At 70.2% G+C, this 113715-nt stretch carries 108 protein-coding genes, 1 tRNA gene, 1 other RNA gene and 5 pseudogenes; 46 read left to right on the top strand and 69 right to left on the bottom strand.

All coding sequences use genetic code 11. From position 1 onward, the window contains the following. Positions 1-310: 310 nt before the first annotated feature. On the top strand, positions 311-2695 hold the full coding sequence (locus tag I8N67_RS16215; protein WP_200303815.1) for a transglycosylase domain-containing protein: 2385 nt from the start codon (positions 311-313) through the stop codon (positions 2693-2695). 108 nt (positions 2696-2803) lie between these two features. Here the strand turns inward: I8N67_RS16215 and I8N67_RS16210 are convergent, their stop codons facing one another. Next, a complete protein-coding gene (locus I8N67_RS16210; RefSeq protein WP_200303803.1) occupies positions 2804-3145 on the bottom strand; it encodes a GroES family chaperonin in 342 nt (113 codons plus the stop codon). A gap of 35 nt (positions 3146-3180) precedes the next feature. Next, positions 3181-3510, bottom strand: coding sequence for a DUF3618 domain-containing protein (locus I8N67_RS16205; protein ID WP_200303802.1), 330 nt, complete (start codon positions 3508-3510; stop codon positions 3181-3183). A 97-nt stretch (positions 3511-3607) separates the two neighbouring features. Here I8N67_RS16205 and bcp point away from each other — a divergent pair, with 97 nt between their 5' ends. Together bcp and I8N67_RS16195 are read left to right on the top strand one after the other, a co-directional pair. Beyond that, positions 3608-4075 carry a thioredoxin-dependent thiol peroxidase gene (bcp, locus tag I8N67_RS16200; RefSeq protein WP_200303801.1) on the top strand — a complete coding sequence of 156 codons (468 nt, stop codon included), beginning with the start codon at positions 3608-3610 and terminating at the stop codon, positions 4073-4075. Between the two features lie 120 nt (positions 4076-4195). Beyond that, positions 4196-4279, top strand: a tRNA-Leu gene (locus I8N67_RS16195). Positions 4280-4333: 54 nt separating this feature from the next. Here the strand turns inward: I8N67_RS16195 and rdgB are convergent. The 4 genes from rdgB to I8N67_RS16175 all read right to left on the bottom strand — a co-directional run bounded on the left by rdgB (position 4334) and on the right by I8N67_RS16175 (position 6596). After that, positions 4334-4936 carry an RdgB/HAM1 family non-canonical purine NTP pyrophosphatase gene (gene rdgB, locus I8N67_RS16190; protein ID WP_200303800.1) on the bottom strand — a complete coding sequence of 201 codons (603 nt, stop codon included), beginning with the start codon at positions 4934-4936 and terminating at the stop codon, positions 4334-4336. A 40-nt stretch (positions 4937-4976) separates the two neighbouring features. After that, on the bottom strand, positions 4977-5375 hold the full coding sequence (locus I8N67_RS16185; RefSeq protein WP_200303799.1) for a hypothetical protein: 399 nt from the start codon (positions 5373-5375) through the stop codon (positions 4977-4979). A gap of 150 nt (positions 5376-5525) precedes the next feature. Then, the gene (rph, locus tag I8N67_RS16180; protein WP_200303798.1) at positions 5526-6263 is read right to left on the bottom strand and encodes a ribonuclease PH; all 738 of its coding nucleotides are present in this window, start codon (positions 6261-6263) and stop codon (positions 5526-5528) included. Between the two features lie 93 nt (positions 6264-6356). Then, on the bottom strand, positions 6357-6596 hold the full coding sequence (locus I8N67_RS16175; RefSeq protein ID WP_307835254.1) for a PTS sugar transporter subunit IIB: 240 nt from the start codon (positions 6594-6596) through the stop codon (positions 6357-6359). A gap of 255 nt (positions 6597-6851) precedes the next feature. Here I8N67_RS16175 and I8N67_RS16170 point away from each other — a divergent pair, with 255 nt between their 5' ends. Together I8N67_RS16170 and I8N67_RS16165 are read left to right on the top strand one after the other, a co-directional pair. Beyond that, positions 6852-7418 carry a DUF2087 domain-containing protein gene (locus I8N67_RS16170; protein WP_234045775.1) on the top strand — a complete coding sequence of 189 codons (567 nt, stop codon included), beginning with the start codon at positions 6852-6854 and terminating at the stop codon, positions 7416-7418. 202 nt (positions 7419-7620) lie between these two features. After that, positions 7621-8874, top strand: a complete 1254-nt coding sequence (locus I8N67_RS16165; protein WP_200303796.1) for a PTS transporter subunit EIIC — start codon at positions 7621-7623, stop codon at positions 8872-8874. Between the two features lie 96 nt (positions 8875-8970). On the opposite strand, the gene I8N67_RS16160 is transcribed toward I8N67_RS16165, so the two are convergent. Beyond that, positions 8971-9723: an MBL fold metallo-hydrolase gene (locus tag I8N67_RS16160; RefSeq protein WP_200303795.1), complete on the bottom strand. Its 753-nt coding sequence runs from the start codon at positions 9721-9723 to the stop codon at positions 8971-8973. A 313-nt stretch (positions 9724-10036) separates the two neighbouring features. Between I8N67_RS16160 and I8N67_RS16155 the strand changes: the two genes are divergently transcribed. Continuing rightward, positions 10037-10474 carry a type II toxin-antitoxin system PemK/MazF family toxin gene (locus I8N67_RS16155; RefSeq protein ID WP_200303794.1) on the top strand — a complete coding sequence of 146 codons (438 nt, stop codon included), beginning with the start codon at positions 10037-10039 and terminating at the stop codon, positions 10472-10474. Between the two features lie 208 nt (positions 10475-10682). Here the strand turns inward: I8N67_RS16155 and I8N67_RS16150 are convergent, their stop codons facing one another. From I8N67_RS16150 to clpS, 8 genes are all read right to left on the bottom strand, one after another. Next, positions 10683-11633 (bottom strand): PLP-dependent cysteine synthase family protein, encoded by a 951-nt coding sequence (locus tag I8N67_RS16150; RefSeq protein WP_200303793.1) that lies wholly within the window; start codon positions 11631-11633, stop codon positions 10683-10685. 6 nt (positions 11634-11639) lie between these two features. Continuing rightward, a complete protein-coding gene (locus I8N67_RS16145; protein WP_200303792.1) occupies positions 11640-11918 on the bottom strand; it encodes a MoaD/ThiS family protein in 279 nt (92 codons plus the stop codon). A 110-nt stretch (positions 11919-12028) separates the two neighbouring features. After that, positions 12029-12124: a putative leader peptide gene (locus I8N67_RS44605; protein WP_372443716.1), complete on the bottom strand. Its 96-nt coding sequence runs from the start codon at positions 12122-12124 to the stop codon at positions 12029-12031. Between the two features lie 134 nt (positions 12125-12258). After that, positions 12259-13359, bottom strand: coding sequence for a LacI family DNA-binding transcriptional regulator (locus I8N67_RS16140; protein ID WP_234045774.1), 1101 nt, complete (start codon positions 13357-13359; stop codon positions 12259-12261). A gap of 122 nt (positions 13360-13481) precedes the next feature. After that, positions 13482-13904, bottom strand: coding sequence for a M67 family metallopeptidase (locus I8N67_RS16135; protein WP_200303790.1), 423 nt, complete (start codon positions 13902-13904; stop codon positions 13482-13484). A gap of 77 nt (positions 13905-13981) precedes the next feature. Next, positions 13982-15433 carry an amino acid permease gene (locus I8N67_RS16130; RefSeq protein ID WP_200303789.1) on the bottom strand — a complete coding sequence of 484 codons (1452 nt, stop codon included), beginning with the start codon at positions 15431-15433 and terminating at the stop codon, positions 13982-13984. 378 nt (positions 15434-15811) lie between these two features. Continuing rightward, positions 15812-16414 carry a DUF2017 domain-containing protein gene (locus I8N67_RS16125; RefSeq protein ID WP_200303788.1) on the bottom strand — a complete coding sequence of 201 codons (603 nt, stop codon included), beginning with the start codon at positions 16412-16414 and terminating at the stop codon, positions 15812-15814. 11 nt (positions 16415-16425) lie between these two features. Beyond that, a complete protein-coding gene (clpS, locus tag I8N67_RS16120; protein ID WP_200303787.1) occupies positions 16426-16743 on the bottom strand; it encodes an ATP-dependent Clp protease adapter ClpS in 318 nt (105 codons plus the stop codon). A 90-nt stretch (positions 16744-16833) separates the two neighbouring features. Here clpS and I8N67_RS16115 point away from each other — a divergent pair, with 90 nt between their 5' ends. Then, entirely contained in the window at positions 16834-18162 is a 1329-nt protein-coding gene (locus I8N67_RS16115) for a nicotinate phosphoribosyltransferase (protein WP_200303786.1), read from the top strand. 421 nt (positions 18163-18583) lie between these two features. Further along, positions 18584-19171: an isochorismatase family protein gene (locus tag I8N67_RS16110; protein WP_200303785.1), complete on the top strand. Its 588-nt coding sequence runs from the start codon at positions 18584-18586 to the stop codon at positions 19169-19171. A 292-nt stretch (positions 19172-19463) separates the two neighbouring features. Here I8N67_RS16110 and I8N67_RS16105 read toward each other — a convergent pair whose 3' ends face one another. Beyond that, positions 19464-19769 (bottom strand): hypothetical protein, encoded by a 306-nt coding sequence (locus I8N67_RS16105; protein WP_372443718.1) that lies wholly within the window; start codon positions 19767-19769, stop codon positions 19464-19466. 270 nt (positions 19770-20039) lie between these two features. Next, the gene (locus tag I8N67_RS16100) at positions 20040-22391 is read right to left on the bottom strand and encodes an immune inhibitor A domain-containing protein (protein WP_200303783.1); all 2352 of its coding nucleotides are present in this window, start codon (positions 22389-22391) and stop codon (positions 20040-20042) included. A gap of 487 nt (positions 22392-22878) precedes the next feature. Between I8N67_RS16100 and I8N67_RS16095 the strand changes: the two genes are divergently transcribed. Beyond that, on the top strand, positions 22879-23220 hold the full coding sequence (locus I8N67_RS16095) for a hypothetical protein (protein ID WP_200303782.1): 342 nt from the start codon (positions 22879-22881) through the stop codon (positions 23218-23220). Between the two features lie 155 nt (positions 23221-23375). Here I8N67_RS16095 and I8N67_RS16090 read toward each other — a convergent pair whose 3' ends face one another. Together I8N67_RS16090 and I8N67_RS16085 are read right to left on the bottom strand one after the other, a co-directional pair. Further along, entirely contained in the window at positions 23376-24074 is a 699-nt protein-coding gene (locus I8N67_RS16090; RefSeq protein ID WP_200303781.1) for an RDD family protein, read from the bottom strand. A 151-nt stretch (positions 24075-24225) separates the two neighbouring features. After that, a complete protein-coding gene (locus I8N67_RS16085; RefSeq protein ID WP_200303780.1) occupies positions 24226-25836 on the bottom strand; it encodes an RDD family protein in 1611 nt (536 codons plus the stop codon). Between the two features lie 287 nt (positions 25837-26123). Here I8N67_RS16085 and I8N67_RS16080 point away from each other — a divergent pair, with 287 nt between their 5' ends. Next, complete coding sequence (locus tag I8N67_RS16080; RefSeq protein WP_200303779.1) at positions 26124-26537, top strand: SsgA family sporulation/cell division regulator; 414 nt, start codon at positions 26124-26126, stop codon at positions 26535-26537. 82 nt (positions 26538-26619) lie between these two features. Here I8N67_RS16080 and I8N67_RS16075 read toward each other — a convergent pair whose 3' ends face one another. Beyond that, positions 26620-28020: an FAD-binding oxidoreductase gene (locus I8N67_RS16075; protein ID WP_200303778.1), complete on the bottom strand. Its 1401-nt coding sequence runs from the start codon at positions 28018-28020 to the stop codon at positions 26620-26622. A gap of 97 nt (positions 28021-28117) precedes the next feature. On the opposite strand from I8N67_RS16075, the gene I8N67_RS16070 reads away from it, so the two are divergent. Then, positions 28118-28312 carry a hypothetical protein gene (locus tag I8N67_RS16070; protein ID WP_200303816.1) on the top strand — a complete coding sequence of 65 codons (195 nt, stop codon included), beginning with the start codon at positions 28118-28120 and terminating at the stop codon, positions 28310-28312. A gap of 225 nt (positions 28313-28537) precedes the next feature. On the opposite strand, the gene hppD is transcribed toward I8N67_RS16070, so the two are convergent. After that, positions 28538-29710, bottom strand: coding sequence for a 4-hydroxyphenylpyruvate dioxygenase (hppD, locus tag I8N67_RS16065; RefSeq protein ID WP_200303777.1), 1173 nt, complete (start codon positions 29708-29710; stop codon positions 28538-28540). A 122-nt stretch (positions 29711-29832) separates the two neighbouring features. On the opposite strand from hppD, the gene I8N67_RS16060 reads away from it, so the two are divergent. From I8N67_RS16060 to I8N67_RS16040, 5 genes are all read left to right on the top strand, one after another. Continuing rightward, positions 29833-30315, top strand: coding sequence for an Lrp/AsnC family transcriptional regulator (locus I8N67_RS16060; RefSeq protein WP_200303776.1), 483 nt, complete (start codon positions 29833-29835; stop codon positions 30313-30315). 28 nt (positions 30316-30343) lie between these two features. Then, the gene (locus I8N67_RS16055; RefSeq protein WP_200303813.1) at positions 30344-30991 is read left to right on the top strand and encodes an ABC transporter permease; all 648 of its coding nucleotides are present in this window, start codon (positions 30344-30346) and stop codon (positions 30989-30991) included. Continuing rightward, positions 30984-32240 carry a betaine/proline/choline family ABC transporter ATP-binding protein gene (locus I8N67_RS16050; protein ID WP_200303775.1) on the top strand — a complete coding sequence of 419 codons (1257 nt, stop codon included), beginning with the start codon at positions 30984-30986 and terminating at the stop codon, positions 32238-32240. Before I8N67_RS16055 ends, I8N67_RS16050 begins: the two co-directional genes overlap by 8 nt. Beyond that, entirely contained in the window at positions 32237-33217 is a 981-nt protein-coding gene (locus tag I8N67_RS16045; RefSeq protein WP_307835253.1) for an ABC transporter permease, read from the top strand. The genes I8N67_RS16050 and I8N67_RS16045 overlap by 4 nt, the downstream gene beginning before the upstream one ends. 71 nt (positions 33218-33288) lie before the next feature. Next, entirely contained in the window at positions 33289-34257 is a 969-nt protein-coding gene (locus tag I8N67_RS16040) for a glycine betaine ABC transporter substrate-binding protein (protein WP_200303774.1), read from the top strand. A 72-nt stretch (positions 34258-34329) separates the two neighbouring features. Here I8N67_RS16040 and I8N67_RS16035 read toward each other — a convergent pair whose 3' ends face one another. Further along, on the bottom strand, positions 34330-35130 hold the full coding sequence (locus I8N67_RS16035; RefSeq protein WP_307835252.1) for a S16 family serine protease: 801 nt from the start codon (positions 35128-35130) through the stop codon (positions 34330-34332). A 99-nt stretch (positions 35131-35229) separates the two neighbouring features. Then, the gene (locus I8N67_RS16030; protein ID WP_234045787.1) at positions 35230-35685 is read right to left on the bottom strand and encodes a MarR family winged helix-turn-helix transcriptional regulator; all 456 of its coding nucleotides are present in this window, start codon (positions 35683-35685) and stop codon (positions 35230-35232) included. Between the two features lie 173 nt (positions 35686-35858). Here I8N67_RS16030 and I8N67_RS16025 point away from each other — a divergent pair, with 173 nt between their 5' ends. Then, entirely contained in the window at positions 35859-36689 is an 831-nt protein-coding gene (locus tag I8N67_RS16025) for an alpha/beta fold hydrolase (protein WP_200303772.1), read from the top strand. 6 nt (positions 36690-36695) lie between these two features. Here the strand turns inward: I8N67_RS16025 and I8N67_RS16020 are convergent, their stop codons facing one another. From I8N67_RS16020 to I8N67_RS15950, 15 genes and pseudogenes are all read right to left on the bottom strand, one after another. Further along, the gene (locus I8N67_RS16020) at positions 36696-37337 is read right to left on the bottom strand and encodes an IclR family transcriptional regulator (protein ID WP_200303771.1); all 642 of its coding nucleotides are present in this window, start codon (positions 37335-37337) and stop codon (positions 36696-36698) included. A 375-nt stretch (positions 37338-37712) separates the two neighbouring features. After that, a complete protein-coding gene (locus tag I8N67_RS16015) occupies positions 37713-39512 on the bottom strand; it encodes a DEAD/DEAH box helicase (RefSeq protein ID WP_200303770.1) in 1800 nt (599 codons plus the stop codon). 162 nt (positions 39513-39674) lie between these two features. After that, positions 39675-40055 (bottom strand): type II toxin-antitoxin system death-on-curing family toxin, encoded by a 381-nt coding sequence (locus tag I8N67_RS16010; RefSeq protein WP_200303769.1) that lies wholly within the window; start codon positions 40053-40055, stop codon positions 39675-39677. Further along, a complete protein-coding gene (locus tag I8N67_RS16005; RefSeq protein WP_048821776.1) occupies positions 40052-40252 on the bottom strand; it encodes a ribbon-helix-helix protein, CopG family in 201 nt (66 codons plus the stop codon). Before I8N67_RS16005 ends, I8N67_RS16010 begins: the two co-directional genes overlap by 4 nt. 46 nt (positions 40253-40298) lie before the next feature. Then, positions 40299-40586 (bottom strand): annotated as a pseudogene (locus I8N67_RS16000) (MFS transporter); the annotation flags it as partial. Between the two features lie 67 nt (positions 40587-40653). Next, a complete protein-coding gene (locus tag I8N67_RS15995) occupies positions 40654-41274 on the bottom strand; it encodes an SUKH-4 family immunity protein (RefSeq protein ID WP_234045771.1) in 621 nt (206 codons plus the stop codon). 214 nt (positions 41275-41488) lie between these two features. Further along, complete coding sequence (locus I8N67_RS15990) at positions 41489-43813, bottom strand: xanthine dehydrogenase family protein molybdopterin-binding subunit (protein ID WP_372443715.1); 2325 nt, start codon at positions 43811-43813, stop codon at positions 41489-41491. Beyond that, positions 43810-45486 carry a 2Fe-2S iron-sulfur cluster-binding protein gene (locus I8N67_RS15985; RefSeq protein ID WP_200303768.1) on the bottom strand — a complete coding sequence of 559 codons (1677 nt, stop codon included), beginning with the start codon at positions 45484-45486 and terminating at the stop codon, positions 43810-43812. Before I8N67_RS15985 ends, I8N67_RS15990 begins: the two co-directional genes overlap by 4 nt. Beyond that, positions 45483-46376 carry an FAD binding domain-containing protein gene (locus I8N67_RS15980; protein ID WP_200303767.1) on the bottom strand — a complete coding sequence of 298 codons (894 nt, stop codon included), beginning with the start codon at positions 46374-46376 and terminating at the stop codon, positions 45483-45485. Before I8N67_RS15980 ends, I8N67_RS15985 begins: the two co-directional genes overlap by 4 nt. Positions 46377-46673: 297 nt before the next feature. Beyond that, positions 46674-48311 (bottom strand): beta-N-acetylhexosaminidase, encoded by a 1638-nt coding sequence (locus I8N67_RS15975; RefSeq protein ID WP_200303766.1) that lies wholly within the window; start codon positions 48309-48311, stop codon positions 46674-46676. A 1-nt stretch (position 48312) separates the two neighbouring features. Then, positions 48313-49155, bottom strand: a complete 843-nt coding sequence (locus I8N67_RS15970) for a carbohydrate ABC transporter permease (protein WP_200303765.1) — start codon at positions 49153-49155, stop codon at positions 48313-48315. Then, a complete protein-coding gene (locus I8N67_RS15965; protein ID WP_234045769.1) occupies positions 49152-50081 on the bottom strand; it encodes a carbohydrate ABC transporter permease in 930 nt (309 codons plus the stop codon). The genes I8N67_RS15970 and I8N67_RS15965 overlap by 4 nt, the downstream gene beginning before the upstream one ends. Before the next feature lie 104 nt (positions 50082-50185). Continuing rightward, positions 50186-51487 (bottom strand): extracellular solute-binding protein, encoded by a 1302-nt coding sequence (locus I8N67_RS15960; RefSeq protein ID WP_200303763.1) that lies wholly within the window; start codon positions 51485-51487, stop codon positions 50186-50188. A gap of 351 nt (positions 51488-51838) precedes the next feature. After that, positions 51839-52126: a DUF3039 domain-containing protein gene (locus I8N67_RS15955; RefSeq protein WP_200303762.1), complete on the bottom strand. Its 288-nt coding sequence runs from the start codon at positions 52124-52126 to the stop codon at positions 51839-51841. Between the two features lie 29 nt (positions 52127-52155). Then, positions 52156-52728, bottom strand: a complete 573-nt coding sequence (locus I8N67_RS15950; RefSeq protein ID WP_200303761.1) for a YqgE/AlgH family protein — start codon at positions 52726-52728, stop codon at positions 52156-52158. Between the two features lie 366 nt (positions 52729-53094). Here I8N67_RS15950 and murA point away from each other — a divergent pair, with 366 nt between their 5' ends. After that, the gene (gene murA, locus I8N67_RS15945; protein ID WP_200303760.1) at positions 53095-54441 is read left to right on the top strand and encodes a UDP-N-acetylglucosamine 1-carboxyvinyltransferase; all 1347 of its coding nucleotides are present in this window, start codon (positions 53095-53097) and stop codon (positions 54439-54441) included. Positions 54442-54582: 141 nt separating this feature from the next. Here murA and I8N67_RS15940 read toward each other — a convergent pair whose 3' ends face one another. The 10 genes from I8N67_RS15940 to I8N67_RS15895 form a co-directional block, all read right to left on the bottom strand. Next, positions 54583-54864, bottom strand: a complete 282-nt coding sequence (locus I8N67_RS15940) for an HU family DNA-binding protein (RefSeq protein ID WP_004000874.1) — start codon at positions 54862-54864, stop codon at positions 54583-54585. Between the two features lie 310 nt (positions 54865-55174). After that, the gene (locus tag I8N67_RS15935) at positions 55175-56587 is read right to left on the bottom strand and encodes an NAD-dependent malic enzyme (RefSeq protein WP_200303759.1); all 1413 of its coding nucleotides are present in this window, start codon (positions 56585-56587) and stop codon (positions 55175-55177) included. Between the two features lie 331 nt (positions 56588-56918). Further along, a complete protein-coding gene (locus tag I8N67_RS15930; protein ID WP_200303758.1) occupies positions 56919-59216 on the bottom strand; it encodes a HelD family protein in 2298 nt (765 codons plus the stop codon). Positions 59217-59366: 150 nt separating this feature from the next. Next, entirely contained in the window at positions 59367-60161 is a 795-nt protein-coding gene (locus I8N67_RS15925) for an anti-sigma factor family protein (protein ID WP_200303757.1), read from the bottom strand. Positions 60162-60190: 29 nt separating this feature from the next. Further along, a complete protein-coding gene (locus I8N67_RS15920; protein WP_013003188.1) occupies positions 60191-60766 on the bottom strand; it encodes a sigma-70 family RNA polymerase sigma factor in 576 nt (191 codons plus the stop codon). A gap of 342 nt (positions 60767-61108) precedes the next feature. Beyond that, a complete protein-coding gene (locus I8N67_RS15915) occupies positions 61109-61687 on the bottom strand; it encodes a CGNR zinc finger domain-containing protein (protein WP_200303756.1) in 579 nt (192 codons plus the stop codon). A gap of 301 nt (positions 61688-61988) precedes the next feature. Next, positions 61989-63146 (bottom strand): uroporphyrinogen-III synthase, encoded by a 1158-nt coding sequence (locus I8N67_RS15910; RefSeq protein ID WP_200303808.1) that lies wholly within the window; start codon positions 63144-63146, stop codon positions 61989-61991. A 268-nt stretch (positions 63147-63414) separates the two neighbouring features. Next, complete coding sequence (locus I8N67_RS15905) at positions 63415-64797, bottom strand: nitrate/nitrite transporter (protein ID WP_200303755.1); 1383 nt, start codon at positions 64795-64797, stop codon at positions 63415-63417. A 180-nt stretch (positions 64798-64977) separates the two neighbouring features. Further along, positions 64978-66369 (bottom strand): serine hydrolase domain-containing protein, encoded by a 1392-nt coding sequence (locus I8N67_RS15900; protein ID WP_234045768.1) that lies wholly within the window; start codon positions 66367-66369, stop codon positions 64978-64980. Between the two features lie 508 nt (positions 66370-66877). After that, entirely contained in the window at positions 66878-67348 is a 471-nt protein-coding gene (locus I8N67_RS15895; protein WP_200303754.1) for a helix-turn-helix domain-containing protein, read from the bottom strand. A 402-nt stretch (positions 67349-67750) separates the two neighbouring features. Between I8N67_RS15895 and I8N67_RS15890 the strand changes: the two genes are divergently transcribed. The 8 genes from I8N67_RS15890 to I8N67_RS15855 all read left to right on the top strand — a co-directional run bounded on the left by I8N67_RS15890 (position 67751) and on the right by I8N67_RS15855 (position 72311). Continuing rightward, a complete protein-coding gene (locus tag I8N67_RS15890) occupies positions 67751-68500 on the top strand; it encodes a hypothetical protein (RefSeq protein ID WP_200303753.1) in 750 nt (249 codons plus the stop codon). Continuing rightward, the gene (locus tag I8N67_RS15885; protein WP_200303752.1) at positions 68500-68718 is read left to right on the top strand and encodes a hypothetical protein; all 219 of its coding nucleotides are present in this window, start codon (positions 68500-68502) and stop codon (positions 68716-68718) included. Before I8N67_RS15890 ends, I8N67_RS15885 begins: the two co-directional genes overlap by 1 nt. A 313-nt stretch (positions 68719-69031) precedes the next feature. Then, positions 69032-69439 (top strand): phage tail termination protein, encoded by a 408-nt coding sequence (locus tag I8N67_RS15880; protein WP_200303751.1) that lies wholly within the window; start codon positions 69032-69034, stop codon positions 69437-69439. Positions 69440-69551: 112 nt separating this feature from the next. Beyond that, the gene (locus tag I8N67_RS15875) at positions 69552-70130 is read left to right on the top strand and encodes a phage tail tube protein (RefSeq protein ID WP_200303750.1); all 579 of its coding nucleotides are present in this window, start codon (positions 69552-69554) and stop codon (positions 70128-70130) included. Positions 70131-70346: 216 nt separating this feature from the next. Beyond that, a complete protein-coding gene (locus I8N67_RS15870; protein ID WP_200303749.1) occupies positions 70347-70634 on the top strand; it encodes a hypothetical protein in 288 nt (95 codons plus the stop codon). Between the two features lie 65 nt (positions 70635-70699). Then, positions 70700-71074: a hypothetical protein gene (locus I8N67_RS15865; protein ID WP_200303748.1), complete on the top strand. Its 375-nt coding sequence runs from the start codon at positions 70700-70702 to the stop codon at positions 71072-71074. A gap of 21 nt (positions 71075-71095) precedes the next feature. Further along, positions 71096-71758 (top strand): hypothetical protein, encoded by a 663-nt coding sequence (locus I8N67_RS15860; RefSeq protein ID WP_200303747.1) that lies wholly within the window; start codon positions 71096-71098, stop codon positions 71756-71758. 157 nt (positions 71759-71915) lie between these two features. Beyond that, positions 71916-72311 carry a hypothetical protein gene (locus I8N67_RS15855; RefSeq protein ID WP_200303746.1) on the top strand — a complete coding sequence of 132 codons (396 nt, stop codon included), beginning with the start codon at positions 71916-71918 and terminating at the stop codon, positions 72309-72311. A gap of 47 nt (positions 72312-72358) precedes the next feature. Here the strand turns inward: I8N67_RS15855 and I8N67_RS15850 are convergent, their stop codons facing one another. Together I8N67_RS15850 and I8N67_RS15845 are read right to left on the bottom strand one after the other, a co-directional pair. Further along, a complete protein-coding gene (locus tag I8N67_RS15850) occupies positions 72359-72808 on the bottom strand; it encodes a hypothetical protein (RefSeq protein WP_200303745.1) in 450 nt (149 codons plus the stop codon). 642 nt (positions 72809-73450) lie between these two features. Further along, on the bottom strand, positions 73451-73831 hold the full coding sequence (locus tag I8N67_RS15845) for a DUF3592 domain-containing protein (protein ID WP_200303744.1): 381 nt from the start codon (positions 73829-73831) through the stop codon (positions 73451-73453). Between the two features lie 129 nt (positions 73832-73960). Here I8N67_RS15845 and I8N67_RS15840 point away from each other — a divergent pair, with 129 nt between their 5' ends. The 9 genes from I8N67_RS15840 to I8N67_RS15800 all read left to right on the top strand — a co-directional run bounded on the left by I8N67_RS15840 (position 73961) and on the right by I8N67_RS15800 (position 81766). After that, positions 73961-74665, top strand: coding sequence for a hypothetical protein (locus I8N67_RS15840; RefSeq protein ID WP_200303743.1), 705 nt, complete (start codon positions 73961-73963; stop codon positions 74663-74665). 140 nt (positions 74666-74805) lie between these two features. After that, entirely contained in the window at positions 74806-75783 is a 978-nt protein-coding gene (locus I8N67_RS15835) for a hypothetical protein (protein ID WP_307835251.1), read from the top strand. Positions 75784-75872: 89 nt separating this feature from the next. Next, positions 75873-76712: a hypothetical protein gene (locus tag I8N67_RS15830; RefSeq protein WP_200303741.1), complete on the top strand. Its 840-nt coding sequence runs from the start codon at positions 75873-75875 to the stop codon at positions 76710-76712. Continuing rightward, a complete protein-coding gene (locus I8N67_RS15825; protein WP_200303740.1) occupies positions 76699-79059 on the top strand; it encodes a hypothetical protein in 2361 nt (786 codons plus the stop codon). The genes I8N67_RS15830 and I8N67_RS15825 overlap by 14 nt, the downstream gene beginning before the upstream one ends. Beyond that, entirely contained in the window at positions 79052-79480 is a 429-nt protein-coding gene (locus I8N67_RS15820) for a hypothetical protein (RefSeq protein WP_200303739.1), read from the top strand. The genes I8N67_RS15825 and I8N67_RS15820 overlap by 8 nt, the downstream gene beginning before the upstream one ends. Before the next feature lie 363 nt (positions 79481-79843). Continuing rightward, entirely contained in the window at positions 79844-80236 is a 393-nt protein-coding gene (locus tag I8N67_RS15815) for a hypothetical protein (protein WP_200303738.1), read from the top strand. 156 nt (positions 80237-80392) lie between these two features. Beyond that, positions 80393-81256, top strand: a complete 864-nt coding sequence (locus I8N67_RS15810) for a peptidoglycan-binding protein (RefSeq protein WP_200303737.1) — start codon at positions 80393-80395, stop codon at positions 81254-81256. 17 nt (positions 81257-81273) lie between these two features. Then, on the top strand, positions 81274-81519 hold the full coding sequence (locus I8N67_RS15805; RefSeq protein ID WP_200303736.1) for a hypothetical protein: 246 nt from the start codon (positions 81274-81276) through the stop codon (positions 81517-81519). Further along, the gene (locus I8N67_RS15800; RefSeq protein WP_200303735.1) at positions 81506-81766 is read left to right on the top strand and encodes a hypothetical protein; all 261 of its coding nucleotides are present in this window, start codon (positions 81506-81508) and stop codon (positions 81764-81766) included. The genes I8N67_RS15805 and I8N67_RS15800 overlap by 14 nt, the downstream gene beginning before the upstream one ends. Positions 81767-81830: 64 nt before the next feature. Here I8N67_RS15800 and I8N67_RS15795 read toward each other — a convergent pair whose 3' ends face one another. The 3 genes from I8N67_RS15795 to I8N67_RS15785 all read right to left on the bottom strand — a co-directional run bounded on the left by I8N67_RS15795 (position 81831) and on the right by I8N67_RS15785 (position 84080). After that, positions 81831-82409 (bottom strand): hypothetical protein, encoded by a 579-nt coding sequence (locus I8N67_RS15795; protein WP_307835250.1) that lies wholly within the window; start codon positions 82407-82409, stop codon positions 81831-81833. A gap of 184 nt (positions 82410-82593) precedes the next feature. Next, entirely contained in the window at positions 82594-83478 is an 885-nt protein-coding gene (locus I8N67_RS15790; protein WP_200303733.1) for a DNA-processing protein DprA, read from the bottom strand. A 101-nt stretch (positions 83479-83579) separates the two neighbouring features. After that, a complete protein-coding gene (locus tag I8N67_RS15785; protein WP_200303732.1) occupies positions 83580-84080 on the bottom strand; it encodes an ATP-binding protein in 501 nt (166 codons plus the stop codon). A 223-nt stretch (positions 84081-84303) separates the two neighbouring features. Between I8N67_RS15785 and I8N67_RS15780 the strand changes: the two genes are divergently transcribed. From I8N67_RS15780 to I8N67_RS15770, 3 genes are read left to right on the top strand one after another with little or no spacing between them, the layout of a single operon-like run. Beyond that, complete coding sequence (locus tag I8N67_RS15780) at positions 84304-85158, top strand: helix-turn-helix domain-containing protein (protein ID WP_200303731.1); 855 nt, start codon at positions 84304-84306, stop codon at positions 85156-85158. A 12-nt stretch (positions 85159-85170) separates the two neighbouring features. Beyond that, on the top strand, positions 85171-85359 hold the full coding sequence (locus tag I8N67_RS15775) for a DUF397 domain-containing protein (RefSeq protein WP_200303730.1): 189 nt from the start codon (positions 85171-85173) through the stop codon (positions 85357-85359). Between the two features lie 15 nt (positions 85360-85374). Beyond that, the gene (locus I8N67_RS15770) at positions 85375-85578 is read left to right on the top strand and encodes a DUF397 domain-containing protein (protein WP_200303729.1); all 204 of its coding nucleotides are present in this window, start codon (positions 85375-85377) and stop codon (positions 85576-85578) included. Positions 85579-86025: 447 nt separating this feature from the next. Here the strand turns inward: I8N67_RS15770 and I8N67_RS15765 are convergent. After that, positions 86026-86535: pseudogene (locus tag I8N67_RS15765) on the bottom strand (transposase); the annotation flags it as partial. Between the two features lie 124 nt (positions 86536-86659). Here I8N67_RS15765 and I8N67_RS44600 point away from each other — a divergent pair. Beyond that, a pseudogene (locus tag I8N67_RS44600) lies at positions 86660-86731 on the top strand (nitroreductase); the annotation flags it as partial. Positions 86732-86862: 131 nt separating this feature from the next. Here the strand turns inward: I8N67_RS44600 and I8N67_RS15755 are convergent. From I8N67_RS15755 to I8N67_RS15725, 6 genes are all read right to left on the bottom strand, one after another. After that, the gene (locus tag I8N67_RS15755) at positions 86863-88212 is read right to left on the bottom strand and encodes an amidase domain-containing protein (RefSeq protein WP_200303728.1); all 1350 of its coding nucleotides are present in this window, start codon (positions 88210-88212) and stop codon (positions 86863-86865) included. Positions 88213-88747: 535 nt separating this feature from the next. Next, entirely contained in the window at positions 88748-89638 is an 891-nt protein-coding gene (locus I8N67_RS15745) for a hypothetical protein (protein WP_200303726.1), read from the bottom strand. Between the two features lie 155 nt (positions 89639-89793). Beyond that, on the bottom strand, positions 89794-90996 hold the full coding sequence (locus I8N67_RS15740) for an acyltransferase family protein (protein ID WP_200303725.1): 1203 nt from the start codon (positions 90994-90996) through the stop codon (positions 89794-89796). Next, positions 90993-93089 (bottom strand): bifunctional polysaccharide deacetylase/glycosyltransferase family 2 protein, encoded by a 2097-nt coding sequence (locus tag I8N67_RS15735; protein ID WP_372443717.1) that lies wholly within the window; start codon positions 93087-93089, stop codon positions 90993-90995. The genes I8N67_RS15740 and I8N67_RS15735 overlap by 4 nt, the downstream gene beginning before the upstream one ends. A gap of 290 nt (positions 93090-93379) precedes the next feature. After that, a complete protein-coding gene (locus I8N67_RS15730) occupies positions 93380-94405 on the bottom strand; it encodes a hypothetical protein (protein ID WP_307835249.1) in 1026 nt (341 codons plus the stop codon). Positions 94406-94770: 365 nt separating this feature from the next. Further along, a complete protein-coding gene (locus I8N67_RS15725; RefSeq protein ID WP_200303723.1) occupies positions 94771-95727 on the bottom strand; it encodes a LysR family transcriptional regulator in 957 nt (318 codons plus the stop codon). An 84-nt stretch (positions 95728-95811) separates the two neighbouring features. Here I8N67_RS15725 and I8N67_RS15720 point away from each other — a divergent pair, with 84 nt between their 5' ends. The 5 genes and pseudogenes from I8N67_RS15720 to I8N67_RS15700 all read left to right on the top strand — a co-directional run bounded on the left by I8N67_RS15720 (position 95812) and on the right by I8N67_RS15700 (position 101915). Continuing rightward, entirely contained in the window at positions 95812-97188 is a 1377-nt protein-coding gene (locus tag I8N67_RS15720; protein ID WP_200303722.1) for an MFS transporter, read from the top strand. A 465-nt stretch (positions 97189-97653) separates the two neighbouring features. Further along, positions 97654-98103: pseudogene (locus tag I8N67_RS15715) on the top strand (extracellular solute-binding protein); the annotation flags it as partial. Between the two features lie 77 nt (positions 98104-98180). Next, a pseudogene (locus I8N67_RS15710) lies at positions 98181-98498 on the top strand (ABC transporter permease subunit); the annotation flags it as partial. A 40-nt stretch (positions 98499-98538) separates the two neighbouring features. Then, a complete protein-coding gene (gene yicI / locus I8N67_RS15705) occupies positions 98539-100905 on the top strand; it encodes an alpha-xylosidase (protein ID WP_234045764.1) in 2367 nt (788 codons plus the stop codon). Then, positions 100902-101915, top strand: a complete 1014-nt coding sequence (locus I8N67_RS15700; RefSeq protein WP_200303721.1) for a LacI family DNA-binding transcriptional regulator — start codon at positions 100902-100904, stop codon at positions 101913-101915. Before yicI ends, I8N67_RS15700 begins: the two co-directional genes overlap by 4 nt. Before the next feature lie 94 nt (positions 101916-102009). Here I8N67_RS15700 and ssrA read toward each other — a convergent pair. From ssrA to ftsE, 5 genes are all read right to left on the bottom strand, one after another. Further along, positions 102010-102396, bottom strand: a transfer-messenger RNA (tmRNA) gene (gene ssrA / locus I8N67_RS15695). A 117-nt stretch (positions 102397-102513) separates the two neighbouring features. Then, a complete protein-coding gene (gene smpB / locus I8N67_RS15690; protein ID WP_234045778.1) occupies positions 102514-103053 on the bottom strand; it encodes an SsrA-binding protein SmpB in 540 nt (179 codons plus the stop codon). Positions 103054-103134: 81 nt separating this feature from the next. Then, positions 103135-104319, bottom strand: coding sequence for a S41 family peptidase (locus tag I8N67_RS15685; RefSeq protein ID WP_200303720.1), 1185 nt, complete (start codon positions 104317-104319; stop codon positions 103135-103137). A 67-nt stretch (positions 104320-104386) separates the two neighbouring features. After that, positions 104387-105304: a permease-like cell division protein FtsX gene (gene ftsX, locus I8N67_RS15680; RefSeq protein WP_200303719.1), complete on the bottom strand. Its 918-nt coding sequence runs from the start codon at positions 105302-105304 to the stop codon at positions 104387-104389. Between the two features lie 34 nt (positions 105305-105338). Beyond that, on the bottom strand, positions 105339-106028 hold the full coding sequence (gene ftsE / locus I8N67_RS15675) for a cell division ATP-binding protein FtsE (protein ID WP_200303718.1): 690 nt from the start codon (positions 106026-106028) through the stop codon (positions 105339-105341). A gap of 242 nt (positions 106029-106270) precedes the next feature. On the opposite strand from ftsE, the gene I8N67_RS15670 reads away from it, so the two are divergent. Further along, entirely contained in the window at positions 106271-106462 is a 192-nt protein-coding gene (locus tag I8N67_RS15670) for a hypothetical protein (protein WP_200303717.1), read from the top strand. A 99-nt stretch (positions 106463-106561) separates the two neighbouring features. Here I8N67_RS15670 and I8N67_RS15665 read toward each other — a convergent pair whose 3' ends face one another. The 4 genes from I8N67_RS15665 to I8N67_RS15650 form a co-directional block, all read right to left on the bottom strand. Beyond that, positions 106562-107386, bottom strand: a complete 825-nt coding sequence (locus tag I8N67_RS15665; protein ID WP_200303716.1) for a hypothetical protein — start codon at positions 107384-107386, stop codon at positions 106562-106564. Between the two features lie 318 nt (positions 107387-107704). After that, positions 107705-108811, bottom strand: a complete 1107-nt coding sequence (gene prfB / locus I8N67_RS15660) for a peptide chain release factor 2 (protein ID WP_200303715.1) — start codon at positions 108809-108811, stop codon at positions 107705-107707. Positions 108812-109034: 223 nt separating this feature from the next. Continuing rightward, on the bottom strand, positions 109035-110273 hold the full coding sequence (locus tag I8N67_RS15655; RefSeq protein ID WP_200303714.1) for a serine/threonine-protein kinase: 1239 nt from the start codon (positions 110271-110273) through the stop codon (positions 109035-109037). Between the two features lie 147 nt (positions 110274-110420). After that, the gene (locus I8N67_RS15650) at positions 110421-112154 is read right to left on the bottom strand and encodes a serine/threonine-protein kinase (RefSeq protein ID WP_200303713.1); all 1734 of its coding nucleotides are present in this window, start codon (positions 112152-112154) and stop codon (positions 110421-110423) included. A 551-nt stretch (positions 112155-112705) separates the two neighbouring features. Here I8N67_RS15650 and I8N67_RS15645 point away from each other — a divergent pair. After that, positions 112706-113715, top strand: a 1010-nt coding sequence (locus I8N67_RS15645; RefSeq protein ID WP_200303712.1) for an FHA domain-containing protein, incomplete at its 3' end; no start/stop codon positions are given.

Raw genomic sequence — 113715 nt, 5'->3', positions numbered from 1 at the left:
CGGAGGGGCGCCTGGCTCGGCATCCGGGCGGACCCCCGGCTCAACTCCCGGCCGGACGCCTGGCGGCGCGTCCGGAAGGGCGGCCGGCTCGGCACCCGGGCGGGCCCCCGGCTCGTCGTCCGGTCGGTCGGACGACGTGGAGCACACGATGACGCTCGGCGTCACCCCCGCCGGTAAGCCCGGCTCGCCGCAAGGCGGAAGGCCCGGCTCGGCGCCCGGTGGGAAGCCCGGCGCGGCGGCCCCCATGGCGCCCGGCGCGGCGGCCGCTCGGGCGCGGGGCGCGGGGCCCACGCCCGACGCGGAGCACACCATGGCGCTCGGCGTCACCCGTGCCGCCGCCGTGCCCGACGTCACGCCCGACCCGGCGCCCGGCGGCAAGGCGAGGAAGCCCAAGAAGCGCAAGCGCACCGGCTTCAGGCGGCTGATCCCCACCTGGCGCTTCGTGCTCGGCACCTTCATGATCGGCGTCATGCTGGTCATCGGCGCCTTCGTGCTGGGCTACAACATGGTCCACATCCCGAAGCCGCAGGACGCCGCGACGAAGCAGTCCAACGTGTACCTGTACGCGGACGGCAGCCAGATCGCCCGCGACGGCGAGGTCAACCGCGAGAACGTCCCCCTGTCGAAGGTCTCCAAGGAGGCCCAGCACGCCGTACTCGCCGCCGAGGACCGGGACTTCTACACCGAGTCCGCCGTCGACCCCAAGGCGATGCTCCGCGCCGCCTGGAACACCGCGACCGGCAAGGGCAAGCAGTCCGGCTCGACCATCACCCAGCAGTACGTGAAGAACTACTACCTGGCCCAGGACCAGACCGTCACCCGCAAGGCGAAGGAGTTCTTCATCGCGATCAAGCTGGACCGCGAGGTGACCAAGGGCGAGATCCTTGAGGGCTACCTCAACACCAGTTTCTTCGGCCGCAACGCGTACGGCATCCAGGCCGCCGCCCAGGCGTACTACGGCGTCGACGCCGACGAACTCACCGCCGAACAGGGCGCCTACCTCGCCGCCCTGGTCAACGCACCGAGCATGTACGACATCGTCGCCCACCCCGAGAACAAGGCCGCGGCCGTCGCCCGCTGGAACTACGTCCTCGACGGCATGGTCAAGGAGGACTGGCTCAAGCAGTCCGAGCGGACCGGCATGAAGTTCCCGACGCCGAAGCAGACCACCACGTCCAGCGCCTTCTCCGGCCAGCGCGGCTATCTCGTCGAGGCCATCAAGTCGTACCTCATCACCAACAAGATCATCGATGAGGAGGCGCTGGAGAACGGCGGTGGCTACCGCATCACCACCACCATCCAGCCCAAGATGCAGAACGCCTTCATCAAGGCCGTCGACGACCAGCTGATGGACAAGCTCGACAAGAAGAACAACAAGGCCGACAACTACGTACGCGCCGGCGGAGCCTCCATCGACCCGAAGACCGGCAAGGTCATCGCGATGTACGGCGGTATCGACTACACCAAGCAGTACGTGAACAACGCGACCCGCCGCGACTACCAGGTCGGCTCCACCTTCAAGCCCTTCGTGTTCACCTCGGCCGTCGAGAACGCCTCCAACAACCAGAGCGGCCAGGCCATCACCCCGAACACGGTCTACGACGGCACCAACGAGCGCCCCGTGGTCGGCTGGAGCGGCGAGACGTACGCCCCCGAGAACGAGGACTACGTCAACTACGGCAACATCAGCGTCCGCCAGGCCACCGACAAGTCCGTGAACTCGGTGTACGCGCAGATGGCCGTCGACGTCGGCCCCGAGAAGGTCGAGAAGACCGCGATCGACCTCGGCCTGCCGAAGAACACCCCCGACATGAACCCGTACCCGTCCGTCGCACTGGGCACCGCCACCGCGAGCGTCCTCGACATGGCCGAGGCGTACGCCACGCTCGCCAACCACGGCAGGCACGGCACGTACACGATGATCGAGAAGATCAGCAAGGACGGCGCGGTGATCAAGCTCCCCTCCACGGAGTCCACGCAGGCCGTCAGCCGCAAGGCCGCCGACACCACCACCTCCGTCCTGCAGAGCGTCGTCGAGGGCGGCACCGCAACCGCCGCCCAGGCCTCCGGCCACCCGGCCGCCGGCAAGACCGGTACGGCCGAGGAGGACCAGGCCGCCTGGTTCGCCGGCTACACCCCCGACCTCGCCACCGTCGTCTCCGTCATGGGCCAGGACCCCAAGACGGGCGCCCACAAGTCGCTGTACGGCGCCCTGGGCCTGCCCCGCATCAACGGCGGCGGGGCGCCCACGGAGATCTGGGCGCAGTTCACCAAGACCGCTCTCAAGGGCAAGCAGGTCAAGGACTTCGACCTCGACCTCCAGGTCGGCGCCGACGTCGTCATCACCCCGCCCAGCACCCCCGCCGACGAGCCCGGCGCCACCGGCGAGGAGGAGACCGGCGGCGCCACGGGCGAGGAGGAGACCGGCGGCCGGACGGACGGCGGCACCGACGGCGGCACGACCGGCGGCACCCCCACGACCGACGGCGGCACGACCACCACCGGAGGCACCGCTACCGACGGCGGCACGACCACCACGGGCGGCACGACCACGGACGGAGGCACGGCCTCCACAGGCGGTACGACCACCGACGGAGGCACCACCTCCACAGGTGGCGGCACAACCACCGACGGAGGCACGACGGACGGCGGAACCACAGCCGGAAACGGAACGTCGGAGGGAACCATCCCATAGCTGCATGGCCGACGGACGCCGAAGGAACACCGAAAGGGGCTCGTGACCACGGTCACCAGCCCCTTTCGGCTACGAACCAGAGGCTCGGAAGCTCAAGTAGCCAGAGGCTCAGAGATACAGTCCCGTCGAGTCCTCGGACCCCTCGAACCGGTCCGCGGCCACCGCGTGCAGATCGCGCTCCCGCATCAGGACGTACGCGACACCGCGGACCTCGACCTCGGCACGGTCCTCCGGGTCGTAGAGGATGCGGTCGCCGGGCTCGACGGTGCGGACGTTCTGGCCCACCGCGACGACCTCGGCCCAGGCGAGACGCCGGCCGACGGCCGCCGTCGCGGGGATCAGGATGCCGCCGCCGGAACGCCGCTCGCCCTCGGCGGTGTCCTGCCGCACGAGCACACGGTCGTGCAGCATCCGGATGGGCAGTTTGTCGTGCTGGGTCTTCTCGCTCACGCCCCGAACCTACCTGTCTTCCCTACCTGTCCACGTCAGGCCCTACGACGCCGAGTGCCGAGGGCGAGGAGCCCCACGACACCGACCACCACGAGGGCGACGGGCACGATGCGCTCGACCCTGGGCGCCCCGTCCTCCGTGACGAACTGCCCCTTGACGTCGCTGACCACGCGATTGACCGAGACGTACGCCTTGCCGAGGGTGTGGTCGATGTTGGAGACCACCTTCGCCCTGGCGTCGCCCACGATGGTCTTCGGGTGCACACGGACGCCGATCTCGTCGAGCGTCTCGGCGAGGTTGTCGCGGCGGCTCTTGATGTCCGCCTCGATCTCGGCCGGGGTTCTGGTGTCCGAGGTCTCCGCCACCGCGCTGCCTCCGTTGTCGGTGAAATCTCTTCTTTGCGGACAGTCTGTCAGCTCCACCCGGCACCGCGGTGTCAGGGCCCGCCATTACGCTGGAACGATGAGCGAGCGACTGCAGCCCGGGGACGTGGCCCCCGCCTTCACCCTCCCGGACGCCGACGGCAACGAGGTGTCCCTGTCCGACCACAAGGGCCGCAAGGTCATCGTCTACTTCTACCCGGCCGCACTCACCCCCGGCTGCACCAAGCAGGCCTGCGACTTCACCGACAACCTGGAACTCCTCACGGGCGCCGGGTACGACGTCATCGGCATCTCCCCCGACAAGCCCGAGAAACTCGCCAAGTTCCGCGACAAGGAATCCCTGAAGGTCACCCTCCTCGGCGACCCCGGCAAAGCCGCCCTCGACGCCTACGGCGCCTTCGGCGAGAAGAAGAACTACGGCAAGACCTACATGGGCGTCATCCGCTCCACGATCGTCGTGGACGAGGAGGGCAAGGTCGAGCGGGCGCTGTACAACGTCCGCGCGACGGGCCACGTAGCGAAGATCATCAAGGACCTGGGCATCTGACCGTCCCGCGCCTTCAGCGGTCCGTACCGGAGCCATCCGGTACGGACCGTTCGCCGACAACACCCGACGCAGGGAAGGCAGAAGGCGGCGCACAACTCCCGGTACGATGGCAGGCGGCTAGCGGCGGTGGCGCAATGGCGACGCAGCAGACTTAGGATCTGTGGCCTATGATAGGGCTTGAGGGTTCGAATCCCTTCCGCCGCACATAAACGGCCTGCGAATCGAAGGACTCATTCGCAGGCCGTTCTTATGCTTACCTCAGCCGAGCAGTTCCCGCACCACCGGCACCAACGCCCGAAAAGCCTTCCCCCGGTGGCTGATCGCGTTCTTCTCCGCAGGGCTCAGCTCGGCGCAGGTCCGCGTGTCACCCTCCGGCTGGAGGATCGGGTCGTAGCCGAAGCCGCCGGTGCCGGTCGGGGTGTGGCGGAGTACGCCCCTCAGCTGACCTTCGACCACCCGCTCCGTCCCATCCGGCAACGCGAGAGCGGCCGCGCAGGCGAAGTGGGCGCCCCGGTGTTCGTCGGCGATGTCGGAGAGCTGGGCCAGCAGCAGGGCCAGGTTGGCCTTGTCGTCGCCGTGGTGGCCGGACCAGCGGGCGGAGAAGATGCCGGGGGCGCCGTTCAGGACGTCCACGCAGAGGCCCGAGTCGTCCGCGATGGCGGGGAGGCCCGTGGCCCGGGCCAGGGCGTGGGCCTTCAGCAGGGAGTTCTCGGCGAAGGTGACGCCGGTCTCCTTGACGTCGGGGATGTCGGGGTAGGCGTCCGCGCCGACGAGGTCGTGGGGCAGGCCCGCGTCGGCGAGGATGGCCTTGAGTTCGATGAGTTTGCCGGTGTTGCGGGTGGCGAGGATCAGGCGGGTCATGCCCCCAGTATCGCCAGCCGCACCGGGGGCCGACGGCCCGTTACGAGGTGCAGACCTTCGTCAGCTCGCCCGCCGCGTCCGTGATCCCGCTGATGTCGGGGGTCGCGTCGCCGTTCTCCACGGCGGTGCGGGTGTCGGTGACGGCCTTCTGGAGGCTGTCCACGGCCTTGTTGACGTCGGCGTTGTCGGTCTTGTCGCCGATCTCGTCGAGGTTCTTGTCGATGGAGTCGAGGGACTCCTCCAGCTGCGTCGGGTCGTCCGCCGCGTTCTCGACGGCCTGCTGGAGGTCGCCGACGCTGGTGGCGATGGCGTCGGCGGTCTGGACGCAGTCCAGGGCCTTGTTCACGGCGTCGCAGCCGGTGGTGAGCCCGGCCGTGAGAGCGACGGCTGCTACGGCTCCGGCTATGGCGGTCATACGGCGTCGGCGGCTCGCGGCCATGGAACGGTCCTCCTACTGGTTGCGGGCCTCGCGGCCCCCGCGTGCGCGGTATGGCCGGGCGCACGGTGGTGTGCCGTGCGCCCGTATGTGCAAGGACGCGGGCGGGGCCGCCGTGGTTGCCACCGGCGGGCACCGCTCTTGGTGCGTCCTTTACCTTTCGAGGACCGTATCAAGTGCCTTGCCCTGGAGGAGCGCCAGCTCCGTGCAGCCGGAAACGGCCAGGTCGAGCAGCGAGTTCAGCTCGTCGCGGGCGAACGGTTCGGCCTCGGCGGTGCCCTGGACCTCGACGAAGCGGCCGTCGCCGGTGCAGACGACGTTCATGTCGGTGTCGGCCTTGACGTCCTCCTCGTAGCGGAGGTCGAGGAGCGGGACTCCGTCGACGATGCCCACGGAGACCGCCGACACCGTGCCGGTCAGGGGCTGGCGGCCGGCCTTGATGAGCTTCCTGCCCTGGGCCCAGGCGACGGCGTCGGCGAGGGCGACGTACGCGCCCGTGATGGCCGCCGTACGCGTGCCGCCGTCGGCCTGGAGGACGTCGCAGTCCAGCACGATGGTGTTCTCGCCGAGCGCCTTGTAGTCGATGACCGCGCGCAGGGAGCGGCCGATGAGGCGGGAGATCTCGTGGGTACGGCCGCCGATCTTGCCGCGTACGGATTCGCGGTCGCCGCGGGTGTTGGTGGCGCGGGGGAGCATGGAGTACTCGGCGGTGACCCAGCCCTGGCCGCTGCCCTTGCGCCAGCGCGGGACGCCTTCGGTGACGGAGGCGGTGCAGAAGACCTTCGTGTCGCCGAAGGAGACGAGGACGGAGCCCTCGGCGTGCTTGCTCCAGCCGCGTTCGATGGTGACCGGGCGGAGCTGTTCGGGCGTACGGCCGTCGATTCGAGACATGGCGCTGAGCCTAGCGGCACATACGGAAGGGGCTCCTCCCCCGGCGGGGAGGAGCCCCGTCAGGAAGGAGCCCCTGCCGTGAGCGGGCTCGGCTCACATCATGTCTTCGATCTCCGCGGCGATGGGGTCGGCGTCCGTGCCGACGACGACCTGGATCGCGGTGCCCATCTTGACGACGCCGTGGGCGCCGGCGGCCTTGAGGGCGGCCTCGTCCACGAGGGAGGGGTCGTGGACCTCGGTGCGCAGGCGGGTGATGCAGCCCTCGACCTCTTCGATGTTGTCGAGGCCGCCGAGCCCGGCGACGATCTTCTCAGCCTTACTGGCCATGGCCACTCTCCCTGTCTTCCCCAGCGGAACCGTACGCGGGACAGCTTGCGGGACTGCCCGCGACTGGTCTACACCACCGGGCGGGCGGTCGCCAAATGAACCCGCACGGCGGGGCTCGGTGGCCGGAATCCGCCACGGGCGCCGAATTCCGGTTGCCTCGGTCTCCGGAGGGCGCGGTAGTCATAGGGGTTCCGCCGCACGCACCGTACGGCGGCGTCGTAGATGACGTGCGCCAACCCCCCTTCGATCACTCGGAAGTCGATGACCATGAACACGGACTCCACCGGTACCGGCCGGCGCACCGGCGGTGCGGAGTTGCCGCCGTCCTGCCGCGATCTGATCGGCGTCCTCGCCCAGTCCGACCGGCGCGACGCCTTCGCGGCCCTCGCGCTCGGCGCGAACTCCGTGGCGCAGGTGGCGGAGCGGGCGGGGCTGCGACCGGCCGCCGCCGCCGTCGCCCTGCGGAAGCTCGTCGACGGCCGGATCGCCGCGTACGACGCCGACACTCGCACCTACCGGCTGATCGACGACACGTTCCGACTGGCCGTCCAGGCGGAGGTCAGGATCTCCGGGCGGGGCGGCGGCGACGGGGCCGGGGCGTACTTCCGTAAGGGGCGGCTCACCTCGATGCCCGGCAAGGCGGAGGTCCGCAGCCGGGTGCTGACGGTCGTGGCCGACTCCTTCGAGCCCGGGGTCACGTACTCCGAGGCCAAGGTCAACGCGATCTGCGGCCAGTGGTTCGACGACTGGGTGACCCTGCGCCGGGCCCTCGTGGACGAGGAACTGCTGCGCCGCGACGAGTCAGGCACGCGGTACGCACGCACGTGACCGCCTGAGACGCCCGGCAGGCGGGTGGTGCTCCCCGGAAGCTCTTCGAACGCTCACCGGACGCTCACGGGTCCCCTCCGCGATCCGGCCGTAAGCCGTCCGGAGGCCGGGCAGAAATCGAGGGTTCCTGATCCCTTCCCCATCTGCTACAACAGGTCTACACCACTGAGTGGTGTAGACCACCACCCGATGGAGGAAGTCTATGAGCACCGCCACCGCGCCAACGGCGGCACCCGCGAAGAAGTGGGGATCCGGCCTCATGCAGGGCCTGCAGAAGGTCGGCCGCAGCCTGCAGCTCCCGATCGCCGTGCTGCCGGCGGCCGGCCTGATGGTCAGGCTCGGCCAGCCGGACGTCTTCGGGGCCGACGGCCTCGGCTGGGACAAGGTCGCCGCGGTCTTCGACAAGGCCGGCGGAGCGATCACCGGCAGCCTCCCGATGCTCTTCTGCATCGGTGTCGCCATCGGCTTCGCCAAGAAGTCCGACGGCTCGACCGCCCTCGCCGCGCTGGTGGGCTTCCTCGTCTACAGCAAGGTCCTCGAAGCCTTCCCGGTGACCGACGCCAAGATCACCGAGGGGGCGGACATAGCCGCCACCTACAACAATCCCGGCGTCCTCGGCGGCATCGTCATGGGTCTGCTCTCGGCGGTCCTGTGGCAGCGGTACCACCGCAAGCAGCTGGTGGACTGGCTCGGCTTCTTCAACGGCCGCCGGCTCGTGCCGATCATCATGGCCTTCGTCGGCGTGGCCGTCGGTGTCTTCTTCGGACTGGTCTGGGAGCCGATCGGTGAGGCCATCGGCAGCTTCGGCGAGTGGATGACCGGCCTCGGGTCCTTCGGCGCCGCGCTCTTCGGCGCGATCAACCGCGCGCTCATCCCGATCGGCATGCACCAGTTCGTGAACACGGTGGCGTGGTTCCAGATCGGCGACTTCAAGGACGCCGCCGGCGTGGTCGTCCACGGTGACTACAGCCGCTTCCTGGCGGGCGACCCGAGCGCCGGAATGTTCATGTCCGGCTTCTTCCCGATCATGATGTTCGGCCTGCCGGCCGCGGCCCTGGCCATCGCCCACACGGCCCGCCCCGAACGCCGCAAGGCCGTCACGGGCATGATGATCTCGCTCGCCCTGACGTCCTTCGTGACGGGCGTCACCGAGCCGATCGAGTTCTCCTTCATGTTCATCGCCCCGCTCCTCTACGTGATCCACGCCCTGCTGACCGCCCTGTCCATGGCCATCACCTGGGGCCTGGGAGTCCACGCCGGCTTCAACTTCTCCGCCGGCTTCATCGACTACGCCCTGAACTGGAACCTGGACACCAAGCCATGGCTGATCATCCCCATCGGCCTGGTCTTCGCCGCCGTCTACTACTTCCTCTTCCGCTTCGCCATCACCCGCTTCAACCTCCCCACCCCGGGCCGTGAGCCCGAGGAGGAGGTGGAGGACCTCACGAAGGCGTGAGTGAGCCGGTACGTACGAGTGGGCCCCGGGAGCTGTTCGGCTCCCGGGGCCCACTCACGTCTGAAAGTCGTCCGTACGGCTTGGATCTCGTACGTCTCAGATCTCGTACGTCTTCCTCGGCACCGCCAGCTCCACCGGCCCGTCGTACACCGCGCGGGCGTCGACAACGTTGACCTGGGGGTCCGTCCACGGCGGGATATGCGTGAGGACGAGACGGCGGGCACCGGCGCGGGCGGCCGTCTCACCGGCCTCGCGGCCGTTGAGGTGGAGGTCCGGGATGTTCTCCTTGCCATGGGTGAAGGCGGCCTCGCACAGGAACAGGTCGCTGTCGCGGGCCAGTTCGTCCAGGCTCTCGGTGACCCCCGTGTCCCCGGAGTACGTCAGCACCCGGCCGCCGTGCTCGATCCGGATGCCGTACGCCTCGACGGGGTGGGCGACCCGTTCGGTGTGGATGGTGAAGGGGCCGATGTCGAAGGTGCTCGGCTTGACCGTGTGGAAGTCGAAGACCTCGCTCATGGAGGAGGCGGACGGGGTGTCGGCGTAGGCGGTGGTCAGGCGCTGCTCGGTGCCCTCGGGTCCGTAGACCGGGATGGGGGCGCAGCGGCCGCCGTCGTGCCGGTAGTAGCGCGCGACGAAGTACGCGCACATGTCGATGCAGTGGTCGGCGTGCAGATGGCTGAGGAAGATCGCGTCGAGGTCGTAGAGACCGCAGTGGCGCTGCAGCTCGCCAAGGGCACCATTGCCCATGTCGAGAAGCAGCCGGAAGCCGTCGGCCTCTACGAGGTAGCTCGAACAGGCCGATTCCGCGGATGGGAACGACCCCGAGCAGCCGACGACGGTGAGCTTCATAAGAGCTGGAACCTCCGCGCTGGCGTGAAGTCGTGACTGTCGTGTCGGGGGGATTGCGCTTTGCAGTTAGCGGGGTTGCGAAAGACTGACAGCGGTGCAACCAGGTTTGTGCGGTCCGTTGAGCGTAAGGCGCGAAAGGGTGGGTCGCTCCTCCGCCAGGGGCCGTTGTGGGCGAACTCACCTGTGGTGTCACCGGTTCGGCTGGTGGTGGGGCCGATGGGGCGCACACGGGCCGAGGTGAGGTGGTGTTCTTGGGCGCGGGAGCTTGCGACAGGGCGGGCGCGGGGGTTTGTGCGCCGGTACCGTCGGGACTATGGACACGTCCTGGTGGTTGGCGCTCGCTGCGGTGGTGTTGCTGGCGTTGCTCGCGGCGCTCGTCGACGGGTGGGGGCGGTCGGGGCGGCCGGCCCGGCGTCCGGCCCGGCGCGCCCCTCTCGGGGATCTGCCCCGGCCCGCCGAGATCTGGTGGGCGAGTGTGCCGTTCGAGGACGGGCCCGGGGGGAAGGACCGGCCCTGTCTCGTGCTGGCGGTACGGGGGGATCGGGCCAAGGTCGCGAAGATCACGAGTCGGTACCGGGATGAGCGGGCGGGGGTGATCCCGCTGCCGCCGGGGGCCGTCGGGGATGCGCGGGGGCGGCCCAGTTTTCTGGAGACGGACGAGGTCCGCGACGTTCCGGTGTGGGACTTCCGTCGCAAGGCGGGGGTGGTCGACCCGATCCTGTGGGATCAGGTCCGCCACCTGTCGGGTTGACGGAACCTTTCTCGCCCCCGCCGCCCCTGCCCGTCCCATCCCCGGGGCTCCGCCCCGGACCCCGCTCCTCAAACGCCGGAGGGGCTGGATTTTCGCAGCCCGGGCCGGCATCTTCAACCCGTCCGGCGTTTGAGGACGAGGCCGTTCAGGCCGACAGCGGGGGTCTGGGGGCGCAGCCCCCCAGGTACGGGATGGGACAAGGAAAGTCCTACGCCCAGAGCTGCCCCTGCAACGTCTCGATGGCCTCCTCCGTGGTCGCGGCCGTGTAGACGCCCGTGGAGAGGTACTTCCAGCCGCCGTCGGCGACGACGAAGACGATGTCGGCGGACTCGCCGGCGGCGACCGCCTTCTTGCCGACCCCGATGGCCGCGTGGAGAGCGGCACCGGTGGAGACCCCGGCGAAGATCCCCTCCTGCTGGAGCAGCTCACGCGTACGGGTGACGGCGTCGGCTGAGCCGACGGAGAAGCGGGTGGTCAGGACGGACGCGTCGTAGAGCTCGGGCACGAACCCCTCGTCGAGGTTGCGCAGCCCGTACACCAGATCGTCGTAACGCGGCTCGGCGGCCACGATCTTGACGTCCGGCCTGTTCTCCCGGAGGAAGCGGCCGACACCCATGAGCGTGCCCGTCGTCCCCAGCCCCGCCACGAAGTGGGTGACGGAGGGAAGGTCCGCGAGGATCTCCGGCCCGGTCGTCGCGTAGTGGGCCCCCGCGTTGTCCGGGTTCCCGTACTGGTAGAGCATCACCCAGTCGGGGTGCTCGGCGGACAGCTCCTTCGCCACCCGCACCGCCGTGTTGGACCCACCGGCCGCGGGCGACGGAATGATCTCGGCGCCCCACATGCCGAGCAGGTCGCGCCGCTCCTGGGAGGTGTTCTCGGGCATGACGCAGACCATGCGGTAGCCCTTGAGCTTCGCCGCCATGGCCAGCGAGATGCCCGTGTTGCCGGAGGTGGGCTCCAGGATCGTGCAGCCCGGGGTCAGACGGCCGTCCTTCTCCGCCTGTTCGATCATGTGCAGGGCGGGCCGGTCCTTGACCGAACCCGTCGGATTGCGGTCCTCCAGCTTCGCCCAGATGCGGACGTCGGAGGACGGCGAGAGCCGCGGCAGGCGCACCAGAGGGGTGTTGCCCACCGCGGCAAGCGGGGAGTCGTAGCGCATGGACGATCAGGCCATGCCGCCGGCCACCGCCGGCAGGATGGTCACGTTGTCGCCGTCGGACAGCTTGGTGTTGATGCCGTCCAGGAAGCGGACGTCCTCGTCGTTGAGGTAGACGTTGACGAAGCGGCGCAGTTCACCGGCGTCCACGATGCGGGCGTGGATGCCCGTGTGGCGGCTTTCGAGGTCGGTGAACAGGTCGGCGAGGGTGGCACCTGCTCCCTGCACCGCCTTCTGACCGTCGGTGTACTGGCGGAGGATGGTCGGGATGCGGACCTCGATGGCCATGGTGTGCGGCTCCTGTCGGGAGTGGGGTCGGTGGCGCGCGGCAGCGCGAAGTGCGTGGTCACACGGGTGGTGGCGCCGCGGCTCACAGCCGTACGGCGGCAGGATCGGCGTCAACAGATGGCGCTGGAAAGCCTGCACAGGTCGACGTGCAGCCGCGCCACGAGCAGTACGCCCGGCGTCTTCTCGCTCACGTCCTCAAAAACCATGCGCACATCGTATCGATTCCCGGTCCGGGTCCCGGAATGTGATCCCACATGCCGGACGTATTCGGGCCGGGGAGTGAGACCGCCCGGTTGCAACAGCCCGGACGCACCGGCTTCGGCGACCCGCCCGCCCCCGCTCACGCCGACTCCCGCACCACCAACCGCGTGGGCGTGACCACCGAGGACAACGGCCCCGACACCCCCGTACCCATCGCTCCCGTACCCATCGCTCCGGAACCCATCGCCCCCGTCTCCGCCTCCTCCGTCCGGCTGAAGAGCAGCCGCGCCATCAGCCGGCCCATCCCCTCGATGTCCTGGTGGACGGTGGTCAGCCGCGGGTCCGTGTGCTCGGCGATCGGCGCGAGGTCGTCGAAGCCGACGACGGCCACGTCGTCCGGCACCCGGCGTCCGCGCTCGCGCAGCACCTGCAACGCCCCGGAGGCCATGAGGTCGGAGGCGACGAAGACGGCGTCCAGGCCGGGGCAGCGGTCGAGGAGCGCGCCCATCGCGTCGACGCCGCCCTGCCGGGTGTAGTCGGCCCGCTCGACGAGGTGGGGCGGGGCGTCGCCGAGGACGTCCCGGTAGCCGTCGAGCCGGTCCACGGCGGACGCCTCCTGGTCGTACGGCCCGGCGATGGTCGCGATGTGCTCCCGGCCGAGCCCGACCAGATGGCGGACGGCGGCGCGGGCACCGCCCCGGTTGTCGGCGTCGACGTACACGTGGTCGCGGGCGGTCTCGCCCCGGCGGACCAGTGGCCGGCCGCCGAAGACGGCGGGCAGGCCGAGCCGTTCGATCATGCCGGGCAGCGGGTCGTCGGCGCGCAGCGAGAAGAGGAGGGCGCCGTCGACGTGGCCGCCGCCCAGGAAGTCGCCGACGCGGGGGTACTCGTCCGGCTCCTCCAGGAAGAGGAGGACCGGCTGGGCTCCGTGGGCCACGAGTTCCTTGCGGATGCCCCGGAGGTGGATGTCGAAGAAGGGGTCGATGAAGAGACGGTTCTGCGGCTGGCTCGCCACGACGGCGATGGCGTTGTTGCGGCGGGTGACCAACTGCCGGGCGGCGGAGTTCGGCACGTAGCCCAGCTCGGCGACCACTTCCCGGACGCGCTCGACGACCTCCGCGCGCACCTTGCCCTCGCCGTTGATCACCCGCGACACGGTGGACTTCGACACCCCGGAGTCTCGGGCCACGTCCTCCAGGGTGGGGCGTCGGCCGTGCGGTCGTCGCGTCTGATGTGTCAACACCGTCTCCGTCGCGGGCAGTTGTGTGCGTGCGCGTGCGTACGGACACCACCGTAACCGCGAACTGGCGCCCATCGACGGGCCGGTGCGAGACCGTACGCCTGAGTACGTGTCAGTACGTGTCAGTACGCCTCCACGATCCGCACCTCCTCCTCCGTCACCTCGCCCTCGACGATCCGGAACGAGCGGAACTGGAACTCGCCGAGTCCGTCCGTGTCCGCGGTCGAGACGAGGACGTAGTGGGCGCCCGGCTCGTTGGCGTAGGAGATGTCGGTGCGGGAGGGGCGGGCCTCGGTGGCCGTGTGGGAGTGGTAGATGACCACCGGCTCCTCGTCGCGGTCGTCCATCTCGCGGTAGAGCTTGAGCAGGTCGCCCGAGTCGAACTCGTAGAACGTGGGCGACATGGCCGCGTTCAGCATCGGGATGAAGCGCTCGGGGCGGTCCGAACCCGCCGGGCCCGTGACGACGCCGCACGCCTCGTCGGGGTGGTCCTTGCGCGCGTGGGCGACGATTCTGTCGACGAGGGCCTGGGTGATGGTCAGCATGGTCGCCAGGATAAGCAGAAGGGCCGTTCCGTACCGGGGGGTGGTACGGAACGGCCCACATGCTGGGACTTTCGAGGTCAGCCGACCTTCTCGAAGTCCGTGTCGCGGCGCTCGGTGACCGCCGGGTTGCGGGACTTCAGCACGGCCCAGCCGACTCCGAGGGCCGCCGCCCAGCCGGCCATGACGTACAGACAGACGCGGGAGTCGGCGTCGTACGCGATGAGGCAGGTGACGAAGAGCAGGAAGACGATGGCGACCCAGCTGCACTTCGCGCCGCCGGGGGCGGGGAAGGACGAGGCGGGCAGGCGGCCGGCGTCGACGCCGCGGCGGTAGAGGACGTGGCTGATCAGGATCATCAGCCAGGTCCAGATGCCGGCCGCGGTGGCGACGGAGACGACGTAGCCGAAGGCCTTCTCCGGGACGACGTAATTCAGGATCACGCCGATGCCCATGAAGAGCATGGAGATCGTGATGCCGAACGCCGGGGTCTTCGTCGACGACAGCCTGCTGAAGACCTTCGGGGCCTCGCCGTTGTCGGCGAGGGTGCGGAGCATACGGCCGGTGGAGTACATGCCCGAGTTGCAGGAGGACAGGGCCGCCGTCAGCACCACGAAGTTGACGATGCCGGCGCCCGCCGGGATGCCGATCTTGGCGAACGCCTCGACGAAGGGGCTCACGCCGGGCGCGAACTCCGTCCACTTCACCACGCACAGGATGACGGTGAGGGCACCGACGTAGAAGAGCGCGATCCGCCAGGGCAGGGTGTTGATCGCCTTGGGGAGGGTCTTCTCCGGGTTCTCCGACTCGCCGGCCGTGACACCGACCAGCTCGACGGCGAGGTAGGCGAACATCACGCCCTGCAGGGTCATCAGGGACGAGCCGACGCCCTTGGGGAAGAAGCCGTCGAAGGCCCAGAGGTTGGAGACCGCGGCCGTGTCACCGGCGGAGCTGAAGCCGAAGGTGAGGACGCCGAGACCGATCACGATCATGCCGAGCAGGGCCGTGACCTTGACCATCGAGAACCAGAACTCGATCTCGCCGAACAGCTTCACCGAGATCAGGTTGGCGCCGAAGAGGACCAGCAGGAAGACCAGGGCGGTGACCCACCGCGGGATCTGGGGCCACCAGTAGTTGACGTAGATCGCGGCGGCCGTGAGTTCGGCCATGCCGGTGACGACCCACATCAGCCAGTACGTCCAGCCGGTGAAGTAGCCGAAGAACGGGCCGAGGAACTCGCGGGAGTACTCCGCGAAGGAGCCGGAGACCGGGCGGTAGAGCAGCAGCTCACCGAGGGCCCGCATGATGAAGAAGATGATGACGCCGGCGAGGGCGTACATGAAGATCAGGCTGGGGCCGGCCTTGGCGATGTTCGCCCCGGCTCCCAGGAAGAGGCCGACGCCGATGGCGCCGCCGATCGCGATCATCTGGACCTGTCGGCTGCCGAGCCCGCGTTCGTACCCCTCTTCGGGTGCGGGTGCGTCGCCGTTCGCGGCCTCGTCGCCGTTCTTGCTGACCTGAGCGGAGGTCATGTGTGGTGCGCCTTTCTCCACGCCGTGCCGATCCGGGCCGTGTCTCGACCCGGGACCGGATTCCGATCCCCCCGGATGTGATGGAGCTGAGCGGACTTCGCGAGCCGCTCGTGCCTGGCCGGCGGTCGCCGGCTCGGTGGCGCACCCGAGGGACAAGGGTGGTGTCCGTCGGGCGATCGTGAAGATCTATCACGGCCGTCACGCCGATCGGCCGACCACCCTGTGGCGCACAACACAGGAAGAAGCGGACAAAGAACATCGCCGTGGGCATCCCTCACCGCCGCGGTGACACGATCGTTATCCGGATCTGAGTGTCCTCTGAGCGAACACGGAGGGAACGGGGAGGGAACGTCGGCAGAACCTCGGAGCCGCGGAACCTCAGACCATCAGCGTCGCGACGAGCGACTCCTGAAGGCCGCCCAGCCAGAGGTAGGCCATGACCATCGGCTTGCGGGGGTCCTCGTCCGGGAGGCGGTAGAGGAGGTCGGTGTCCTCCTCGTCGATGACGTCGAGCCGGGAGCCGATGGCGAGGCGCAGGTCGTTGAGACAGCCGAGCCACCGCCGGGAGTCGTCCGCCGACAGCTTCAGCACGGCCCCGCCCTCACCGGCCGCCGCCAGGCCGTCCAGGGAGTGGATCACCGCGAGGGCGGTGTCACGCTTGCCGGCCCGCAGGTCGTTCTCGGTGAACCGGCGGAACTCCGAGGAGTGCGCCCGCTGCTCCTCGGCCGCCTTGGACGACGGCGGGCCCTCGGGATCGCTGTAGGCGTCCGGGAACAACCGGAGCAGTACGGGGTCCTTGGGCGGCTCGCTCGGCCCCTCGGCGAAGAGCTCGGCGAGCGGATCGTCGGGGGCGTCCTCGGCGGGGCCCGGGCCGATCAGCTCCAGGAGCTGCACCGCGAGGGAGCGGATGATGGAGATCTCGACCTCGTCGAGCGCGACGGCCGCGCCGCCGCCGGGGAGCGATTCGAATTGTCCTGGCATCAGGTAGGTCGCTACTTCCGGTCCTGCTGGAGGGTGGCCCACAGGCCGTAGCCGTGCATGGCCTGTACGTCGCGTTCCATCTCCTCGCGTGATCCGCTGGAGACGACCGCGCGGCCCTTGTGGTGGACGTCGAGCATCAGTTTGGTGGCCTTGTCCTTGGAGTACCCGAAGTACGCCTGGAAGACATAGGTCACATAGCTCATGAGGTTCACCGGGTCGTTGTGCACGATCGTCACCCACGGCACGTCGGGCTCGGGTACGGCGAAGACCTCCTCCGCCGATTCGGTCTTCTCGATCTCCATGGGTGCGGCTGCCGTCACACGGCCCATGCTGCCACCACAGGGGGGTGCCCGCACAAACGAGGTCCCGCCGGACCCGGAAATCGTCAGATTGACGAGATGGGAGTACGATCCCTTGCCATGAACACAGCGGACCTTGGTTTGCCGGTCGACGTCCCCTCGACCGCGCTCTTCACGGACCACTACGAACTCACGATGCTGCAGGCCGCGTTGAAGGCGGGTACGGCCGAGCGGCGTTCGGTGTTCGAGGTCTTCACACGGCGGCTGCCGGAGGGACGCCGGTACGGCGTGGTCGCCGGCACCGGACGGGTACTGGACGCGGTGGAGAACTTCCGCTTCGACCCGGCCGTCCTCGGCTTCCTGCGCGAGCGCTCCGTCGTCAACGCGGAGACCCTCGACTGGCTCGCCGGCTACCGCTTCAGCGGGGACGTGTGGGGTTACCAGGAGGGCGAGGTGTACTTCCCGGGCTCGCCGATCATGCGGGTCGAGGGCACCTTCGCGGAATGCGTGCTCCTGGAGACCGTGATCCTCTCCATCCTCAACCACGACTCGGCGATCGCGGCCGCCGCCTCCCGGATGTCGAGCGCCGCCGGGGAGCGCCCGCTGATCGAGATGGGCGCCCGGCGCACGCACGAGCTGGCCGCCGTGGCCGCCTCGCGCGCCGCGTACCTCGGCGGCTTCACCTCCACCTCGGACCTGGCGGCGGGCTTCCGGTACGGCATCCCGACGGTCGGCACCAGCGCCCACGCCTTCACCCTCCTGCACGACCGGGAGCGGGACGCCTTCCAGGCCCAGGTGGACTCGCTGGGCCGCAACACCACGCTGCTCGTCGACACGTACGACGTCACCGAGGCCGTGCGGACGGCCGTGGAGATCGCCGGGCCCGAGCTGGGTGCGGTCCGTATCGACTCCGGGGACCTGCTCCTCGTCGCCCACCGGGTGCGGCAGCAGCTGGACGAGCTGGGCGCGACCGACACCCGGATCATCGTGACCTCGGACCTCGACGAGTACGCCATCGCCTCGCTGGCGGCGGCCCCGGTGGACGCGTACGGCGTCGGAACGCAGCTGGTGACCGGGTCCGGCCACCCCACCTGCTCGATGGTCTACAAACTCGTCGCCCGGGCGGAGTCCGCGGACCCCACGGACCCGCTCCTGCCGGTGGCCAAGAAGTCCAGCGGCGGCAAGACGTCCATCGGGGGCCGCAAGTGGGCGGCCCGGCGGCTGGACGAGCAGGGCGTCGCGGAGGCCGAGGTGGTCGGCACCGGGCCCGTCCCCGACGACCTCCAGGACCGCCAGCTCCTCGTCCACCTGATCGAGAACGGCCGCGTCCTCGCCCGCGAGTCCCTGGACGTCGTACGCGCCCGGCACGTGAGCGCACGGGCGAACCTGCCGCTGTCGGCGACGCAGCTGTCGCGGGGCGAGGCGGTCATTCCGACGGAGTACGTCTAGTCCAGGCGGTTCGCCGGGGCCCGAAGCTCACGCCCGGCCGCCTACGCCCGGTCGCTCACGCCCGGCCGCCTACGCCCGGTCGGCCTCGTGCGGGATGCCGGGCGGGGGCGGCGGGGGCACTCTGGTAGGGGCCGGGCCGCGCCCTGTGCGGGCCTGGTGTGTGCGCCCTGCGTGTGCCCTGCCGTGAGCCGCGCAGCGCCCGCGCATCCGGCCCGTGCTCCGGTCCGCGCACCGGGCGAGCGCCGGATGCCCCCTCCCGAACAGCTCTCGAAGTCTCTAGGCTCGGAAGTTCGTAGTTTCGAAGTTCAGCGTTTCGCAATTCACCTGATCGGCCGACCCGGCCTCATCCCTACCTCATCCCTACCTCATCCCTACCTCATTCCGATCTCATCCCGACCAAGAGTCGAAGGACACCGACACCATGCGCCGCGCCTTGATCGTCGTTGACGTGCAGAACGACTTCTGCGAGGGGGGCAGCCTCGCGGTGGCCGGCGGTGCCGATGTGGCCGCCGCCATCACCGATCTGATCGGCCAGGCGGCCGGCCCCGGCTACCAGCACGTGGTGGCCACCCGCGACCACCACATCGCACCCGGCGGCCACTTCTCCGACAATCCCGACTACGTCCACTCCTGGCCCGCCCACTGTGTCGCGGGCACGGAAGGGGTCGGCTTCCACCCCAACTTCGCCCCCGCGGTCGCCTCCGGCGCGGTCGACGCCGTCTTCGACAAGGGGGCGTACGCCGCCGCGTACAGCGGCTTCGAGGGCGCCGACGAGAACGGCGTCACCCTCGCCGACTGGCTCCGCGCCCGCGAGATCACCGAACTCGACGTCGTGGGCCTCGCCACCGACCACTGCGTACGCGCCACCGCCCTCGACGCCGCACGAGAGGGCTTCCGCACCCAGGTCCTCCTCGACCTGACCGCGGGCGTCGCCGAGGAAACAACGGAACGAGCCCTGGAGGAACTCCGCGAGGCGGGCGTGGAGCTGTCGGGCAAGCCGGTGGTGTAGCCCCCGCACCCCCCGCCCCAGCCGCGGGCAGTCGTGCCGCTGAGGCGGCACGACTGGGCGCGGCGGCACCCGGCGAGCGCCGGGGAGCGAGCCCCCGCTCGGGGCGGCCGGCCGTCAGGGGAGACCCCGCCCAAGATGGGCCTGGGCCGCCGATGAACCGGGCGGCCACAGCCGCCCCAGCCGCAGGCAGTCGTCCCGCTGAGGCGGCACCGCTGGGCGCGGCGGCGCCGCGCGAACGCCGGTGAGTGAGAGCTCGGTCGGGGTCAGGCCCGGGCGGCCGACCCGGTGTGGGTCACACCCGTACCGTCGGTCGTCGGAGCAGCGCTCGGATCGGGTGCCACAGTTCGGGGGTCGTCGAGGCGGGGCAGACTGGTGAGGTGCGCCATATGAGGCCGTCCGGGTGGTGGAGGACGGCGGTGATCTCGTCCGGCGTCGGGGGCGCCGCGTTGCCGCGGAGGTAGATCGCGCGCATGCCCAGGTTGCGGAGCCGGGTGAGGGCACGGGCGCGGTTCGCGGCGAGGACGAGGACCCGTACGGAACCGTCACCGGTCACGGCCGGCCCTCCGGCCACAGCGGCACTGGACGCCGCCCCGGACAGCGCCCAGGCTCCGACGCCGGCCCCGGCCGCGACCGCGCTCCACGCCCCGGGCAGCGCACTCCTCGCCCCCTGAGCCGTGCCACCGGGCAGGTTCAGCGCGACGACGACATTGCCGTCCGGCAGTTTGCAGAAGCCTCCTGCGGCCATGCAGGTCACACCCCCGTGCGCATCAGTGTCAATAAGGAAGTCACACCACGCACCTAAACACGTCCGGCCGCGACCCGCCAAGGGGGTCGCGGCCGGACATGCTCTGACCTGCGGAAATGCTGCTTACTTCACTGCGGGGCCCACCTGGACCGAGATCGTGGAGCCGTCCTTGGCCTCCTTGACGATCTTGATCTTGGTGTTGGTGTCAGTGATCTTGACACCGGCGAGCGGGGCCGCCGCGTCGTAGTACGTGTTGGTGCGGTCGTTGAACGTCGACACACCCTTCGACGACGGGATCTTCGTCAGGACGTCCGCCTTGTGCAGCTTGAGACCGTCCGTGCGGTACAGGCTGAACGGCGAGTCGTAGGACTGCATCCGGCTGCGCATCACCGTGCCGTCGGCCCACTTCAGCGCCGCCGGGTGCGAGTCGACCGGAAGGACAAGACCCGTGCCCGGGTGGACACTGGTGTTGTTGTCCGCCTGCGAGGTGTCCCACTTCCAGATCAACAGACCGTTCTGGTAGGCGAAGTGCTCCACCCAGGCCGGACGCGTGGTCGAGAAGCCGAAGTTGTACGGGCCGACCTGCAGGGTCTTGTCGTACGACACGTACTGACGGTTCTCGGCGATGTAGTACTGGGCGTAGTCGTCCGTGATCCCCGCGCCGATGCGGGAGAAGCCCTTCGCGGTCCAGGCCGCGTCCGCGCTCTCCGCGTCGTCCGAGAAGAGGACCGCGCCGTCGGCGGTCACCGCGATCGAGTCGGCCGCGAAGCCCTTGGGGGCCACACCGCCGTCCGTCGAGTAGCGGAACCGGAGGCCGAACTTCTGGCCCGCGTAGGCGTCCAGGGCGTACGACAGCTTCTTGTGGTCGACGGAGGAACCGGTCAGCGCGGGCTTGCCGCTGGCGTCGCGCGGGATCGCCGCGCCGTCCACCGTGCCGTCGACCGGCGTCCAGTTGGCGCCGCCGTCGGTCGACACCTCGGTGTAGAGGTAGTCGTACTCGGCCTCGATGTCGTACCAGCCGTCGAGGGTGAGCGCGGCCGAGGACTTGCCCGTGAGGTCCACGGAACGGGTCAGCGTGTTGGAGAGGTTGTCACCGCTGCCGCTCCACCACTGGTTGGCACCCTGCGCCGGCGCGACGATCTCGGTGGTGACCGTCTTCTTCGGCAGCTCGACCACGAGGGCCTGCTTGTCCTTGGTGTTGTACTCCGCGACACCCAGCTTGTGCTTCGACTTCGTCGCGGCCTTCGCCGTGTCGTAGTCCAGCCAGCCGAGCTGCAGCTTGTCCCAGGCGGTCATGTCGCCGGGCAGGTCGCCGATGGCGTCCTTGCCGGTGCCGAGCCAGGAACCGGAGGACATCAGGGTCCAGAAGCCGGTGGAGTTGTCGCCACCCCGGGTGTCGTAGTGGTCCGGCAGACCGAGGTCGTGGCCGTACTCGTGGGCGAAGACACCGAGGCCGCCGTTCTCCGGCTGGATGGTGTAGTCGCCGACCCAGATACCGGTGTCGCCGATCTTCGCGCCGCCGAGCTTGTTGCTGTCGGGGCCCGTCGAGCCCGCGTCGGAGCCGAACGCGTACCAGCGGTGGGCCCAGATGGCGTCCTCGCCCTGTACACCGCCGCCCGCGGACTCGTCCTCACCGGCGTGCACGATCTGGAAGTGGTCGATGTAGCCGTCGGACTCGTTGAAGTCGCCGTCGCCGTCGAAGTCGTAACGGTCCCACTGGTCGAACTCGGCCACGTCCGCCTTGATCTCGGCGTCGGTGCGCCCCGCTGCCTTCTGCTGGGCGACCCAGGACGTCACACCGTCGCTGACCACGTTCCACACGCTGGAGCAGGTGGACTGGCCGCAGGCGTTGTTGCCGTAGCGGGCCTCGTTGTAGGGGACCTTGACCCAGTCGGCGATTTCGCCCTCGATCGAGTAGCGGCCCGAGGACTGCTTCTCGTAGTACTTCTTCATCGACTCGGTGTTCTTGCCGGTGCCGAAGTACAGGTCCTGGAAGTGCTGCTGGTCGTAGTCCGCCTGCCAGGCCGTCGAGTTGTCCTGGCTGCGGTCCGGCTCGGCTATCTCGTTGTGCGCCGGGCCGACGGTGCCGCCGTAGCGGCTGTCGATCTGGTCGCCGAACTCGACCAGGATCGTGAAGATCCTGTCGGTCTTCTCGCGGCCGAGCTCGACGTACTTGCTCTTGCCCTTCTTGCTCTTCAGCCGCACGACCTGCGAGCCGTCACGGTCCTTGACCGTGGCGTCGCCGGATAAGACCTGCTGCAGGGCCTCCTCGCGCTGGGCCTCCTGAGTTTTGCTCAGGGGGCCGTCGAGGTCATGGTCGGCGTGCTCGTGGTCCGCCGGGTCATGCCGGTCCACGGACGCCGTCGACGTGCCTTCGGCGGCCTGCGCCACCGTGAGGGTCGAGATCGTCGCGGCGGCCGTGGCGAGTGCGACGCCGATCGCGGCAGCTCTGAACGTCCAGGGTCTACTGGTCACTTGAGGTCCTCCCCCCGCGCCCGTTCGCGCGGACGGGGGTGGCCCTGTGTGGAGGATGTCCGCGCGCGGTATACGCGTGTAGTCAAGTGACGCCATTCGACCGGAGGTTCGAGATAAAAGACAGATCTTGACTTGTACAGGTCAAGTGCGCTATCGGCGTCCACAGGAAGCGCTTGTTCGTTTTACGGGCGTTACATGTATCGCCCACCCGTCACTCGACCACCGCCGGTCGGCACTCGACCGGCGCGCATATGCGTCCGCCTGATGGACCCCATGACCCCGTGCGCCCCCCATGCTCCCGGCACCGTGTGTCAGGTCACGCTTACCCGTCGTTCCACTCGGGCACCCTGGCGAATAGAGTCGATTGGCGGAGCGCCGGAAGTCGGCGGAAGCCAAGCCGACAGCACGGCTTCACCTTTCATTCGTATCCGTAACCCTCCCCTCATCGTGAGAGGCACGGGGAGACCCACCCGAGGACACGATTGCCATGCCTCGTCCGACGACCGCACAGCTCGCCTACGGCTCCTGCACCGTGATCTTGTCCACCCTCGCCATGCTGCTGCTGTCACAGACGAGTTCCGGCGTGGGCATCGCGGTGATCGCCCTTTCCGCCCTCGCCCTCGGCCTGCTCGTCGCACTGACCGTGCCGCTGCCGAAGCCCGCCCGGAAGCCCGCACCGGGCGCCACCGCCGCGCGTCGCGCCAGGACCTCCGCGTCCTTCGCGGCCCCGGCCTCTGCCTCTGCCTCTGCATCGGCATCGGCATCGGCATCGGTCGCCGTGGAATCCGAAGCGGTACGGAAGCCGGTGCGCGAACACACGGGCTCGTGAACGGCACGGGCTCGTGAACGGCACGGGCTCGTGAACGGCACGGGCTCGTGAACGGCACCGGGTGACAGACCGCTGAAAGGTTACGGCGGGCCCGCGACCACGGACCCGCCGTCTTTCGCTCGACCCCCGCGACGCCTCGCTCGAGCCCCGACGCCTCAACCGGTGCTGACCACCACCGTCTTGGCCGCCTTGTCGTGCAGCCCCTGCTTGTAGGGCTTGTCGAAGAAGCTCCAGCCGCCCGCGATCGCGGTCCAGATGCAGGCGCAGCAGAAGGCGAAGGGGATCCACAGCACGGCCGCGCGGGTCAGCGCGGTCTGTGTGGAGGGCGTGGAGCCGTCGTCGAGGTTCGCCACCCGCAGTCTCATCAGCCGCTTGCCGAGGGTCTGGCCGCTCTTGACCGTGAAGTACGTGTCGTACGCGATGTAGAGGATCGCGGCGAGCGCCTCCTGTGCCAGGGACTTGCCGAACTCGAAGTCCCCCGAGTCCACCGTGTACTGGCTGACCCTGAACGCCCATGCCAGCAGCCCCACCACGATCCCCACCAGGATCATGTCGATGATGCGCGCCAGCACCCGCTTCCCGCTGTCCGCGAGCGGCGGCATCCCGACGAGCGGGTCGTTGGGGTGCTGCCCGCCGCCGTAGGGATCACCGCCGTAGGGACCGCCACCACCGTAGGGACCCCCACCGTAGGGCGGCGGCTGGCTCCCGTCCGGCGGCCGGTTCCCGTGCGGCGGTTCCTGGGGCGGCGGATCGTACGGGGAGCCGCCGCCCTGCTGCGGCGGGGGTTGCTGCTTCTTGAACGGGTCGTCGTCCGGGGACGGACCGGAGCCGAAGGGCGGCGGTTCGGTACTCATGGCCCGAGTCGACCGCGAACCGTCCGGCTCCGCATCCGGCACGGGGCCGTCCGGGGTACGAGGTTTCCGTACACGCCCCCGTCCGGCCCGTGCGACGCCAATGCGACGCCCGTGCGACCTGCCTGCCCGCCGCTTGCCCGCTACTTGCCCGCTACTTGCCCGCCACGAAGGTGTGGGCCGCCTTGTCGTGCCAGCACTGGCGCCACGGCTTGTCGATGAGGCACCAAAGGATGCCGATCACGCCGATGCCGAGGAGGCCGGGGACGGCGTGGACGAGCCAGCGGCGCAGGGACCGGCCCAGTGACGGGGGCTCGTGGCCCTCGATGTCCCGGACGTCCAGGCCGAGCAGCTTCTTGCCGAGGGTGCGGCCCCACTTCGCGGTGGGCAGCACCTCGTAGAGGGCGCTGACGACGAACAGCACGCCGAGGATGATGCCCAGCTGGACCGAGGTCGTGCCGTCGACCAGCCAGACGGTGACCTTCTCGCCGGAGAGCCTGGCCGCCTCGATCTTGTCGTTGACGTGGTCGACCGCCTGGGTGCCGAACGGCACCGCCGCCACGGCCGTGACGGCGCCGACGATCAGGCTGTCCAGGAGCCGGGCGACCAGCCGTCGGCCGAACCCCGCGGGCCGGGCCTCCGCCTGCCGCCGCACGACCGCCTGGAACGGGTCCTCCACCACCGGCTTCCACGGCGCGACCAGCTGCTCCCCCTCGCCCTCCGCGAGCCGGTGCACCTGCTGCGCCCAGGAGGGCTGTCCGCCACCGGAGCCGACGGCCATGGGGGCTTCGCCGGACTGCCGGGAGGCGGCCTGCGGGGGCACGCCCGCCGCGGGCTGCGGGACGGGTGAGGGCGGGGCTTGCGGGGTCGGCGCCGGCGTCGGCGCGGGCTGCTGCGTGAAGGCGCCGCCGAACTGGGGCGACTGCGGCTGACGCTGAGCCGGAGGGGTCGGAGTGACCGGTGCGGCCGGAGTGACCGGAGTGACCGGCGTGGCAGGGACAGCCGGGGTCGCCGGGGCGATCGCGGCGGCCGCCGGGGCCGTGGCACCGGACTGCGGCCCCTGCTGCACGCCCGGCTGCACGCCTTGTTGCCCGCCCTGCGGCGAACCACCCTGCTGCGACCCCTGCGGAGCGAGGCCCAGCGCCTGCTGGGCGGCGACCTGGGCGCTGGTCAGCGGGGCGCCGAAGACACCGGGGGGCACGGGCGTGCCCTCGGCCGGCTGGGGGCGCCCGGACGTGTTCGGACGCCGGAAGACCACCGTGCCCTCGGGGACACCGGCGTCGTCCTCGACGTCCGCCGGCGGGATGGTCGCCGTACCGTCCGTGCTCGCCGTACGCCCGGAGTCGGCGTCGTCGCCCGGGGCCGCGGCGAGGGACATCCGGGGGTCGGCCGGGCCGGCGGCGGGGCCGGGCGGGGAGCCCCAGGAGACCCGGCGGTCCTTGTCGCCACCGAAGCCGGTCTGGCGGGAGCGGTCGGCGCCCCACGCGGAGGCGGGCTCGGGGCGGGAGCCGTGCAGGGTGCTGTCGGAGGCCGGGCGGGCCGGATCGGGGTCCTCGTCGAAGAAGTGCGGGCCCGTCTCCTCCACGCCGCCCGCGCCGGGGCCGGACGGCGGGGCGAGCGGTTCGCCGTCGGAGGGCGCCGGACGGCTCGTGCCCGGCACCCAGGAGGCACCGTTCCAGTACCGGACATATCCAGGAATGGAGGGGTCCGGGTAATACCCTTCGCGGGGCCTGTCGTCGCCGGGGGCCGGGGTTGGGGCGCTCATGTCCGTCGTCCCGTATCTGCTCGGGGGTTGATAGAGGGCATCCAGATCTACCAGACGCCGGCTGGTCCCCATACCGCTGCCGCCGGACCCGCCCCTTTCGCGCACGGATCTGATACGGAACGGTGGTGCCGCCGGGCGCCGCAAACCGGTCGGTGAACTCGTCGGTGAACTCGTCGGTGAACTCGTCGGAAAAACTTTCGCGAAACCGCGTAATGCTTGGGGCCCCGCTCCGCTCTCACTCGTACGGGCCCGCCCACAGGGCCCCGTACGAGAGAGGAATGATCACCATGCGGCACACCGTCGTTGAACGCGAACTGGAGCTCAAGCTGGTCCTGTCGCCGGAGCGCAGCATCGCCGTGGCGGCCAAGCTCGGCTACCGCAGCGACGACCCGTACGCCGTCCACATCACCTTCCACGTCAACTCCGACCGTCCGGTCCACTGGACCTTCGCGCGGGAGCTGCTCGTCGAAGGGGTGTTCCGGCCGTGCGGGCACGGGGACGTACGGGTGTGGCCGACGAAGGTGTCGGGCCGGAGCGTCGTACTGATGGCGCTGAGCTCGCCGGACGGGGACGCGCTGCTCGAAGCGCCGGCCCCCGCCGTGTCGGCCTGGCTGGAGCGGACCCTGCGGATCGTCCCGCCGGGCGCCGAGTTCGACATGCTGCGCATCGACGACGGCCTGGCCGAGCTGCTCGCCCAGTGAGGCACGCGGGTCGTCGCGCGGGTCGTCGCGCGGGTCGTCGCGCGGGTCGTCGCGCGGGTCGTCGCGCGGGTCGTCGCGCGGGTCAGAAGAGTTTGCCCGGGTTGAGGAGGCCCAGCGGGTCGAAGGCGGCCTTCACCGCCCGCTGCATCTCCATCCCGACCGGGCCGATCTCGCGCGCCAGCCACTCCTTCTTGAGGATGCCGACGCCGTGCTCGCCGGTGATCGTGCCGCCGAGTTCCAGGCCGAGGGCCATGATCTCGTCGAAGGACTCGCGGGCGCGCCGGGACTCGTCGGGGTCTGCCGCGTCGAAGCAGACGGTGGGGTGCGTGTTGCCGTCGCCGGCGTGTGCGCAGACCCCGATGGTCAGGTCGTACTTCTCGGCGACGCGCTCCACGCCCTCGATCATCTCGCCGAGCTTCGAGCGCGGCACACACACGTCGTCGATCATCGTCGTGCCCTTCACCGCCTCCAGCGCGGTGAGCGACATCCGCCGTGCCTGGAGCAGCAGTTCGGACTCCGCCGCGTCGTCCGCCGGTACCACCTGGGTGGCGCCCGCGGCCTCGCACAGCGCGCCGACCGCGGCGAGGTCGGCGGCGGGGTCGGGGGTGTCGAAGGCGGCGAGGAGCAGCGCCTCGGTCGTCTCCGGCAGGCCCATGTGCGCCAGGTCGTTGACGGCCTTCACCGTCGTACGGTCCATGAGTTCGAGCAGTGAGGGCACGTGCCCGCCGGCCATGATCCGGCACACCGCGTCGCAGGCCGCCGCCGCCGACGCGAACTCCGCGGCGAGGACGAGCTGCTGGGGCGGCTGCGGCTTGAGGGCGAGGATCGCGCGTACGACGATGCCCAGCGAGCCTTCCGAACCGACGAAGAGCCGGGTGAGGTCGTATCCGGCGACGCCCTTCGCGGTCCGCCTGCCGGTGGACATCAGCCGGCCGTCGGCGAGGACGACGTCCAGTCCGAGGACGTACTCGGCGGTCACCCCGTACTTCACACAGCACAGCCCGCCGGAGGCCGTGCCGATGTTCCCGCCGATCGTGCACATCTCCCAGCTGGAGGGGTCGGGCGGGTAGTAGAGGCCGTGCTCGTTGACCGCCCGGGAGAGGGTGGCGTTGATGACGCCGGGTTCGACGACGGCGATGCGGTCGACCGGATTGATCTCGAGGATCCGGTCCATTTTCGTCAGGGACAGCACGATGCAGCCCTCGGAGGCGTTGGCGCCGCCGGAGAGGCCGGTACGGGCGCCCTGGGGGACGACCGGGACGCGCAGCCCGGTGGCGACGCGCATGACGTGCTGTACCTCTTCGACGCTCCGGGGCAGTACGACGACCGCGGGGGCGCCCGCCTCGCAGAAGCTCGCCATGTCGTTGGCGTACGAGGCCGTGATGTCGGGATCGGTGAGGACGGACTCCGCCGGCAGGCCGCTCAGCAGACGGTCGACGAGGTTGCCGGTCGTCTCGTCGCGGGGGGCTTGAATACGGCTCATGATCCAAGGCTCGCACTCACGGCCATCGGTGTGAACCCGTCGGCGCGAGCCTTGGGGCGCGGGATGCGGGTCGTCGTATTGACGCACAGTGAACGGCATGTCTGGGGAAGCGGAGAACGCGGGGCGGACGGGGCGGGCGGCGCGGCGCCGGGGGCGGTCATCGGGCCGAGTCGAGCGGGCGTTGGGGCTGTCGGCGGCGGCCCGCCGCCACGCGGGTGAGGCGCGGCGCCTCAACCCGTATGTCACCTGCGGGCCCGGTGGGGGCTGGTCGCGCAGTTCCCCGCGCCCCTGAGAAGCAGGGGCTGCGCCCCGTGCGTTTCGGCCCGCAGGGGCCGTGTCTTTGAGGGGCGCGGGGAACTGCGCGAGCAACCACGACGAACCCGCAGGCGACGAACCTCGCGCGGTCAGGAATGACCGGCCCGAAGGGCCGTCTTCCAGGGGCGCGGGGAACTGCGCGACCAGCCACAAGCGACCCGCGGCCGCCCGACCACAGAAAACCCCCACCCCCTCCCGCCCCTCAAAGATTGCCGCGCAACCCCTGCTCCCTCTCGATCGCCTCGAACAGCGCCTTGAAGTTCCCCTTGCCGAACCCCATCGACCCATGCCGCTCGATGATCTCGAAGAAGACGGTCGGCCGGTCCTGGACCGGCTTGGTGAAGATCTGCAGGAGATACCCGTCCTCGTCACGGTCCGCGAGGATCTTCAGCTCACGCAGGGTGTCCAGGGGCACGCGAGTATCACCGACCCACTCCCCGAGCGTGTCGTAGTACGAGTCCGGCGTGTCGAGGAACTGAACCCCCGCCGCCCGCATCGCCCGCACCGTCCGCACGATGTCGTTCGTGTTGAGCGCGATGTGCTGGACGCCCGCGCCACCGTAGAACTCCAGATACTCGTCGATCTGGGACTTCTTCTTGGCGATGGCGGGCTCGTTGATGGGGAACTTGACCTTCAGGGTCCCGTCCGCCACGACCTTAGACATCAGCGCGCTGTACTCCGTGGCGATGTCGTCGCCCACGAACTCCTTCATGTTCGTGAAGCCCATGACCCGGTTGTAGAACTCGACCCACTCGTTCATACGCCCGAGCTCGACGTTGCCGACGCAGTGGTCGATGGCCTGGAACGTGCTCCCCCAGCCTTCGGCCGGGAGGGGCCCCCAGGCGGGCGGCTCGACGACGGGGTCGGCGGCGACGTAGCCGGGGAGGTACGGGCCGTCGTAGCCGGTGCGCTCGACGAGGGTGTGCCGGGTCGTGCCGTACGTGGCGATCGCGGCGAGGACGACCGTGCCGTGCTCGTCCTTCGTCTCGTACGGCTCGGTGACGGAACGCGCGCCGTGCTCGATGGCGTAGGCGTACGCGCGGCGGGCGTCCGGGACCTCGATGGCGAGGTCGATCACGCCGTCGCCGTGCTCGGCGACATGCTCGGCGAGGAAGTGGCCCCAGGTGGTGGCGGGTTTGACGACGGAGGTCAGCACGAACCGGGCGGAGCCGTTCTCCAGGACGTAGCTCGCCGTCTCACGGCTGCCGGTCTCGGGGCCGGAGTAGGCGACGAGGCGCATGCCGAAGGCGGTGGAGTAGTAGTGGGCGGCCTGCTTGGCGTTGCCCACGGCGAAGACGACAGCGTCCATTCCCTTGACCGGGAAGGGATCTGCCTGCCGTGCGGTGTGGGGGACGTGGTGGGTGGTCTGCGTCATGGCCGCAGGCTGCTCCCTGTCCACAGGATGTGCAACAGTTCGTGCTCGAACTGGACAATCCGCCCAGCGCAGTACCCATAATCACCAGGGTTCTGTACAGGATGACCATCCCGGGAGGTCCCATGGCGATCGATCATCTGGACGGCCGGCTGATCGTCCTGCTCGCGCGCGAGCCGCGGATCGGGGTGCTGGAGATGTCACGGCGACTCGGCGTCGCGCGTGGCACGGTCCAGGCGCGGCTCGACCGGCTTCAGTCGAATGGAGTCATCCGCGGCTTCGGGCCCCAGGTGGACCCGGCCGCGCTCGGCTACCCGGTCACGGCCTTCGCGACGCTGCAGATCCGGCAGGGGCAAGGAGCGGACGTACGGGCGCACTTGGCGACCGTGCCGGAGGTGCTGGAGCTGCACACGACGACCGGCAGCGGGGACATGCTGTGCCGGCTGGTCGCCCGTTCGAACGCCGATCTCCAGCGGGTGATCGACCGGGTCGTCGGTTTTGATGGCATCGTCCGGGCCGCCACGGCGATCGTCATGGAGAACCCCGTTCCGCTGCGGATCATCCCGCTGGTGGAGCAGGCCGCGGAAGACCCGGAGACGACGACGTAGACGTAGCCGACCCTGGGGGTACATGCCGGTGAGTTTCTGGGAGTACGTGGGCACCTACCACGAGAAGCTGTTGTTCGACGCGTGGCAGCACGCCGGCGCGGTCTTCCAGTGCATGGTCGTGGCCACGGTCACCGGTGTGCTGATCGGTGTCGCCACGTATCGGCGGGAGTGGGCCGCCGGGCTCGCCACGACCACCACCTCCGCGCTCCTCACCGTCCCCTCCCTCGCCATGATCGGCCTGCTCATCCCGGTGGTGGGGCTGGGTGTGGCGCCGACGGTGATCGCGCTGACGCTGTACGGGCTGCTGCCGGTCGTACGGAACGCGGTCGTGGGACTGCGCGGGGTCGATCCGCTGCTGGTGGACGCGGCGAAGGGCATCGGGATGTCCCGGCCCCTACGGCTGCTGCGTGTCGAACTGCCGCTCGCCTGGCCGCCGATCCTCACCGGCATCCGGGTCTCCACCCAGATGCTGATGGGCATCGCCGCGATCGCCGCGTACGCCTCGGGGCCGGGCCTCGGCAACGAGATCTTCCGCGGCATCGCCTCGCTGGGCAGCGCGAACGCGCTCAACCAGGTGCTCGCGGGCGCGCTCGGGATCGTCGCCCTCGCGCTGCTGTTCGACGCGGCGTATGTGCTGCTCGGGCGGCTGACGATTCCGAGGGGGATCCGTGGCTGACCACCCCGCCAACCACTCCACCACCGGGGCGACCATCGAGTTGGTCAACCTCAGCAAGCGGTATCCAGGCAGTCGTCAATCATCCGTCGACAGCGTCACCATGCGGATCAACGCCGGCGAGACAGTCGTGCTCGTCGGGCCTTCGGGATGCGGCAAGTCGACAACACTCAAGATGATCAACAGGTTGATCGAGCCGTCCAGTGGTGCCATCCGGATCAATGGTGAGGACGTCACCGGCATTGATCCGGTCAAGCTGCGGCGCGAGGTGGGCTATGCGATCCAGTCGTCCGGTCTCTTCCCGCACATGACCGTCGCCCAGAACATCGCGCTCGTACCGAAGATGGTCGGCTGGTCCGCGTCCCGGGTCAGAGCGCGGGTGGCGGAGATGCTGGACCTGGTGGGGCTCGACCCCGGCGAGTTCCGCGACCGGTATCCGCGCGCGCTCTCCGGCGGCCAGCAGCAACGGGTGGGTGTCGCCCGGGCGCTGGCCGCCGATCCGCCCGTCCTGCTGATGGACGAGCCGTTCGGGGCGGTGGACCCGATCACCCGCGAGCATCTCCAGGACGAGTTGCTCCGGCTCCAGCGCGAGCTGCGCAAGACGATCGTGTTCGTCACCCATGACTTCGACGAGGCGATCAAGCTCGGCGACCGGATCGCGATCCTGCGGGAGCGGTCGCACATCGCCCAGTTCGACACCCCGGAGGCGATCCTCACCAGCCCGGCCGACGACTTCGTCTCCGGTTTCGTGGGCGCGGGCGCCGCCCTGAAACGGCTCGACCTCACCCGCGTACGGGATGTCGAGGTCACCGACTATCCGACCGTCAACATGGGCGACCCGCTCCAGCACGTCTTCAACCGGCTGCGGGCCAGCTCCACCAACGAGGTCCTGCTCCTCGACCGGCGCGGCCGGCCCTTCAAGTGGCTGCGGCGCGGCGACCTGATGCGCGCCAAGGGCTCGCTCGCGCGCGCGGGCACCCCGGTGCACGACACCGTCACCGGGGACGCCTCCCTGCGGGACGCCCTGGAGGCCGTACTGACCGAGAACGCGGGGCGGGTCGCCGTCACCGGGCGGCACGGCCAGTACACCGGCGTCGTCGACATGGAGACCCTGCTCAACTCCGTCCACGGGCTCCTGGAGGCCGACCGGATGGACGCGCTGGAACACCAGCACGCACTGGAGGAGGCCCGCACGGGGCAGACGCGCGCGGAGCAGGAGGGTGCGGCGGCCGGAGGGGAGGGGGCGACGTGACCGCCACGGGTGTGCCCTCCAAGGACGGGAACGCCACGGACGCGAGCACCACGGGTCCGCCCGCGCCGGACGCGACCGCGCCGGACGTGGACTTCGGCCTCCCGGCCACCCTCCCGCCGGACGGCACCACCTCCGCCACCACCTCCGCCACCGCCACCGCCACCGCCACCGCGCCCGCGCCCGCGCCCGCGCCCGCGCCCGCGCCCGACGAGACCCCACCACCCCGCAAGCCCTCCCCCACCCCGCTGACCTGGCAGAAGCTGACCGTCCTGCCCTCCGTCCTCGTCGTCGTCCTGCTCATCACCTGGATCTGGTTCCGGCAGGCCGAGCTGGACTCGATCTCCGAGAACGCGCTGTCGAACGGGCAGGTGTGGCAGGCCCTGGTGCAGCACATCCGACTGACCGCGATCTCCACCTTCTTCGTGCTGGTCATCGCGATCCCGCTGGGTATCCTGCTGACCCGGCGGACGTTCCGCAGGGCCACCCCGGTGGCGATGACCGTCGCCAACACGGGCCAGGCCACCCCGGCCATCGGCCTGCTCGCGCTGCTGGTGATCTGGCTGGGCATCGGCCGCCGGGCGGCGCTGATCGGCATCATCGTCTACGCCGTACTGCCCGTCCTCTCCAACACGATCGCCGGCCTGAAGGCGAACGACCCGACGCTCCTCGAAGCCGCCCGGGGCATCGGCATGTCCCCGGCGGAGGTGCTCGCCCGCGTCGAACTCCCCCTGGCCGTACCGCTGATCCTCGCGGGCGTACGCACGGCCCTCGTCCTGAACGTGGGCACGGCGACCCTCGCCACGTTCGGCGGGGGCGGCGGCCTCGGCGTACTGATCACGACCGGGATCACCAACCAGCGCATGCCCGTCCTCGTGCTCGGCTCGATCCTGACGGTCGCCCTGGCCCTGCTCGTCGACTGGCTCGCCTCCCTGGCGGAAGTCGTGCTGCGGCCCCGGGGGCTGGAGGCGGGGTCGTGAGACCACGTGCCGTGAGACACCGTGCCATGAGATCGCGTTTCCTGAGACCGCGTTTCCTGAGACCGCGTTCCATGAGGCCGCGTGCGCCCCTGCCGCTCTTCGGACTCGGACTGCTGCTGGCCGGCTGCGGACTGACCAGCGGCTCCCCCATGACCGACGACGTGGTGCCGGGCTCGGTCGGGCAGGGCCGCCCCCTGGAGGGCGCCGAGCTCACCGTCACCGCCAAGGACTTCCCCGAGAACCTGATCCTCGGCGCCGTCATGGGCATCGCCTTCCAGGCGGCAGGCGCGGAGGTGCTCGACCGCACCGGCATCCAGGGTTCGTTCGGCGCCCGGGAGGCGGTGAGAAGCGGCGACGCGGACGCGATGTACGAGTACACGGGCACCGCCTGGATCACCTACCAGGGCAACAGCACCCCCATCGCCGACCCGCGCCGCCAGTGGGAGGCGGTGCGCGACGCCGACCTGGAGAACGGCCTGACCTGGCTCCCGCCCTCGGCCCTCAACAACACGTACGCCCTCGCCCTGAACCGGCCCAACTCCGCCAAGTACGCCACGAAGACCCTCTCCGACGTGGCCGTACTCGCGGCGAAGGAGCCCAAGGCCGTCACCGTGTGCGTGGAGAGCGAGTTCGCCAACCGCGCGGACGGACTGCCGGGCATGCAGAAGGCGTACGGGATGAGCCTGCCCACCGGGAACATCACCCAGATGGACAGCGGCATCATCTACACCCAGGCGGCGAAGGGGCGTTGCCTGTACGGGGAGGTCTACACGACCGACGGGCGCATCGACTCGATGAAGCTCGCGGTGATGGACGACGACCGGAGGTTCTTCCCCAACTACAACGCGGCCCCCGAGATCAACTCCAGGACGCTCGAGGAGTGGCCGGAGATCGCCGACGTCCTCGCCCCCGTCACGAAGAAGCTCGACAACGCCGTGGCGCGGGAGCTGAACGCGAAGGTGGATGTGGAGGGGGAGGATCCGCACCAGGTGGCACTTGAGTGGATGGTGGCGGAGGGGTTCGTGAAGAGGGGCGCGTGAAGAGGGTTTCGTGAAGTCGCGGGACTGAGCGAACCGCCGTTCAGCAGCTGGTCACGTGCGTCAGGACCCCGTTCAGCAGCTCGGGACCTCGCCCTTGCCGGACTCCAGCGCCACCAGGGAGCCGACCGCGCCCTTCAGGGTGGTCACCGGGATGAGCCGCAGCCCCTCGGGCAGTTCGGCCTCCGCGTCGGAGCACTCGGCGGCCGGGACGAGGAAGACGGTGGCGCCGTCGCGGTGGGCGGCCTGCGTCTTGAGGGTGACTCCGCCGACGGCGCCGACCTTGCCGGCGGTGTCGATGGTCCCCGTACCGGCGATGACACGACCGCCCGTGAGGTCGCCGCCGCTGCCGTCGCCGTCGAGCTTGTCGACGATGCCGAGGGAGAAGAGCAGGCCCGCGCTGGGACCGCCGACATCGGCGAGCCGCAGGGTGACCTCGATGTCGCCGGAGTCCTCACCGAGGTAGGCGAGGGCCGCCTCGGTGGCCGTGTCCTGGGACTCCTTCATCTCGGCCTCGTTGTACTCCTGGATCTCCTCGGTGGTGTCGCCGCTGGGGTAGACCGAGTCGCGCGGCATGACCGCCAGGTCCGTACGGAACCAGCCGTCGAGCACATCGCCCAGACCGACGCGGGCGTCCGGCCCCGTCGCCTCGATCGTCGTCATCCGCAGCTGACCGCCGGTCTTCCGGGTCTCCGCTCCACTGATCGTGATCACCGGCTCCCCCTTGTTCTCACCCAGGACGTTCGCCGTCATCCCCGGCTGCGCCACGGAGAACGGCAACGGCGCGAACACCGCCGTGGCGAGCAGCCCCACGACGGGCAGGGCGCAGACGGCTACGGCCACGGGACGCGAAAGGCTGGCGAGACGAGAGAGCACGGGGTCAATCTACGTGAGGGGCGATTCCGGCCAGGAAGGGGTGGTACGGCCGGGGGCGGGGGACCGCAGGGGCGAGGGGCGGCGGTGTACGGGCCCGCCTCAGTTGACGTCCACGTCCTTGAAGACGTCGAGGAGGTTCGTCAGCACCCGTACGCACGCGTCGACGTCGGCGCCCGTCAGATCACCGTCCACCCGCTCCAGCAGTCCGCTCTCTTCGGCGATCAACGTGTCGATGGCCGTACGGCCGGCGTCGGTCAACCGGATCAGGGAGGACCGCTGGTGCGCGGGGTTCGCGATGGCCTCGACGAGCTCACGCTCCGCCGCCTCGTTGACCATCCGCTGCACGAACTGCCGGCTGAAGGCCAGAGTCCGCCCCATCTCCGGCACGGTCATCGGCCGCCCACTCATCCGCAGCAGCTCCAGGACCACACGTATCCCCATGGGCAGCCCCACGACCTGCGCCTTCAGCTCCACCGCACGGGTCACCCGCCGGTAGAGGGGGCCCAGGACGGCGAACACCTCGTAGAGCCGCCCGGCGAGCTCCTCGGGCGGCAGCGGCTCGCTCTCCTCGCCGCCGCCCTCCCCCTCGCCTTTGCCGGCCCTGTCGTTCTCGTTCTCGTTCTCGTTCTCTGTCACGGGCTCATTCTCGCTCCCTCTCCCGCTCCCCCCATGAACCAGAATGACAACCTAGTTGCCAAATCCTCATGCAGAATGACACCTTAGTTGTCATGAATGATGCCTCGCAGGTTCTCACGTTCCAGTCCGACGACGGCCCGCTCGCCTATCGGGACGTCGGTACGGGCCCCCCGCTCGTACTGCTGCACGGCAGCTTCACGGACCACCGCATGTGGAGCGACCTGGTCCCCGCACTCGCCGCCGACCACCGTGTCATCACGCCGGACGCCCGCGGCCACGGCTCCTCCGCCAACGCGAGCAAGCCGTTCCGCCTCACCGACGATCTCGCCGCGCTCCTACGACACCTGGACACGGGCCCGGCCGTCCTGGTCGGCATGTCGATGGGCGGGGGCACCGCCGTCGACACCGCACTGGAGCATCCCGAACTCGTCCGCGCACTCGTGGTCAGCGGCGTCGGCACCAGCGAGCCCGAGCACACGGACCCCTGGACCAAGGACAGCGTCACCCGGTACTACGGCACCCTGATGTCCGGTGACATCGAGGGCTGGCTCGACGTCGTCGCCGAAGCCGTGGCCGGCCCCCACCGCGCGGTCGCCGACGTGGACCCCGCCATCGTGCGGCGCGTACGGGAGATGAGCCGCCACACCGCGTCGAAGCACACCATCGGCGAGCGGGACTGGCACGTCCCGGTGACGGACACCTGGGCACGCGCCGCACACATCACCGTGCCCGCCCTCGCCATCAACGGCGCCCTCGACGCCCCCGACCTCGTCGCCATGGCCGAACGCCTGGTCGCCACGGTCGCCGGCGACAGCCGCACCACCTCGATCGAGGCCACGGCCCACTACGTCAACATGGAAGAGCCGGCCCTGTTCACCAAGCTCCTGCTGGAGTGGCTGAACACACTGGACGACGACGCGTAGCCGCGGTCACCGCAACGCGTCAGCCACCTCTCGGGCCGCGTCCATGACACGCGGCCCGACCCGCTCCGGAATCGCGTCGGCCAGCATCACCACCCCGACGCTGCCCTCGACCCCGGTCACCCCGAGCAGTGGCGCCGCGGCCCCGCTGGCCCCCGCCTCCAGCTCGCCATGGGTGAGGGTGTACCCGGGCCCGTCCTTCGGCTGCTGGCGCGCCGAGAGGATGGCCCGTCCCGCGGCCCCCCGGTCCAGGGCGTGCCGGAATCCGGGCCGGTACGCCACGTGGTAGTCCGTCCACGTGGGTTCGACGACGGCGACGGCCAAGGCCTCGGTGCCGTCGACGAGGGTGAGATGGGCCGTGGCCCCGATGTCCTCGGCCAGCGACCGCAGCGCGGGCAACGCGGCTTCCCGTACCAGCGGATGGACCTGGCGTCCGAGCCGCAGCACCCCCAGCCCGACCCGGGCACGTCCGCCCAGGTCACGGCGTACGAGGGAGTGCTGTTCCAGGGTGGCGAGCAAGCGGTACACCACGGTCCGGTTGACTCCGAGCTTGTTGGACAACTCGGTGACGGTCAGCCCGTGATCGGTGTCGGCGAGCAGCTTGAGGACCCGCAGTCCTCGATCGAGTGTTTGAGAGGTCTCCGCGGTCACGACGCCCACTCCTTCTTGGTGAGGGCGGCGACCCCTGTCGCGGCTGATGCGACACCGGTCCCGTTCGGCGACGCGCTACAGAGGCCGCCGATCGGCTGAACCCGGTCGGATCCGGGCGGAGTCGCTTCACGGCTGCGCTCCGCGGCGGCGCTGCCACGGGGCGTTGTGCGTAGCGGGACAGTAGACGAGCGGGTTCGCTCAGCGGAAGACTCCGTCCAGAATCCGGTCAGTGACCGGTATGGACTACTTCCTTTTGTCGCGATATGCGGGGCGTATCTGACGGGCGCGCACCACCCCGCACCCAGCGCACACGGGAAGCCGTACGCCCGGACGCACTCCCGGCCGCACTCCCCCGGAGGGCAGAGCGTCCGGACGTCACTTCATCCGGGTGGCCCACTCCTGCACCTTGGCGATCCGCTGCCGCAGCTGCCCGGCCGTGGCCTCGGCGCTCGGCGGTCCGCCGCACACCCGGCGCACCTCGGTGTGGATGACACCGTGCGGCTTGCCGCTCTGGTGGGAGTACGCGCCGACCATCCCGTTGAGCTGTTTACGCAGCTCAAGGAGTTCTTTGTGGGTGACTACGGGCCGCCGGTCGGCGGGGAGTTCGACGAGGTCGGCCTCCGCGTCCGGCTTGCGGCGGCTGTGCGCGATCTGCCGGGCCTGCCTCTTCTGGAGCAGCAGCTGCACCTGGTCGGGCTCCAGCAGCCCCGGAATCCCGAGGTAGTCCTGCTCCTCCGCGCTGCCGGGGTGGGCCTGCATGCCGAACTCGGCGCCGTTGTACATGACCCGGTCGAACACGGCGTCGGACTCGAGCGCCTCGAACGGCAGCATGTCCTGATCGCCGGTGTCCTCGTCCTGCTCCCTCTCCGCCTCCTGGAGGAGCTTGTCCTCCTCGGCGTACGGGTCCTCCTCGCCCTGCTTCTTCGGCTTGTCGAGGGCGTGGTCCCGCTCCACCTCCATCTCGTTGGCCCAGGTGAGCAGGTCGGGCACGGTCGGCAGGAACACGGACGCGGTCTCGCCGCGCCGCCGGGACCGTACGAATCGTCCGACGGCCTGGGCGAAGAAGAGCGGGGTGGAGATGGTGGTGGCGTAGACCCCCACCGCCAGCCGGGGCACGTCCACCCCCTCGGACACCATCCGCACGGCGACCATCCACCGGGCGGTGTTCGCACTGAACTCGTCGATACGGTCCGACGCGCCCGAATCGTCGGACAGTACGACCGTCGCGCTGGTCCCCGTGATCTCCCGGATCAGCTTGGCGTAGGCACGCGCGGAGTCCTGGTCGGTGGCGATGACGAGGGCGCCGGCGTCCGGGATGCCCTTCCTGACCTCGGTCAGCCGCTGGTCGGCGGCGCGCAGCACACTCGGCATCCACTCGCCGCGCGGATCGAGGGCCGTACGCCAGGCCTGGCTGATCGCGTCCTTGGTCATCGGTTCGCCGAGCCGCGCCGCGATCTCGTCGCCCGCCTTGGTCCGCCACCGCATGTTGCCGCTGTAGGAGAGGAAGATGACGGGCCGCACGACGTTGTCGGCGAGCGCGTTGCCGTATCCGTACGTGTAGTCGGCGGACGACCGCCGGATCCCGTCCGTCCCCTCCTCGTAGGCCACGAAGGGGATGGGGTTGGTGTCGGACCGGAAGGGCGTACCGGTGAGCGCGAGCCGCCGGGTGGCGGGCTCGAACGCCTCGAGGCACGCCTCGCCCCAGGACTTGCTGTCACCGGCGTGGTGGATCTCGTCGAGAATGACCAGCGTCTTGCGCTGTTCGACGCGATTGCGATGCAGCATGGGCCGTACGCCGACGCCCGCGTACGTGATCGCGATCCCGTCGTACTCCTTGCTGAGCGGCCCCGCGCTGTACTCGGGATCCAGCTTGATCCCTATCCGCGCGGCGGCCTCGGCCCACTGCTTCTTCAGATGCTCGGTGGGCGCCACGACCGTCACCTGCTGCACGACGTGATGGTGCAGCAACCAGGAGGCGAGCGTCAGCGCGAAGGTGGTCTTCCCGGCGCCCGGGGTGGCGACCGCGAGGAAGTCCCGCGGCTGCTCCTGGAGATACCTCTCCATGGCCGCCTGCTGCCAAGCGCGCAGCTTGCCGGCGGTACCCCAGGGGGCACGGCCGGGGAAGGCGGGTGAGAGGTGGTGGTTCGACGTCGAGGAGGCGGCGGTGGTAGTCACGGTCTCCGGTTGGTGGTGGGTGACGGACGGGCAGCTCGGCGAAGCGGCGAGATGCAGGACACCTCGGCTACGTATGACAACCGGGCCACCCTACCGGCGGCCCCGTTGCGTCAATGTGCGAACCGCGTCTGGTCGCCCAAGGATGGGACCGAGGTCACATCGCTACTCAGCCAGGTCGCGCAATGCCTCGGAGATGGCCTTGACCTCATCGAGGCTGCCGGTCGAGACAGCGATGACCAGGCGCTCCGCCGCATTGATGTCCGGTCGCAACTGCACCTCGTTCATCCCCAGGAAGACGACACAGGCCACCCAGGCCGTGCGCTTGTTCCCGTCGATGAAGGGGTGATTGATCGCCAGTGACTGGAGGAGTGCGGCCGCCTTGTCGAACAGATCGCTGTACGCCTCCTGCCCGAACATCGAAGCCGAGGGGCGGTGCACGGCCGATTCCAGCAGGCCGGCATCCCGCACGATGACGTGCTGGTCATCGACCGCCAGGTCGGCGATGGCCAGAACGTCCTCGGCCGACAGGTAGACGTAGGTCACTTCAGCCGCTCCAGCAGCTCGGCCCATTTGGCTGTCTGCTCCTTGGCAGCCTTACGGACCAGCGCCTCGTGCGCCGTCCTGGCCAGGTAGTCGTCCACGGCCCTCAGCAGTATTGCGTGCATGCTCGTGCCCTCTTCCTCGGCGCGCAACTTCAGAGCTTCGGTCTGGTCATCACGAAGACGCAGGTTCATAGCCATACCAAAACGGTACCATCGCGTGGGGTCAAATTGGTACCATCCCCGGCTACGGGGCCCGCACCCGCGTGGTCACCCAAGCCCCCACCAACGCCACCCCCGCCATCGGCAGGAACACCGCGACGAAGGCGGCCGCATGCGACGCGGCACCGGCGGCCGCGGTCGCCGAGTGGCCGACCGCGCCGCCGCCCAGCCCGGCGAAGGCCGCGCCGCACGCGGCCAGCAGCAGCGCGTTGGAGAGGCCGTCGGACATCTGGAGGGCGGCGGAGCTGGTGCCGGCCTCCTCGGGGGCGGAGAGCTTGAGCAGCAGCACGCTGGTGGAGGCGATGACGAGGCCAGTCACCTACCGCGTGCTGTCCTGAGCGAGACGGCCGCGACCAGGTCCTCTGGGGCAGGCAGGCGCCTCAGAGCCCCGCGCAGGCCTCGTTCCGCAGCCGCTCCACCCAGCAGCACGCAGCCGTCTCCTCGCGGTTCTCGCGGTTCTCGCGGTTCTCGCGGTGCAGCAGCCACAGCGTGAAGGCGAGGGTGGAGATGTCGGCGTCGAGGGAGGTGAGGGTGGACTCGGGGTCGCTCCAGTTGAGGACCGCGCCGGTGGTGCCGTCGACGACGAGGCTGTTGCCTTCGACGAAGTGGCCGAGGCGGATCAAGTGGGCGGCTCTGGCGGGGAGTCGGCCGGGCGGGAGCTCGCCGGGGCGCTCGCCCGCGTTGTACTCGGCGAGGGTCGGCAGCGGGATGTCCGTGTCGAGCTGGAAGAAGCCGTGGTCCTCGGGCAGGCCCATGTCGCGCAGGAAGCGGCGGGTCGGCTCGTGGATGAGCGTGGCCGGGAAGTCGAAGTCCTCGAAGCGCCACACCTTGCTCTGCCCGAACTCCTCGTCCAGCAGGCGGGCCGGCAGGTCCAGCGCCAGCCCCGACCGGGTGACCGGCCCGCCCACCGCTGTCACGGCCGTCAAGTCGTCCAGGGTGTTCAAGTGGTTCAAATCGTTCAGGTCGTTCAGGTCCGTCAGGCCCATTGTTCCCATCGTCATCGTGCTCATGGCTCCCCCCGGCACATGGTTCGCAACGTACTTCCCCCGAGCGGGAATCACTCACCGCTCAGCGGTCGTCCCCACTGCCAAGAACCATACGCCGCCCCACTGACAACGCCCGGAATTACGCGCGAAGACGCACTTCAGGAGCTGTGAGCCACCGGCTGTGAGCCACCGGCTGTGGGCATGCGCCGCGGGGCGGGCGAGGCCGCGCTCACGTGCCCGTCACCACCGCCGCCTGCGGGCGGATCGGCAGGCGGTTCACGGGGCGGCCCGTGGCGGCCCGTACCGCCGCCGCGACGGCCGCCGGAGACGTGACGACCGGCACCGCGCTGGCCGCCTTCGCGCCGAAGGGCGCCACCACGTCCCGTTCCTCGACCAGTTTGACGATCTGGATGTCGGGGGTGTCGAGGGCGGTGGGCAGGGCGTAGCCGGTCAGGTCGGGGTGACGGATCAGGCCTCGGGGGGTGCGGAGGTTCTCCGTGAGCGCGATGCCCACGCCCTGGGTGACGCCCGCCTCGATGCGCGCGGCGAGCTGCGTCGGGTTGAGGATCCGGCCGACGTCCTGGGCGACCGCCAGCTCCACGACCCGTACCGAGCCGAGCTCGATGTCGACGTCCACGACCGCGCGGATCGCGCAGAAGGCGAGACCGACGAAGGCGTCGCCCTGGCCGGCGCCGTCCAGCGGCTCGGTCGGGTGCGGGCGGCACTGGGCCGTGGCCCAGAGTTCCTTGCCGTCCATGGCCTCCATGACCGTGGTCGACAGGACACCGTCGTACGACGTGATCTTGCCGTCGGCGATCTGCAGCAGCTCCGTGGACATGCCGAACTTGTGGGCGAGCGGTTGCAGCAGCTGCGTACGGACCATCCTGGCCGCTCGCTCCACCGCGCCGCCGGAGACCCAGGTGTGGCGGCCGCGGCAGCTCGGGCCCGACGGGGGCTGGTCGGTGTCGACCTGGGCGATGTGGACCTCGTCGATGCCGAGGGTCTCCTGGACGATCTGCCGGGCGAGGGTGGAGAAGCCCTGTCCGGTGTCGACGGCCGCGCAGAGGACGGTCGCGATGCCGTCGTGGACCTTCACGGTGGCCGTGGAGACCTCGTCAGCGCCCTCGGCGCCGAGCATGTGGACCATGCCGAGGCCGTAGCCGACGCCACGGCGGACCGCGCCCGGCTCACCCGCGCCCTCGGGGCCGCCGGGGAGCAGCCACTCCTCCTCGGGCGTGTCCTTGGGGAGGGCGGGCAGCGGGAACTCCTGGACGGCCTGGAGGAGTTCGGCGACCGGGGCCGGGCAGGTCACCGACTGGCCCGTCGGCAGCACATCACCCGTGGACATCACATTGCGCATACGCAGTTCCGCCGGGTCGAGGCCCAGCTTCTTCGCCAGCTTGTCCATCTGCGCCTCGTAGGCGGCGCAGACCTGCATGGCGCCCTCGCCGCGCACATGGCCGGAGGGCGGGTTGTTGGTGCGGACCGCCCAGCCCTCGATGAAGGCGTTCGGGACGATGTACGGGCCGCAGGCGAACGACACCGCCGCCGCCAGCGCCTCCGAGGAGGTGTCGGCATACGCGCCCCCGTCGAGCAGGATCTGCGCCTCGACCTTGATCAGCTTGCCGTCGGCGTCCGCGTGATGGCGGTACCTCAACAACGTGGGATGCCGGTGGGCGTGGCCCAGGAAGGATTCCTCACGGGTCGCCGTCAGCTTCACCGGGCAGCCGGTCTTCAGCGCCAGCAGGCCGAGCGGCAGCTGGAAGCCCTGGTCCTCGCGGTCGCCGGTGGCGCCGGGGACCCCGGTGACGACGATCTTGACCCGGTCGGGCGGCAGGCCGTAGCAGGCGGCGGCCGCGTCGCGGTCGGTGTGCGGGTCGGTGGAGGCGACGTACAGCTCGACGCCGCCGTCGGGGCGGGGCACGGCGAGGCCGGCCTCGGCGCCGATGGGGGCCGGGTCCGCGCGGCCGATGCGGTACTGGCCCTCGACGACGATCTCACCGGCCGCGTTCGGGTCACCGTGGCGCAGCGGGATGTGCCGGATCAGGTTGCCGTCGGGGTGCAGGGGCTCGGCCTCGAAGGCCTGCTCCGGGTCGATCACCGGGTCGAGTACCTCGTACTCGACGATGACAGCGGCGGCGGCCATCCGCGCGGTGTCCGGGTGGTCGGCGGCGACGGCCGCGATGGGCTCGCCGTGGTGGCGTACGACCTCGGAGGCGAACAGCGGCCGGTCGGCCTTGCCTCGGCCGTGCAGGGCGACGCCCGGCACGTCCTCGTGGGTGATGACGGCCCGCACACCGGGCATCTCGCGCGCGTGGGACGTGTCGATGGAGACGATGCGCGCGTGCGGGTGCGGCGAGCGGAGCACGGCGGCCCACAGCAGGCCCTCGGCCCACAGGTCGGCCGCGTACGGGAAGGTGCCCTCCGACTTGGCGCGCGTGTCGGCCGACGGCAGGGACACACCCAGGCCGTGCGGCAGTTGCTCCGGGGCGGACGCGTTCTCGCCGGGGGTCCCGGGGACCGCGGGCATCGCGGTGGCGGCTTCGTTGCTCACGCCTGGCCTCCGTCCTGGCCGAACGACCGGCCCTGACCGCCGTACGAGTCGTCCTGGTCACCGAAATCGGCGAACGACCGGTCCTGGCCGCCGTACGAGTCGTGCTGACCGCCGAACGACAGCCCCTGGCCGCCGTACGACTGGTCGGGGTCGTGGGGTCCTTGCGGCGGTGCTCCCTGGGAGTCGTACGCCGCCGTGTTGACGCCGCCCGCGCCGGGGCCCGCCTGGTGCGGGATACGTGCCTCGTCGGCGGCCGCGGCGGTGTCGTTCTCGGCGGCCGTGTGTGCCTCGCGTTCGGAGACGACCTCGTGTACGGCCGCCAGGACGCCCCGGTAGCCCGAGCAGCGGCAGAGGTTGCCGCAGAGCGCCTGGCGGGTCTCCAGGTCGGTGGGCGCGGGGTTGCCCTCAAGGAGGTCGTGCACGGTCATCGCCATGCCTGGGACGCAGAAACCGCACTGCACGGCGCCGCACTTGGCGAGGGCGCGCTGTACGTCCGAGGGCTGGCCGTCGGCGGCGAGGCCCTCGACGGTGCGTACCTCGCTGCCCGCGGCGGTGACGGCGGGCACCAGGCAGGACGCCACGAGCCGGCCGTCGACCTGCACGTTGCAGGCGCCGCACTCGCCCTGTGAGCAGCCGTCCTTGGCGCCCGCGAGGCCGAGCCGCTCGCGCAGCACGTAGAGCAGCGACTCACCGATCCAGGCGTCGCTGACGGGCCGGTCGGTGCCGTTGACGCGCAGGACGTACGAGGCGAGGGGGTGGTCGTCGTGCGGGGGCGGCGCGGACTCGTCGGCCTCCTCAGCCAGGGCCGGCTCACCGTCGGTCTCGATCTCGGTCGCCACGGCGGCCTCGGGCGCGCCGAGGGCCGTCTCCGGGGCCTCCGCGTCCGCCTCACCGACCGGCCCAGCGGGCTCCTGGGCGGCCTCGGGGTCGTCCCTGGCGGTCCGGGGGGTCGAATCGGTGTACGCCTCCCCAGCGGCCCCGGAGGGCCCCCCAGGGGCCTCCCGAGCCCCGCCGAGCACGCTCTCCCCGCCGAAATACCCCTCGGCCGTGCGCTCGGCGGCGCGTTCGTCGGCGCCGCGCTCCTCGCCACGTGCGGGCGGCGGCGCGGTCCACGCCGTGCCGATCTGCTCGGTCGCCCAGGGCGCGGCGGCGCCGCCGGGGAGCGTGGCGGGCGGGGTTCCGCCCCACTGCTCGACAAGGGCGGACGTACTGAACTCGCCGGATTCGTCCGGAAGATCACCTCCGGCGACCGGAATCGACCACTCGCCGGTCACATCGCGACCGGGAGCGGCGCCTTCCTGCCCGCCGGGCTCCTCGAACGTCCACTGGCCGGTCGACGCGGGGTTGTACGTGAACCCGTCCTGCGCGGGCGGCTGCGGCTGCCCGGCGTTCGGGTCGTGCCACTGGTCGCCCCCGGCCGGCATCGTCCAGCCACCCGGGGCGGACGGATCGGCTCCGGCGGCGGGGCCCGGGTTGCCCGCTATGGGCGGCGGCACATAGCCGTGGCCCGGCGCGGCGAGCGGGGTATTGGCGGCGAGGAGCGCGTCGATGCCCCCCTCGGGGAGCTGTACGAACGTGGTGGCGCCGTCGTCGTAGTCACCCTGCGGCAGCCGCTCCCAGCCGCCCTGGCCCCCCTGCTGCGGGGTGCCCTCTCCGTGCTGGTCGTCGGTCACGACAGTGCCCTCCCCAGTGCTCGTCGGGCCAGCGCGGCGACGGTGCGCCGCAGATGCAGTACGGCGGGCGGAAGCGGTGGTACCGAGCCGTCGACCTCGGGGGCCGGGTCGGGGATGCAGGCGGCGGCGACGTACTCGCCGAAGGCCTGCAGCGCCTCGGGGACGAGGGTGCGATCGCCGTCCCAGTCGATCAGCTGACCGACCCACACCTCGGCGTCCAGGGGCCTGAGCGGCATCGGCGCTATGGCCCCCACCGCGCACCGCACCCCGCGCCGGGCGGGGTCGAGGACGAGGGCGACGGAGGCGACCGCGCGGCCGGGGCCGGTACGCCCGGTGGCCTTGAGGAAGACCTGGGGCGCGTGCAGCAGCGGCACGCGCACGAAGCCGATGAGTTCGCCGGGGCGCAGCATCTCCATGCCGGCCAACAGGTGCGAGACGGGCATCTCGCGGCGGGCCCCGCCCGGGCCCGCGATGATCAGCGTGGCCTCCAGGGCGGCCAGCACGGGCAGCGCGTCCCCCGTGGGGGCGGCCGTCGCGATGTTGCCGCCGAGGGTGCCGGCGTTGCGGATCTGCGGTGGTCCGGCGGCGCGCGCTGCGGCGGCGAGCGCCGGAATGAGCGCCGCGAAATCCGGGCGCCCCATCCGCGCGTGCGTCAGTCCGGCGCCGAGCAGGGCGTGTCCGTCCTGGTACTGCCAGCCGCGGATCTCGCTGATCTTGCCGAGGCCGACCAGCGCGGCGGGCCTGAGCTGCCCCGAGTTGACCGAGGCCATGAGGTCCGTGCCGCCCGCCACCGGAACCGCCCAGGGCATGGCGGCGAGGGCCGCCACTGCCTCGTCCAGCGAGCCGGGCAGGGTCACGGCCTGCGCCGCCTGCGGTGCGTGCGTGGTCAAACCGGCTGCCCCTTCCCGCTGCCCCACCTGGTCCGCCTGTGTTGCCGTACGGTACGTGCTGACAGGGCGGACGTGGCAACTCTGGCACATTCTCACGAGGCCCGAACGCGGGGGTCCGCCAGGAGGCATTCGCCCACCTCACCCGAGAGATGGTCCGTTTTGGCACAGCATCTCCCGTAGGAACGAATTGACACGCTCGGGTGCCACTTGCGCCTCTTGTTCCCCCAGGACACCGTCGCGGCGCACCCGCCGCGCGGGCGTACGGGTTCCCCGCGGCCGTACGGGACCGGGGCCGCCTCACACGTTCGGGGGCGCCCCCTCGATCGGACGTCCGAGCACCCCGGGGCGGCGCTGCCACGGACGTGGTCCAGAAGGCGGCCGATAACCGACCCCAAGGGCGTCAAGTCGCCGGTAATGGACCGTCATCCGGCGCTCGAAGTCCGCGAAGTCCCGCTCGGCGGGGGCGGGCAACCAGCTCCAGGCCACCTCGGCGAAGGCGGCCAGGCGCGGGTACGTCTGGTAGTCGACGCGCGCGGGATCCTCCATCACCTCGGTCCACACATTGGCCTGGGTGCCCAGCACGTGCCGTGCCTCGTCGGGCGTCAACTCCGATGGAACCGGCTCGAACCGGAAAACGTCCTCCAGGGTGCGTACGAAGCCGATCGGCACCGGCTCGTCGGGGCCGCCGTCCTGACGGTGGTCCAGATACACCTGCTGCTCCGGGCACATGACCACGTCGTGGCCCGCGCGGGCCGCCGTGATGCCGCCCGCATAGCCCCGCCAGGACGACACGGCCGCCCCCGCCGCGAGGCCGACTTCTGTCGTCCCGCCCTCCAGGATCTCGTCCCATCCGATCAGGCGACGCCCGCGCGCGGTCAGCCAGTTGCCGAAGTGCCGGATGAACCACGACTGCAACTCGTCCTCGTCCGAGAGCCCCAGCTCCCGGATGCGCGCCTGCGCGCCGGCCGACTCCTTCCACTGGTCCTTGGCGCACTCGTCGCCGCCGATGTGCACGAAGGTCGAGGGAAAGAGCTCAAGGACTTCCTCGAAGACCCCCTCGAAGAAACGCAGGGTGTTGTCAGTGGGGGCGAGTACGTTCTTGTTGATGCCCCAGGTGTCCCAGACGGTGAGGGAGGTCGTGTCGATGACGTCGGTGTTGCCCAGTTCCGGATACGCGGCGATGGCTGCCTGGCTGTGTCCCGGGATGTCGATCTCGGGGACCACGCTGATATGCCGCTCGGCCGCGTAGGCGACGATCTCGCGGATGTCGTCCTTCGTGTAGTAACCCCCGTGCGGCTTCTCCTCCCAGAGGGGTGACGCGCGATGGCCGAATTTCGTGCGCGCCCGCCAGGAGCCGACCTCCGTCAGCCTCGGGTACCGCTCGATCTCGATCCGCCAGCCCTGGTCGTCCGTCAAGTGGAAGTGGAGGACGTTGAGTTTGTGCGCGGCCATCAGGTCCAGGTGACGCAGGATCTGGTCCTTGGGGAGGAAGTGCCGCGCCACGTCGAGCATGAGGCCGCGCCAGGCGAAGCGGGGGCTGTCCTCGATCGTGATGTGCGGCAGGTCCCAGTCCTGCCCCGGCCGCACCGGAGCCCGCCGGAAGGCATCCGGATCGAGCAGCTGCCGCAGGGTCTGCGCGCCGTAGAAGACGCCGGCCGCGCTGCCGCCCTGGATGAGCACGGGAAACTCGTCGACGACGAGGCGGTACCCCTCCGGAGGCAGGATCGGGTCGATGGCCAGCACGATCCTGCCGCGGGCGCCGGGTGCTTCGGGAAAGGGCAGGCCGGTCGCGGCCCCGAGCGTCGCGCGGAGCCAGCGCGCCACGCCCTCCGTACCGGGCCCGGCCTCCAGCCCGGTCTCCGCATGCAGGCTGATGTACCCGGCGTCGTTCCTGAGGAGGTCCCGCGGCGCCGGAATCAGTTCCGTTCCTGTCACGTCAGTCCTTAACCGCGCCGCCCAGTCCGGAGACCAGCCGTCGCTGTACGAGTACGAAGAAGATCAGCACCGGAACGGTCATCACCGTGGACGCCGCCATCACGCCGCCCCAGTCCGGCTCTTCGGGCTTGTAGAACACCAGGAGGGCCATCGGCAGGGTCGACTGGGAGGTGTCGCTGATGATGAACGACTTGGCGAACAGGAAGTCGTTCCAGGCCGAGATGAAGGAGAAGACGCTGGTGGCCACCAAACCCGGGAAGACGAGGGGGAAAAGGATCTGCCACAGGAATCGTGAACGGCTCGCCCCGTCGAGACAGGCCGCCTCCTCCAGTGCCTCCGGTACGGCCTTCACAAAGCCGCGCAGCATCCAGATCGCGAACGGCAGCGAGAAGGCGATGTGCGGCAGGATCAGCGCACCCAGCGTGTTGAGTTGGCCGAAGTCCCGCATCAGGAAGAAGAGGGGGATGGTCAGCGCCTCCACGGGCACCATCTGCGCGACCAGGAACATGATCAGCAGGGTGGTCCGGAAACGGAAGCGGAATCGGGTCACGGCCGTCGCCGCGAGAAACGCGATCAGCGCGGAGGCGAGCACCACCGCGCACGCGACGACCAGGCTGTTGAGAAAGTAGCGGCCGAATTCCTGCTGCCCGAAGACCCGGCGGAAGGAATCCAGGGTCGGCGCGAGCGTCCAGGGCCGGGGCTCGCTGGACTCGATCTCCCCCGCCGGTTTGAAGGCGCTCAGCACCATCCAGTAAAGGGGGAACGCCACCACGACCGCGATGACCAGGGCGGACGCCTCCGCGGCGAGCCGCCAGGGCCGACGTAGGAAACCCAACGAATTCACAGCTCCTCCCCTTGCCTGCGCAGCAGTCGCAAATACACGAGGGTGACGGCCAGCAGAATGAGCAGCATCACCACGCCGATCGCCGAGCCGAGGCTGTACTGCGCGGAGGCGAAGGCCTTCTGGTAGGCGTACACGTTCAGTACGAGGTTCTGTCTGGCGATACCGCCGCCGTTGGTCATCACATAGATCTGGGTGAAGACCTTGAAGTCCCAGATGACCGACTGAATGGTGACGACGACGAGGATCGGACGGATCATCGGCGCGAGGACCGACCGCCAGATCCGCCACTGCGAGGCACCGTCGAGCGCCGCGGCTTCGAGCACCTCGGACGGCACGGAGCGGATGCCCGCGTAGACGGTCACCATCACGAACGGGAAGGAGCACCACACCACTTCGAGCAGTACGAGGAAGAAGGCGCTGTACCGGCCGTACGTCCAGGAGTGGTCGCCCAGGCCGAGGATCCGGTTGACCGGCCCGAAGTCGGGGTCGAAGAGGAGCAGCCACACCGTGGAGCCGGTGATCGCGGGGGTCGCCCACGCGCCGAGCGCGGCCAGCATCAGGGCGAGCCGGGGCAGGGCACGCACACGTGTCAGCAGCACGGCCAGCGCGCAGCCGACGGCGAGCGTGGAGACCACACAGGCCGCCGCGAACACCACGGTGGCCAGCAGGACCCGCCAGAACTCCGGATCCGCGAACAGCTCCGCGTAGTTCGCGAACCCCTGAAAGGTCGTCGGCTCCCCACCACTGACCTGCGCCTGCGTGTACTCCAGCAGCGAGATCAGACCGAGCTGATAGATCGGATAGACAAGCAGCCCCCCGAGCACGACAAGCGCGGGCGCGAGACAGACCCAGGGCGTCCAGCCGGCGGCACCTCGGGCACGCCGTGCACCCCCACCCCGATAGGGGCGCGGGGAACTGCGCGACAAGCCACGACGGCCCCGCACCCGCCCACGCTCCGCACCCCCCGACCCCTCGGGCGCCGCTCCCCCACCCCCCACCTTCACGGAAACGGCACCCTCAGACACCCGCTTCACCCCGCGGAGCTGAACGCGTCGTTCATCTGCGCAGCCGCGTCCTTCGACGCCTCAGCCACGTCCTTCTTGCCGCTGACGACCTCCTGGAACATCGTCGGCAGCACCAGCGACGCGTCGATCTGCGCCCAGGCCGGCGAGGCGGGCACGAACTTCGTCCCGGAGGTCAGCGTCGTCACGAAGGGCTTGATGAACGGCTCCTCCTTGGCCGCCTCGCCCCGTACGTCGGTGTACGTCGGCAGGAAGCCCATCGCGTCGAAGAGTTCGCCCTGGGTCTGCTTCGAGGCCAGCCGCTTCATCAGGTCGACGGCGAGGGTGCGGTGCGTGGTGCTCTTCAGTACGCCGATGTTGTTGCCGCCCGCGAACGCCGGGGCGACCGAACCGGACTTCACGCCGGGCAGCGGTACGACCGCGTACTTGCCCTTGACCTTGCCGGCCTCCACGGCCGAGTGGCTGAAGTCGCCACCGATGGCCATGCCCGCCTTGCCGGCCGCGAACGCGGTGACCGTGTCGTTGCCGCCCATGCTCGCGCACTTGGCGGCGGGGCAGTTGTCGTCGCCGAAGAGCGAGGTGTACGCCGTGATGCCCTTCTGGGCGGCCGCGCTGTCGATGGTCGAGGCGTACGAGCCGCCCTTGCCCTCGGCTATCTCGCCGCCGTTGGCCCAGACGAAGGGCATCGCGCCGTAGGTGTAGGCGCCGCCGACGACGAGCCCGTACAGGTCGGGCTTGGCGGCGCGGATCTGCTTGGCGGTGGCGGCCAGTTCGTCCAGGGACTCGGGGACTTCGAGGCCGAGTTCCTCGAAGACGTCGGTGCGGTAGTACAGCGCGCGCACGCCGACGAAGAAGGGCGCCCCGTAGATCTTGCCGTCTACCGTCACGGACGTCTTGGCGGTGGGGTCGGAGTCCTTGGCCTCGGACCAGGCGTTGAAGTCCGCGGTGACGTCGGCGAGTCCGCCGTCCTTCACATAGCCGGCCGTGTCCGTGTTGCCGTACTCGATGACGTCCGGGGCGCTCTTCGGGTCGTTGAAGGCGGCCTTGATGCGCTGGGCGCGGGTCTCGACGGGGATGTACTCGACCTTCACCTTCGCGCCGTCGTGCGCCTTCTCGAAGGCGGCGACGACCTTGTCGACGACCTTCTCCTTCGGTTCGCTGCTCACCTCCTGGAAGAGCCAGACCCGGAGCGTGCCGGTCTTCTCGTCCTCCGCGGAGGAGGAGTTGTCGGAGGTCTGCGGGGCACAGGCGGTCAGCCCCGCGAGGGCTAGGGCCGCTACGGGCGCGGCGAGTCTGGCGGCGAACTTCATGGAGCATCCTCCGAGGGGGGGGAGCGGATCGTTGCATTCTCTGCAACGAGCGTTTTGCTCTCTACAACACCCGGAGGTTAGGGAGTACATGAACATGCCCACAAGAGGTCTCAACCACCTTGTGACCTCTTGCGGGCACGCAGAAGAGCTCGGGAGTACCCCGTGCGCCGACGGGTGCGGGTGGTATGTGGTTGCTCGCGCAGTTCTCCGCGCCCCTGAAAGACCTGGGGGCACACCCCTGCTTTCAGGGGCGCGAGGAACTGCGCGACAAGCCCCCACTCACCCGCACCCGCCGACGCCCGGGGTACTCCCGAGCTCTCAGGCGCACTGCTAAGCGGCGCGGCCAGGCCGCTACTTCTTGCCGTCTCCCTTGCCGCCCTCATCGCCGCCGCCGGCGAGGGACTCGAAGATCTCCTTGCACATGGGGCACACGGGGTACTTCTTCGGGTCGCGGCCCGGGACCCACACCTTGCCGCACAACGCCACGACGGGCGTGCCGTCGAGGGCGCTCGCCATGATCTTGTCCTTCTGGACGTAGTGGGCGAAGCGCTCGTGGTCGCCGTCGCCGTGCGACGTCTGCGGCGTCGGCTCGACGAGGGTCCCCGTACCAGTACCGCGCTCGGGCTCAAGAGTGCTCATGAGTGCAAGGGTACTGAAGCTCACAGGCATCAGTTGAGCGAAGGGTCGTCCGGGTACGTCGCCACCATCGCGAGGTCGTTGCGCTGGCGGCGCAGGACCTCACGCCAGAGCCGTTCGGGGGACGGGGAGGAGACGTCGCCGGGTTCCGACTCGACGACGTACCAGGCGCCCTCGACCAATTCGTCCTCCAACTGGCCGGGCCCCCACCCCGCGTACCCGGCGAAGATCCTGAGGGACCCCAGCGCGGAGGCCAGCAGCTCCGGCGGGGCCTCCAGGTCGACGAGGCCGATCGCGCCGTGGACGCGCCGCCAACCGAGTGGCGCCCGGTCCACGGAGCCGCCGCCGGGTATCACCGCGACACCGAGCGCCGAGTCCAGCGACACCGGGCCACCTTGGAAGACGACGCCCGGTTCGCCGGCGAGTCCCGCCCAGCCCTCCAGGATGTCGCCGACCTCCACCGGGGTCGGGCGGTTGAGGACCAGCCCGAGTGAGCCCTTCTCGTCGTGGTCGAGGAGCAGCACCACCGCGCGGTCGAAGTTCGGGTCCGCCAGGGCGGGTGTGGCCACGAGCAGCCGCCCTGTGAGCGAGGACACCTCGGTCATGCCAGACATGATCCCGCATCCTGCCCGGCTCGGGGAGCCAATGCCCGCAGCGATGCGCGTCGCAGCCATGAATCCAGGCCGGCGGCCCGCAGGGCGTCTTTCAGGGTGGTGGTGGGAGACGGGTGGCGCACAGGTGCGGACCCCGCGCACACCCCACGACGGTGACCCCATGTGCCCGACGGTGAACGGTTCGTGTTGTGGCAGACCTATGACGTGACTGAGAAGCACTTGGGCTTACGGAAGGGGGGTAGGCGGCGATTACGCTAGCTCTCCGGCCCACGCCGCACCGGCCTCCGCACAACGGGTCGGCCGGTCGGCCCCCCACGCCGAAAAGCCCTCTGCCCAACTCCACGGAACGCGAGATTCATGACCGTCAACGGCTCTGACGACGTACTGCTTGTACACGGCGGCACCCCGCTCAGTGGCGAGATCCGTGTCCGCGGTGCGAAGAACCTCGTACCCAAGGCCATGGTCGCCGCGCTGCTCGGCAGCGGTCCGAGCCGGCTGCGCAACGTCCCCGACATCCGCGATGTGCGGGTCGTGCGCGGGCTGCTGCAGCTGCATGGCGTAACGGTCCGCCCGGGTGACGAGCCGGGCGAGCTGGTGATGGACCCGACGAACGTGGAGAGCGCGAACGTCGCCGACATCGACGCCCACGCGGGTTCGAGCCGCATCCCGATCCTGTTCTGCGGCCCACTTCTGCACCGCCTCGGCCACGCCTTCATCCCCGGCCTCGGCGGCTGCGACATCGGCGGCCGGCCGATCGACTTCCACTTCGAGGTGCTGCGGCAGTTCGGCGCGAAGATCGAGAAGCGGGACGACGGCCAGTACCTGGAGGCGCCGCGCAGGCTGCGCGGCACCAAGATCGCGCTGCCGTACCCGTCGGTGGGCGCGACGGAGCAGGTGCTGCTCACAGCCGTCCTCGCGGAGGGCGTCACCGAGCTCTCGAACGCGGCGATCGAGCCGGAGATCGAGGACCTCATCTGCGTCCTGCAGAAGATGGGCGCCATCATCGCGATGGACACCGACCGCACGATCCGCATCACCGGTGTGGACTCGCTCGGCGGCTACAACCACAAGGCGCTCCCGGACCGCCTGGAGGCCGCCTCCTGGGCGTCCGCCGCGCTGGCGACCGAGGGCGACATCTACATCCGCGGCGCCCAGCAGCGTTCGATGATGACGTTCCTGAACACCTACCGGAAGGTGGGGGGCGCCTTCGAGATCGACGACGAGGGCATCCGCTTCTGGCACCCCGGCGGTCAGCTGAAGTCGATCGCCCTGGAGACGGACGTCCACCCCGGCTTCCAGACCGACTGGCAGCAGCCCCTGGTCGTCGCCCTGACGCAGGCCACCGGCCTCTCGATCGTCCACGAGACGGTCTACGAGTCCCGGCTGGGCTTCACCTCGGCGCTGAACCAGATGGGCGCGCACATCCAGCTCTACCGCGAGTGCCTCGGCGGTTCCGTCTGCCGCTTCGGCCAGCGCAACTTCCTGCACTCCGCCGTCGTCTCGGGGCCCACCCGCCTCCAGGGCGCCGACCTGGTCATCCCCGACCTCCGCGGCGGCTTCTCGTACCTGATCGCCGCTCTCGCCGCCCAGGGCACCTCCCGGGTCCACGGCATCGAGCTCATCAACCGCGGCTACGAGAACTTCATGGAGAAGCTCATGGAGCTGGGAGCCAAGGTCGAGCTGCCGGGCAAGGCGCTCGGCTAGACGGACCCGGCGGCCGGGGAGACACACGGCCGCCGGACAGCCGCCGGATACGCCTATGGGGCGGTCTCCCTGTCCGGGAGACCGCCCCACTGGCGTTCACCGGGTCTCGTACGCCGTCCGGCGTACGAGGGCCCAGCTCACTTACTTGCCCTTGGCCGCTTCCTTGAGCTTGCTGCCCGCGGAGACCTTCACGCTGTAGCCGGCCGGGATCTGGATCGGGTCGCCGGTCTGCGGGTTGCGCGCGGTGCGAGCGGCACGGTGGGTGCGCTCGAAGGTCAGGAAGCCGGGGATGGTGACCTTCTCATCGCCCTTGGAAACGATGTCACCGACGACCTCCGCGAACGCGGCCAGCACGGCGTCGGCGTCCTTACGGGTCACCTCGGCACGGTCGGCCAGAGCGGCCACCAGCTCACTGCGGTTCATGTTGTTACTCCCGTGTTCTTCTTGCCGTTGAGGCGGACCCGGGTCCGTCGTCAGACCCTCGCGCCCAGAAACGCATCCTGCACTCACCTGCGGCGGGAAAGCCAATCCGGAACCCCTGGGAGTCACATGAACACCCTTGGGAGTCACACGGAAAGCGCCACCATCGCCACGGCGGCGCTTCGTCCGCTCGCGGAGCGGACCGCAGGGCCAGGCAGGCCTGAGCTTGGCCGCCACACTAAAGGGCGGCGTGAGCCCGCCGGCCCCGCGACGCGCCGACGACGCGGGGCCGTGGCAACCGTCACAGCACGGCTCAGGCCGACACCGCCGCCTTCGCGGCCTCGCGCACCGCCCCGGCGACCGCGCCCGCGACCTTGTCGTTGAAGACGCTCGGGATGATGTAGTTCGCGTTCAGCTCGTCCTCGGTGACGACGGCCGCGAGGGCCTTCGCGGCAGCGAGCATCATGTCCGTGTTGACGGTCCGGGACTGGGCGTCGAGGAGACCGCGGAAGACACCCGGGAAGACCAGCACGTTGTTGATCTGGTTCGGGAAGTCGGAGCGGCCGGTGGCCACGACGGCCGCCGTCTGCCGGGCGACAGCGGGGTCGACCTCGGGGTCGGGGTTCGCGAGCGCGAACACAATGGCGTCATCCGCCATGGCGGCCACGTCGTCGCCGTCGAGGACGTTCGGGGCCGAGACGCCGATGAACACGTCGGCGCCGCGCACGGCCTCCTTGAGCGTGCCCGTGAGGCCCTCGGGGTTGGTGTTGTCGGCGATCCAGCGCAGCGGCGAGTCGGCGGCGGCGTCGACCAGGTCCGTGCGGTCGGCGTGCACGACACCGTGGATGTCGGCCACGACGGCGTTCTTCACACCGGCGGCGATGAGCAGCTTGAGGATGGCCGTACCGGCCGCGCCCGCGCCCGACATGACGACGCGGATGTCCCCGATCGCCTTGCTCGCCACGCGAAGTGCGTTCGTCAGGGCGGCGAGCACGACGATCGCCGTGCCGTGCTGGTCGTCGTGGAAGACGGGGATGTCGAGGGCCTCACGCAGCCGGGCCTCGATCTCGAAGCAGCGGGGCGCGGAGATGTCCTCCAGGTTGATGCCGGCGAAGCCGGGGGCGATCGCCTTGACGATCTCGACGATCGCGTCGGTGTCCTGGGTGTCCAGGCAGATCGGCCAGGCGTCGATGCCGGCGAACCGCTTGAAGAGGGCGGCCTTGCCCTCCATGACCGGCAGGGCGGCCATGGGGCCGATGTTGCCGAGGCCCAGCACGGCCGAGCCGTCCGTCACGACCGCAACGGAATTGCGCTTGATGGTGAGGCGGCGGGCGTCCTCGGGGTTCTCGGCGATCGCCATGCAGACCCGGGCCACGCCCGGCGTGTAGATCATCGAGAGGTCGTCACGGTTGCGGATGGGGTGCTTGGACGCCATCTCGATCTTGCCGCCGAGGTGCATCAGGAACGTACGGTCGGAGACCTTGCCGAGCGTCACGCCCTCGATGCCGCGCAACTGCTCGACGATCTCGTCGGCGTGCGCCGTGGAGGTCGCGGCGATGGTGACGTCGATGCGGAGCTTCTCGTGGCCGGAAGCGGTCACGTCGAGGCCGGTGACCGAGCCTCCGTGAGACTCGACGGCCCCGGTGAGCTGGGAGACCGCGGTTCCGCTCGCGGGCACCTCCAGCCGGACCGTCATCGAGTACGAGACGCTGGGCGCCGTTGCCATGGCCGACTTCCTCTGCTTTCGCTGCTACTGCGTTTGCCGCGTTTTGCGGTCCGATCGTCGCACCTACCGCCGGGTAGGCGTTAGCCGCACGGGATTGCGAACGTTTTGTTCTCCACGCGAAGAGGTCCACGTCACATTGACGTGGACCTCTTCTCCGTTCAGTGGCACCGACCCGCCATGCTCGCCTCGCGGCAAGTGGTCGCTCTGAGCGACGAAGGTTGGGCCCGGGGGCTTGGATCGAGCCGGTGCCACTGCCCAGGCTAACAAACAGATCCCGTAAGGCCATTCCCGTACCGCGAGTTCGTTGCGGGGATCTGGTCGGGGTGGGGTGTCAGTCGCGCAACAGGTCCGGGACCCCCGCCGCGTCCGGGTCGTCCCGCTCCGCCGAGACGATGGTCAGCTGCTGGGTGGCCCTGGTGAGGGCCACGTACAGCACGCGCAGCCCCGCAGGGGACTCGTCGGCGATCTCCGCCGGCGAGACCACCACCGTCGCGTCGTACTCCAGCCCCTTCGCCTCCAGGCTGCCGAGGGCGACGACGCGGTCGCCCAGGCCCGCCAGCCAGCGGGACGCCTCCTCGCGGCGGTTCATGGCGACGACGACGCCGACCGTGCCGTCGACCTGGTCCAGGAGGCGCGCGGCCTCCGCCCTGACCGTGCGGGCCTGGGTCTCCCGTACGGCAGCGACGAAGCGGGGCTGGACGCCGGTCGAACGGACCGCCGACGGGGACTGCGAGCCCGGCATGGCCAGCGCGAGCACCTTCGCCGCCAGTTCGGCGATCTCGGCCGGGTTGCGGTAGTTGACCGTCAGGGTGAAGCGGCGGCGGGGGCGGGAGCCGAGGGCCTCGTCGCGGGCCTCGGCCGCCTCGTCGGGGTCGGACCAGGAGGACTGGGCCGGGTCGCCGACGACCGTCCAGGTGGCGTGCCGGCCACGCCGGCCCACCATCCGCCACTGCATCGGGGTCAGGTCCTGCGCCTCGTCGACGATGACGTGCGCGTACTCGGTCCGCTCCTGCGCCAGCCGCTCGGCCCGCTCGCGCTGGGTCTCCTCGCGTACGGGCATGAGCTCCTCCAGGCCCGTGAGCTGGTCCAGCGGGTCGAGGTCGCGTTTCTTCCGGGGGCGGGCCGGGTGGCCGAGTACCGCCTGGAGTTCGTCGAGCACGGCGACGTCGTGGACCGAGAGGCCGTCCCGCTTCAGGGAGCGGGCGACGCGGCGGACCTCACCCGGGTTGAGGATGCGCCGGGCCCAGCGGCCGAGACGGCGCTCGTCGGCCATGGCGGTGAGGACCCCGCGCGGGGTCAGCTCGGGCCACCAGGCGTCGAGGAAGGCGATGAAGTCGTCCTCGCTCGTGATGTCCTCGTCGAAGGAGGAGCGCAGCTCGGCGGCGAGTTCCGGGTCGCTGTGGCGACCGTTGGCCCCTGAGCGGTCCCAGAGGGCGTCCAGGAGCAGTTTGCGGGCGCGGGGGCGCAGGAGGTTGACGGGGGCCGTGCCGCCGAGCGTGTTGTGGCGGATGCGGTCCAGGTCGGCGGCCTCCAGTTCGAGGCGGCGCCCGAAGGCGACGACGCGGAGCCGGTTGGGCGCGTCGCTCCGCTCCAGCGCGCCCCGTGCCGCCTTCCGCAGCACCTTGAGCATGCGGTACGAGCCCTTGGCGCGGGCCACGGACGGGGAGTCGTACAGCGTGGCCTCGGCGCCGTCGACCAGCGAGCCGATCGCGCGGATGGCGACCTGGCCCTCCTCGCCGAGGGACGGCAGGACGCCTTCGGTGTACGCCACCAGCAGCGGGGTCGGGGAGACGATCAGGATGCCGCCCGCGTACCGGCGCCGGTCCTGGTAGAGGAGGTACGCGGCCCGGTGCAGGGCCACGGCCGTCTTGCCGGTGCCGGGGCCGCCCTCGACATACGTCACCGAGGCGGCGGGGGCGCGGATGACCAGGTCCTGCTCGGCCTGGATGGAGGCGACGATGTCGCGCATGGTGTGGCTGCGGGCCTGGCCGAGGGCGGCCATGAGGGCGCCGTCGCCGATGACGGCCAGTTCGCCGCCGTCGAGGGAGGCCTTCAGCTCGGGGCGCATGAGGTCGTCCTCGACGCCGAGCACCTTGCGGCCCTTGGAGCGGATGACCCGGCGGCGTACGACCCGGCCCGGGTCGACCGGGGTCGAGCGGTAGAACGGGGCCGCCGCCGGGGCGCGCCAGTCGATGACCAGCGGCGCGTACTCGGAGTCGAGGACACCGATACGCCCGATGTGCAGGGTCTCGGCGATGTCGGCGGTGCTGTCGGGGCGGACGGCGCCCTCGGCCGCCTCGATGGCGGTGTACGCGCCGTCGGGGCCCTTCTTGCCGTCCTTCCCCAGCAGCAGATCGATGCGGCCGAACAGGAAGTCCTCGAACTCGTTGTTGAGACGGTTCAGATGGATGCCCGCGCGGAAAACCTGGGCGTCCCGCTCGGCGAGCGCACCGGGAGTGCCGACCTGACCGCGCTTGGCGGCGTCGTTCATGAGGAACTCCGCCTCGTGGATCTTCTCCTCAAGACGCCGGTACACCCGGTCCAGATGTTCCTGTTCGACGCCGATCTCCTTCTCACGTACCGAGTCGTGAGCGGAGTCGAGCGTTTCCTGCTGAACCTGAGCGGCCACCCGGGCCCCCTTCTGACGTGCTGGGCAGCCGTCCACCGTACGCGACGGTGGCCCTCCGGGGGAACAGCCGGGCCTGCGAGGCGCGCCCCGAATGTGGCCGGGCGCGCGGTTTCCCGCGCCCCGTGCCGGGGCGCGGGAAGGGATCCGCGCTTACGCGTCGACCTGTACGAGCTTCTTGCCGGAGAAGGTCAGTACCTCGAAGTGGTCGATCTCGTCCGGGGTGAAGGCGGCGCCGCCGTGGACGTAGAGCGGGTTCTTGGCCTGCTCGGTCTTGGCGTTCTTGATGCCGTAGCCCCAGCTCGGGACGGACCAGGAGGTGACGGTCTCGCGCTCGCCGTTCTTGCCGACGGCGATCAGCGAGCACTTCTCCGGGCCCTTGACGTTCTTCAGCTCCAGGACCGCGTGCGTGCCCCAGTCCTTGGATTCCATGCCTACGGTGGCGGTGACCTCGGTGGACGCGTCGGTGGAGGAGACCTTGTCCTTGGCCTTCATGTGCATGAAGGAGTCCTTGGCCGGGCTGACGGAGAGCGTGTTGCCCGTCTGCCCGGTGTCGTCACCGCCGCCCGCCGTCGCGAAGACCGCGGTCGGGCCGCCGACGATCATGGCGATGCCGGCCGCCAGCATGAAGAAGTTCCGTCGGCTCTTCTTCGCACGGTGCTGGACGACCTCGCCGACCAGCCGGTCGGAGAGTCCTGTGGTCGGTTTCGTGGCCAGGGACTCGCCGATCGCGGGTGTGCCCTGGGCGGCGGGCAGGTCCGCGAGCGCGGCCAGCATCGGTTCCATCCCGGCCAACTCGTCGAGCTGCTGGCCGCACCACTCGCAGGTGGCGAGATGCATCTCGAACTGAGTGGCTTCGGCGTCGTCCAGTATCCCGAGGGCGTACGCGCCGACGGTCTCATGGATGTTGTCTCCGGAACCTTCGACTCCTTGCACAGATCCGGGCATTCCCGGTCCATACCCCCCGTAGATGTTGCTCATGCCGTCACCCCGCGCTCCTCTAGAGCCAGCTTCATCGACCGCAGGGCGTAGAACACCCGGGAGCGGACGGTGCCACTGGGGATGCCAAGCGTCTCGGCCGCCTCATTGACCGTACGCCCTTTGAAATAGGTCTCGACCAGGACCTCCCTGTGAGCAGGGGTCAGGTCGTCCAGCGCGTCCGACAGTGTCATCAGCCACAACGCCTTGTCGATCTCGTCCTCCGCGGGGATGACCTCCAGCGGCGACGGGTCGACCTCCTGCGGCCGGGCCTGCCGGCTGCGGTGGCCGTCGATGACGATGCGGCGCGCGACCGTCACCAGCCAGGGGCGTACCGATCCGGTCGCTCGATTGAGCTGACCGGCGTTCTTCCAGGCCCGGATGAGAGTTTCCTGCACAACGTCCTCAGCGCGTTGGCGGTCGCCCGCGACCAGACGCAGCACGTACGCGAGCAAGGGTCCAGCGTGCTCGCGATACAGCGCGCGCATCAGCTCCTCGTCTGGCTCTGAGGGCTGTGATGCGCGATGTCGTGCCCTGTGCGGGCGTTCATCGGCCACAGCGGAATCCTTGCGCACGGCTACCTCCGGTGTCCGGGGGTTCCCCCAGTCGGTCGCTCACATCGGGATACGTAGGTAATCAGTTGTGTGTTCAGAGTTGAGACACAACTTTCTCGATTCAACTGGGTGCGGGTGGGGCTGCTGGGGGACAAGTGCAGCCATATCCGCCGTTAAACCGGCACGCATGGACGGGAATTGTGAAGACGCCTGAGTTGTGATGTGAAAAACAGCACTGCTGCTTCTTTACAGGTGGCGGGCGCTTGGCCAACTGGGCGGCCGAGTAAGGCAGATGGGCAATTCCGCGCCAAGTAGCGGAAGTGGGGCGCGTGGTGGCGGCTTCGGCGGCGGATCAGGCGGGGATCAGGCGCGGGCCAGGCCCGCGCGGCGGCGGTGCCTGGCCACGCGTTCGCGGTTGCCGCAGATCTCGCTGGAGCACCAGCGGCGGCGCCTGCCGCGGGACGTGTCGACGTACACGATGGGGCAGTTGTCGCCGGCGCACTGGCGCAGGCTCGCGCAGGCCGCCGGGTCGGTGAGCAGCTCCACGGTGTCCCGGGCGATCACGGCGAGCAGCGCGGCGCGGTCGGGGGCGTGGTCCAGGGCGCGGGTGAGGGCGCCGTCGTCCGCACGGACGGCCCGGGGGGCCGGAGTGGCCGCGCCGGCCAGCTCGTTGACCCTGGCCAGGGAGAGGTCGAAGGGGCGCGAGTCGGGCTTCCGGTCCGGTTCGGTGCGGACCAACTGGCCGATGTGACCGCGCAGTTCACGGAAGCCGACGAGCCACTCCGGGGCGATGTGGTCGAGCGGGGTGCCCTCGGGGACCAGTCCGGCGGCGGTGATCCAGTCGCGCAGCCGGGCCGCCGAGTCGAGTTGTTCCTCGGGGTGGGTCGTGGCGAGGAAGTCCAGACAGAGGTGGCCGCAGGCGAAGCGGGGGTCGTGTGCCATGTGCCTGTCACCGCCAGGGGTCGCCGCGTCCGGGGGCGTGCCTGTGGAGGTTGTACCCCGTCGAGTGGCGGGTCGCACCCGCTGTGGGGTTTGGGCGCCTTGGAGCTCGGGGGGGGCGGTTCGTTGGCGGGTGCGGGTTCGGTGGGGGCTTGTCGCGCAGTTCCCCGCGCCCCTGAAAGCGGGGGCTGCGCCCCCTGCTTTTCGGCCCGCAGGCCCGCAAGCCCACAAGCCCACAAGCCCGCAGGCCCACAAGCCCGCGGGCCCGCCGCCCCCACCGTCCTCAGTCGTCGGTCGTCAGTCGTCAGTCGTTTCCGTACTTCGAGTCCGCTGCCGGGTCCAGGGCCAGGCGGTAGCCGCGTTTGACGACCGTCTGGATGAGTTTCGGAGTGCCGAGGGCCGTGCGGAGGCGGGCCATGGCTGTTTCGACGGCGTGTTCGTCGCGGCCTGCGCCGGGGAGGGCGCGCAGGAGTTCCGAGCGGGCGACGACCCAGCCCGGCCGGCGGCAGAGCGCGCGGAGCAGGGACATGCCGGCCGGCGGGACGGGGCGCAGCGCGCCGTCGACGAGGACCGCGTGGCCGCGGATCTCGATGCGGTGGCCGGCGATGGGAAGGACGCGGGCGCGGCCCGGAAGCTCCTTGCAGAGGACCTGGACGAGGGGGCCGAGGCGGAAGCGCTCGGGCTGGACCGTGTCCACGCCGTGGGCCTGGAGGGGGAGGGCTGTCACGGGACCCACGCAGGCGGCGAGGACATCGTGGTTGAGGGCGTTGAGCAGCTCCGGGAGCAGGCCGCGGTCCTCGGCCCGGGAGAGCAGGGACGCCGCCGCCGGGGCGCTGGTGAAGGTCAGGGCGTCGACGCCTCGGCCGATCGTCGAGTCGAGGAGGCGGTCGACGGGGGTGATGTCCTCGGGCGGCATCCAGCGGTAGACGGGCACGCCCACCACCTCCGCTCCCGCGGCGCGCAGCGACTCCACGAAACCGGGGAGGGGTTCGCCGTGCAGCTGGACGGCGATACGGAGGCCCTCCACGCCGTGCTCCAGCAGGCGGTCGAGCACCTCCGCCATGGATTCGGAGGAGGGGGACCACTCCTCCGTCAGACCGGCGGCCCTTATCGCGCCCTTCACCTTCGGCCCGCGCGCCAGCACCTCGACGCCCCGCAGCCGGTCCAGGAGGGCCTCGCCCAGGCCCCAGCCGTCCGCCGCCTCGATCCAGCCGCGGAAGCCGATGGCGGTCGTGGCCACCACGATGTGGGGCGCCTGGTCGAGCAGGTCCTTGGTCGCGGCGAGCAGTTCGCTGTCGTCGGCGAGCTGCACGATGCGCAGGGCGGGCGCGTGCAGGACGGCGGCTCCGCGGCGCTGGAGCAGCGTCCCGAGTTCGTCGGCGCGGCGGGCTGCCGTGACACCCACGGTGAACCCCGCGAGGGGCCCGTGTTCCGGTTGCGCTGCCCGGTCCATGCGGTCCATCCGATCCATCAGATCCGTCCTGTCCGGTCGCTCGGCTCGATCTGATCCCTCGGGTCGCTCGGCTCGCTCGGGTTGCTCGGGTCGGTCGGCTCGCTCGGGTTGCTCGGGTCGCTGCTGTTCGTCGTACATGGCTCTCGTCCCGCACTCGAGTCGTTGTACCTGGTTTGGGGCACCTACATGCCGAACGAGCCTGTCAACGGTGCGTGACAGGCTCGGTTCGGGCTGATGTCGCTGGTGTTACGTCACACGTGTCACGGCATGGGCGATGTCACACCTCGGCGTAGCTGAGCTGCGGCTTCGCCTCTGTCGCGGCCGACGTCTCGGCGGCGGAAGCGGCCGGTCGGCGAAGGTATACGGCCCAGGTGACCAGGAAGCAGAGCCCGTAGAAGACGAGGAAGCCGACGAAGGCGCCGGTGCCGGAGCCGACCGAGAGGAAGGACTGGCGGAAGGCCAGGTTGATACCGAGGCCACCGAGCGCGCCCACCGCTCCGATGATGCCCATGGAGGCACCGGACAGCCGGCGCCCGTACGCGGCGGCCTCCTCGCCCTGAAGTCCCTTGGCGAGGGCCTTGGCCTGGAAGATGCCCGGGATCATCTTGAAGGTGGAGCCGTTGCCGAGGCCGGTGAGGACGAAGAGCGCGATGAACGCGGTGGTGAACAGCGGCAGCGACTTCTGCATGGAGGCGAGGACGATGACCCCGGTGGCGCCGGCCATGGCGACGTAGTTCCACAGGGTGATCTTGGCGCCGCCGTACTTGTCGGCGAGCGCGCCGCCCACGGGCCGGATCAGCGAGCCGAGCAGGGGGCCGATGAAGGTGACGTACGCGGCCTGCAGGGGCGTACGGCCGAACTGGGTCTGCAGGACGAGGCCGAAGGCGAAGCTGTAGCCGATGAAGGAGCCGAAGGTGCCGATGTAGAGGAAGGACATGATCCAGGTGTGGGCCTCCTTCACGGCGTCCTTGGCGGCACCGGTGTCGTTCTTCACGGACGAGAGGTTGTCCATGTAGAGCGCGCCGAGCACGGCGGCGATGACGATGAAGGGGATGTAGATCCCGAGGAGCACGCGCGGACCGCCGCTGGCTCCGATGACGGCGAGACCGATGAGCTGCACGACCGGGACACCGATGTTGCCGCCGCCCGCGTTGAGGCCGAGCGCCCAGCCCTTCTTACGGAGCGGGAAGAAGGCGTTGATGTTGGTCATGGAGGAGGCGAAGTTGCCACCGCCGATGCCGGCGAGCATCGCGCAGATCAGGAACGTGTTGAACGAGGTCCCCGGCTCCATCACGGCGAAGGCCGCGACGGTCGGGATGAGCAGCAGGCTCGCGGAGATGATCGTCCAGTTGCGTCCGCCGAAGATCGCCACCGCGAAGGTGTAGGGGATGCGCACGATCGCGCCGACCAGCGTCGCCATCGAGACGATGAAGAACTTGTCGGCCGGGGTGAGCCCGTACTCGGGGCCCATGAACAGCACCATCACCGACCACACGGTCCAGATGGAGAAGCCGATGTGCTCCGAGAGGACGGAGAAGAGGAGGTTGCGGCGGGCGACCTTCTCACCGGTCTCGTTCCAGAAGGCCTCGTTCTCCGGATCCCAGTGCTCGATCCAGCGGCCTCCCCTACTGGCGGCGGGGGCTGTGCTCGGGGCTGTCATGACGCCTCCACGGTTCTGCGGGCTCAAGTGGTGCACAGGGTGATGAGGGGTGATGAGTCCCGAAGGTAGGGAGGGCGCGTTTCCTGCCTGTGGCACCGAGTGACCGGAAAGGAACTTTGCTCTCACGAGCGGGTGACCCGGTCGGTGAGGAATCGGTGAGCGGAGCGTCATACCCTGCGGTCACGCCACCTTCGGCGCGGCCCGCATGCCAATGTAGGCGCACCGGGTGCCATCGCTGAGCGTGGCGAAGACCACAGGCATCCAGTCCTCGGCGAACGAGGCGCCGCCGCCCGCGCCGGCGAAGACCGTGTCCGACAGGGGCACGAGCTCCATCTCCAGGTCCGGCGAGTAGCCGACCATGCCGTCGACGAAGGCGTAGGTGAGGTGCGGTGTGCCGTTCCTCTCGCCGACCGTGATGACGACTCCCTCCCTCTTGTAGGTACCGGCCCAGGGCGTGATGTCCACGGCGGGCGGCCGCGCCGCCGGGGCGAACGGTGCGGGCATCGTGATTCCGGCCAGCTCCGCCATCAGCTCGCGCAGCAGGTCGGCGTAGAGGAGCCGGGAGGAGCCGCCGTTGGTGAGCAGCGCGACGGCGACGCCCTCGGTCGGCACGACGCGGAGGAAGGCGTACTGGCCGGTCGCGGCGCCGTCGTGCCCGTAACCCGGGACGCCGTCCCAGTCGTACAGCGTCCAGCCGAGGCCCCAGCCGTCGGCACTGACCGTCCACTTGTCGGGTACGTCGGTCTGGCGGGCCCGCATGGCCGTCACGGTCTCGGGGCGCAGGATCCGGGAGCCGTCGGGTGCCAGGCCGCCGTCGAGGTGCGCCTTCGCGTACCTGACCACGTCACCGGCGGTGGCGAGCACCCGGGCGCCCGGGCCGGCCGCGCGCGGCATCATGTCCCAGACCGGCGCCGGTAGCTGCGTACCGTCCTCCCCCGCCAGGTGCCCCATCGCCGCCCGGAACGGCAGCGCCTCCTCCGGCAGCGTCATCGTGTGCGCGAGACCGAGCGGCGCCAGCACCCGCTCCCTGAGCGCCCGGTCCCAGGTCAGCCCGGTCAGCACCTCGACGATGCGGCCGAGCACGACGTAACCGATCCCGCTGTACGACACCGCCGTACCGGGCGGGCAGTCCATCGCCACGCCCTTCGCGGCCTCGACGTATTTGGCGATCGCGTCGTCGCCGCGTCCCGTGTCTATGTGGAAGTCGCAGGTCAGGCCGCTGGTGTGGGACAGGAGCAGGCGGGGCGTGATGACCTCGGTGGCGGCCGGGTCGACCGTCGCGAACTCCGGCAGCACCTTCACCACCGGGACGTCCAGGTCGAGTGCGCCGGACTCCACCAGCTGCATCACGAGGGCCGCCGTGTAGACCTTCGCGATCGAGCCGAGCTGGAAGACCGAGTCCGTCGTCGCCTCCACGCCGGTCGCCCGGCTCAGCACCCCGCTCGCCCGTTCATGGACCTCGCCGTCGACGAGGAAGGCGAGGGTCGCGCCGGGGACGTCGTGGGTGGCGCGGAGGGTGTCGAGGCGGTGCTGCCAGTGGGCGAGGTCCAGGGTGCGGGTGGTCTGCGACATGGCTGTCCCCTTGGAGGAGTGGGTGGTTCATGCTCTGCCGCGCATCGTGCGGCCGGACAAGGAACACCGTACGCATTGCGCACGCTGTGCGCAATGGCGGTACGGCGTTCCACTCCGGACGCGAAAAGGGGCCTCCTGCGGCAGACGCCGTGGGCGGCCCCTCGACGTGCGGTTCTTCGGACGCGGGTCGCCAGGCCGTCGAGGAGCCATTGAATGGGCGCGGGCCGCTCGCACTCGGGCGACGGGGGGCACGGCCGGAGGGGGCGGAGGGGGCGGAGGGGCCGGAGGGGGCAGAGGGGCCGGAGGGGGCGGGGAGGGCAGAGGGGGCAGGGAGGGCGGGGAGGGCAGAGGGGCCGGGGAGGGCAGAGGGGCCGGAGGGGCCGGAGGGGGCGTAAGGAGGGTGGGGTTCCTGCGGCTCTCGGGCAGGCCGCGTCCCGGCTTCGGCGGACATGACGATGCGTACAGCGCACGACTGCCCGCACGCTGTACGACTGTCAGGCGCCGGCGGTCAGTTGCCCGCCTGGCCGTCCGCGCCCACCTCCGGGATCGCCGGGCCGGCGGTGGCGGTGGCGCCGAGCCTGAGCTGTTCGGTGATCTGCACGAAAGCCGCGCGGAGGTGTTCCGGGATGCCGAGGGCCGTCGCCGCCTGCTCGACGGAGATCGCGTCGCCGCCGGAGGCTGCGGCGGTGTCCGGAGGCGCGGGGGCCTGCGGCAGATCCTCCTCGGTCAGCTTGCGTGATCGGATCAGGACATCCCGGACCGGGATACCGAGAGCCCGGGAAAGGCCCCGCATCGTCTCCAGGTCAGGCATGCTCTGGCGCTGAAGCAGCCGGGTGATGGCCGCCCGGTGCACTCCCGCGTCCTCGGCCAGCTTGGTCTTGCCGCCGCCGCGCGGGCTGTCGATGTCGTAACCGCGTGTTCGCATCACGCCTTCTATCCAGGCCGCGAACTCGTCGATGTGTTCGGCATCGCTCTTCATGTGTGAACGCTCCCCTCAGCTCACCCCCACCTTAACGGTCGTGCGCACGCGAACTATGCAGTTGCGCGCACGCACGAGTAAAGGTTCAGTGAGGCCTTTTCGTCAATCCGGCCGCGATTCGGCCTAGATCCGGACCGGGGCCGGACCCGCCGCCGGACTGGCCGCCAGACCCGCCGGACCTGCCACGCCGGACCCCGCCGCCCCTTTGGCCGGTTTTCAGCGCAACCCCATTCCGCTTGTCGTGTGATCGCCGATCTCCGTTGCGCGCGGAGTCGCAACATGTGAAGCTGTGTGCGGGCTCGCAACAACAGGAGACTCTCCTTTCTCATCAGTTGCCGCCGTTCCCGCTCTTGGTTGCCGTCGATCGGCTCCTGATTGCCACAGATTCGGAGTGTGTCCACCATGACCTCAGGCCTCGCCGCCCAGCACACCGCCCGCGCCGCCCGCTGGATCGACATCCTCCGGCGCCAGTTCCCCGAGCTGCTGGAGGAGTTGGCGCCGGGCCGCCCGGGCGCCGGGACCCGTTCCCGCCCGCCGCTGGGCCCCGCCGCACTCCGGGCGCTCGGCGACCGGGACGCCGCGGAGCGCGCCGACGCACTGCTCGGCGAGCAGCACGGCCGCGCCCCGCTGGGCGCGAGCGCCTCCCCCATCCGCCTCCATGTCTCCGACGCCATCCGGGACATCGCCGACGGGGTGGTCGAACTGGAGGAGGCGGTGTGGGAGAAGCTCGGGCTCGGCCGGCCCCCGCGGGCGGACGTACCGCAGCGCCTCGGCCGCGTCACCGCCCTGCTGGACGACATCGCCGGGCATCCCGTACTGGCCAGGCACGTCCTCGACGAGTGCCGCCGGATGGCCCGCCGCTGCGGGCGTACGCTCGGCGACCCCGAGACCATGGTCCGCGTCAACGGCCGTTGCCCGTGGTGCGATTCGGTCTCCCTGCGGGCCATGCCGGCCTGGCGCACGGTCCTGTGCGTCAACCCCGGGTGCCGGTGCACCGACGAGGAGTGCCCGTGCGCGGACAACGCCGCCCACCGGCACAGTTGGATGGAGACCGGCTGGGCGCAGCTCGCGGCGGACTCGGGGGCCGACGCGGACGAGATCGCCACGCTGGTCGAGGGCGCGGACCAAATCGACGAAGCGGGGGCGGCGTAATGGCGAACTCCCTTGCCGGGCCGACCGGTTCGTCCCCGTCGCTGGTGACCGGCGCCGCCGCCGGGGCCGAGGCGGGGGTGGCCCCCGCGACCGTACGGAAGTGGGTTCAGCTGGGTCATCTGGAGGCCGCCGGCCGTCAGGGGCGGACCCATCTCTACCGGCTGGAGGACGTGTTCGCGGCGGAGCGGGCCACGCGGGGGCGTAGCCGACGCGACTGAGAAACCCTGACGGCACGGCCGAGACCCCCGACCACATCGATCTTCGTCGCCCCGCCACACCCCTGGGTGTGGCGGGGCGACGTGCGTCCGGGGGCGTCTTCGGTAGAGCCGGAAACTAATAGTTGCGCGCGCGCTCGCAACGTGTCACAGTTGGCGCAGCGGCGGAGCTGTGCCCACCAGGGACACGGCCCCGCCGTTTCGCATATCTCGACACCTCAGACACCTCAGACACCTCAGACACCTCAGACACCTCAGATTCCTCAGACATCTCCGACATCTCCGACACCTCCGATACAAGAAGGGAGGTCTCACCGTGGCCGATCCGACGGTCACCTTCCCCGATGTCGAACGACTCGTCGTCGACTTCCTGACCGACCGTGCCGAGCTCTCCACCGCGACCGTGGACAACGTTCCGCCCAGCGGGTTCGACGGCACCCAGCAGGTCGTCCTGGTCTCCCGCGCCGGCGGGGCCTGGGTGGACGACCTGCGTCTGGACCAGCCGCTCGTGGACTTCGAGGTCTACGGCCCCACCAAGACGGCGGCACACACGCTGGCACTGACGGTTCGTTCCGCGCTGATCGCGTTGCGGGGGACGTCGTACGGCACGGCGTACGTCGCGGACGTGGTGGAGGCGGACGGGCCGCGGTGGCTGCCCGACTGGAACCGGGCCGCCGCCAATCGCTACTACGCGACGGTCCGGCTGCACATCCGCCCCGCCTGAGAGCCCGGTCGGCCATGGCGGTTCGTGTGTGCGGGGCGTCCGTGGCCGATCGCGCAGTTCCCGCGCCCCCGACGGGGCGCACCCAGCATCCATCTCTTCCAAGGAGTTACACATGGCAGGCAGCAACGCCAACGAGATTCGTGTCGCCGGTACCGGGCGGATTCTGGTCGCGCCGGTCGGGACGACCGCGCCGACCGATGTCACCTCCGCGTGGGCGGCCGGTTGGAAGGACCTCGGCTTCACCTCGCAGGACGGCATCAAGCTGGCGAAGAAGGACAAGCTCGACCCGGTCGAGACCTGGCAGTCCGTCTCCCCGGCCCGGTTCATCTACTCGGACCGCGACCTGACGGTGAAGTTCCAGCTGCTCCAGCTGAACGAGGACACCCTCCCGTTCTTCATGGGCGGCGACGCCGTCGCCGAGACCACCACCGGTTCCGGTGTCTACAAGTACGAGCTGTCCGCCGACCCGAAGTTCAACGAGAAGGCGATGGGCATCGAGTTCAGCGACGGTACGGACATCACGTACCGCTTCGTCGTCTCGCGCGGCCAGGTCACCGAGACCGAGGAGCTCTCGCTCACCCGTACCGCCTCCATCAAGCTCGGTGTCACCTTCACCGCGCTGGCCGTCGACAACACCAAGCCGCTGGCCACCTTCCTGATGAAGGACCCGTCGTACGGCATGGTCGCCTGAGCCGTCGGCTCCTGACCACCGGCCTTCGGCCAACGACCGGCGGTTCCTGGCCAGCGGCCTTCGGCTGACGCCGGCTGAGCCATCGCCCCCGCCCGCCACCGCGCGGGCGGGGGCCGCCCCGGCGGACGGGGCCGGGACCTCCCCCTTCCCTGGCCCCGTCCGCCGTCTTCACCGACCGACAACAACCACTCTCGATCCCGAACAAGGAGTTGCTCCATGGCATTCGACGTCGGCGCCGCCCGTGCCCAGCGGCAGGAGGCGCTCGGACGCGCCTGGTCGTTCACCATCGACGGGGACACCTTCACGCTGCCCACCGAGCTGACCCGCAAGACAGCGCGCGCCCTGCGCGACCTCGACGACAACGACGTGGACGGGCTGCTGCGCGTCCTGCTGGGCGACGCCCAGTACGAGCGCTTCGACCGTCTCGACGTCACCATGCAGGACATCGCCGCGATCATGGAGGCGTACGGCAAGGAGACCGGGCTCGGCCTGGGGGAAGGCTGAGCCTCGGCGAGTTCGTCGATGAACACGCCGAGGCCCTCGAAGCGGACCTGCTCCGCCACTACGGCGTGGACCTGCTCGACTGGCACCGCGGCCGGCTCACCTCCCGCCGGCTCGCTGTGCTGGTCAAGCACCTGCCACGCGACAGCGCGACCCTCCAGGAGCTCCACGGCGAGGCCTCCCGGTGGTCCGTCACCGACTACCTGCTGGCCTCCGTCGTGGACCAGCTCTCGGAGGCGAACTGGATGTTCGCCACGGTGAACCGGGACGAGGACTCGGACCCGCTGGACTACCCGGAGCCGGTGCCACGCCCGGGTTCGACACCGGGGGCGGGGGCCGGGGTGGAGGCCGCCGAGCCATCGCCGGCGCCCTCGTCATCGCCGTCGGCCGCCGCGCCCGCACGGAACCCGACAGCGACCGAACTCGTCCAGTTTTTCTCGTGACCCGAGGAGTGAACCCGTCCCATGACCCTCTACACCCCGCTCGGTGGGCTGCCGTATCCGCAGCCCACCGACACCGCGAACATTCCGCTGCATCTGCAGTCCCTGGCCGAGGGCATCGACGCCCGTACGGTCCTGCGGTACGCGACCGCCGCCGACCGGAACGCCGCGATCACCACCCCGGCCGCCGGGATGGTGGCCTGGCTGACGACGCCCGGCACGCTCAGCTACTACACCGGCTCGGCGTGGGTCGCGATGGGCGCCTGGAACACGTACACCCCGGCCTGGACGGCCGAGACGACCAACCCGGCGATCGGCAACGGCAGCCTGACCGGCAAGTACGCGATCGTGGGCAAAACCTGCCACTTCACGCTGCTCATGCAGTTCGGGTCGACGACGACGTACGGCAGCGGCAGCTACTACCTCTCCTACCCGGTCACGGCGGGCGCGCTCGGCGGGCTGCCCCAGCATCAGGGGGTCGCGACCAGCGGCTCGGGCGGCTCAGCGGGCCGCGCGATGATCACCTGCCAGCCGACCGCGAGCACCAACGCGACGACGTACACGCTGTGGGGTCCGGCCGCGACCACGACCTCCCACATCGGCCAGCTCGGCAGCGCCGGGCTGCTCGGGTACGCCTGGACGAGCGCCAACGTCATCCGGGTCGGGGGCTCGTACGAGGTGGCGTGACCTCGGCCGTACCGCGTGCGCCGCACGGCGTGCGGCGGGCGATGGCCGGGAACCGTCTCCGTTTTCCCCTGGCCCCCACAGGCACTTCGGGTATCCTGCGAGGTGCAATCGAGCATATGTTCGAAGCAAATGTTTGGAGTCTGGGAGTGGGGGCCGAGTGACGAACAACGAGGGCGAGGCGTGGGGCGGCGTCGAACTGGACAGGGCCGAGGCCGAACTCCGGCAGGTCCTGGCCGTACGCATGCAACGGGCCGTCCCCGCGGACCTGGTCGTCACCACCCGGACCGAGATCGAGAAGCGCGAGTTCAAGGCGTACGGGCAGGGGTGGCGGGACCGGGGCGAACACGAGGACCAGCGCCGCCGTGCCGCGGCGGCCCTGCGCAGCCAGAGCCACGCCCCCGCCGCACCACCCCACCGCGACGCCGGCGGCAAGATCCTGCCCTTCCCCCAGCAGACCCCGCCGCCGGCCACCCCCTCCCAGCCTCACCCGCACCCCCACCCCCACCCCCACCCGCCGACGGCACGCCCCCACCCGTCGGACGACGACCTGTAGAGGCGGGGCCACACATGCGGACACACGTGTCACTGGTCTCACTGGTCTCACTGGTCAAAAAAATCCCGGCGGTCCTGCCGCCGGGATGACCCACGTTCGAGCTTCGGAATCGTCGGCGACTTCGATCGAGCGCTCTTCTCGACGAAACGGGGGCGCCGTTTCCGGGGAGGCGGGACAGGGTTGTCCTCAGCCTCCTCCCGTTCGGCGCCGACGGATTCTCCCGTCTCCCCGTTCCCGGGAAAGGGGATGACCGCACCGCCTTCGAGCAGTTTCAGCTCGGGCCGCCGCAACTGCGGGGGCAACGACGCCAGGGCGTCGTTCCAGCCGTGCGCATAGGCGGCGAACTCCCGCCGCTCCATCTCCGCCGCGGTGAACAACACGACTTCCGAACCGCCGTGCGCCCGCACCAGCCTGATCAACTCGTCGACGAGTAACGCGACATCCACCCCCGGAGCCGCCCCGCCCGTCTCAACCTCCGTACCGCGCTCCCCGTCCACGCACTACCCCCGTCACGCCTCCACGAAGAAGGCCACTCATCCCCGTTACCGGTCCCCCCTCGGACCGATGCCCCACTCGCCGAAAACTCCGCAAAAGCGACCATTGACCTGCGAGTTTGAGCAAGCGGAGGATACTCGACGAACCTGTGCCCGTCACGCGCGTAAAGTGTGAAGGAAGCGCAATTCACCGCAAAATGGTTGCCAGTCTAATCGCGAACGGTACGGAATCAGGGAATCTTCCACCGGAATCTCATTCCGCCACACCGCAAATCCCGCTCGGCACCAGGTCAGCGGACGAAAATCAGCACTATCGCGATCCCGAGCACCAGAAGATACCGCCCCCGGAAATGGCCCTGCCCAGACCTTTATGGCCGGCACCTTCGATCCACCGGCCGATGAGACCGACCAGAGGCGCTCGGAAGAAAATCAGGAACAACCCGGTGATGAAGTCCATAACGCCCCCCGGATGGGATCGCTCCCCAGCGATCCAGCGGCTTGATCGTAGGGCATCGGATCTTCCTCGGGAAGCCCTATATTCCTGGCCCTCCGATGATGCGGGGCGCCGGCCCGGCCGGGACGCGTCGCGAGGCGGATCGGCGACCTGAGGCTGATCAAGCCTGGGAGAGCCGCTCAAGAAACCGTTCACCACTCGTAATAGGTTGCGCACGCGATGAAGAGGGCAAGGCACGGTATTTCAACGATCAGGACGATGATCAATACCGCTACAGCCCAGCCACGGCGCCGCGACTCCTCCACGAGCATGGAACGGCGCGGCTTCTTCGCGTCATAGACCACCGCCAGGGAATCGCCGGGCCGTCCATACGGCCGAAGGCTCCCCTCCGTTGTTCGATGTCTCGTTATCCCTTCGGCATCGAGGTACTTGTAACGCACGAAGTACGACCCCTCGGTGTGACGGAGATCGACGCAGGTCCCCTGTATTTCCACCCCGTTGCGACGGAGCCTCCAGCGCTTGAACAGAGGAATCCCTGGAACGAGGAACCAGGGAAGCGGCACGAGCGCCATGATGCCGGTTATCCAAATAGCGGGATGCATTTCTCCCCCGTGTGCCACCCGAGCAGGAACCCAGATCCTGCCAGTAGCACAACCAACCGTCAACGGTCGACAGGCAACGACAAGAAATGAGGTGTCTCCATGGCAGGCGGACAAGGCGGAACCGGCGGCGAAACGGCCTACGCAGGGCCGATTCCCACGTATTTCACCAAGGACGAGGCTCTCTATACGAAGAAGATGATCATCGGCCTCAGCCACAGTGTCACCGGAATCAAGGGAGATATTGAGGTCATCAAGGGCTCCCTGACCGGACTCGCCGTAGGCGTGACCCTCCTGAAGGCGGATTTCACCCTCGTCAAGCTGGACGAGAAAGGAATGACGGTCTTCGGCCGTCAGAAGTACACCTGGCCGTGGGTGGACCAGAAGAAGAGCCTTGAAGAAAAGATCCAGAGGGCCCAGGAAAAATCTCTGAAGAGCGATGAGAGCATTCAGGAGAAGCTGACCAAGCTGAGGCTGAAGATCGAGTCTTTGGATGCGAAGCGCAGCCAGGTCAGCCAACTCACGGCACAAGCACGGAACTCTCCCGACAGGGCCGGACTGGAGCGGCAGGCACATAGTCTCCAGGGAGACATCGGGATGGAGAGGTACGAGGCTCAGAAAATCCGGAAGGAAATCGATAAAGAAATCGAGAAAATTTCCAAAAACCGTCTGAAGATCGCGACGGCTCGGCGTGAGATGAGGGATCTCGCGACGGCCGGCAGCGCCAGCGACAAGGCGAGGGAGCAGATCTCGAAGAACGCGAATGCCGTACGCCGCGAGCTGTCCCAGTTGGCATCAGCACTGTGAAGGAGGAGTGAGAAAAAATGGGTCTCGCAAGTTCTCTCAACCAGGCATCGGCGAGTGTCGGGAAATTCCGCACCGCTCTCGGACAGGCCGCAGGAAGTCTCGGTACCTTGCGCCAGGCCGGCGGTACCGCCGATAGCGCGGTGAGCCGTATCAAGACGTCCGCCGGCCAGGCCACCCCGGTCCTCGCGAAGGTCAAGACCGGTTCCGATCAGCTCAATTCGGCATTCGGCAAGCTCAAGACCTCCGCCACCCAGAGCGGCACCGGCCTGAGCAAGGTCAAGTCGGAGGCGAGCGGTCTCAACACCGGTGTCGGGAAGACGAAGGGCGGCAGCGACAAGCTCAAGACCTCGCTCGACAAGCTCAAGTCGTCCGCCGACAAGACCAAGACGGCGCTCAAGGGCGTCAAGCAGCAGGCCGACGCCGTGGAGAAGTCGGTGGGGAAGGCCGGGAAGAACGCCGACAAGGGCGGGAAGTCCATGGGGAGTCTGGGCAAGGGGCTCAAGGGTGCCTCGCTCGCTCAGAAGGGGCTGAATCTGGCCATGGCGGCGAGTCCGTTCGGGCTGATCATGACGCTGCTGGCGCCGCTGATCGCCCAGTTCATCAACATGGACAAGGTCGCCGCGCTGGTCAAGCGGGGGCTCGTCGCCGCGTGGAGTGCCATCAAGAGCGCCTCGTCGTCGGCCGCGAGGATGCTCGGGCCGCTGTTCAAGGGCGTCGTCAACGGGTTCCTGCTGCCCTCGCGGATGCTGATCCGCGGCCTCAACATGCTCATCAGCTCCCTGAACCGGGTCAAGATCAAGGTCCCCGACTGGGTGCCGGTCATCGGCGGCCGGGGCTTCCAGTTCAACCTGCCCCCCATCCCCGTGCCGCAGCTCGCCAAGGGCGGTGTCGTCCAGGCCCGTTCCGGCGGCACGCTCGCGCTGCTCGGTGAGGCCGGCGAGCACGAGGCCGTCATCCCGCTCTCCAAGCTGGAGCGGATGCTGGGCTCCGGCGGCGGTCTGCGCACCCTCGCCTCCGCCGTGGAACGGCTCGCCGACCGGCCCGTCGTCGTGCAGGTCGACTCGCAGGAGATCGCCCGCGCGGTGTTCCTGGGGCAGCGGCAGCTCGCGCGACGGTAACGCCCCCGAACCCAGCGGCAACAGTCGACGGCCACTTTCGGCGCCGTCGGCTTTTTTCATGCCCATTCCACCCACCACCAGGGGAAACCATGGGAAATCTTTGGATCGGCCCGCCCGGTTCGATGTACGAGATCGATCAGGCCGCCAAGTCCTTCGACCGCACCACCGACCTGGGCGTCAGCGAGTTCAAGTCGCTCGGCGGCCGGGTCACCGTCACCCGCAACCTCGCGCCCGTACGCCGTATCAAGCTGGCCTGGGACCTGCTGCCCCCGGCGCACGCCCGCGCGCTCGACCGGATCGCGCGGCGCGTCGACGCCACCGCCCCCTCGACGGTGTTCCTCGTGGACCCGGCGTCCGGCAATGTCCTTACCGCCGGTCAGGCGCTCGGCCAGGGCGCGAAGGCCGCCACGGACATCACCGGGGCGGCCCAGTGGTTCAAGACCTCGACCGGGACAGTGGCGGAGAGTACGACGGCCCCCGGCACGTTCACCTTCACCGCGACCGACACGGCCAGCGCCCTGGCCTGGCGCTGCGTCGGCACCGTCGGCAACTTCCCGGTGGCGCCGGGGCTCCAGGTCTCCTTCCAGGCGCCGACCGCGATCGCCGCGCTCGGCACGGAGAGCGTCGGCCTGGACTTCAAGAAGGCCGACGGTTCGTACATCAGTACGGCGTCCGCCACCGGCCCGCTGGTCACCGGCACCGTCCCGGCCGGCGCCGCGTTCGTCACCCCGACCTGCAAGCCCGGCACGGCGGGCACGTACTCGCTCGCCGGCGCCTGCCTCACGTACGGCGGTACGGCGGCGGACGGCGTCCCGGGCGACGGGCTGCCGCCGATGTCCGTGACCGGCTACAGCGACGCGCCCGGCCGCCCGCTCCCGTTCCGCAACTTCAGCCTCGACCTCGTGGAGGTGTCCGGTGCAGCAGGCTGACGACGCCACCGAGTCCGCGCTAGCGGCCGGTGAGCGCACCACCACCCACACCACCCGCCTCGGCGGCGAGGACGTCTCGGCGCAGGTCCAGTCGTGGCAGGTGGAGAGGTCGTACGCGACCGATCTGCCGGCCGCGATGCGGGCCTTCTCCGGGTCGTCCGCGGCGCAGTTGCAGGTGCAGCTGTCCGGTACGGGCGGGGTGTCGGCGCCCGAGCTGTACGCCCCCTGGGCAGAGCGCGCCACCGGCGACATCGCCCGCCCGGGGCAGTCCGTGGTGCACCGGGGCGGCGTCGGCGCGACCGCGCTGCCCGCCTTCCGGGGCACCGTCCGCTCCCGCTCGGCCCAGGCCGGCACGGACACCGTGCAGCTCACCGCGCTCGACGGCGCCGAGCGGCTGCGTGGCCCGGCGCTGCTGCCGAAGCCGTACGCGGGGTTCAACTACGGACGCCCGGTCGCCACCGCCACCTGGTGCGTGGACGAGCTGCTGCGGCAGGCGGGCGTGCTCACCGCCCCGCCGGCCCGCTACCCCGACTTCGTCGAGGGCCAGCCGCTCACCCTGATCCATTCCAGTCTGCACGGCGGCTTCGCCGCACCGTACGGCCAGCCGGAGGTGCTGCCCCCGGCCTCCTCGTACACCTGGACCCGGGACGGCGCCCCGCACGAGATGGCGCTGCTGCCGAAGACGACCGGTGTCACCGCGAGCTGGTTCCCCCGCTCCCGGGTCACCGTGCCCGGCACCCGGCTGTTCGCCGAGGCGTGGGTCAACCCGGCCCTCGGCGCCGGGGACACGGTCGCCCTCGAACTGCTCCTGGACCGCACCGGGGCCGCGCGCGGCTCGCTGCGGATGGAGGTGAACTTCGCGGAGGGCAGCGTACGGATGGTCTCCGCGACCGTCGACGGCGCGTACTGGTACTTCCAGTGGAACTGGGCGGGGCTGCGAGGGCTCAAGGGCCCGTGGCACATCGGAGCCCTGTTCGACACCACCGGCAGTACCGGCAGCTCGGTCTACCCGACCGTGCAGCCCCGGCTGACCGGCCCCGACGGCACCCACTACCTGGGTGGTGTCGGCACCTACGTCGAGACCTACGGGCTCCAGTACGCGTCCGAGCTGCGCGAGCTCAAGCTCACGACCGACATGGCCGTGGAGGGCGTCCAGCTCACCCACGGGCTGTCCGCCATGCCGGCGTCGGCGGTCTTCGCGCAGACCGGCACCTGGACCAAGGGTGCCGAACTCGACGACGCCATCCTGCCGTTGTACGCGATCCCCCGGGTGTCGGGGTCGCAGTGGGAGGCGATCGGGCAGATCGCCAAGGCCGGTATGTCGACGGCCGAGTTCGACGAGCGCGGGATCTTCCGCTGGCGCAACCACACCTGGTTCAGCGAGATCCCCGCCGAGGCCGCCCTCACGCTCACCTCGGTGCGGGACATCGCCTCGCTGACCCTCACCGAGGAGATCGACGCCTGCCGCAACTACGTCGTCCAGCCCGCCAAGGTGTGGGAGGACTTCGGGGCCGCGGCCGGCACCACGTACACCGACACCGTGGTGCGGACCATCCCGGCGAACGGCACGCTGACCGTGTCGTACGTGATGGCGGAGGAGGAGTTCGACATCGGGCCGCCCACCGCGGACGACGACTCCGTCGTCACGGCGGGCTCCCAGGTCCGGTTCGCCACGACCGCGGCCGGGACGACGGCGGTCAAGGGCGCGGTCGACGTACTGACCCGCCGCGAGGACGGCCATCTCGTCGTGCGGTTCAGCAACCGCAGCTCACAGCCGCTCTACACGGCGACGAAGACCGGCACCCCGTCCGTCTACCTGATGACGCTGAAGCCGAAGGCGGACCCCGTCGAGCGGCCGGCGACGGCCTACACGGCGGGCACCCCGAGCGAGCGGTTCTACGGCCGTCAGGAGCACACCGGCGAGACCACGGACTGGATCCAGGACCTGACCTCGGCCCAGAGCCTCGCCGACGCGCTCTACGCCGCCGGGCTGTACCCGGTACCGGTCATCGGCGACGTGGAGGTGCTGTACGACCCGCGCGTCCAGCTCGGCGACGTCGTACGGCTGACCGACACCTCGGGCACCCGGCTCGACACCCTGGCCTGGGTGATCGGCATCAACACGACGGCCACCGCCGACGCCGGCGTACGGCAGACGCTCACCCTGCGCGGCACCCGGCGCAACGGGGATCCGGCCGACGCCGACCTCACACCGGACGCGCCGGCGGATCCGGTCACCGTGACCCTGTCGACGTACGCGTCCGTGACCGCGGCCTTCCCGACCCTGTCCGCCCTGACCTCCTCCGGGTTCACCTACGGCGAGATCAAGGAGTCCGCGTATGTCTGAGACGACGGATGACACGACGGATGACAGAACGGATGAGACGACGGATGAGACGACGGATGAGACGGGAGAGGAGACGGGAGAGGAGACAGCGGACGGGACGGCGGATCAGCCGGAGGCCGGCCCTGGGCCCGGCATCGCCTGGCCCGTCGAGGTGACGGTGAGCGTCCCCGACCCCGTGGTCGAGGACCCGGAGGACCCGACGGACCCGGCTGACCCGGAGGGCCCCGCTGAGCCGGAGAAGCCGGAGGGGCCGGAGGAGGTCGCCGAACCCTCCGTCTCCGGTGGCCCGACGGCGCCCGGCGACGACGCCGACACCCCGCCGGCCGAGGAGACCGACCCCGACGGGGGCACCTCCTCCGGCACGGAGACCGAGAGCAGCACCGGCACCGGCACTTCCGCATCGGAGGCAGGAACGGCATGACCGCCTACACCCCGCTCAACAACATCCCCTACCGTTCCTTTGGACTGAGCGGGAGTGAGCCCGATCAGCCGCACGCCCCGAACGGTCTTGGGCGCACTGGTCCCCGGCGTACTCGACCCCGGGGCGGCGACACGGATCCTGTCCGTGGTCCGGGCCCGGGAGGCCAGTTCCCTGCACGATCCGGCCAAGTGGGTACGGCCAGAGGCGGCGGGGAGGCCCTGAACCATCACGCTGGTGGAGCAGGGGCCCCGCACGCCGGCACCGTATCCGGCGTCCCAGATCGCACAGCCACGCTAACCCGGACGGCCCAGGGTGCCGCAAGCCCGCAAGCCGACCATCACACGATCGAGCTAAAACGACCTTATGCGCGCTCCTCGACGAGCAGTTGCCACCCCCGCCGAGACCCTGACCGGTGCGGCGGGCGACCCCCTGGTGGCCGCGTTCGTCGCGCCCCCGACCGGCAAGGCGATCGTCACGGTGGGCGCGCTGATGTTCAACTCGTCCGCCACCACCTGCTACATGGGCGCGACGATCAAGAAGGTCTCCGACGGCTCGGTCTTCCTGGCGTCCAGCATCGACCGCGCCACCATGATCATCGGCACCGACCGCGCCTCCACGTCCAGCCAGTTCCTGGTCTCGGGCCTCACGGCGGGCACGGTGTACTCGGCGACCCCCACGTACTGGTCGGCGGTGCCCACGAGCACCAACACGGCCAGCTACGACAACCGCTTCATCAGGGTCGACCCCATCCTCTGACCCGCCCCACCCCACCCCACCCCACCCCACCCCACCCCACCCCACCCCGCGGCCCCGGTACGCCGCCTGTCTCCCCCAGCGGCGCACCGGGGCTTCCGCTTGCCCGACTTACTTAATTTGCTCAACTCGCCCGAGTTGCCCGAAAGGAACAGACCCATGGCCACACCACTCTCGGCGGCCGCCTTCGAGGCGGCCCTGCGCGCCGAAGGCGTCAAGCTCAAGGAGTACGCCGGCTGGTCCACGCACAACCGCAACGCCGTAGGCGCCTGGGGCCCGGCCCAGGGCGTCATGCTGCACCACACGGCCGGCTCGAACAGCGTCGCGCTGTGCCGCACGGGCATGGCGGACCTGCCGGGCCCGCTGTGCGTCGCGGTGATCGCGAAGGACGGCACGGTCCACCTGGTCGGCTACGGCCGCACCAACCACGCCGGCCGCGGCTCGACGTCCGCCTACAACGCCGTACGCAACGGCACGACGCTCCCGTCCCGGCCGGGCGCGGACGCGACCGACGGCAACACCCACTTCTACGGCTTCGAGATCGAGAACCTCGGCAACGGCCGCGACCCTTACCCGGACGCCCAGTTGGCGGCGGTGGAGAAGGTCGCGGCGGCGGTGTGCCGGGCGCACGGCTGGGCCGCGTCGCGGGTCATCGGCCACAAGGAGTGGACGACCCGCAAGATCGACCCGACGTTCTCGATGGCGTCGATGCGGACGAGGATCGCGAAGCGCCTGACCGGCACGGTGAGCGGGGGCGGCGGCGCGTCCACCCCCGTGTACGAGCCCTTCCCCGGCGCCGCGTTCTTCGCCACCGGCCGCCGCGGCGCGGTCGTCACCGCCATGGGCAGACGGCTCGTCGCCGAGGGCTGCGGCCGCTACGAGGTGGGCCCCGGCCCGTCCTGGACCGCCGCCGACCGCCGCTCCTACGCCGCCTGGCAGCACAAGCTCGGCTACTCCGGCACCGACGCGGACGGCATCCCCGGCCCCACGAGCTGGGCGAAGCTGCGCGTCCCCCGAACCTGAAAGGAGCTCGGAAACCGATGACCGACTCGAACCGCAGAGCCCTGCGTACGGCGTTCCAGGCACTGTTGGCGGTGGCGGCCGCCGTCCCGCTGCTCGCCGGCACCCCCGAAGTGGCTGATCTCCCCGGCTACGCCACGCTGGTGGTCGCAGCCACCGCGTTCAGCCGCCTGATGTCCATGCCGTCGGTGGAAAGCCTGCTCCCGAACTGGCTGAAGCAGCGGCCGACCGCCCCGGCCGAAGGGAGCGCCCATGGTGAGCAATGACGAACGCGCCACCATCGCCCTGGAGTTGGAACGCCTACGCCGCGCCGTCGACGTCGGCTTCGCCACCACCCGGGGCGACCTCGCCCTCCTCCTCCAACGCGCCGACCAGACCGACAAGACCCTCTCCGAACACGAGGACCGCCTGGACGCCCTGGAGCGCTCCCGCTGGCCCCTCCCGTCCCTCGCCGCGGTCACATCCTGCACCGCCCTGGCCGTCACGGTGTGGTCGACGACGACCGGAAAGTAGCCCACACACCCCTGGGGTGGGCCGGAACTCCGGCCCACCCCTGACCGGTGTCCACTGGCCGGCTTCAGGCGTGGCTCCAAGGCCGGACCGCGCAGGCGTCCCAGGAGAAGCGGCGCAGACGCGCACGTTCGACGTGGGTGGCGGTGTCGCCGTAGGTGGTGTTGAGATGACGGCCGAGCACAACGGCGGCCACGCTGCCCGCGCCGGAAGCCTTCAGGGCTGCCGCTGCGGACTGGACATGGTGGCCGGTGGTCCAGGTGTCATCGATGAGCAGGACGCTCTCCCCCCAGAGCACCGACGAGGTGTAGCGCGAGGCAGAAGCTGCGCGGGCGAGCGTGGCCGCGTCCGGCGTCGGGGTGAGCAGGTCCCGGTGACGGTCGCGGGTCACACCGACCATCTCGGCCACCATCGTGCGTAAGGGGTGCCCCTCTCGCCCACTGGTGCTGGGCACAGTGGTCACGACGTCGAAGCCGGGAACGGCGCAGTGGGCCGCGAGACAGCCCTCGTGCAGGACCAGGAAGCGCCACAGCACCGCCGCCAGGCCCATGCGGAAATACTGCCGCTGCGGACCGGCGGTGTTCTTGTACCGCCACAGCTCGTTGGCGTACTGCTCGTTCTTGAGGGACAAGCTCAACGGGACCACGGCATCGGCGACCCCCGAGCCCAGGATCCTCCTGGCCTCGTGACACTGCCAGCAGGCGGGACAACCGGGCTTCGCGGGTCCACGGCAGACCTGACACACGCCCGTGCCCGGCAGCAGAGGATGAACCAGAAAGTTGGCGTAGCGGGCGGACAGCCCTTCAACGGTCGCCACCGCGATATTCCGGCTACGCCCAGGTCAGCTCGCCCGTGGTGGGGACGAGAGAGTCGAGGTGGCCGAAGACGTCGTCGGGGCCGTCGACGACCGTGGTGTTGGGTCGGCTCGCGTACTCCCGTGCCCATTCGTGGGTCATGAGGGAGCGCATGAGGAAGACCCGGCGGCCGTGTTCGAGGGCCAGGCGAGCCTGCATACGGGCTCCGCTGCGGTATGCCGCCTCGACCACGACCGTGGCCAGGCTGTAGCCACTCATCACGGCGTTGCGCATGGGGAAGGACGCCTGCGACGGCGCCGCGTCCGGCCAGAACTGGGAGATGACCAGCCCCCGCTCGGCGATCTCCTGCTGCAAACGGGCGTTCTGGGCCGGATACGTTCGCCGTAGTCCGGTGCCGACGACCGCGACGGTACGGCCGCCGACTGCGAGCGCGGTGCCGTGCGCGGCCGTGTCGATACCGGCGGCCAAGCCGCTGACCACCGTGACACCGCGCTCGGCGAGCCCGCCCGCGATGGCACGGGCGTGAGCGACTCCCTCCGGCGTGGGACTGCGGGTGCCGACGACGGCGACCCGTAGATCGTCCTCGACGGCGGTGCCGCGCAGGAACAGGAACGGCGGGCGCTGGTGGACCAGCCGCAGGTAGAGCGGATAGTCCTCGTCAAGGATCGTCACCAACCGCATGCCCTCGCCCTCCCACGCGGCGATCTCGGCGGCGACGGCTTCCAGATCGACGGACGGTTCGGTGTCGAACAGAGCGCCCTGTCCCGAGGCGTCGAGTGCGCTCTCCAGAACCTCGCGGGCACTCCCGACGGTCTCGATCTGATCAGTGAGCTCGGGCCAGGACCGCCCACCGCGCCGCAGCAGCGCTACGAGTGCGGCTCGCTCCAGGTCCTGGTCCATGGCTTGAGTATAGGGACGGGCCCCTGGCCGGGCGCCCGACAGCCGAGAAGCACCGTTCCAGCCGACGACCGCTCCTACGCCCACCGCGCCGCAGGCCGTGATCAGGCAGCCACGCATCGATACGCCCCCTCGTCCTCGCCCCCACCCACCTCGAACCACATGAGCTTCCCCCCTCCTCGCCCGAGCCCCCCGCCCTCCAGCGGCCAGCAGCCCCAGCGCTGCGCGCACTGCTGGACGAGGAAGAGGCCTCGGCCCTGGTCGGTGTCCATCGACGGCAGTGGTGGTGGGGGCGGGGCGGCCTCGGAGTCGTCGAACCGGGGCGGTACGTGCGGGCTGTCGTCCCACACGAAGACCCTCAGACGACCGCCGAGAAGCGCGACGAGGCGTACGGAGGACGGTCCCTTCGTGTGCTGGTACGCGTTGGTGACCAGCTCCGACGTCAGCAGCTCGACCACGTCGAGGATGTCCTCACGACCATGGCTCGACAGGATCGCCCGCACGGTCACGCGGGCGATGCGAGCGGCTCGGGGGTCGTAGGGCAGGCGAAGGGAGTACTGCCAGCATTCCGGCGAACGGGAGTCGGGCGGGGATACGGTGACCATGAACGCCTCCGGGGAGAAAGGGGACTTGGTTCGCCCAACGGGCCTTTTGGCGGTGGCAGTGCCTGGCTTGGTGCGCTTCCGGCTTACGGGCTCGGCCAGCTGAGCGGTACGTAACCACCGTAGAGCAGATGGTTAGATGCATCTAACAAAAAGAACGGAAAGCATCCATGCTTCACTCGTGTGAGGGATGCTCACGCCGCTCCGCGGCCTGAAGGGAGACGCCTTGCCGCCCACGAACAGTCCGACGCTGCGGCAGCGGAGGCTGGGTGCCGAACTGCGCAAGCTGCGCGAGCGGGCCGGACTCACAGCCACTGGCGCCGCCGCGCAACTGGGCGTCAATCAAGCACGCGTGAGCATGATCGAAACCGGCCGCACGCCTATCAGTGCCGACCGAGTGCGTTCCATGGCTCGGGCTTACGACTGCTCGGACGAGGCGTACGTCGACGCACTGGCAGCGATGACCGGGCGACGGACGCGTGGCTGGTGGGAGGCGTACCGAGAGCACCTGCCCGCCACCCTCGTCGACGTGGCCGAACTGGAGGCCAACGCGGCGGCGTTGCGCGTAGCGCTGGTGATTCACATTCCGGCGCTGCTACAGACCACGGACCACGCCCGCGCCCTCTTCCGTGCAGTGGTACCGCCCATGCGGCAGTACGAGATCGAGCACCGCCTCACGTACCGAATCAAGCGGCAGGGCGTCCTGCACCGCGACACCCCACCCCCGTACACGGCGATCATCCACGAGACGGCGCTCCGCATGGGCTTCGGCGGCCCCGAAGTCACCCGTGGCCAGCTCAAGCACCTGCTCGAAATGAGCGAACTGCCCCACGCCACCGTCAGGTTGATCCCTTTCGGGACGGAGTACTTCCCCAGCACGGGCCAGTCCTTCGACTACGTCCAGGGCCCGGTCTCACAGCTCGACACCGTCGAGCTGGATACGCACCACGGGGGCTGCGCTTTCCTCGACGCGGAGGCAGTGTTGAGTAAGTACCGTTCCGTGCTGGACCACATGGAGTCCTGTGCGCTCGGCCCCGCCGAGACACGCGACTTCGTCCACAAACTCGTCCGGGACACCTGAGAGAGACCAAACGTGCCCACCATCAGCTGGCAGAAGTCCACCTACAGCGGCGACAGCATCAACTGCGTCAACCTCGCCACCACCCCCTCCGGCCACGTACTCCTCCGCGAAAGCGACGACCCCGCCGTCATCCTCACGACTACCCCTGTCCTCCTGAATAGCCTTATACGCGCCCTGAAGTCACAACAGCCGACGCACTGAGCCAGAAGGGCAACCGTGCGCTCCACCCACTGGCAAAAGTCCACCTACAGCCCCGACGGCTCCAACTGCGTCAACCTCGCCGCCGCCCCCTCCGGCCACCTGCTCCTCCGCGAAAGCGACGACCCCGCCACCATCCTCACCACCACCCCAACCCCGCTCCGCTCCCTCATACAAGCCCTCAAGACAGCGGCGGCAACCTCTCCCTCTACCTTCGGGTAGAGATACCCCTCCTGCCGACGGCTGATGATTGGGCGGGCGATCGCCGGAATTCTGGTGGTCATGACCTTCCCCTCGCTCGTCATCGCCCTCAGCATCGTCGTGATCTGCGCCGCCTCCGCTGTCGCGGTGGCCAATGAGCCGCCGTTCTGGATGACGCTGATCGTCTGCGTGGCGACCTATCCGGTCGGCACCGCGGTACTCGGCCTGCCCGTACTCGCCGATGTCGGCCACGGGTTCGTGGGCGAGTGGAGCGTGCGCCTGGCGGTGGTGAGCGCGGTCACCGCGCTGCTGAGTCCCTACATCGGCGAGCGCGGACGCGGGCCCCGCGCCGGTGCTGCTGGTGATCGAGCCGGGCCAAGGCCTGAGCCTGCCTTTCATGGCCTGTGCTGGTTTCGCTCAGCGATGCTCTCCGGACGTCTGGTGGACTTGCCGCCGGGCGGCCGCAGCCAGGAGGTGGGCCATGCGCGGGGCGTCGTACCCGGCGTCGAAGACGATGAGGATGGCACGGTCACCCATGTGCCGGCGGTCCATGTCGATGAGGTCTTCGACCACTCGGGGACCTGGGCGGCGGTGACCTCGGCGGCCGGGCCCATGCGCACGGCGTCCAGGAGCCGGCGCCAGGAGGTCCGGCCTGTTTCCAGGGCGGCAACAAAGGAGTACGGCCGGCCGGGCACGAGCTGGTCCGAGGACCGATCACCGCGGCCGTGGACGTGACCGAACAGGCGGTCGGCGCTGGTCGGCGCGTCCGGGCGGAGCCAATGACTGATGTCCGCCGCCAGCATCAGGCGCCCGTCGGCGGCCTGCGGCTGAGGCAGGCCGGCCAGCACCTGCCGCAGCCGGGGCATATCGACGTTCCCGCGGGGCAACGCGTCGTACATGGCGCCGTACCCGCGCGCCGATGCCCGGCCACCAGCGTCAAGGTACCGGCGCGGTCACCGGCCCGTCCGCGCACAGCAACACCGGCTTTGTCGCTGAGAGCCGGGTTCTGGCAGCACCAAAGCTCCGCCCGGTCTGCTCGCCCGGTGCGATGATCACCCTCGTGTCTCCGCTGCCCGCCATGGAGTGCGGGGACGAAAAAGGCGTGGATGTGTATGAAGCCGTGGACAGCCGCAGGGCTGTGCGGGCGTTCAGCGATGAGCCGGTACCCAAAAAGGAAGGCGTGCCACGGCTGCGTACCGGGCGGGCGGACATGACAGAAACAGTGAGCTTCATCGGAGTGTGACCCGCCGACCGCTGATCCTCACGACAGACGGGTCGTCAACCTGTTTCGCTCCGCTCGAAAGCTCAGTCGTTGAAGGTGTCATAGAGGCGGACCGGGTAGAAGTCGGCGTTCAGGCCCGCCCCGCTGAGACCGCTGTCGTCCTCGGGGGTCGGATCCTCGGAGGTGGCCATTTTCATGCCGATGCTCAGCGGCAGGTTATGGCGGTTCGGCGAGTTCTGGGAGTAGGTGGGCTCGGTGAAGCCCATGCTGGTGTACGTCCCGGTGATGATCATGGCGTGGTCGATGGTGCCGTCGGGCTGTTCATCCTCATGCCAGTCCGCGAACAACAGGTCACCGGGCTCAAGTTCCCACACGTCCTGGGCAGGGCCGTTCGGGTCGCCGTCTTCGGGCGGCCAGATGGCCTTGTTCTCGCCGCGCCCGCTCAGGACTGCGAAGCCGCGCAGCCAGTCGGCATAGATCCAGGACTTGGTCTGGCCCCAGAACTGATCCGGTCCGGTGAGGTTGACGTCCCAGTTGAGCGGGTTGGAGGTATCGAAGCCGCCGGTCTGGGGCCAGCCTCCCGCGTCCAGGGCCTGGGAGACGAAGTTCGCGCAGTTCGTGGACCCCAGATCCTCGTAGTCGGGGTTACGGACGTCGTCGTAGACCCACTCCATGCCATCGAAGTACATCGTCCGGGACCACTTCAGCGCGTAAGCCCGCGCCGCGTCCCGGTCGTAGGTGTGCTCCGCCAGCGCGCTCACGCCGTCGGCTGCCGCCGGGACGTCACCCCGGGAGATCGTGGCATTGTCGGCGGTCTCGGACACCGGGGCGGAGGTGGACCCGATCGGCGCGTAGGCCACGTCGGTGATGGTCCACGTCCGCTTCTCTCGCTTCAGGGTCACCACGTAGGTGTCGCCCAGGCTCGACTGCCCCAAGGAGGTGTCGTTCCACGTCAGGGCCGTCCCGGAGTTTATGGTCACGGTCGCGGTCCGGCCGGAGAACTTCACCTTGGCGTCGCCGGCGAAACCGGTGGCGACCTCGGTGGCATGCAGCCCGTTGTCCTCGGCGGCGCCGGCGGCGAGCGTGGCCGGGCCGGTGGCGAATGCGGCCGGCTGCGCGGCCACCTCAGCTCCCTGCCGCTCGATCGCAACCAAGGCGGCCGCCGTGTTCTGCGGGTCCTTCCAGCCGGCGTCCCGGGCGCTGAGATACTCCCGCACCAGATCCAGGACAACCCGCTTGTGGCCGCCCAGCGTCACCGACAGGTCCAGGAACCGCTTGCCTCCCAGCCCGATGCCGATATCGACCCCGGTCCCGGTCCCGGTCCCGGCGGTCAGATCCCCGGCGCCGGGGAGGGCAGTGACCGGGGCGGCAGGCAGGACCAACGCGGCGGCCAAACCAAGCGTGATCGTGATGCGTCGTCTACGGGATCTCATCCTTGACGTCCTCTCATCCATCGACTCGGCGCGGTGCGCAAGATGACGAAGGCGGACGACATGCACGGGCAGCCCGGCTGCGCCACAGATTGCCCCGTCGAAGCCTTGCGCCACGGCTCCCCCGACCGCCGTTGCACGGCCGGTTCCGCCGGACAACACCCTCCGGGCCCCGGCTCGGTGGCACAACCTGAAACATTGCAGGTACACCTCGCCCCCGAGCCTCCGCACGCTGTGCGGTCGGAAGGCGGGCTGATGACAATGCCGTTGACGTAGCTCCGGTCGGGCGGGGTGTCGGTGTCGGGCGGGGTGTCGGTGTCGGGGGTGGGTCGGTGTCGTCGTATCTGCCCGATCCGGCAGGGATCGGTGTGCTGACGCGGGTGTTCCCGCCAGCCCTGGTGGATGAGTTGATGGCGGCGTGCGACCGGACGGAGCGGCGCGGGCGGCTGCCGCCGGCCCGTCGGAGGGACAGCTCAGCGGGCCGGCCTCGGACGTCCGGAAGGCGACGGCCGCTGAGAACGCGTGACCCGGCGAGGCGTCAGCCCGACACCTCCCCCACATAGCTGAGCGTGTCCGTGCCGCCCGCCTCCCAGGTGATGACCACCTCGTCGCCGGAGCGGCGGACCGTGGCGAAGGTGATGTCGTCGTCGCTGATGTCCGGCGAGGCCATGGGCCTGAGGGCCATGCGGAAGTTGTTGTCGTCGCGGTAGGCGCCGACGCCGGTCATGATGCCCTTGCCGCCGACCATGTCGATGTAGGAGAGGGCGTGCTGGCCCTTGTTGTCCCCGGTGGTCTGCTCGTCGCCGATGGTCAGGGTGCGGGCGTCGTCGTCCTGCCACTGGCCCTCGACGCCCTCGCCGGGCGCGGTGGACGAGTCGCCGTCGTCCAGGCCGCCGTCGGGCGTCCCGGTGGCCTCGTCGGTGGCCTCCTCCGACTCCGTCGCGCTCTCGGACTCGGTCGCCGTCGCGGACACGCTCTGGCCCGGCGTGGCCGAAGTCGCGTCGTCACCGCTGCTGGTGAGGAGGAATATGCCGCCGCCGATCACCGCCAGCGCCGCCACGGCGGCCACGATGATCAGCGCGACCTTGCCACCACCGCCACCGGAGGGCGGGGGCGGCGGCGGGTAACCCCCGTACTGCTGCCCGTAGCCGGGCGGCCCCGGCATACCCGGAGCACCCGGAGCCCCGTACGGCGGCTGCCCGCCACCCCCGTACGGCTGCTGCTGCGGACCCGCCCCGTACGGCTGCTGCGGACCCGTCGCGTACGGGTTCGGCGGCTGGCCGGGAGCCTGGCCCGGGGCGGGGGCCGGCGGCTGGCCGTAGCCGCCGCCACCGGGTCCCGGCGGGGGCGGATACGACCCCGGGTACGGCTGCTGCGGCGGCTGGGCGCCGTAACCGTCTTGCGGCGGCTGGCCGGGGGGCTGAGTCATGGGCGGGTGTCACTCCTCGGGTCGCTTCGGCGAGGCACGGAACACCTGCCTCAAGCGAGCCCAACATCCACCACGCCCCGAGGCGTACGCAAGTGCGTATCCCGGTTGGTTACGCGGTCAATACATGACCGAACGTCCCCAAGCTCCGCCCCGCCTCACGGCCTTCGCGGACTCCGCCCGCTCTCCGCACTCTTCGGCCACAGTCTCGGCCGGCGCCGCGCCGCCAGGTCCTCCGCCCAGCCGAACGCGACGACGCAAGCGGCGATGAGCAGCCACGTCACGACCAGTACGGGCCAGGGGCTCTCCAGCAGCCACGGGACGTTCTGTTCGAGGAACACCACGCTCCACAGGCGGTCCCACTGGGTCGCCGCGATCAGGATGCAGGTGTTGTGCCAGAGATAGATCGTCACCGCACGGGAGTTGAGGAGGCCGACCGCCCCGTCCCAGCGGCGCAGCCGACGCGGCCACTCGGCCCACGACGGGCTGATGTGCAGCAGCAGCGCCACGGTGGCCACGGACCACAGGGACTGGGCGAACGGCATGCTGTCGAGGTCGTTGCCGGTGCCGAAGCCGTGGTTCATGGCGTACCAGAGGCCGGTCAGGGCGACCGCCGGAGCCACGGACGGGACGAAGTACCTCGGGAGGCGCTCCAGGATGCCTTCCTTGTGGGCCATGCCGAGGATCCAGCAGGCGCCGAAGGTGCTGAAGTCCGTCAGCCCCGAGGCGAACCGCTCGCCCGGCAGGGACAGATACCCCAGCTCGAACGCCGCCGACAGCGCGATCGGCGCGAGGACCGTCGCCGCCGGCACCGCCCGCAGCGCGCGGAGCAGCACCGGGGACAGAACGACGTACCAGAGGTAGGCACGGACGTACCAGAGCGGTCCGGCCAGCTCCCCGGCCCAGTCCGGGCCGATGAAGCCGTTCAGTCCGGGCAGGCCCTCGGCGTACGGCGGGTCGCTGACCGGGAGGATCCAGAACGTGAGGTGGAACCACCACCAGCCGGGACGGCCGTCCGCGTCCGGCCCCCAGCCCTGGAGCACCATCGCGGTGACGCCCACCACCCCGAGCAGCCACACCGGCGGCAGCAGCCGGCGGAGCCGGCCCCTGATGACGTCCGCCGCCGGGCGCTTCAGCGAGCGCGCCATGAGGTTGCCGGCGAGCGCGAACATCACGCCCATGGAGGGGAAGAGCAGCGGCAGCCAGGCCCAGCCGGTGAGGTGGTAGAGGACGACCCGGAACAGGGCGAGGGCCCTCAGGAGATCGAAGTAGCGGTCCCGGCCGCCGGGAGCCGAAGTCGCAGGCGGCGTGGGCGGGTCGGGCGGAGTCTGCGGGGCCGGGTCCTGCGTCAGGGTGCTCATGCGACCGGCCTCCGCTCCCCCGTCTGCTGCGCCGGCACGGACGCATCGGCGCCCGGCAGCCCCACGGCCCCCGTCCGCCGCAGCTTCTGCCAGCGCAGCCGGCCGCCGGTCAGCGCCGTGATCCACGACTGCAGCAGCACCACGTACATGAGCTGGCGGTAGAGGAGTTGCTGGAGCGGGAGGGAGATCAGATGGGTCATGCGCTCCTTGTCCAGGTGGAACGCCAGCGCCGCGCACACCGCCTGGACGGCCAGGACGCCCAGCCAGGCGCCGATCGTCTTCTCCGTCGGCCCGAACACCAGCCCGTAGAGCAGGAACACGTCGATGAGGGGGGCCAGCAGGGGCGCCACGATCATGAACAGCGATACCAGTGGCAGGCCCACACGGCCGAAGCGGCCGGACGCGCCCCGCTCGAAGATCGCGCTTCGGTGCTTCCAGATCGCCTGCATGGTGCCGTACGACCAGCGGTAGCGCTGCGACCACAGCTGCTGCACGGACTCCGGCGCCTCGGTCCAGGCCCGCGCCTTCTCGGCGTAGACGACGTGCCAGCCGTCGCGGTGCATGGCCAGGGTGATGTCGGTGTCCTCGGCGAGGGTGTCCTCGCTCATGCCGCCGACGCGTGTCAGCGCCGTACGCCGGAACGCCCCGACCGCGCCGGGGATCGTCGGCATACAGCGCAGGATGTCGTACATCCGGCGGTCGAGGTTGAAGCCCATCACGTACTCGATGTGCTGCCAGGCGCCGATGAGGGTGTCCCTGTTGCCGACCTTGGCGTTGCCCGCGACCGCGCCGACGCGCGGGTCGGCGAAGGGCTGCACCAGCTCGCGGACGGTGGACGGTTCGAAGACCGTGTCGCCGTCCATCATGACGATCAGGTCGTACTGGGCGTTGGCGATGCCCCGGTTGAGGGCGGCCGGCTTGCCCGCGTTGAGCTGCCGTACGACCCGGACGCCCGCCAGGTCCTGGCTCAGCTCCTCGACGATCCGGGCCGTGCCGTCGCTGGAGCCGTCGTCGATGACCAGCACCTCGATGGGGTGGTCGCTCGCCACCAGCGAACGGACCGTCTTCTCGATGCACTTCGCCTCGTTGTACGCCGGGACGAGCACCGACACCGGCTCGGTGACGGGCCCGTCCGTTCCCCAGCGGAAGTTCCGGCGCCGGACCCGGCGGGCGTGCGCGATCGACAGCACCAGCATCAGGCCGAAGCGGGCGAGGACGAGGACACCGACGACCGCGAGGGCGACGACGAGAACGCTCGTCGTCTTCTCCGAGACCTGGACGAGCGTCACCCAGACCTTGCCCTTCACCAGGCCGAGCCCGGTGACCGGGGTGTGCGCGCTGGGCGCGTCGAGGGCGCCGGTCAGGGTCTCGAACGCGTAGCCCTTGACCTGGAGTTCCCCGATGAACCGGTCCAGCGCGGCGACGGTCTGCGAGCGGTCGCCGCCGGAGTCGTGCATCAGTACGATCGCGCCGTCGCCGCCCTTGGGCGTGGCCCGGCGGATGATCTCGTCGACGCCCGGCCTGCTCCAGTCCCGGCTGTCGGTGTCGCTGACGACGGTGATGTAGCCGCGGCTGCCGATGTACTTCGTCACCGGCCAGGTCCGGTTGTCCATGAGCTGGGAGAACGACGAGTACGGCGGCCGGAACAGCGAGGTGCGGATGCCCGCCGCGCCCGCCAGCGCGAGCTGATTCTGCGACAGCTCCCAGTCGATGCGGTCCTTGGACTGGAGCGAGAGGTCCGGGTGGTTGAAGGTGTGCAGACCGATCTCGTGGCCCTCTTCGGCCATGCGCTCGACCAGGTCCGGGTAGCGCGAGGCCATGGTGCCGGTGATGAAGAAGACGGCCTTGGCCTCGTGTTTCTTCAGCACGTCGAGGACCTTGGGGGTCCACTCGGGGTCCGGTCCGTCGTCGAACGTCAGGACCAGCTGGTGGTCCGGGACGTCGAGGCTGAGTTGGCGTCCCCCACGGGTGTCGATCACCGGGCCGCCCTTCAGTATCTTCTGCGGCACCCGGTCGTTCGACACGGGCGGCGCGACCCGGTGATCCGCGAGGATCTCGCTGTGCACGTATCCGCGCAGCATCAGCATCGCCATCAGGGCGAGGAGGAGCAGACAGGGGAGCAGGTGGCGCAGGGGGAGGCGGGGGGTGGAGCGCTTCTGGGCGCTCGCCCGGGCGCTCTTGCGCGAGGGCTTCGACGGACCTTCGCCTGAGCCGTCGGCCGCGCTCTGTGCCGTGCCGTCGGCCGTACTTCCGGCCGTACCACCGGCCATGCCGTCAGCCGTACTGCCGGCCGTGCCGTCGGTCGCACTGTTCGTCGGACGCGCGGAGCGCGTATGGCGCTTGGCGGCACGCGAAGGCGTGCCGCCGTGCTGGGAGCGGGTCATCAGGCGGGGTTCTCCGAGGTCTGCGGACTCTGCGGGTCCTGCGGGCTCTGCGAGGGCTCCGACGTCGACGGAGCGGGCTCGACGGGCGCCGGGGACGCGGGGCCGTCGGCGACGGTGTCCGTGCCGGAGCCCGGAGCGGGACCGGCCGGGCCGGAGTCCGTGGGCGAGGGCGAGGGTGACGGCGAGGCCGAGGGGCTGGGGCTGTCCTTCGGCGGTCCGGACGGGGAGACCGAGGGCGCGGGGTCCTTCACACTGGCGCTCGGCTTCGGCTTCGGCTTCGGCTTCGCGCTGGCGCTGGCACCGGCCGAGGGCTTGGCGCCGGCGGACGTCTGAGGCCCCTTGACGCCGCCCGTCGAACCGTCCGGCGACTTGCCGCTCGGCGAGGACGTCACTCCCGTACGGCCGGGCCACGGGCCCGAGTCCGGTACGCCGCCCTCCGCCTCGTCGGACCGGTCGGCCGACTCGTCCGGCAGCGGCGGGGTGTCCACCCTGCCCGCCGGCTTGTCGTCCTTCTGCATCGGCACCGGCAGCCAGGGCGCGTCCGAGTTGCCCGACACCAGGGTGCCGACGATGACCACGGCGTACGCCGCGCAGGTGGTACCGACGGCGATACCGAGCCGCCGGTACAGGTTCCTGCGCCGCCCCGACACGTCGACGAAGACCGGCCCGTCGGAGTCCGGGGCACCCGCCACCGCACCGTCCCCGCCCTGGCCGGCGTGGTTGCCGCCGCCCTCGGGCACCTCCCGCCCCACGCCGTCCAGTTGGACGGTCACCTCGTGCGGGTCGTGGTTGCGCCCGGGCTGATCGGGCTGCTCCCAGGGCGCCGGGACGGCCGCCGACCGCCCGGCCTCCCGGTCCGCATCCCGCCCGGCAGCGCTCGGCTGCCGGGGGACGCCGACGGCGCCGGCACCCGACTGCCCGGCGCCGGACGCGCCGGACCCGTAATCACGGTCCCGCTCTCGCTCCCGCTCCCGCTCCAGGCGGGACACGGCCCCGGTTCTGGCGGCCGCCTCGGGCCAGACCACTTCGTCTCCGGAGCCGATACCGACACCGGTGCCGATACCGGAGCCGGAGCCGATACCGAAATCAAAACCGGATCCGGTGCCGGACCCCGTACCGAGGCCTGTGCCTCGGCCTTCACTCCTGCGTCCGCCCCGGCCTTCACCTTCGCCAGGACGTTCGCCGTCGGACCGCTTCGGCTGAGTGCCATTCGGCCAGTTCTCCACGTGCACGCGCTTCCCCCCACGGGACAGTTGCGGGGTGCGTGTTCGATGCCGGGCTCTCGCACTTTCCTGTACCGGACCGGACCCCCACCCGGTCCGGGGCGCGGCCCATCACACACACCCGGGCCCCGAATGTAGGGGTGGGAGAGATGTGTGAGTGTGTGCTGTCAGGTGAAGGTCATCATGATGAGTGCATCTGTGGACGGAATCCACCCGTCCTCCCTATCTGATAGCCATACTTCCGCCTTCGCCAACTCGAATGCGGCCCGCCGCAGCGCGTCGAGTCCGGGGTGCGCGAGCCCCTTCCTCCATACGAGTGAAACGAGCGACAGTGGTACGGGGTCGACGAGCGGCCGCGACACCGTGCCCGGCATGGGCGGGAAGTCCACCACCGCCAGTACGGGGCTCCTCGTCTTGGCCATGATCCGCTGGAACTCCGCCTCCCCCACGGCCAGCGGAGCCGGCGGCGCGACCTCGATGCCCCGCCCCTCGAAGAGCAGCGCGGCCAGGTCCGTCCACTCCGGCGTACGGGGGTTCCCGGCACCCGCGTAGACGCTCTCGCCCGCGAGTTCGGCCAGCGGTACGGCGTCCAGCGCGGCCAGCCGGTGGTTCTCGGGAAGGATCACCGTCATCGGCTCGTACCGCACGGGCTGCTGTTCGAGCCGCGCCCGCACCGCCGGGTCGAGCCCCGCGAACCTCCCGAACGACACGTCGAGCCGCCCCGCGAGGATCTCGGCCGCCGCATGCGTCAGCCCGCTCTCGTAGCGCGCCATCAGCTCCAGCTCCGGCGCGAGTTCACGGGCCCGCTCCAGCACGCGCAGCCCCGTGGCCAGCCCGGGCGAGTTGAGATCCACCAGCAGGGGCCGCGCCTGCCGGAAGGCCGCGACCAACTCCTCCCGCGCCTCCAGCACCCGCCGCGCATACGGCACCAGCCGCTCCCCGTCCGCCGTCAGCACCACCTGCCGAGTGGTCCGCACGAAAAGCTCGGCCCCCAACTCCCGCTCCAGCCGCCGCACATCACGGCTGAGCGCCTGCTGAGCTACGTAGAGCCGGGCGGCGGCACGGGTGAAGTGCAGCTCTTCGGCGACAGCGAGAAAGGCACGGAGAAGCCGGGTTTCAGGCACCCCGAGAACTTACATCCGAGACGCGTGAATCACCACGGAGTAGGTGTTGGACGGTGGATCACACGACCGGCGACGGTAGGACCCATGCCGCACACCGAGCCCGAGAGGGCGCACTCCCCCCTGTTCACCGTCACCGCCGACACCCTGATAGCGGCCGACTTCAACCCCCGGCGATCCAAGGGGCGCGGGGAACCGCGCGACAAGCCACGACGCACCCGTACCCGCCAACGCACCCAACCCGCCGAGCTCCCCGGCGGCTCCTACCGCCACCTCTTCAAAACCCCCGGCACCCGAGCCTTCACCGCCGGAGGCCTACTCGCCCGCCTCCCCATGGGCATGTTCAGCGTGAGCGCGATCCTGATGATCGCCGGCTCCCGCGACTCGTACGCCCTCGCCGGTGCCGTCGTGGCGACGGGCCTCGCCGCGACGGCCCTCGTGGCCCCCTGGACCGCCCGCCTGATCGACCGCCACGGCCAGGCCCGTGTCGCCGTCCCCGCCACCGCGCTCGCCCTCCTCGGCGGCCTGGCCCTGTCCGCGTGCGTCCACTGGGACGCCCCGCACTGGACCCTGTTCGCCGCCTACGCGGCCACCGCGACCTTCCCCAACACCGGCGGCATGGCCCGCGCCCGCTGGGCCCACCTGCTGCGGGACGACCCGGCCGCCCTCCACACCGCCAACTCCTTCGAACAGGCGGCGGACGAACTCTGCTTCATGCTCGGCCCGGTCCTCGCCGCCTTCCTCTGCACGACCCTCTTCCCCGAGGCCGGCACCCTGATCGGCGGTCTCCTCTGCATGACCGGCGTGCTGGTCCTCGCCGCCCAACGCGCCACAGAACCGCCCCCCACCGGCCGTACGACCGCGAAGTCCCCCCTCCGTGCCCCCGGCTTCCCCGCCCTCCTCGCCGTCTTCCTCGCCATGGGCGCGATCTTCGGCTCGCTGGAGGTCGTCACCATCGCCTACGCGGACGCCCGGGGCCACGCCTCGGCGGCGGGCGCGCTCCTCGGCCTCCAGGCGGCCGGCTCCTGCGCGGCGGGCCTGGCCTTCGGTGCCCTGCGCCTGACCGGCCCGGCGGAACGTCGCTTCGCCTGGTCCCTCGCGGCGATGACCGCCCTGATGGCCCTCCCCTGGCTGACCACCACGTCCACCACCTCCCTCTTCCTCCTGGCCCCCGCCCTCCTCCTCGCCGGCATGGCCACGGCCCCCACCATGATCACCGCCATGTCCCTCCTCCAACACCGCACTCCCAAGGGCCAGTTGAACGAGGGCATGACCCTCGCCGTCACAGGCCTCCTCGGCGGAATAGCGGCCGGATCGGCCCTGGGCGGCCAACTCGCGGAACACCGCTCACTCGGCTCACTCGCCTTCGCGATCCCGGTGGCCGCGGCAGCGCTGGCCCTACTGATCGCCTCGGCCCAACGCCCACCCGCACGCACAACCCCCGAAGAGCCCCCACGCCCTTAGGGACGCGGGGAACTGCGCGACCAGCCCCCACCGAACCCGCGGCCGAAATCCGCACCGTAATCCGCACCGTAATCCGCACCCGTAATCCGATCCCCAAGCCGCCCGCCCCATTGACGCACCCCCACCCCACCCTTACCTTCCGTCGAAGCGCTTCGACGTCACGCATCGAAACGATTCGACTACACCGTTCGACCGGACGACCCGAACGACCCGTAACGACCCGCACCCAACGATCGCGTGACGCCCCGAGACCCATCCGACTCCCCAGGAGGCACAGGATGTTCACGGCACGAAGGCGTACGGCGACGACGATCGCGGCGGCGGCGATGAGCACAGCCCTGCTGCTGACCTCCTGCGGCGGCGGTTCCGGCAGCGACGGCGACGGCGGCGACGGCGACGGCAACGGCAACGGCAAGACGCTCCGCCTGTGGCACTACGAGGGCCCCGACAGCGCGATGGGCGTGGGTGTTCTCGGGCAGCTGGTGGTACGGCCGCTTCCAGTCGGAGAACAAGTTCGACTGGGGCACCTTCCTCTGGCCCGACACCGACCTCACCCTCGGCTCCGGCGGCAACCTCTGGGTCGTCCCGAGGGGCGCGAAGAACAAGGAACTCGCCTACGACTTCATCGACATCACCATGTCGGAGAAGATCCAGAACCTGCTGGGCGACAAGGGCGGCGTCCCCGTGGCCGCCGACCCCGCCGCGATCACCGACCCGCGGGCCAAGAAGCTCATCGCCGACTTCAACACCCTCTCCGAGAGGGACGGCCTGGCCTTCTACCCCGACTGGCCCGTCCCCGGCTTCTACGACGTCCTCGTCTCCGAGACCCAGAAGCTGATCACCGGCAGCACGGCGCCGGACGCGTACCTGGACTCGATCGGGGAGGCGTACGAGAAGGACGTACCGAAGCGATGACGGTCACCGTCGGAGACGGGGCGGCGGCCGGCGAGGCCGGAGCGGGCCCCGCCGGGCACCCGCATCACCGCCGTCCGGCGGCCCGGATCGACGGCGCGACCAAGTGGCAGATCCTGTGGCGGATCGTCGTCCCCGTCAGCCGCCCCACCCTCGGCATGCTCCTGGTCTTCTTCTTCGTCTGGACCTGGAACGAGTTCCTGCTCCCCCTGGTCATGCTGATCTCCAACGACAACCAGACCGTGTCGGTGGCGCTCGGCGTCCTCCAGGGCCAGCGCCTGATGGACGCCACGATGACCAACGCGGCGGCCCTGCTGGGCCTGCTCCCCGCCCTCGTCTTCTTCCTCCCCTTCCAACGCACGCTCACCCGAGGCATCGCGGTGGGAGCCGTGAAGTAAGGGCCCCGGAAAGTCCCGCAGAAGTAAGGACCCCCCACCCATGAAGTTCACCGACGGCTACTGGCTGCTCCGCGAGGGCGTCACCGCGGCCCACCCGGCCGAAGTCCTGGACGTCATCCCCCGGGACGGCGGCGCCCTGGAGATCCACGCGCCCACCCAGCCCATCCGCCACCGCGGTGACCTGCTGAAGGGACCGGTCGTGACGATCAGCGCCCACGCCCCGATGCCCGACGTCGTCGGCGTCACCTTCACCCACTTCGCGGGCGAGCAGCCACGTGGCCCGCAATTCGAGCTCACCACGCAGGAGTTCACCCCCCACACCTTCTACGACGACGAGCACGCCACCCTCACCGCCGGATCGCTGTCGGTACGCGTGTCCCGCACCGGCCCCTGGCACGTCGACTTCCTCGCCCACGGCCGCACCCTCACCACCAGCGGCCCCAGATCGATGGGCATCATGCGCGAGGCGTCCGGCGCCCACTACCTCCGCGAGCAGCTGAACCTCGGCGTCGGCACCTCCGTCTACGGCCTCGGCGAACGCTTCGGCCCGCTCGTCAAGAACGGCCAGGTCGTCGACATCTGGAACGCCGACGGCGGCACAGCCACCGAACAGGCCTACAAGAACGTGCCGTTCTACCTCACCGACGCGGGCTACGGCGTCTTCGTCGACCACCCGGGCAAGGTCTCCTTCGAGGTCGCCTCGGAGGTCGTGTCGAGGGTCCAGTTCAGCGCGGAGAGCCAGCAGTTGACGTACTACGTCATCTACGGCCCGACGCCGAAGGACATCCTCCGCAAGTACACGGCCCTCACCGGCCGCCCGGCCCTGCCGCCCGCCTGGTCGTTCGGCCTGTGGCTGTCCACGTCCTTCACCACCTCCTACGACGAGAAGACGGTGACCTCCTTCATCGAGGGCATGCGGGAGCGTCGGCTCCCGCTCTCCGTCTTCCACTTCGACTGCTTCTGGATGCGCGAGTTCCAGTGGTGCGACTTCACGTGGGACCCCCGCGTCTTCCCGGACCCGGAAGGCATGCTGGCCCGCCTCAAGCGGCGCGGACCACGTATCAGCGTCTGGATCAACCCGTACATCGCCCAGCGCTCCCCCCTCTTCGCGGAGGGCAAGGCGCTCGGCCATCTCCTGCGCAGACCGGACGGCGGCGTCTGGCAGTGGGACCTGTGGCAACCCGGCATGGCGCTGGTCGACTTCACCAGTCCGGCGGCCCGCGAGTGGTACGCGGCCAAGCTGGAAGCGCTGCTGGACCAGGGCGTCGACTGCTTCAAGACCGACTTCGGCGAGCGGGTGCCCCTGGACGTCGTCTGGTCCGACGGCACGGACCCGGAGCGCATGCACAACTACTACACCTACCTCTACAACCGGACCGTCTTCGACGTCCTGCGCAAACACCGGGGCGAGGGCGAGGCCGTCCTCTTCGCCCGCTCGGCAACCGTCGGGAGCCAGCGCTTCCCCGTGCACTGGGGCGGCGACTGCGCGTCCACCTACGAGTCGATGGCCGAGTCCCTGCGCGGCGGCCTCTCCCTCGGCCTCTCCGGCTTCGGCTACTGGAGCCACGACATCGGCGGCTTCGAGGGCACACCCTCCCCCGCGCTCTTCAAACGCTGGATCGCCTTCGGCCTGCTCTCCTCCCACAGCCGCCTGCACGGCTCGTCCTCGTACCGGGTCCCCTGGCTCTTCGACGACGAATCGGTCGACGTCCTACGGAAGTTCACGCACCTCAAGCTCAGCCTGATGCCCTACCTCTACGAGGCGGCGCGCACCGCCCACACCGAGGGCGTGCCGATGATGCGGGCGATGGTGCTGGAGTTCCCCGACGACCCCGGCTGCGCGCAGCTGGAGCGCCAGTACATGCTGGGCCCGGACCTCCTCGTCGCGCCGGTGTTCAACGACGAGGGCGACGTCACGTACTACGTCCCCGAGGGCACCTGGACCCGCTTCCTGACCGGCGAACCGGTCACCGGCCCCCGCTGGGTCCGCGAACGCCACGACTTCCTCAGCGTGCCGCTGCTCGTCCGGCCGGGCGCCGTCGTCCCGGTCGGCGCGGTGACGGACCGCCCGGACTACGACCACGCCGACGGGGTCACCCTGCACGCGTACGGCCTCGCCCACGGCGCCCAAGTGACCGTCCCCGTCGGCGACTCGACGTTCACGGTTGTCCGGGAGGGCGATGTGCTGCGCGCCTCGTGCGGCGACCCGAGGGCGCCGTGGGCCCTGGCGGCGGGTGATCGCGAGGTCCGGGCGCAGACGGGCACAGGCTTCCTGACGATGGACCTGAACCCGGAGCCGGAGCCGAAGCCGGAGCGGAAGCCGGAGCGGAAGCCGGAGCGGAAGCCGGAGCGGAAGCCGGAGCGGAAGCCGGAACTGATATCTGACGACGAAACGGGGTCGGTGTGACGGTGAAGATCACTGATGTGGCACGGCACGCGGGCGTCTCCCCGAGCACCGTCTCCTACGCCCTCAGCGGCAAGCGCCCCATCTCGGCGGAGACCCGCGCGCGGGTCGAGGCGTCCGTCCGCGAGCTGGGCTACCGCCCGCACGCGGGCGCCCGCGCCCTGGCCAGCAGCAAGTCCAACGTACTGGCGATGGTGGTGCCCCTACGGGCCGGTATCAATGTGCCCGTGGTCATGCAGTTCGCGGTGTCGGCGGTCACGGCGGCCCGCGCGTACGACCACGACGTGCTGCTCCTCACCCAGGAGGAGGGCGAGGAGGGACTGCGCCGGGTCGCGGACACGGCCCTGGTGGACGCGTTGATCGTGATGGACGTCCAACTCCACGACCCCCGGCTGCCGTTGCTGCGCACGCTGGACCGCCCGTCGGTACTGATCGGCTTCCCCGCCGAGCCGGCCGGACTGACCTGCATCGACCTGGACTTCAGGACGGCGGGTGAGCTGTGCGTGGAACATCTGGCGGGCCTCGGCCACCGCGTGGTGGGCCTGATCGGCTCACCCCCCGAGGTCTACGTCCGCCAGACCTCCTTCGCCCAGCGCGTCGTCCAGGGCTTCACCTCCGCCGCCACCCGCAACGGCATGTCCTCCACCGTCCATCCCTGCGAGGCCACCCCGGCGGCCGCCCGCACGGTGGCGGAACGCCTCCTGCGCGAACAACCGGCCCTCACGGGCGTGGTCATCCACAACGAGGCGATCCTCGAACCCCTCCTGGACGCCTTCGAACACCTCGGCCTCCGCATCCCCACCGACCTCTCCGTCACCGCCCTCTGCCCCGACACCCTCGCCACCACCCTCCCCATCCCCCTCACCTCCATAGCCATCCCCGCAGCCGAGATAGGCGAACAAGCAGTCCACCTCCTCATGCGGAACATGAACGGCACCCCCGCCCCCCAGACCACCCTCCTCCCACCCCGCCTGACCGTGCGGGGGAGCACGGCCCGCAGGGTGACGGGCTGACCGGGCGACGAGTCGCGACGGTCTCTCCACAACGAAAAGGGGCCCGGCAGTCGCATCGACTGCCGAGCCCCTGCTCGCATACATAACATGGGAATTGTGGAGATGGCGGGAATCGAACCCGCGTCCAACGGTGCAAAATCAGGGCTTCTCCGTGTGCAGTTCGCTGTGATTTTCTCGGCCCCGGCGATCACGCGAACAAGTCGCCGACGGGCCCAGTCACTGTTTGATTTCCCATCCGACCCCGTGACCGGGCCAGATGGTTTAGTCCCCTAGATTATGCCAGGGTCCGGGTCGGGAACACTCCCGGGCTGACACCCGTTAGGGCCTTCGCTCACTGCTTATTAGGCAGCGAGGGCGAAGGCGCGGGAATCGCTCTTGGAATTGGCGATTATTGGTTGCGACATATGGTTAACGAGATCATTGCCGCTTCCTCGACACGCTTCCCCTGCTTCAACAGCCGCTGTCGAAACCGATCATCCCCATGTTGATTTTTCAAACCGTCTCACGACGGCGGTCGCACCCGCTCTCGAGGTGCAGTGCCATCGTACGTGACCGACGCCGGACGATGCCACCGTATTCCCCGCCGCTACTCGCCGCGCTACTCGCCGCGCTGCTTCCGCTTCGCCGCCGCGATCGCCCGGTCCGACTCCCGCCGGTCCTGCTGCTCGCGCAGCGTCTGGCGCTTGTCGTACTCCTTCTTGCCGCGCGCGAGCGCGATCTCGGCCTTTGCCCGGCCGTCCTTGAAGTACAGGGCGAGCGGCACGATCGTATGGCCCGTCTCCTGGGTCTTGGACTCCAGCTTGTCGATCTCCTCGCGGTGCAGGAGCAGCTTGCGCTTGCGGCGCGCGGAGTGGTTGGTCCAGCTGCCCTGGTGATACTCCGGGATGTGGGCGTTGTGCAGCCACGCCTCACCCCCGTCGATCTGGACGAAGCCGTCGGTCAGCGAGGTCCGGCCCTCGCGCAGCGACTTGACCTCGGTGCCGGTGAGCACGATCCCGGCCTCGTAGGTGTCGACGATCGCGTAGTCGTGCCGGGCCTTCTTGTTCTGGGCGACGATCTTGCGCTTGCCGCCCTTCTCGCCATCCCGCTGAGCGGCCGTCCCGCCCTGCTTGGGCTGGGACTCCTTCGGTACGTACATTCCCTTGCTCATAGTGCCGTCCATTTTCGCACTACGGAGGGGGTCCGCGGGAAGCCGATTAACGGGGGCGGGTCGGGGGGCTCACTGCCCGAGCCCGCTCAGTACCGTCTCGGCCCGCTGGAGGGCGTCCTCGTCCGCTTCGAGGTCGGGGGTGATGCCACGGCCGTCGACGCCGCGGCCGGAGGGGGTGCGGTAGTGGCCGACGGTCAGTTCGGCGACGGAGCCGTCGGGGAGGCGGCTCGGCATCTGCACCGAGCCCTTGCCGAAGGTGCGGCCCCCCACGACCACCGCGCGGCCCCGGTCCTGGAGGGCCCCGGTGACCAGCTCGGCCGCGCTCATCGTGCCGCCGTCGACGAGCGCGACCAGGGGTCTGGCCGTGTCGCCGCCGGGGTCGGCGTGCAGGGCCTGCTGCTCGCCGTTGACGTCGTAGGTGGCGACGAGACCGCCGTCGAGGAAGGCGGAGGCGGCGGTGACGGCTTCGGTGACCAGGCCGCCGGAGTTCCCCCGCAGATCGAGGACGAAGCCGGACGCCTCACCGGCCTGCTCGACGGCGGCCCGTACGAGATCGCCGGAGCCCTTGGTGAACGCGTCGACCTTGATGACGTCGACGCCGTGGGCGGTACGGCTGACGGTCACGTCCTCGGTGGAGAGGCGGGCCCGGCGCAGGGTCTCGTGCCAGGTCCGGGCACCGCGCCGCAACTCCAGCGACACCTTCGTACCGGCGGCCGCGCTGTCGTCCGACTCGGCGCTGTCGATCGCGTCGCCGCGGAGTAAGGAGACGACCTCGGTGACCGGGCGGCCGTCGACCTTCTCGCCGTCGACGCCGACGAGCCGGTCGCCCGCGCGGATCCCGGCGCCGGCCGCGGGCGAGCCGTCCTGTACCCGGGTCACCGCGATACGGCCGTCGCGCTCCAGCCGGGCCCACAGCCCGACGCCGGTGTACTCGCCGTCGAGGGCCTCCTCGAACTGCTCGTACTCGCCCTCGGAGTAGACCGCGCCCCACCGGTCGCCGCTGCGGCTGACGGCACGCTCGGCGGCCTCGACGGGGGACTTCCCCTCGGCCATGGCCTCGGCGGCGGCGTCGGCGACGTCCTGCTCCTTGCCGGCCGGGATGGGGCGGGAGGTGTCCGCGGTGGCCGCCTTGCGGTACGGGTCCTCGAAGGAGCCGGTCGCCGCGCCCGTGGCGAGCACGCTCGCGAAGACCAATGTCAGGGTGGCCCCGCGGCGGATGCGGCGGGGCTTGGAGAACAGGTCGCGGCCTGACATGTCGGCGAGTCTAGGACAACGCGAAGGGCCGCACCGGCCCTTGCCGGTACGGCCCCATTGGCGTGCGTCACACCTTCAGGTACTTGCGCAACGTGAAGAACGCGGCCAGGGCGGGCATCAGGAAACTCGCCGCGAGGATGAGCGGCAGCTTGGTGAGGACCGCGTCCCAGCCGACGAAATTGATGAGCGGCAGGTTCGTGGAGAGTGACACCCCGTTGTCGATCACGAAGTACTGCCCCAGGATCAGGAAGGCACAGGCGATCGTGCCGCCGATGATCCCGGCGACCGCGGCCTCCATGATGAACGGCGCCTGGATGTAGAAGCCGGACGCGCCGACCAGCCGCATGATCCCGGTCTCACGCCGGCGGCTGAACGCCGAGACACGCACCGTGTTGACGATCAGCAGCAGCGCCACGATCAGCATGACGGCCATCACACCGCGCGCCGCCCAGTTCAGATAGCCGAGAAGCCGGAAGAGGCTGTCCAGGATGCCCTTCTGGTCCTGCACCGACTGCACCCCGTCACGCCCGTTGAAGGCGCTCGCGATGACCTGGTACTTCTCCGGGTCCTTCAGCTTGATGCGGTACGACTCCTGCATCTGGTCCGGGGTGAGGCTGCTGGCCAGCGGGGAGTCGCCGAACTGCTCCTTGTAGTGCTTGTACGCCTCGTCCTGCGACTCGTACGCGACGTCGTCGACGACCGACATCTTGTTCAGGTCGGACTTGATCTGGTTCTTCTGCTCGGTCGTGACCGCGCCCTTGGCGCAGTTGGGGTCGGACTCCGCGTCGCTCTTGTTGCAGAGGAAGATCGACACGTTGACCTTCTCGTACCAGTAGCCCTTCATCTGGCTGACCTGGTCGCTCATCAGCAGCGAGCCGCCGAACAGGGCGAGGGAGAGGGCGACGGAGACGATGACCGCGAAGGTCATCGTGAGGTTGCGGCGGAGACCGACACCGATCTCCGACAGGACGAACTGGGCGCGCATGGCGTCTCGACAGGCCTTTCGTGAACTGGGGCAGTCAGTGCTGGTAGCCGTAGACGCCGCGCGCCTGGTCGCGGACGAGGCGGCCCTTCTCCAGCTCGATGACGCGCTTGCGCATCTGGTCCACGATGTTCTGGTCGTGGGTCGCCATCACCACGGTGGTGCCCGTCCGGTTGATCCGGTCGAGCAGCTTCATGATGCCGACGGAGGTCTGCGGGTCGAGGTTGCCGGTGGGCTCGTCCGCGATGAGGAGTCTGGGCCGGTTCACGAAGGCCCGCGCGATGGCCACGCGCTGCTGCTCACCACCGGACAGCTCGCCCGGCATCCGCTCCTCCTTGCCGCCGAGGCCGACGAGGTCCAGCACCTGCGGCACCGACTTGCGGATCTCCCCGCGCGACTTGCCGATGACCTCCTGCGCGAAGGCGACGTTCTCGGCGACCGTCTTGTTGGGCAGCAGCCGGAAGTCCTGGAACACCGTCCCGAGCTGGCGGCGCATCTGCGGCACCTTCCAGTTGGACAGGCGCGCGAGATCCTTGCCCAGGACGTGCACCTGCCCCTGGCTGCACCGCTCCTCCCGCAGGACCAGCCGCAGGAAGGTGGACTTTCCGGAGCCGGAGGACCCCACGAGGAACACGAACTCGCCCTTCTCGACCTCCAGGGACACATCCCTGAGTGCGGGGCGGGTCTGCTTGGGGTAGACCTTGGACACGTTGTCGAATCGGATCACGGATACACCACAAGCCGTCGGGAATGGATGACGGTGACTGTACCGCCCCCGGCCCTGCGAAGGGGCGCGGGGAACTGCGCGACCGGCCCCCACCGACCCGCGGCCGCCCCACAGCGGCACCCACCCCTTTCGCAGGCCCCCGCGCAACCTCCGGAGGAACCTGGCACAGTGGAGTAGAGGAACGGTCCGGTACCACGAAGCGTTGAGGTATGTGTGAGGCCACTGCTAGGAGGGCGAGGCGCATGACGTACGACCGGTTGGTGTGCGCGAACTGCGCGTCTCCCGTCGCCGAGGGCCGCTGCCATGTGTGCCGGGCCAGCCGCGAGCGGCTCCAGCAGGAGAACCCCTTCGCGAACCTGAGCCCCATGACCCTGATCGCCCTCCTGGTGATCCTGATAGCGGCGCTGGCGCTGCTGGCGCACCAGACGGCATAGAGGGCGTACGACGGCATAGGGCGTACGACGACGAGAAGGCCCGGGGCTGGCTGCCCCGGGCCTTCTCCATGCACATGCGCGATACGACCGACCCTGGGGTCAGGCAGTGGCGCCGCGGCCCGCCATCAGGCGCGGCAGCAGTCGGAAGCCGATACCGCCCGCGATCATCGTGGCGGCGCCGACCAGCAGGAACGTGGTCTCAGCGGCTCCGGTCTCGGCCAGCTCGCCGCTGCCGGCGCCCTGGGCCTCGGTCTCCGAACCGGTGTCGGTCAGCTCCGAGGAGCCCTCCTCCTGGACGACCTCGTCGTTGCCGCCGTCAGGGTCGGTGGCACCGGTGGTGTCACCGCTGGAGGAGCTGCTGCTGGTGCTGGTGGACTGGTCACCGGTGGTGCTGGTGGACTGGTCGCCCGTGGTGCTGGTCGACTGGTCACCGGTCGTGCTCGTGGACTGGTCGCCCGTGGTGCTCGTGGACTGGTCACCGGTCGTGCTGGTGCTCTGGTCACCGGTCGTGCTGGTCGACTGGTCGCCCGTGGTGCTGGTCGACTGGTCGCCCGTGGTGCTCGTGGACTGGTCGCCCGTGGTGCTGGTCGACTGGTCGCCCGTGGTGCTCGTGGACTGGTCACCGGTCGTGCTCGTGGACTGGTCGCCCGTGGTGCTGGTCGACTGGTCACCGGTCGTGCTGGTCGACTGGTCACCGGTGGTGGCACCACCGGCGGTGGTCGCACCGACAATGGTGCCGCCGTCGGCGTCGCCCGTGTTGACCGAGACACCGACCTCTGCGGAAGCGCCGTCATCGGTGCTGACACCGATGCCGACACCGAGGTCCAGCGCGGAAGCGGCGCCCGCGGCGGTCAGCGACGCGCCGGCGGCGATCACGGCACCCGCGGCTATACGCGCCACACGGATCCGCGTCTTCTTCGTCATATGGTTGCTACCCCCAGTAGCTCATCATCAGTAAATGGAGCAGCGCCTAGGGCTGCGATCAACGGGGGCAGTCGGTTGGGTCGAAAGTCCCCCGGTCCACATGCGCCCCAGTAATGCGCATGCCACGCGCCAGCCTTCCCAGTTTTCGCAGCAACGTCAAGGTCGTTGCGTACGCGATGTCCCGTTCACCGCATTTGACCGCGAGAACAACATGTGAGTGTGACGTAAAACCCAGACATCCCCACGCACAAAAGGCAACCGCCCTCCGTTGGAGGGCAGTTGCCTTGTCGACAAAGCGTGAAAACGGTCCTGGGGCCGCTACTTCTCCTGCTGCTTGCGCCAGCGAATTCCGGCCTCGAGGAAGCCGTCGATCTCGCCATTGAACACGGCCTCGGGGTTACCGACTTCGTAGTCGGTGCGGAGGTCCTTGACCATCTGGTACGGGTGCAGGACGTACGAACGCATCTGGTTGCCCCAGGAGTTGCCGCCGTCGCCCTTGAGCGCGTCCATCGCGGCCTGCTCCTCCTGACGGCGTCGCTCGAGGAGCTTGGCCTGGAGGACGTTCATGGCGCTCGCCTTGTTCTGGATCTGCGACCGCTCGTTCTGGCAGGAGACGACGATGCCGGTGGGGAGGTGGGTGAGGCGCACCGCGGAGTCGGTGGTGTTGACGCCCTGGCCACCGGGTCCGGACGACCGGTACACGTCGACGCGCAGCTCGGACTCGTCGATCTCGATGTGGTCGGTCTGCTCGACGACGGGCAGGATCTCGACACCGGCGAACGAGGTCTGGCGGCGCCCCTGGTTGTCGAAGGGCGAGATCCGCACGAGCCGGTGCGTGCCCTGCTCGACGGAGAGCTGACCGTAGGCGTACGGGATCTGCACGGCGAAGGTGGTCGACTTGATGCCGGCCTCTTCCGCGTACGACGTCTCGTAGATCTCGGTCTTGTAGCCCTTCTGCTCCGCCCAGCGCAGGTACATCCGCTGAAGCTTCTCGGCGAAGTCGGCGGCGTCGACGCCGCCGGCCTCGGCGCGGATGTTGACGAGGGCCTCACGGGAGTCGTACTCCCCGCTGAGCAGGGTCCGGACCTCCATCTCGTCCAGCGCCTTCTTGACGGAGGCCATCTCCGTCTCGGCCTCGGCGCGGGTGTCCGGGTCGTCCTCCTCCTCGGCCATCTCGAAGAGGACGCCGAGGTCGTCGATACGACCACGCAGCGCCTCCGCCTTCCTGACCTCCGCCTGGAGGTGGGAGAGCTTGCTGGTGATCTTCTGCGCCTCGTCCGGGTTGTCCCACAGGGACGGCGCCGCCGCCTGCTCCTCGAGCACGGCGACGTCTGCCCTCAGCTTGTCGAGGTCCAAAACGGCCTCGATCGACTCCATGGTCGAGGAGAGGGACTTCAGCTCTTCGGATACATCGACGACTGCCACCCCCCCAGCGTAACGGCTCCGCCGAGCGCCCCCTTCGACCCCGGTTGCCGTCTGCGGGTGCGTGGGGCTGGTCGCGCAGTTCCCCGCGCCCCCAGAGGCGAAAAGCACGGGGCGCAGCCCCTGCTTTTCAGGGGCGCGGGGAACTGCGCGAGCATCCACGACGCAGCCGCACCCGCCGACGCACCTGAGCCCCCGGGCTCGACCGCGGGGCGAAGGAAAGCCGTCAGGGTGTGCCCGGTGCTGAATTCTTCGTGTCGGACGGAGCTCCGCCGTCATCGTCACCGGAGGTGGCCGCCCACGTGCCCACCCCCACCGCGGCGACAAGGGCCACCGCCGCCGCGCTCAACGTGATCCGGCGCCGCCGAGCCGCACTCACCCGATTCCGCGCGGACCCGGGTCGAGGCGCCCCCGCGGCGCGAGGCACCCGCGCGGTCCCCCGCGCACCCCCCGCCAGCTCATCCGGCCCCGGCACCCGCATCGACGTATGGGTGTCCCGGTTGGAGTCCGGCTTGGCGCCAGGCACCAGCGGCACCGCCCCCCGCCGCACCCGCTCCCTAGGCGCCTCCGCCTCGGCGGGAGCCTCCTCGTACCCGTCCCCGGACTCCGTGCCCGGCTCGTCGACATCCAGCGGGGGCATCCCCACCAGCAACGGCAACTGTTCCCGCAGCCGCGCACCCAGCTCGGACGCCCGCAACCGCGAGGCCGGCGCCTTGGCGAGGCACTGCACGAGCAGCTGCCACAGCTCCTCGGGGATGCCCGGCAGGGGCACGACCGTCTCGGTGACATGGCGGCGCAGCACGGCCCCGGGGTGCCCGCCGCCGAACGGCGTGAAGCCCGCCAGCAGCTCGTAGAGCACGGTCGCGAGGGCGTAGATGTCCACGGCCGCACGGGGCGGCAGGCCCTCGACGATCTCGGGGGCGAGATAGTCCGGCGTACCGATGATCTTCGTCGCGCGGGTGCGGCGCGGGGAGTCGATCAGCTTCGCGACGCCGAAGTCCGTGAGCAGCGCGGGGTGCGCGCCGCCGGGGCCGAGGGGGCCCTGCATGTCGAGGAGGACGTTCTCCGGCTTCACGTCCCGGTGCACGACCCCGGCCGCGTGCGCCGCCGCCAGGCCGTCCGCGATGTCGGCCACTATGGCGACCGCCGCCTCGGGGGCCATGCGGCGCTCCCGGTCGAGGCGGGTGCGCAGGTCGGTGCCCCGGACGAGGTCCATGACGAGGGCGAGGTCGTTGCCGTCGACGACCAGGTCGCGTACGGAGACGACGTTCGGGTGGTCGAGCCCCAGCAGCGCCGTGCGCTCCTGGACGAAACGGCTGACGAGTTCCTGGTCGGACGAGAGGTCCTCGCGCAGCAGCTTGATGGCGACGGGACCTTCCGGGCCCTCACCCAGCCACACCGTGCCGGCGCTGCCCCGCCCCAGAATCTGGTTCGCGGTGTACCGGCTTCCGATCTTCCGTCCCAAGACTGCTCCTACAGGCCGCGTGTTGGCGACAAAGCTACGCGCCCGAAGAGCCAACCTTCACCGCCGAGGCGGAAATCACCCCTCAGATATCGACAAATCTCCAACCCCGACGACGAGATGCGAGGCCGGGGGCGTGAGGCCCCTCCCTCACTGCCCCGGACCGGACCCCGTCCCGGAGTCGTTCCCCAGGTCACCGACCCACTTACTGGCCTCGCTGAACCAGTCGGTCAGCTGGTCCCACCAGCCCTTACCGGTGCCGATCCACTCCTGGAGGCCGGTGAACTCCCAGATCAGCCAGCCGCCGACGAACAGCAGGACGATCATGAAGAGGCAGCCCTTGAGGCAGCCGAGGCCCGGGATCTTCATCGGGTTGGCGCTGCGCTGACGCGGCTCGCGGGGCGGCCGGGGCTCGCGCTGGGGCCGCGGGGCGGGCTGCTGGGGCTGCGGCGCGGGAGCGTACCGCTGGGGCTGTTGACGTGGCGGCTGTTGACGCTGGGGCTGCTGCGGGGCGGGGGCGTACGGCTGTTGCTGCTGCGGGTGGCCGTAGCCGGGGCCGCCGGCCTGCGGCTGGCCCTGCTGTCGGCGGGGCGGCTGCGGGGGCTGTTGCTGGGGCCGGCCGGCCTGCCGCTGGGGGCGGCGCCGCAGCGGGTCCTCGTTGGGGTCGAGGTACTGGACCTGGGTCTGCTCGTTGCGGTCGCGGGCGGCGCGGAGCTGGTTCTGCCAGGGGTGCGGCTGCTCGGGCGGCCGGCCACCGGGGTCGTGCGACGGCACCGGCGGCATGACGGAGGTCGGGTCGGCGCCGGAGGTGTGCGGGAGCACGGAGGTGGGGTCGGAGGCGCCCGCCGGGCCGGAGGTGTGCGGGAGCACGCTGGTCGCGGCGTTCGGGTCGTACGCGCCGGCGCCGTGCGGCAGCACCTGCGTCGGGTCGGCGGAGCCGAACGGATCGGCGGCGCCCGGCACCTGCGCGGGGGCCGGGTCGGGGGCGAGGATGTGGCCCACGCCCTCGGCGGCGGCGATCTGCATGGAGTTCGCGTGCACGCCGACGCCCTCGGCGACGATGCGGAGCGCGCGGGCGAGGTTGACGGCGCTGGGCCGTTCCCGGGGGTTCTTGCGCAGGCAGCGCTCGATGACCGTCCACAGCGGGTCGGGGACGGTGGAGGGGCGGCGCGGCTCGGCGCTGAGGTGCTGGTGCAGCACTTCGAGCGCGGACTGGCCGGCGAACGGCGGGCGCCCGGTGACCAGTTCGTACATCAGGATGCCGGCGCCGTAGATGTCGACGGCGGAGGTCTGCGGCTGGCCCTCGGCGGACTCCGGGGCGACGTACGCGGGTGTGCCCACGAACTCGCTGGTCCGGGTCAGGCCCGGGGAGTCGGCGAGGCGGGCGATGCCGAAGTCGGTCAGCATCGGGTGCATCTGGCCGCCGTCCTGCTTGAGCAGGACGTTGGCGGGCTTCAGGTCGCGGTGGACGACGCCGTCGGCGTGGCTGACGGCGAGCGCGTCGGCGATCTGGGCGGTGAGCAGGGCCGCGCCGACCGGCGTGAACGGGCCGTTCTCGCGCAGGTACCGGTGCAGGTCGGGGCCCTCGATCAGGTCCATGACCAGGGCCAGCAGATCGCCCTCGACCACGAGGTCCCGTACCCGCACGATGTTCGGGTGGATCAGCCGGAGCAGCACGGACCGCTCCCGCAGGAACCGCATCACGATGTCCGCGTCGTTGGCGAGCTCTTCTTTGAGCACCTTGATCGCCACGGTCTCGCCGGGGTGGCCCGGCACCGCCGCCTCGGACCCCGCGGTCTCCCGCTGGCGGGCACGCCAGACAGTGCCTGTGGCGCCGCGTCCAATCGGCTCCTCAAGGAGGTACTTGCTCCCTACCGGCCGCACGTCATGCGCTCCCTGCTGCTTGCTTGCCTGGCCACGCCCTCGGTCCTGGGGACGTTCCGACCCACTGTAATGCGGGCGTCCGCGGTACCGGGCTGTCGTCTTCCTGCCGTGTTCCCGCCCGCTCGCCGTGTCCCGCTCCGGCTCGCTGTGCGCTGTCTGTCCGGTGTCCGTGTACGTGAGTACGTACGGACACCCCTCGGATACCCATACGCGTTCGATGGAAAGACGCTCCCCGACGGGCGGTTGGTTGCCGCATACGGACGTACGCGGTTCCGGATCCGGACGTGAGCGATCCCGAATGCGGACGCGATACGGACGTGACCGATCTCAAGTGATCAATTGGCGAGCACTGGTCAGGCACTTTTGGGGGCAGAGCCGACCAATCAAGATCACTTGACGGTGGGCGGCGGGCGTGTTGTCAGTGGCAGGTGCGAGGATGCCTCCAGTACTGGCCGACGTGCCCGTGAGCGGTGGGGGAAGTCTGCGGTGGGGACCGCGCAGTCTCGTCCTCGTCGTCGCGGGTGCCCGCGCGGAAGGGACCCCTGACGGCGATGCAGATCCGGCTGACCGTCGTAGACCCGCTGGGACCGTCCTCGGAGCCGCGAGGACGTGCCACGGCCTGCGACGTGCTGGTCACGGCGCCCGCCGGGACGGCTCTCTCCGCCGTGGCCTCGGGCCTCGCCTCCGCCGTCGGCGAGGGCGGAGCCGAGCGGCCGGAGCGCGGCCGGGACACCGGCGGCGGCCAGGTCGTGCTGTACGCCGGTGCCGAGCGCCTCGACGCCCAGCGCTGCACCCTGGGCGAGCCGCCCCTGATCGACGGCGCCGTGCTCTGCCTCGGCGCCCCCGCCGAGCCCGGCCCCGAGGTCGACGAGGCCGCCGCCCAGCTGCATGTCGTGGCCGGGCCCGACGCCGGCGGCGTCCATCTGCTGCACGGCGGCAAGATCCACATCGGCCGCTCGGCCGACGCCGACGTCCCCCTCGACGACCCCGACGTCTCCCGCCTCCACTGCGCGGTCACCCTCTCCGCCGACGGCCGCGTCTCGGTCGTCGACCTCGGCTCCACCAACGGCACCACCCTCGACGGCACCCGCGTGGGCGATCGCCCGGTGCGGCTCGCCCCGGGCGCCCTGCTCCGCATCGGCGAGTCCGCCCTCCGCCTGACCTCCTCCTCGGGGGCACGGGGGGCCGCGACGACGCCCGACGGCGAGGGGCATGTCCGGGTCACGGCCAGGACGGATTCCCGTACGGAAGCGGGGGCGGGGCCCGGAGCGGAGGAGCCGGCGCACAGCCATGCGGATCGGCGGACGGTGCCGGGGCAGGGCGGGGCGCCGGGGATCGAGCGGGCGGCAGGGGGTGCGGAGTCCGGGGCCGGGCCCGGCGCGAGCCGGGGTGCCATGCACGAGGACGCGGGCGCGGGCTCGCCGGGTGCGACGGGCGCGGCGGGTGCGGGAGGCGCGGAGGCTCATGGCTTCGGCGGCGACAGCCGCGATTTCGGCGGTGACGGCCGCGATTCCCGTGTGGCCCATGAACCCGGTGGCCCCGGTGGCCCCGGTGGCCCCGG

The organism is Streptomyces adelaidensis (genome assembly GCF_016598475.1).
Lineage (GTDB): Bacteria > Actinomycetota > Actinomycetes > Streptomycetales > Streptomycetaceae > Streptomyces > Streptomyces adelaidensis.
Note: the sequence above shows the minus strand (reverse complement) of the source record. Positions and strands in the feature narration are given on the sequence as shown.

Excerpts from the sequence above, each read along its gene's own strand:
- I8N67_RS16215 (WP_200303815.1), top strand. The coding sequence starts at position 311 with ATGGCGCTCGGCGTCACCCGTGCCGCCGCCGTGCCCGACGTCACGCCC.
- bcp (WP_200303801.1), top strand. The coding sequence starts at position 3,608 with ATGAGCGAGCGACTGCAGCCCGGGGACGTGGCCCCCGCCTTCACCCTC.
- rdgB (WP_200303800.1), bottom strand. The coding sequence starts at position 4,936 with ATGACCCGCCTGATCCTCGCCACCCGCAACACCGGCAAACTCATCGAA.
- I8N67_RS16185 (WP_200303799.1), bottom strand. The coding sequence starts at position 5,375 with ATGGCCGCGAGCCGCCGACGCCGTATGACCGCCATAGCCGGAGCCGTA.
- rph (WP_200303798.1), bottom strand. The coding sequence starts at position 6,263 with ATGTCTCGAATCGACGGCCGTACGCCCGAACAGCTCCGCCCGGTCACC.
- I8N67_RS16170 (WP_234045775.1), top strand. The coding sequence starts at position 6,852 with ATGACCATGAACACGGACTCCACCGGTACCGGCCGGCGCACCGGCGGT.
- I8N67_RS16165 (WP_200303796.1), top strand. The coding sequence starts at position 7,621 with ATGAGCACCGCCACCGCGCCAACGGCGGCACCCGCGAAGAAGTGGGGA.
- I8N67_RS16160 (WP_200303795.1), bottom strand. The coding sequence starts at position 9,723 with ATGAAGCTCACCGTCGTCGGCTGCTCGGGGTCGTTCCCATCCGCGGAA.
- I8N67_RS16155 (WP_200303794.1), top strand. The coding sequence starts at position 10,037 with ATGGACACGTCCTGGTGGTTGGCGCTCGCTGCGGTGGTGTTGCTGGCG.
- I8N67_RS16150 (WP_200303793.1), bottom strand. The coding sequence starts at position 11,633 with ATGCGCTACGACTCCCCGCTTGCCGCGGTGGGCAACACCCCTCTGGTG.
- I8N67_RS16145 (WP_200303792.1), bottom strand. The coding sequence starts at position 11,918 with ATGGCCATCGAGGTCCGCATCCCGACCATCCTCCGCCAGTACACCGAC.
- I8N67_RS44605 (WP_372443716.1), bottom strand. The coding sequence starts at position 12,124 with ATGGTTTTTGAGGACGTGAGCGAGAAGACGCCGGGCGTACTGCTCGTG.
- I8N67_RS16135 (WP_200303790.1), bottom strand. The coding sequence starts at position 13,904 with ATGCTGACCATCACCCAGGCCCTCGTCGACAGAATCGTCGCCCACGCG.
- I8N67_RS16130 (WP_200303789.1), bottom strand. The coding sequence starts at position 15,433 with ATGACCTCCGCTCAGGTCAGCAAGAACGGCGACGAGGCCGCGAACGGC.
- I8N67_RS16125 (WP_200303788.1), bottom strand. The coding sequence starts at position 16,414 with ATGCCAGGACAATTCGAATCGCTCCCCGGCGGCGGCGCGGCCGTCGCG.
- clpS (WP_200303787.1), bottom strand. The coding sequence starts at position 16,743 with ATGGGCCGTGTGACGGCAGCCGCACCCATGGAGATCGAGAAGACCGAA.
- I8N67_RS16115 (WP_200303786.1), top strand. The coding sequence starts at position 16,834 with ATGAACACAGCGGACCTTGGTTTGCCGGTCGACGTCCCCTCGACCGCG.
- I8N67_RS16110 (WP_200303785.1), top strand. The coding sequence starts at position 18,584 with ATGCGCCGCGCCTTGATCGTCGTTGACGTGCAGAACGACTTCTGCGAG.
- I8N67_RS16095 (WP_200303782.1), top strand. The coding sequence starts at position 22,879 with ATGCCTCGTCCGACGACCGCACAGCTCGCCTACGGCTCCTGCACCGTG.
- I8N67_RS16090 (WP_200303781.1), bottom strand. The coding sequence starts at position 24,074 with ATGAGTACCGAACCGCCGCCCTTCGGCTCCGGTCCGTCCCCGGACGAC.
- I8N67_RS16085 (WP_200303780.1), bottom strand. The coding sequence starts at position 25,836 with ATGAGCGCCCCAACCCCGGCCCCCGGCGACGACAGGCCCCGCGAAGGG.
- I8N67_RS16080 (WP_200303779.1), top strand. The coding sequence starts at position 26,124 with ATGCGGCACACCGTCGTTGAACGCGAACTGGAGCTCAAGCTGGTCCTG.
- I8N67_RS16075 (WP_200303778.1), bottom strand. The coding sequence starts at position 28,020 with ATGAGCCGTATTCAAGCCCCCCGCGACGAGACGACCGGCAACCTCGTC.
- I8N67_RS16070 (WP_200303816.1), top strand. The coding sequence starts at position 28,118 with ATGTCTGGGGAAGCGGAGAACGCGGGGCGGACGGGGCGGGCGGCGCGG.
- hppD (WP_200303777.1), bottom strand. The coding sequence starts at position 29,710 with ATGACGCAGACCACCCACCACGTCCCCCACACCGCACGGCAGGCAGAT.
- I8N67_RS16060 (WP_200303776.1), top strand. The coding sequence starts at position 29,833 with ATGGCGATCGATCATCTGGACGGCCGGCTGATCGTCCTGCTCGCGCGC.
- I8N67_RS16040 (WP_200303774.1), top strand. The coding sequence starts at position 33,289 with ATGAGGCCGCGTGCGCCCCTGCCGCTCTTCGGACTCGGACTGCTGCTG.
- I8N67_RS16025 (WP_200303772.1), top strand. The coding sequence starts at position 35,859 with ATGAATGATGCCTCGCAGGTTCTCACGTTCCAGTCCGACGACGGCCCG.
- I8N67_RS16005 (WP_048821776.1), bottom strand. The coding sequence starts at position 40,252 with ATGGCTATGAACCTGCGTCTTCGTGATGACCAGACCGAAGCTCTGAAG.
- I8N67_RS15995 (WP_234045771.1), bottom strand. The coding sequence starts at position 41,274 with ATGACGATGGGAACAATGGGCCTGACGGACCTGAACGACCTGAACGAT.
- I8N67_RS15960 (WP_200303763.1), bottom strand. The coding sequence starts at position 51,487 with ATGAAGTTCGCCGCCAGACTCGCCGCGCCCGTAGCGGCCCTAGCCCTC.
- I8N67_RS15955 (WP_200303762.1), bottom strand. The coding sequence starts at position 52,126 with ATGAGCACTCTTGAGCCCGAGCGCGGTACTGGTACGGGGACCCTCGTC.
- I8N67_RS15950 (WP_200303761.1), bottom strand. The coding sequence starts at position 52,728 with ATGACCGAGGTGTCCTCGCTCACAGGGCGGCTGCTCGTGGCCACACCC.
- murA (WP_200303760.1), top strand. The coding sequence starts at position 53,095 with ATGACCGTCAACGGCTCTGACGACGTACTGCTTGTACACGGCGGCACC.
- I8N67_RS15940 (WP_004000874.1), bottom strand. The coding sequence starts at position 54,864 with ATGAACCGCAGTGAGCTGGTGGCCGCTCTGGCCGACCGTGCCGAGGTG.
- I8N67_RS15935 (WP_200303759.1), bottom strand. The coding sequence starts at position 56,587 with ATGGCAACGGCGCCCAGCGTCTCGTACTCGATGACGGTCCGGCTGGAG.
- I8N67_RS15925 (WP_200303757.1), bottom strand. The coding sequence starts at position 60,161 with ATGCCCGGATCTGTGCAAGGAGTCGAAGGTTCCGGAGACAACATCCAT.
- I8N67_RS15915 (WP_200303756.1), bottom strand. The coding sequence starts at position 61,687 with ATGGCACACGACCCCCGCTTCGCCTGCGGCCACCTCTGTCTGGACTTC.
- I8N67_RS15910 (WP_200303808.1), bottom strand. The coding sequence starts at position 63,146 with ATGGACCGCATGGACCGGGCAGCGCAACCGGAACACGGGCCCCTCGCG.
- I8N67_RS15905 (WP_200303755.1), bottom strand. The coding sequence starts at position 64,797 with ATGACAGCCCCGAGCACAGCCCCCGCCGCCAGTAGGGGAGGCCGCTGG.
- I8N67_RS15900 (WP_234045768.1), bottom strand. The coding sequence starts at position 66,369 with ATGTCGCAGACCACCCGCACCCTGGACCTCGCCCACTGGCAGCACCGC.
- I8N67_RS15895 (WP_200303754.1), bottom strand. The coding sequence starts at position 67,348 with ATGAAGAGCGATGCCGAACACATCGACGAGTTCGCGGCCTGGATAGAA.
- I8N67_RS15890 (WP_200303753.1), top strand. The coding sequence starts at position 67,751 with ATGACCTCAGGCCTCGCCGCCCAGCACACCGCCCGCGCCGCCCGCTGG.
- I8N67_RS15885 (WP_200303752.1), top strand. The coding sequence starts at position 68,500 with ATGGCGAACTCCCTTGCCGGGCCGACCGGTTCGTCCCCGTCGCTGGTG.
- I8N67_RS15875 (WP_200303750.1), top strand. The coding sequence starts at position 69,552 with ATGGCAGGCAGCAACGCCAACGAGATTCGTGTCGCCGGTACCGGGCGG.
- I8N67_RS15870 (WP_200303749.1), top strand. The coding sequence starts at position 70,347 with ATGGCATTCGACGTCGGCGCCGCCCGTGCCCAGCGGCAGGAGGCGCTC.
- I8N67_RS15860 (WP_200303747.1), top strand. The coding sequence starts at position 71,096 with ATGACCCTCTACACCCCGCTCGGTGGGCTGCCGTATCCGCAGCCCACC.
- I8N67_RS15845 (WP_200303744.1), bottom strand. The coding sequence starts at position 73,831 with ATGGCGCTCGTGCCGCTTCCCTGGTTCCTCGTTCCAGGGATTCCTCTG.
- I8N67_RS15840 (WP_200303743.1), top strand. The coding sequence starts at position 73,961 with ATGGCAGGCGGACAAGGCGGAACCGGCGGCGAAACGGCCTACGCAGGG.
- I8N67_RS15830 (WP_200303741.1), top strand. The coding sequence starts at position 75,873 with ATGGGAAATCTTTGGATCGGCCCGCCCGGTTCGATGTACGAGATCGAT.
- I8N67_RS15820 (WP_200303739.1), top strand. The coding sequence starts at position 79,052 with ATGTCTGAGACGACGGATGACACGACGGATGACAGAACGGATGAGACG.
- I8N67_RS15815 (WP_200303738.1), top strand. The coding sequence starts at position 79,844 with ATGCGCGCTCCTCGACGAGCAGTTGCCACCCCCGCCGAGACCCTGACC.
- I8N67_RS15810 (WP_200303737.1), top strand. The coding sequence starts at position 80,393 with ATGGCCACACCACTCTCGGCGGCCGCCTTCGAGGCGGCCCTGCGCGCC.
- I8N67_RS15805 (WP_200303736.1), top strand. The coding sequence starts at position 81,274 with ATGACCGACTCGAACCGCAGAGCCCTGCGTACGGCGTTCCAGGCACTG.
- I8N67_RS15800 (WP_200303735.1), top strand. The coding sequence starts at position 81,506 with ATGGTGAGCAATGACGAACGCGCCACCATCGCCCTGGAGTTGGAACGC.
- I8N67_RS15790 (WP_200303733.1), bottom strand. The coding sequence starts at position 83,478 with ATGGACCAGGACCTGGAGCGAGCCGCACTCGTAGCGCTGCTGCGGCGC.
- I8N67_RS15785 (WP_200303732.1), bottom strand. The coding sequence starts at position 84,080 with ATGGTCACCGTATCCCCGCCCGACTCCCGTTCGCCGGAATGCTGGCAG.
- I8N67_RS15755 (WP_200303728.1), bottom strand. The coding sequence starts at position 88,212 with ATGAGATCCCGTAGACGACGCATCACGATCACGCTTGGTTTGGCCGCC.
- I8N67_RS15745 (WP_200303726.1), bottom strand. The coding sequence starts at position 89,638 with ATGACTCAGCCCCCCGGCCAGCCGCCGCAAGACGGTTACGGCGCCCAG.
- I8N67_RS15740 (WP_200303725.1), bottom strand. The coding sequence starts at position 90,996 with ATGAGCACCCTGACGCAGGACCCGGCCCCGCAGACTCCGCCCGACCCG.
- I8N67_RS15735 (WP_372443717.1), bottom strand. The coding sequence starts at position 93,089 with ATGGCGATGCTGATGCTGCGCGGATACGTGCACAGCGAGATCCTCGCG.
- I8N67_RS15720 (WP_200303722.1), top strand. The coding sequence starts at position 95,812 with ATGCCGCACACCGAGCCCGAGAGGGCGCACTCCCCCCTGTTCACCGTC.
- yicI (WP_234045764.1), top strand. The coding sequence starts at position 98,539 with ATGAAGTTCACCGACGGCTACTGGCTGCTCCGCGAGGGCGTCACCGCG.
- smpB (WP_234045778.1), bottom strand. The coding sequence starts at position 103,053 with ATGTACGTACCGAAGGAGTCCCAGCCCAAGCAGGGCGGGACGGCCGCT.
- I8N67_RS15685 (WP_200303720.1), bottom strand. The coding sequence starts at position 104,319 with ATGTCAGGCCGCGACCTGTTCTCCAAGCCCCGCCGCATCCGCCGCGGG.
- ftsX (WP_200303719.1), bottom strand. The coding sequence starts at position 105,304 with ATGCGCGCCCAGTTCGTCCTGTCGGAGATCGGTGTCGGTCTCCGCCGC.
- I8N67_RS15670 (WP_200303717.1), top strand. The coding sequence starts at position 106,271 with ATGACGTACGACCGGTTGGTGTGCGCGAACTGCGCGTCTCCCGTCGCC.
- I8N67_RS15665 (WP_200303716.1), bottom strand. The coding sequence starts at position 107,386 with ATGACGAAGAAGACGCGGATCCGTGTGGCGCGTATAGCCGCGGGTGCC.